The sequence below is a fragment of the Pseudactinotalea sp. Z1739 genome (assembly GCF_049725055.1).
In the GTDB taxonomy this organism is placed as follows: Bacteria; Actinomycetota; Actinomycetes; order Actinomycetales; family Beutenbergiaceae; genus CALKWS01.
Genome location: NZ_JBMPQA010000002.1, coordinates 342,163 through 426,729, shown reverse-complemented (window position 1 = coordinate 426,729; position 84,567 = coordinate 342,163). Strand labels below are relative to the sequence as shown.

Sequence of the window (84,567 nt, the reverse complement as noted above, 5' to 3'; positions counted from 1 at the left end):
GCACGATCGTGGCCGTTTCTGCCTTGTCCCCCTCGAAGCAGCCGATCTCCAGCGGGAACCCACCCCGGTCGACCAGCAGGCCGACCACGATCTGCGGGTCCACCCTGCGTTCCTTCGAATAGCCGACCTTGCGCAGCTCGTCCTCCTTCTCGGCCTCGAAGTACAGGGTCGTGACGTCGTACATGATCAGTGAGACATCCCCGGTGCTGACCGCATGCTCGAAGCAGGCCCCGGCGACCAGGTCGCGATACCCGCGCTCCTGCGCGCGGGCCAGGGTGCGCCCCATCGTCTTGTAACTCGCAGCCTCCTGGCCAAGGTCGTCCAGCACCCGAGCGACGTCCAGCAGCGAGGTCGGCTCCACCACCCGGGCGATCACCAGATCGGCGAACACCTCATCCCCGACCACCCCGAACCCCAGCTGGGCGTACACCGCGGCCAAAGCCTCAAACAGCACCCGGCTGTCCGTGCCGACCACCCGGCCGGCAGCGTCCCGACCCCTCGGCGACGCAGTGACGGGCGTGTCGAACAGGGCCGGCTCAGAAGCAGGTCGCACCAGCGACGCCGCCACCGGCGCCGGTCGCACGTCCAACTCCAGGGTGCCCTGAGCGGGGTCTTCGAGCAGTTCCCGAGCCCGTGCCAGCAGCACCCCAAGCTCGGCTTCAGTGTGCGCAGACCCGAGATGCTTAACGATCCGCTGCCGCCCCCGGGCGTACTCGGCGATCTGCACGGCCGTGGCCCCCGACTTCGTCCGCACCCGCCTGATGAACGCCACACCAGGAGGCTAGACGCATCCGATTAGTGCGTGAAACCCCACGTCCAGAAGCAGAACACCGCAGGTCAGCGGCCTCCGGCCACGCGAGGACGCACTACCTGTCCAAACTCAGGCGAACTCTGCGCCGACTTTAGCGCACGCGGCTAATCTCGAATTCAGCACGCGCTTTGGTGTAGCGGGATGCCAAGCGGGTCTGAGCACCGTGCGCGAAGCCCGCTCGAAGCAGCCGACCCTTCACGGGACCGCTAAAGCGTCCCCGGATGTCACCGGCGCCTGTTCTAATGAGGTGAACGGCGGTTCGGCGCGGGGGTAGGTAATGCTGCAGCACATCACAACGGCCTACGGCCTACCGGCCCTGGACCGGCTCCATGCGGTGGTCAGCCAGGTCAAAGCCGAGGACCCCATGGCCCCAGTGCTGGTGCTCGCGCCGAGCAATATCGCGGGCACGGTCGCCCGGCGTCATCTCGCCCGCGAGGGATCGCCCCATGGGCCAGGCATCGCCGGGATCGACATCACCGTCACTACACGGCTGGCCGAACAACTCGCCACCCCGATCCTGGCTCCGCGCCGCCCACTGACCCGCCAAGTCCTCGCAGCAGGATGGCGCCGCGCGCTCGCCACCGACCCCGGCATCTTCGAAGAAACCGCCGACCATCCCGCCACCGTGCAGGCCCTGATACAAGCGCACACCGAACTGCGCGACCTGTCCGAAGTCGAACTCGATCACGTTGCCGCCGCGGGCACGGTGAGCCGTGACCTGGTTCGGCTGCACCGTCAGGTGGTCACCGCCATGGCCCCGCAGTGGTACGACCGCACCGACATCCTCACCACCGCGACAGGCCACATTCCGTTCGACCCGCTCGCCGCCGCGGTGATCGTCTACCTCCCGCAAGACCTCACCGTCGCCGAGCAGTCATTCCTGCACGCTCTCGCCAGGAACAACGAGGTCACGGTGCTCCTCGGCAGCAGCGGGGTGGCACGCGCGGACGAAGGGTCCCACCGACTCATCGCAAGCGGCGCACTCGAACGGCTGGACGCGCCCGTGCCCACCGCCACCGGGATCCTGAACACCTCCGACTCCGACGACGAAGTACGCACCGTGGTGCGCCACGTCCTAGACGACCTCAACAACGCCCAGGCACATCGAATCGCCGTGCTCTACACCGCCGCCGACCCCTACGCCGCCCTGCTTCACGACCACCTGCGCGACGCCGGGGTGCGGATCAACGGCACCGGGTCGCGCCCGATCATCGACCGCGCGCTGTCCCGCGCGGTCCTCGGGCTGCTTGACCTGGCTGCTGATGAGATGCCCCGCGCCGGGTTGTTCCGCACCTTGGCTGACGCCCCGTTCCTTACCTTCACCGGCGGTCGGGTGCCGGTGGCCCGATGGGAACGCATCTCCCGGGAGGCCGGGGTGGTGAGCGGCACCGACTGGCGCACCCGCCTGGACCGCTATATCCAGCAGCAACACACGCGCGCCGACCGGGCCCGCGAGGACGATCGCGACGGTGCAGTGCGGTACGCCACCGCCCAGGCGCAGGCCGCGGCGGACCTGCAGCAGTTCGTGCACCACCTGGCCGGCGAACTCCAGCGCGCCACCCAGATGACCGGCTGGACGGACCTGGCCACCTGGTGCCAGGACCTCATCACCACCTGCTTCGGCGAACCGGGCGACCTGACCGCCCTCCCACCGGAGGAGCAGTACGCCGCAGCCGCCATCCGCACCACGCTGGGCGCCCTGAGCATCCTCGATGACATCGACTCCACCGCCTCCCTGGCGGCCCTGCGCCAAGCCCTGGACGCCGACCTCAGCGAGGCCATCCCCCGCCTGGGCCGCTTCGGCGACGGCGTGCTCGTCGCGCCGCTGTCCCACGCCGTCGGGCTCGACGCCGACGTCGTGTACGTGCTGGGCCTGAGCGAGGACCTCTACCCCGGACGACCCAGCGGGGACTCGCTGCTGCCCGACCCGGTGCGCTCCGCCGTCGGCCCCTTGACCACCCTGCGGGACCGGCAAGGCACCGCCTACCGGCACCTGCTCGCCGCGTTCGCAGCCGCACCGCACGTCGTCGCCTCCTTCCCCCGCGGGGACCTACGGAGTTCCTCCCGCCGCCTACCCAGCCGCTGGCTGCTGGGCACCCTGCGTGAGCTCGCCGGGGACAACACCCTGGCCGCCACCGACTGGGACACGGTCGGGGACCTCGGCGGGGCACTGAGCACCTCCAGTTCCTTCTCCGCCGAACTCCTGCGCGGGCAACGCCTCGCCACCGACCAGGAGTGGCGCACCCGGGCCGCGGCCACCGACCAACTCAACGACGCCGTCGTCCATGCCGCCCAGGAGACCCTGCGCGCCCGGGCCGGTGCCGCGTTCACCCGGTACGACGGCAACCTCACCGCCAGCACAGACCTGCCCGACTATCGCGACGGCCGCCGCCCCATCTCGCCCACCGCCCTGGAGCGGTACGTGTCCTGCCCGCACTCGTTCTTCGTCGAACGAGTGCTGGGGGTGCGCCCGATCGAGCAACCCGAAGACCTCATCACCATCTCCCCGATGGAGGTCGGGAACCTGGTGCACCGCAGTTTCGACGCACTGGCCCGTGAGTTCGCCGATGACCTCCCCGGCTTCGGCGAACCATGGTCCGCGGCCCACCGCTCCCGGCTCATCGAGATCCTGCACGAGCAAGCCGCAGCCATGGAAGCCGACGGGCTCACCGGTCACCCACGGCTGTGGCGCCGCGAACGCGACCAACTCGAGGTGGACATGGCGGCCATGTTGGACGCCGATGATGAACGCCGCGCCGAACGCGCCGCCCGGGTGGCTGCCAGCGAGATGCCCTTCGGGCTCGGCGGCCACGACCCGGTCACCCTGCAGGTGCCCAACGGCAACGTGCTGCTGCTCGGGAGCGCGGACAAGGTGGACCTCGGCCAGGACGGCACGGTCTACGTCACCGACATCAAGACCGGGTCGAGACGATCCTTCGAGGCCATCAAGCCGGACGACCCCCTCGCCGGGGGCACCCGGTTGCAGCTCCCGGTGTACGGGCTCGCCGCCCGCGACCGGTTCGGGAACCCTGATTCGCCGGTGCATGCCGAGTACTGGTTCGTGCGCAAGGAACCCGGTTACGTCGGCATCGAGGTGGACGCCCCGGTGATCGAGGCGCTGGCCTCCACCGTCGATCTGCTCACCGAGTCGATCAGTGCCGGCCTGTTCCCACCACGACCACCCGAGACCCCGGACTTCATGTGGGTGCAGTGCGCTTACTGCAACCCCGATGGCATCGGGCACGCCACCGCGCGCGAACGCTGGGAGCGGCAACGTCACGACCCGGCGCTGGCCCACCTGGTGGCACTGCTGGAACCCGAGGCTCTGGACCAGGAGGACGCATGAGTACCGACCAGGCCGTGGCGCTTCGGGACCAGTCCGTGCGGGACCGGATCACCACCGACACCGCTTCGACCCTGTTCGTCAACGCCGGCGCCGGCTCGGGCAAGACGCGGGCCCTGGTGGACCGCATCGCCACCCTGGTGCTGCACGACGGCGTCTCCATGGCTCACATCGCCGCCGTCACCTTCACCGAGAAGGCCGGTGCGGAACTTCGCGACCGGCTGCGCTCCCGCTTCCAACAGGCCTGGCGCGCCGAACCGATCGACGATGAAACCCAGCTCCACCGTGACCGGGCCGCCGCCGCACTGGACGAACTGGACCGCGCGGCCGTGGGCACCCTGCACTCCTTCGCCCAACGGATCCTCACCGAGCACGCCATCGCCGCCGGGCTGCCGCCGCTGGTGGAGGTCATGGATGAGGTGGCCTCCTCGGTGGCCTTCGAGGACCGGTGGTCCCAGATCCTCACCGAGCTCCTGGACGATGAGTCGATGGAGCCGGCGCTGCTGCTGGGCATGGCCGCAGGCCTGAAGATCGACACGCACATCCCGTCCCTGGCCCGCGCCCTCGGTAACGACTGGGACCTGATCGCCGACCGCATCCTGCCCCACCCACCGGCCCGCGTGGTGGTCCCGGACACCTCCGGCGTGCGACGACAAGCCATCGACGTACTTGACCTTGCCGAACACTGCACCGACGCCGAAGACAACCTATTCAAGCGGTTTCCGGTGCTCACTTCCGCCACCCACGCCCTGCGCACAGCCCGCGACGACGCTGCCCAGGTGGCTGCGCTGCAGCAACTCGCCGGCCTGAAGTTCGGCCCACGCACCGGAAACAGCCGCAACTGGTCCTGCGATATCAACGAAGTCCGCGCCGCTGGCACCGCCTTGGTCGAGGACGCTCAGCGGGCGATCGCCAAGGTGCTGGACCGGTGCCTGCGGGCGGTGACCTACTGGACGGCCGAACGGGTGCTGGCCGCCGCGATGGAACGCCGGCGCGATGGCCGTCTGGAGTTCCACGACCTGCTCGTGCTCACCCGGGACCTGTTGCGCCACAACCCCGAGGTACGCGCCGCGCTGCACCGCACCTACCAGCGGCTGCTGCTCGATGAGTTCCAGGACACCGACCCGATCCAGATCGAACTCGCCGTTCGCATCGCCGGCGGCGAGCAGGCTTCCGAACCGGACTGGCAAGGCGTGCACGTCCCAGAGGGGCGGTTGTTCGTGGTCGGCGACGCCAAACAGTCGATCTACCGGTTCCGCCGCGCGGACATCAACATGTACCTCAACGCCCAGGAACACCTGGGCACCGCGGTGTCCTTGACCACGAACTTCCGTACCCTCGACCCGATCCTGACCTGGGTGAACCACGTGTTCTCCCAACTGATCTCCGCCGAAGAGGGTCGGCAACCGGAGTACCAACCCCTGGACTCCTACCGCATCCAGGGCCCACCCTCCGGGCCGGCGGTCACCGTGCTGGGCGCCGCGGGTCACGACGCCGACGCGCAACCGGAAGGGAAATTGACCGCCGAGCGGTTGCGCATCCTGGAGGCCGACGACGTCGCAGAATCCATCCGCCTCATGCTCACCGAGGGGTGGCAGGTACAGCAGGGCGATCAGTGGCGGGCCGTGCGCCCGGCCGACATCGCCGTCCTGGTGCCGGCCCGCACCTCACTGTCCTATCTGGAGGCAGCCCTGACCCACGCGGGGGTGCCCTACCGGGCCGAGGCCAGTTCGCTGGTGTACCAGGCCGCTGAGATCCGGGCCCTGATGGCGTGCGCGCGGGCGATCGCGGACTTCAGCGACGAGTTGTCCCTGGTCACCGCGCTGCGCTCGACGTTGTTCGGCTGCGGCGACGATGACCTGTGGGAATGGCGCCGGCACGGCGGCAGGTTCACCTTGCGGTGGCAGTCCGATGAGCAACTGCCGGAACCGGTGCGCACCGGTCCGGTAGCCACGGGTCTGGAGGCGCTGCGTTCGCTGGCCCGGCAGGCCCGGTGGTCCACTCCGAGCCAGGTGCTGGAGGCGATCGTCGCCGAGCGGCGCATGTTCGAGGTGGCCGCCACCGGTCTGGACCGGCGGGATGTGTGGCGCCGGCTGCGGTTCGTGGTGGACCAGGCCCGGGCGTGGTCACAGGTCACCCGGGGCGGGTTGCGCTCCTACCTGGCGTGGGCCGCACACCAGGGTGACGAATCCTCCCGGGTCAGCGAATCGGTGCTGCCCGAAACCGACGTCGATGCGGTGCACATCTCCACCATCCACGCCTCCAAGGGCCTGGAGTATCCCGTGGTCATCATGTCCGGGATGACCTCGCAGCCGCGGACCAACCGCGGACTGCAGCTCCTCTGGCCCGCCGAGGGCGGGTACGAGGTGCGCATCACATCACGCCTGCAAACCTCCGACTTCACCGATGCGCTGCCCGTCGATGAGCAAATGGACACTGCCGAGCGGATGCGGTTGCTCTACGTCGGGGCCACCCGGGCGCGGGACCATCTGGTGGTGTCCCTGCACCGGGACCGTGGTTCGAAGTCGCAGACCGCGGCGAAGGTCATCGCTGCGGCCGAGGGTGCTGCGAACGCGGAGCGGTTGGAGGACCTACCCGTTTCGCAGTCCCTGGCACTCGGCCGCGTGGAGACCGAGGTGGTGCCGGCACCGACGTGGCAGGAGTGGGTCGCCGCGCGGGATCGGGCACGCGACAGCGCGAACCGTGACGCGGCCATGGTGGCCTCGGGGCTGGAGGGGACCGAGCCCACCGTGGTGCTGACCGATGCGGACCCGGGCTCCCACAAGGCCCAGCGGGACCTGGTGCTGCCGCCGTGGTCCAAGGGACGGTACGGCTCGGCGATCGGCCGGGCCGTGCACGGGGTGCTGCAAAGCGTGGACCTGGGCGCAGGGCAGGTTCCGGACGCGGCGGTCGATGCCCAGTGCGTGGCCGAGGGCGTCACTGAGCACCAGGAACTGGTCGCTGCCCTCGTGAAGTCAGCGGTGCAGTCCGAGGTGGTGCGCGAAGCCGCCACCCGCCGTCACTGGCGAGAGACGTACGTGGGCACCACCCAGGAGGACGGCACGATCCTGGAAGGCTACGTGGACCTGGTCTACGACGACGGCAGTGGGGGCCTCGTCATCGTGGACTATAAGACCGACGCGGTCCCTGCGGCCGCGATCGAGTCCCGCATCGCCTACTACCAACCGCAGATGCAGGCCTACGCCACGTGCCTGTCCCGGGCTACCGGCCGGCGCGTGCGCTGCGTACTTCTGTTCCTGCACCCCGAGGGGGCGGTGGCGCGCGAGGTGCCTGTGCAGTAGGGCTGTGCCGGGACCGGGGTCCTCGGCACACCGTTGTCCTTCCCTTTGTTCCCCCCTGGTCGTCGTGGGCTCGGCCTGATCCCTGCTGCTCCGGACTCTTTCGCACCGCCCATCCCGCTGGTAGCCTCGGTCGCCTGGAACCTGAGGGGTTCCTCGGCCACCTGATGGCCGCCGTCAAGCCCTCGTGCCCCCCGCTAGCGGGTGCTCAGCCGGTGCCCCTGTCGGGCGACGAGGCGCATCTGCAGGAGTTGTTCGCCGACCGGGTCACCAACGTACGTACCCGCAAGGAGTACCTGCCCGTCCACAAGTCGCCGGGATGAGTTCCGGGACTTCTTCAAGACCTACTACGGCCCGATCATCGGTGCCGACAAAGCCCACGCCGACGACGACGGGGCAACGCTGGCCTTGACCGTGACCTGGCCAGGGGATCCGCCGCCGTGACCTCGGCGGCGGCAGAGCGCATGGGGACTACGTGCGTTTCATCTCGCAGGTCACGGGATAGGGAAATCACCATGAAGTTCACACAGATCATCGAAGTCGACGGTGCAGACGAGCAGGCTCTGCGCGATCACATCGCCACGTGGGACGCCGAGGAGTCCGAGCGGGCTCCCGGCTACCTCGGCGCCCGGTTGTTCATCGACGCCGACCGTTCCGGCCGCCACGTCCTGGCGGTGGACTTTGCCTCGCTGGAGCAGGCCGAGGAGAACAACGCCCGCGAGGTCACCGCCGGCTTCGCCGCCAAGTTGCGCAGCCTGGCCGACGAAGAGCCGGTCTATCGCAACTTGCATCAGGTCTACTCCACCTGACCGGGCACGGGGCAGGCTCGGCACGCCCACGGGGGCGGCGTGCCCACCAGGAGAATGAGACCCCCCGGGGCGCCGTTCTGCGGGCCTTTGGACCCACGCCAGCCGGCTCGAGCCGTGATTCGATGGGGTATGGCCCACAGCCCGTTGAGCCTGCAGGTGGAAACGGTCGCAGCGATGCTCAACTGCGAGTTCACCGACCACCCGGTCTATGACGGCCTGGAACTTCAGTGGTTCGACGACGAGGCCCACGGCACCGGAATGCTGGCGTTCCTGTCCCGGCGGGCCGACCGGCGGGTGGACTACTACTTCGACCCCGCCTTGCGGCTCGACCGCAGCAGGTACCACCTCGGCGGGGGCACCGGCGCGTGGCAGTCCACTCCCTTCGACGTCGCGCAGTTGCGGGTAGCCCCGGACGGTGTGCTGGCCCGCGCGAGTCTCACCGACGTCGACGGACGCCAGATCGAGGTACACGTTGATGACCGGGATGGAAAGCCCCGGCGCCGCGCCGGCCTGCTGGCGCCCGTCAGCGCTGCGATCGCCGAGCCGGAGTCGCTGCTGCTGGTGTGGATGCCGGCCTTCGACCTGGTCCACCGCACGCGCACGGCGCCGGTGCTGCGAATCGACGGTGAACAGGCGGCTATCGGGCGGTTGCCTGGAGCCGGGTTGCACCGGCGGTTGCTGATCAAGTACGCCGCACCGTTGCTCGCAACCACCCTGGGCCGCGCACACGAGGGCGCGCTGCAGGACCTGCCGGTCGTCAACGCCGGCGCCGATGGGACCGCTGTGCTCACCTCCCGCGCCGCAGGACACGCCGCGCACCTCGTCCTGGACCCCGCGATGCCGGACCTGACCGCGATCGCTCCCGGCACCCGGGAGCAGGGCAGGTGGCATGTGCGGGTCGACGACGTGCGCCTCACCGGGGGATCCTGGTCGTTGAGGCGGGACGACGGCGAGGTCACCGCGGACCTGGACGTCACCGAGCGGTGGCGTCCGGGGAAGTTGCCACTCCTGATGCGCCTGGTCACCACGGTGATGCCGGTGTTCCGACGCTGGCCCACCAGTTACCGCTGGCGCGGCGTGGTCACGTCGGGGACGATTCCCATGCTGCACAGTGTGTGGGAACGCACCGGCACCGGCGGGGTGGAGACGTACGTGCGCCGCACGGGGGGTGGATGAGGGTGTGACCGCCCGTCACCGTACCTGTCGTGGAGAGACTGCCGGCTGCGGGGTCAGTTGGGGCTCGCGGCCGGGATATCGGTCTTGGGAAAGTCCTCGCCTTTGAAGAGCAGCGGAGCATCATGGACGCGGGCGGTGGCGTAGGCGAGGCAGTCGCCGTAGTTCAGAGCGGCCGGGTGGCGGCCCTTTCCAAACCTTCGCCATGCCTCCAGGGCAGCCTGGGCGTGGGCAAGGTCGAAGGGCACGACCTCATCGATCGCACCTGCGATGAGCAGATCGAGGTCGCGTGTGGCGTCGGGACCTTGCCGGGCCTCGACGACGATCGAGGACTCGACCAACGTCGCTGAGTTGAGGATCGCGGGCTTGCGCTGAAGAGCGTGGAGCATTGTCTCGGCCTCGGGTTCGCCGAGAACGATCGCGACGAGGGCCGAGGAATCGACCGCGATCACGCGGGTAGCCCAGCGGCGTCGTAACCGAGGATTTCGTCCTCCGTGCGATCGTCCATGTTCCGCCTGGCCCGGCCGCGATTGATGATCTCGGAGAGGTCGTGGCCCTTGGACGGTTGCCGTCGGACCCGCTCGAGGCGTTCCTGGAGGGCTTGTCGGGTAGCGACCGTGATGGACTCGCCGGTGGCCGCGGACAACTCGCGAGCCAGCCGGTCTGTTTCTGGGTCCTTGATGTTCAGGGCCATAGGGCACTCTATCAGGAAGATGTCTATATAGCGTTCTTCCTCGCGGCTATGGCTGCAGCCGGGCGGCTTGGCGGGTGAGGTGATCGCGCTCGGGGATGCTGCTCGCAGCCTGAGCCGCCTCCAGGTAGAGAGTGCGGGCTTGCTCGGAGTTCCCGGCACGTTCGTGGAGGTAGGCGCGCACGGCGGCCAGTCGTGGGACATCCTGCCGGACGGCTTCAGCAGCGCGTAGGCCGGTGAGTGGACCGTCGACCTGACCGAGCGCGACCGCCCGGTTGAGTGCCACGACAGGGCTGTCGGTGAGGGTTGTGAGTTCGTCGTACCACTGCAGGATCTGGGGCCAGTCGGTCTCCTCGGCCGATCGGGCGTCGGCGTGCAGCGCGGCGATCGCGGCCTGCGCCTGGTACTCCCCGAGCCGGTCCTTCGCCAGCGCGTGCTGCAGGATCCGCACGCCTTCGGCGATGAGGGTGGTGTTCCAGGCTGAGCGGTCCTGCTGTGCCAACGGGATGAGGTCACCGCTGTCGGTATGACGGGTAGCCCGGCGGGCGTGGTGGATCAGCATCAGCGCCAGCAGGCCGGCAACCTCCGGCTCCTCGCTCGCGGCGGCGGCCTGTCGCGTCAGACGGATGGCCTCGGCAGCCAGGTCCACCTGCCCGTCATAGCCTTCGTTGAAGATCAGGTAGAGCACCTTCAACACGGTGCCCAGGTCACCGGGTTCATTCAGTCGCTTCCCCCGCAGGGCGGCCTTGGCACGGCTGATCCGTTGGGCCATGGTGGCCTCCGGCACCAGGTAGGCCCGGGCGATCTGCGCCGTGGTCAGCCCCGCCACCGCACGCAGCGTCAGCGCCACCGCCGAGGCCGGGGTGAGCACCGGGTGGGCGGCCAGGAACAACAGCAGCAAGGTGTCATCGGCCTGCTGCGCCGGTCCCGGCGCGGGTGTGACGTGCTCGCGCTCCTCCCGGCGGGCACGGGCGGCGTCGGCGCGCACCGCGTCGGTGTACTTGCGCCAGGCGACGGTGACCAGCCACCCCCGGGGTTTCTCCGGGTGGGCGGCCGGCCACCGTCGCACCGCCTCGAGCAGTGCCTCCTGGACGGCGTCCTCGGCGGAGGCGAAGTCAGCGCCGCGGCGCACCAGCACCCCCAGCGCGTGGGGACCCAGCTCGTGCAGGCGAGCGCCGTCGTCGTCGATCATCGCGCTACTGCGCCGCGGACATCCAGGTCTCCACGTCGCTGGCCTGCTGGGTCAGGAACGGGCGCACCTCGATCCACTCCTGCAGCGGCCTGCCACCCGGTCCCGGCGCGGAAGAGAGGAACGCCGCCGCCTCGTGGGCACGCTCCTGCGATTCCACGTCGATGATCATCCACCCGGCGATGAGATCCTTGGTCTCCGCGAACGGGCCGTCGGTCACCGGGGCCTTGCCCTGGGCGTCAAAGCGCACGAAGGTGCCCTGAGGGGACAGCGCCTGGGAATCGACGAACTCCCCGCGTTCGGTGAGCACCTGAGCCACGTGGTCCATGAACGCCACGTGATCGGTGATCTCCTGCTCGCTCCACTGATCCATCGGCACCGCGGGTGCAGTGGGCTCCGGTCCGCCCCGGTAGTGCTTGAGCAACAGATACTTGGCCATGGTCGGCTCCCTCTGTGTCGGTGGCGGCCATTGTGCCGCCCTCACCTGGTAGACGGAACCGGATTGCCGGATTCGACATCGGGGGCTTCCGCGGAAGCATCAGGACGCGGGGCGCAGGTCAGCAGCAGACTTCCAGGTAGGCCTGCAGGTCGGCCAGGGCGGCCCTGATCCCGTCGCGGTCACCGCGATAACGGATGATCTTCCCCTCGCGAACGGAGGTGACCACACCGCCGCGGCGCATCAGGGCCAGGTGCTCCGAAGCCGTGGATTGGCTCACGCCGGCCCGCCCGGCCACCTCTCCGACGGACAACTCCGCGCCGTCGAAGAACAGCAGCATGATGCGCTGCCTGGTGGGGCTGGCGAGCGCCTTGAGGAAGTCGTGCGTGCCGGGCTGGAGCTCCGCGGGCATCGTCTCGGGGTCCGCGCCGGTCGCAACCACTGCCTGTGCCATCTGCTCATTCCTCCTGCTCAGATCGTACCCGAAAACGTATTGACGTTTCGGGAAATGTCGATATGTTGGGCCCATGAGCACACCACAGCAGACAGTCCTGATCATCGGCGGCGGGCAGTCCGGCCTCGCCGCGGCGCGCGCGGCACGGGACCACCACCTTCGCCCGATCGTGCTGGAGGCAGGGGAGCGAGCAGTCGGTTCCTGGCCCCACTACTACAACAGCCTCGCCCTGTTCTCGCCGGCGCAGTTCAGCGGATTCCCCGGATTCGCCTTCCCCGGGGATGGTGATCGCTACCCCACTCGCGATGAGGTGGTCACCTACCTGGAGAACTACGCCGAGAGCCTGGACGTGGAGATCCGTACCAACACCAGGGTGCGCGCGGTCGAGTCCGACGGCGATGGTTTCGCGGTGCACACCACGGGCGGGGACACCCTCGCCGCCCCCGCCCTGGTCGCCGCCAGCGGTTCGTTCGCCAACCCGCATCTGCCGACGTTGCCAGGCTCGGAGACCTTCGCCGGCACCATGGCGCATGTGGCCGACTACCGTGATCCCAGCGAGTACCAGGGAAAGCGGGTGATCGTGGTCGGGGGCGGCAACTCTGCGGTCCAGGTCGCCGTCGAGTTGGCGCGCACGGCCACCGTGACGCTCGCCTCCCGCCAGCCGTTGCAGTTCTGGGAGCAGCGGATCAACGGTCTGGACCTGCACCACGCCCTGGTCGAGACCGGGTTCGACCTGCTGCCGCCGTACTGGTTGGCGCAACTGGTCACCGCCACCCTGGTGATCGACACCGGCGGTTACCAGCAGGCCTTCGCCACCGGGCTCCTGGACCGGCGGCCGATGTTCACCCGGTTCACCGACGACGGCATCGAGTGGTCCGACGGCAGCCGTGAGCAGGTCGACGCGGTGCTGTTCGCCACCGGCTACCGCCCTGCGCTGGAGTACCTGCGGCCCCTGGGCGCGCTGGACCAGACCGGCGCCCCGCTGCACGCTGGCGGGTTGTCCATGACCCACATGGGGCTGGCCTACCTGGGCCTGGAGTTCCAGCGCTCCTTCTCCTCCAACACCCTGCGCGGGGTGCACCGCGACGCCGAGCACGTGATGGCGCCGCTGGCCGCGCACATCCGAGGATCCTGGAAGGCGACCGCGGCGCATCAGGTGCGCCCGAGCATGTCCGCGGCGTGAGTCCGGCAGCATCCGGCGCCGGAGCTACGGCAGCATCCGGCGCCGGAGCTACGGCGTCACCTGGGGTGGTGCACGGACGACGGCGAGTGCTGAGTGTGCTGTGCGGCACCCAGATCGTCAGTTGGGGGGTGCTCTACTACGCCTTCCCGGTGCTGGCCACCGGCATCGCCGCCGGGACCGGATGGTCGACGACGGCGATCACCGGCGCCTTCTCCGCCGGCCTTCTGATCTCGGCCGGCGTGGGGATCCCGCTCGGTCGCCGGCTGGACGTCAGCGGGCCGCGCCGGATCATGGCCGGTGGTTCGGTGCTGGCCGTCGCCGCGCTCGTGCTGATCGCGCTGGCGCCGAACCAGGTCGCCTTCGCCGGCGGGTGGCTGGTCGCGGGCGTCGCGATGGCCGGGGTGCTCTACCCACCGGCCTTCACCGCGATCGCCCGCTGGTACGGGCCCGACCGTGTCCGCGCCCTGACCATCCTGACCTTGGCGGGCGGGCTGGCCAGCACGGTGTTCGCGCCATTGACCGCCGCACTGCAGGAACACCTGACCTGGCGGGGCGTCTACCTCACCCTGGCGGTCATCCTGCTGGTGGTGACCGTGCCGGCCCACTGGTGGGGTCTGCGCGCCCCGTGGCCGGCCCCGGATACCCCGCCGGGCCGGGAGAGCGTCGACGCTGCGGGGACGGACTCCCCCGCCCGCATCGTGGGTAGCCCGCGCTTCGTCGCCGTCGTCACCGCCCTGGTCCTTGCCGGGCTCGCGGCGTTCGCAGCCCTGATCAACCTCGTGCCACTGCTGCTCGAGCGGGGGATGGATGCCCGTTCCGCTGCCCTGGCGCTGGGTCTGGGCGGCGCAGGGCAGGTGGTGGGGCGCCTTGCCTATCCCGCACTGTCCGCCCGCGTCGGCGTGCGCGCCCGAACGGTGGCGATCCTCCTCGCCGTCGCGCTGAGCATCGCGGCCCTCGGTGTGTTCAGCTCGCCCACGGCGCTGATCCTCTCAGCCGTCGGTGCCGGGGTCGCCAGAGGACTGTTCACCCTCGTCCACGCCACCGCCGTCAGCGACCGGTGGGGCGCCGCCCACTACGGCCGGCTGACGGGCGTGCTCTCCGCGCCCATCACGGTGACCGTGGCGCTCGCCCCCTGGGCCGGGACGGTGCTGGCCGATCTGCTCGGAAACTACGCCGCGGCGTTCGGTGTGATGGGCGTGCTCAGCCTGATCGGCGCCCTGGTCGCCGCGCTGCTCGATCGCGGGCCCGGGCCGCCCCTCGGTATCACGACCGCGAGCAGTTGACGCTCCCGCGGGAGCGCCGTGTCAGCGTTACCGTTAGGCCATGCGAACGCTCGGGAACGTGCTGTGGTTCATCCTGGCCGGCTGGTGGCTGGCGCTGGCGTACGTGATCGCGGGGGTGATCGCGTGCGTCCTGATCATCACCATCCCCTTCGGCATCGCCTCCTTCCGGCTGGCGAGTTACGTGCTGTGGCCGTTCGGGCGCCGCACCGAGTTCCGGGCCGACTTCGGGGTCCTGGCCGTGATCGGCAACATCCTCTGGATCGTGCTGCTGGGCTGGGAGCTGGCGATCGGTCACCTGATCGCCGGGTTGTTGCTGTGCCTGACCATCGTGGGCATCCCGTTCGGGATCGCGTGCTGGAAGATGGTGCCGTTGGCGTTCTTGCCGCTGGGTCAGCGGATCGTCCCGGTTCGCTCGCGCGGGGAGGACCCCTTCGCCGCGGCGCCCGGGCACCCCTGACCAGGGTTTCGGCGGACTGCCGGCAGGTGCCGGTCGCCGTCGTCGGTGGTGAGAAGTCAGTGCACGGCGGCGTGCGGTGCCCGGGCCCTCACCCGCGGGCGATGGTGCGGTCGGTGGTCACCTGCTCGTCCAGCGGTGTGGAGCGGGCGCGCCCGATGAGGACGAAGGCGGCGATGGCCGCGAACGTGGCGGCAAGCCCGGCCAGGACGCTGCCGGTCAGTGCCAGCACCGCGTAACCGGCCAGGGCCGCGACCCCTGCGGCGATCGCATAGGGCACCTGGGTCACCACGTGGGTGATGACGTTGGCGCCGGCCCCGGTCGAGGATAGGATCGTGGTGTCCGAGATCGGGGAGACGTGATCACCCAGCACCGCCCCGGCCAGCACCGCACCGAAGGCCGGCAGCAACAGCTCCGGCTGGTTCACCGAGGTCATGATCGCCCCGGCGATCGGCAGCAGCAGGCCGAACGAACCCCAGGACGTGCCCGTGGCGAACGCGATCAAGGAGGCGACGACGAACATCACCGGGATCAGCCAGGCCGGGGGCATGTCGGCTCGCTCGACCAGGTCGCCGAGATACTCACCGGTGCCCAGCGCCCCGATCAGGTCACCGAGGGTCCAGGCCAGGAGCAGGATCGCGATGGCCGGCAGCATCGACTTGATGCCCTCGAGCCACCCGCGACCGAATTCGGACGCGGAGAAGTCCGGGTTCCTCGAGGTGTTGCGGAAGTAGTAGTAGAGCGCGAAGGCCAGCCCGATGAGTCCGCCGAGCACCAGCGCGGCCGAGGCGTCGGTGTCGGCCAGGATCGCCACCCAGTCCCAGGTGCCGGCGGCGCGGTAGCCGGTGAGGGTCAGCCCGGCGAACACTCCCAGGACCAGGGCCAGGAACGGAACGACCAGCGCCCGCCGCACGCCGGGGTAGTGCACCGGCAGGTCCTCGGCCAGTTCACCGGGGATCGTGGCGCCGTCGGCGTAGACCTTTCCCTCGGTCAGCGCGCGGCGTTCCTCCTTGCGCATCGGCCCCACGTCCAGGCGGAGCAGAACGATCACCCAGACCAGCACGACGGCGGCGATCGCGTAGAAGTTCGCGGCCGCGGCGCGCAGGAACGCCTCCAGGCTGCCCATGGTCAGAGCGGAGGCGGCCACCAGCGGGGCGATCAGACCCATGATGTAGGCGCCCCAGCTGGAGAACGGCGCCAGTACCGCCACCGGCGCTGAGGTGGAGTCCACGATGTAGGCGAGTTTCGCCCGGGAGACCCGGTGCTTGTCCGTCACCGGGCGGCTGACCTGGCCCACCGCCAGGGCATTGAAGTAGTCGTCGATGAAGATGATCAGCCCGAGCACCGCCGGCACCCCTTGGGCTCCGCGCCGGCTCGTGACCCGGGTGATCGCCCAGTCCGCCAGTGCGCGGGTGCCGCCGGACATCATGATGAACGCGGCGATCGCCCCGAGCAGCAACAGGAAGATGAGGATGTAGACGTACCAGGTGTTGACCGCGCCCTCGTCCCAGAAGATCACCGCGAATGACGACCAGACCTCGCGCAACGTGGCGAGCGGGTCGAACTCGGCGATCAGGATCGCGGCGGCGAGCACGCCCAGGCCCAGGCTGATCAGCACCTTCCTGGTGGCGATCGCCAGGCCGATGGCCAGCAACGGGGGGATGAGCGTCAGGATCGGATAGTTCTCGGTCATCATCGTCCGCCTTCCGGTGAGCGCGATAGTAGTACCGCGAGGGCGGACGCGGGAGGGGATGGGCCGGGGCTGTCCCGATCGTTACTCGCCGGTGCGCCCGTCCACGGCCTCGCGGAGCAGGTCGGCATGACCGTTGTGGCGGGCGTACTCCTCCACCATGTGCACCAGGACCCACCGCAGGCTCACGGCGCCACCATCGGCAAAAGGACGCTTCGCTACCTGGGCGAGGTCGCCGTCGTCGGCCATCAGTTCGGTGACCAGGTCCCGGGACCGCTGAACCGCCTCCCGCCACAGCCGGTGCAGTTCCTGCGGGCTGTCCCGGACGGCGGAGTGCCAGTCCCAGTCCGGGTCGGCGTCCCAGTCGGCGGTATCCCACGGCGGTGCGGGCTCGCGACCGGCCATGCGATAGCCGAACCAGAAGTCCTCTACGAAAGCCAGGTGCTTGAGCATCCCGCCCAGCGTCATCGTGGAGGAACCGATGGTGGTGTTCAGCCCGGCTGCGTCCAGCCCGTCGCACTTCCAGGCCAGCGTGGCCCGGTGGAACTCCAGGAACCCCAGCAGCGTTCCCGCCTCATCGGTGTTCATCGGCGGTTCGGGGCGGCCCTGCTCATCGACGGCGGTCATGAACGTGAGCGTAGGGGAGGGAGGGTGCGCGGCCCAGGGTTTTCCCGGGCGCCGGTGCTTGCCCGCCCGCTAGCCGATCGGGGCGAGGTGGATGCCCAGGTCGGTGCGGCCGGGCAGCAGATCGGGGCGCAGGGCCCGGGTGCCGTGGTAGTCGCCCTCGTGCAGCGTCCGGAATCGCCGGGCCGGCTCCTCTGCGACCGTGCGCATCCGTGCGCGCAGCCGCTGCACCTCCCGCTCCACTTCGGCATCACCCAGGGTGTCGGCGTCATAGACCACGTGCAGATCCAGCGTTTCGATCCCGACGTACCAGAGGGTCCCGTGGGTGATGGGGAACAGGAGCGAGTCCAGATCGCCGCTGATCCCGCGCGGACCGATCGAGCGTGCGTCCTCCCCGGCGGTCACCACGATGAGCGCTCGGCGTCCGGCCAGGCCCCCGTCACCGTAGCGCCGCGGCACGCCGAGGTCGGGATCGAGGTCACCGTGGGCGAACCCCGCGGTGAGGACGCGGTCGAACCATCCTTTGAGGATCGCCGGGGGGCCGTACCACCACAGCGGGAACTGGATGATGACCATCTCGGCGGCGGCGAGCTTGGCTTGCTCGGCAGCCACATCGGCCGGGGGCTGACCCCGCGTGTACGCCTCGCCGGCCAGCTCGGCGATGTTGCCTGGCTGGTCCGCGAACTCCCCGAGATCGGCCTACTGAGCACGGGGTCGAAACGCTGCCGATGCAGGTCGGAGGTCTGCACCCGATAGCGCTCGGAGAGCGCGTCGACGCCGGCGTGGAAGAGCCGCTCGTTCAACGACCCGGGGCGGGGATGGGCGTACAGCCACAGCGCAGTGCCGGGTTGACCCGGGTGACTGATCGTCATCGGACTGCCGCTGCCGGCTCGTGGTCGGTGACGGCGAGGATGACCCGGGTGAGGACGCTGCGGGCGATCGGCTCCGCCGGCGGGGCTGCCAAGGCCGCCCGGGCGGTTGCGGACTTCGGCTTCGACGCCGCGATCGACTACACCGCCGGGGACGTTGCCGGCCAACTCGGCACCCTCGCACCCGAGGGCATCGACGTCTACATCGACCTCGTGGGTGGTGAGCACCTCGAGGCGGCGCTCGGCGCCCTGCGCCGGAACGGACGCGTCGCGATCGTGGGTGCGATCAGCGGGTACAACGCCACCGGCCCGGTCCGGGGCCCGGCCAACTTCTACCGCACCCTTCCGCGGCGGTTGAGCCTGCGCGGGATGATCGTCAGCGACCACGCGGACCGCACCAGCGAATACGTCGAACGAGCCACGGGGTGGTTGGCCGACGGTTCCCTGCGCGCCGAGAACACCGTGGTGGAGGGACTGGAGAACGCTCCGGCGGCGTTCCTGAGCCTGTTCCGCGGTGCCAATACCGGCAAGCTTCTCGTGCGTCTCGGTGGGTAGAGGCCTGCTCAGCACCCCCGTCGACCTCAGGGCGAGGACGTGAGCCGGCCGTGACCGGGCTGGTCGGTGTGGTTCGCGGCGTAGCGCACCGCCGAGGCCGTGTGCGGGTGGTGCCCCGTGTCCGCCGCGGGCAACTCGAAGGAACTGGGTAGCGGGAAGTACTGCTGGAGGAACTCGCGCAGCAACGGGCCGCTCCCCTCCTCACCGACGCCGGGTGAGTCGTTCAGGCAGAACACATCGAACTGCCGGTCGCGCAACAGTGCCCGGAACCGGCGTGCGGCCCGCGGGTGCGCCAGGTCCAGGTACAGGTAGGCGAGCCGCCCGGGGACCGCCCTGCCCAGGGCGTAGGCGTAGTAGTGGTGCAGCGATGAGGAGATCGACAGGTCATCGGGGTGGCGGAACCTGGAGGCGGCCACTTGGGCGAACATCCCCGGGTGCTCGGCCTCCATCAGTTCCAGCACGGAGCGCAGTTGGGGGTGCGGGGTGTGCTGGAACAGGTGGGTCACCCGGCGCCCGAACACCTCGGCGATCAACGCCCGGTTGTTCTTCGCCGCGCTCATCACCGGTACGTCATCGGCTTGGTGCTCCTGGGCGTCGATGAGTGCGGAGGCCATGAAGAACTTCGCAAGCCCGTTGGCGTGGAAGAACGCGTCCGGGTCCACCGGGCGGCCGAAGAACACGTCGTCGTTCAGGTACAGGTACTGCTCGGCTAGGCCGGAGATGTGGTGCAGTTGCGACTCGATCGCGTGGGAGTTGAACACCGGCAGCACGTCGGGGTCGGTGAAGATCTCCCGGTGGTCCACCACGCGAATCCTCGGGTGGTCGGTATCGAGCCAGGCCGGTGCGTGCCCGGCGGTGACGATGTGCACCCGGCGCACCCACGGGGCGAACATCTCCAGGGAGCGCAAGGAGTAGCGCAACTCATCATGGGAACGGAACCGGGCCGCGTGCGTGGCCGCCTCTTGCGCCTGCTCGGCCACCGGCAGCCCGAGCGCGGCCATGCGCTCGGTGTTCCACTGCGGGTCCGAGCCGTCCACCCAGGTGTAGACCACGTCGATGGGCCGGACCACCGCGAACACGTGCGGCTCCCGACCTACCTCCAGCGCCCCGCGCGCCACTGCCTGCTGCCACTGGGCCGGGTTCAACCGTGAGGTCCAATGCTGCCGGCGCGGGGACACCACAGCGGCCTCGCTCTCCCCCGGAGGCTGGCCGACGTCACCTGGCTGCACGTGCGTCCACACCTGCACGTCCACGCCCACTTGCGCACCCACCAGGGCCCCTGCCGCGCTGGGCTGGTCACGGTACAACCGGAACCTATCGTTGCCGCGCGCGGCTCTGGTGAGTCGGGTCGAGGTGACCCGGCGGCCGCGTGACTCGAGCGGCTCGGCATCCAGGTCGACCACGCGCCACGTGCTGTCCAGGCCCAGGGCGAGGGCGGTGCATGCCGGTGTCAGGTCACTGCTACGGACGACGACGACGGCCCCGCCTGCCCCGGCCGGTACCACGGTGTTGGGTACCCCGGCGATCCGCAGCACCTGCAGGATGTGGGCGCGGCGCACCTCCTGCTCCGCGGCGTGGCTGTACTCCACCGTCCGGGCGGTGTGGGCGAACTCCCGCCCGTCGGTTGTGGCCAGGGAGGCCGGTCCGCGGCTCCTGGTGACGGTCCGGGTGCTGGTGCTCGGGGGGAGCGCGGCGTCGCCGGCGTTCCGCCCGGGCGCCACCTGGCGGCGGGGACGCTTGGCCAGGCTCCGCGACAGCCGCTGCGACCGGCGGGCGAACGCGGTGCGCAGCGGCTTGGGCAGGGCGGTGGCGAGCCGGCTGCGCATCGCGGCGAGGCGGTGCCGGCTCAGGCGATCGCGACTGACGGTATCGGTGTACAGCAGCAGTTCGTTGCCGAGGCCATCGACTGTGTACTTGACCTCGCGGACCTGGGAATCGCCGTCGTCCTCCACCACGACGGTCGGTTCGAATCCAGCCAGTGCTCTTCTGCGTGCAGGCATCGCAGCCACCTTTCTGTTGTGCGCCTGCGGTGAGCGCCGGCCTTGCGGCGCGCTCGAACCAGGGGCGCAATGTGCTCGGTTGGTGCGCGCGGACCGCGGATGACCGAGAAGATCGCGCAGCGACGGGGCCAGATTCCCAGACCACCGGTGCGCGTGGATGTTTCCCATTGTATCGCCTGGTACGAAATCACACGGTGGCGAGGCGTCGGTCCCGTGTGCCTGCACCTGCGCCTAGCTGAGCGGTATGGGCGATGTGGTGTAGACAGAGCCCATGCCACTTGACGGAGAGTACGTCCCCAGTCCCCGCGAACGCGTGCGCGAGCACGTCGAGTTGTATGAGCGCACCGGCGGCGCCGAGGGCGGCACCCTGGGCGGGGTACCGGTGATCATCCTGACCAGCCGCGGCGTCAAGTCCGGCAAGGTCCGCAAGATCCCCCTGATGCGGGTTGAGCACGAGGGCGCCTACGCGGTGGTCGCCTCGATGGGCGGTGCTCCCACCCACCCGCTCTGGTACTACAACCTCAAGGCTCACCCGCATGTGCAACTGCAGGACGGGGCGCACACGTGGGACATGCACGCACGTGAACTCACCGGCGCGGAGAAGCAACAGTGGTGGGACCGTGCCGTGACCACCTTCCCCCCGTATGCGGAGTACCAGGACAAGACCGACCGGGAGATCCCGGTGTTCGTGCTGGAACGCCTCGAGGACCAGTAGGCGCCGGCGTCCTCGTTCGCCCGCTCTCCTCCGAAGGGGGACCAATGGCCCGTGCGGGCGGCACGCCTGGCTGCCACCCTGGAGTTGGAGCCGGTGAGGGCCGCCGGCTGGGACGAGAGGATGTCAGATGAAGGCGTTGCAATACCGCACGATCGGGGCTGCACCGGAGGTCGTGGAGATCGACACCCCTGAACCGGGGCCCGGGCAGGTGCGCCTGAAGGTCACCGCCGCGGGCGTGTGCCACTCCGACGCGTTCGTGATGAGCCTGCCCGAGGAGGCCTACATCTACGGTCTGCCGCTGACCCTGGGACACGAGGGGGCCGGGATCGTGGACAAGCTCGGTGACGGTGTCACCGGTGTGGAACTCGGGGCCGCGATGGCCGTGTACGGGCCGTGGGGGTGCGGACACTGCTACACCTGCGCCCAGGGCAAGGAGAACTACTGCCAGCGGGCCGTCGAACTGGGAATCGCTCCGCCGGGCCTGGGCTCCCCCGGTGCGATGGCCGAGTACATGATCGTCAACAACGCCCGCCACCTGGTGCCGCTGGGTGACCTGGATCCGGTGGCGAACGTCGCCCTGACCGACGCCGGGCTGACGCCGTATCACGCGATCAAGGAGTCCCTGGGCAAACTCACTCCCGGATCGACCGCGGTCGCGATCGGCGCCGGTGGGCTGGGGCACGTGGGCATCCAGATCCTGCGGGCCCTGACCTCCGCCACGGTGGTGGCCCTGGACATCGCCGAGGACAAACTGCAACTGGCCCGCGACGTGGGGGCACACCACACCTTCCTGTCCAACGACGACGCCGTGGAGCAGGTGCGCACCCTGACCGGGGGGCGCGGGGCGGCGGCTGTGTTCGACTTCGTCGGGGTGCAGCCCACCATGGACCTCGGGGCGAAGATGATCGCCATGGAGGGTGACCAGGTGATGGTCGGGGTGGGTAACGGGACGCTCCCGGTCGGTTTCCTGGACCGGCCCTATGAGTCCACGGTGCGCGCCCCCTACTGGGGCTACCGCAGCGAGTTGTTCGAGGTGCTGGATCTGGCCCGGGCAGGGGCGGTCACGGTGGAGACCGAGGTGTTCTCCCTGGACGATGCGCCGAAGGCGTACGAGAAGCTCGACGCAGGGACCCTGCGAGGACGTGCGGTGATCGTGCCCTGAGCGGGCACGCGTCGGGGGTCCGCATAGGCACCTGGCCGGTTGGTGGGCATCAGCCGTCAGCCGGCCAGGTGCAGCACCAGTTCCGACGGGCCGTCCGGCACCACCCGTACCGGGATGCCCCAGTCCTGAGCCGCCAGGTGGCAGGCGGGGGCGAGCACGGCCGGGTCGTCATCACAGGATGCGGCCTTGGCCGTCACCGAAAGCACCGCTCCCTCGGTGCCCTCGGCCAGGGTCAGGTCCCGGTGCAACGTGGTGCCGGTACCGGCACCATCCACCAGCGCACCCGAGTTGGCCGAGACCTCCAACTGGGTGGAGGGGCCGAACCGGTCATCCAACTTTCGCCCCGGCGGGGCGGTGAACCGCACCTGCAGCCGCACCTGGGGTCCCACCTCGGTGACCTCGCGCTGCGTCCGGTAGGCCGCGCCCTGGTGCTGGTCGGCGTGCCCTACCGACTGCCCGAGACCCACTCGGGTGAGCCGGTGCGCGGCCGACTCCACCACGATCACGGCGGCGCCGTCGTCGGTCGGTAGCAGCCCGGAGGGCTCGGCCAGCCCGGTGGCCAGGGTGCCTACCTGCTCGGTGTCCGGGTCGAACACGCGCACCGCCCCGTTGTAGGTGTCGGCGATCGCCACCCGCCCATCGGGCAGCACGGCCACGGCCAGCGGATGCTGGAGCAACGCCTGCCCGGCCGGTCCGTCGCGGTGTCCGAACTCGAACAGGCCCTGCCCGATCGCGGTGTGCACCTCCCCGGCACCCACGTCGAGCCGGCGCACCGCGGAGGTCTCGGCGTCGGCCAGCCAGATCCGCCCGCCGTCGTCGGTGCCGAGCCCGGAGGGCTGGGCGAACCAGGCCTGGCGGAGCGGGCCGTCCACCAGGCCCTCGTTCATGGTGCCGCCCAGGCGGGTCAGGTACCCGTCGCCGGGTTCGAACGTCCACACGGTGTGGTGCCCGGCCATCGCGATCACCACCGCGCCGGCAGCCTCGGACCAGGCCACATCCCAGGGGGAGGACAGTTTGATGCGCCGTGCCGGGCCGTAGTCGGCGGTGGCGGGGGTGGGGTCATCAGGGTCGGGCAGTACGTTGTCCGGGGCGCCGAGCATGAACTGGCCCCCGGTGCCGGCGATCGTGGTGACGTTGCCCGAGTCCAGGTGCACCCCGCGCAGCAGGTGGTTGACCGTATCGGCGACGACGACGTCGTAACCCACCTGCGTCGCGACGTGCGACGGGAGCAGGCACAGCCCGTTGGGTTCGCTGAACTGCGCGACAGCACTGTCGCCGTCGGTGCGTCCGCGCTCGCCGGACCCGAAGACGCGAACCAGGGTTTCGCCGTCGGCCTCGGTTTCGACCAGGCGGTGGTGTCCGGCGTCGGCGATGAGCAGGTTGCCGCTGGGCAGGCGGATCGCCTTGGCGGGGAACTTCAGTAGTTCGGTGCTGGGCTCGGGTGGCACGTAGGGGCCATCTCCGCGGTGCAGGGTGCCGGCGGCTTCGTGCTCGCTGATCAGGCCCTCGATCAGGGCGCGCAGGTTCGGGGCGTGCCCCTCGCCGGCCATGTGGGCCACGATGTAGCCCTCGGGGTCGATCAGCACCAGGGTGGGCCAGGCGCGCGCGGTGTAGGCCTTCCAGGTGCCCAGCTCCGGGTCGTCGAGCACCGGGTGGGCCACGTCGCACCGCTCGATCGCGGCGGCCAGGGCGTCGGGGTCGGCCTCGTGGACGAACTTGGGGGAGTGCACCCCGATGGTGACCAGGACGTCGGCGAAGTCCTCCTCGAGTTCGCGCAGTTCATCGATCACGTGCAGGCAGTTGATGCAGCAGAAGGTCCAGAAGTCCAGCAGCACGATCTTGCCGCGCAGGCTGTGCAGGGACAGGTCGGTGCCGCCGGTGTTCAGCCAGCCGCGGCCGGTGAGTTCGCTGGCGCGAACCTTCGGGAGGCGTTCGGTGGAGGACATCGGTCTAGTGTCGCCGATCGGCGAGGGGCTGGGCTACGGGCGGGTGCGGGGTCCCGTGGTGTGGATCCTTCAGGGATTCGAGGAGGTCCGGCCCTGCCGCTGGTTCGGGTTACGCCGCGGTGAACAAGGCCGCCACCGCGGCGTCGGCTCCGGCCAGATCGTCCCGGTCGTATGTGGAGGTGGAGGCCAGCACCTCGGCGGCACCGGTGGACTCGATCAAGGCGGCCAGCTCCTGCTGGACGTGCGCGGCGGTGCCGTACACCGCGCCGCCGAGGGTGCGCTCGATCGTGCGGGCCTGCTTCGCCGTCGGCACCCGCTCGCGCACCACCTCCACCGGTGACAGGGGCGGGAACGCACCGATCGTCTGTGAATCCGCCATCGCCCATGCCTCCGGCAGCAACAACTCCCGGGCGCGCTCGGTGGTCTCAGCGACCATCACGTCCAGGCTGATGATCACCTGCGGCTCCGGGCACTGCGCGCTGGGGCGGAACTGCTCGCGGTACGTAGCGAGGCCCCCGTGTTCCTCGCGTAGGGCGGGACCGCCGACGACGACGGGCAGCCCGGCCCGGGCGGCCACCTCCAGCCCGCTTCCGGTGGTGAGCACGAACAGCGGCGGCGGTTCGGGTGAGGCCGGCATCGCCGTCACCGGTCCGTTTCCGCTGAGGAAGTCACGCAGCGCCGCGATGTCCTGCTCGAACTGGTCCGGGGGGTAGCGGGTCACTCCCAGTGCCTGGCGCACCGGGGCGGTGAACCCCAGCGAGCGGCCCAGGCCCAGATCGATGCGCCCCGGGTGCAGCGACTGGAGCATCTTGAACTGTTCGGCGACGAGGATCGGGCGGTGGTTGGGCAGCATCACCCCACCCGAACCCACCCGGATGCGGTCGGTCCGGGCAGCCACGGAAGCGATCAGCACCGCCGGGCTGCCCGAGGCGATCCCCGGCACCGCGTGGTGCTCGGCGACCCAGAACCGGTGATGGCCCAGGTCCTCCACGTGCCTTGCCCGCTCGACCGTGGCCCACAGCGCGCTGGCGTGGTCTTCGCCCGCGCGGGTGCGGGAGCGATCCAGGAGCGACACGGGGACCTTGAGTGCGCTCATGCCTCACCTTATGTGTTGACCGACGTGTGATGGGGTTCGCCCGTGCCGGGCCGGACGCCTGCCCGGTAAGCCCGGACCGCGGATCAGGCCGGAGTGCGCAGTGAATCCAGCAGGTGCGCCAATGTCTCGGGCGCCTCCAGGTGCGCCATGTGCCCTTGTCCGGGGAGTTCGTGCACGCCGGCGTGCGGGGTCAGCACCTGCACGTGCTCGAAGGAGGTCCCATAGGGTGCCCGGCCCCGGTTGTTCCCACCCACGGCCAGGTCGACGGGCACGGACGGGGCGAACGCCTCCGGCGGGGGCGACTCGTTCAGGGCCACCGTCTCGGCGTACACCGGGCGTGCCAACGCGCGCATTGCCTCCCAGACGGCGCTGTTCCTTCGGAGAGCCTCGATGGCGGCGGCATCCATTCCGGAGATCTGGCCGCAGACGATCTCCACGGTCCGGTCCAGGTCAGCGTCCTGGTGCGCCTCCTCGAGGTCACCCAGGGCATGGGCAGCGAAGGGCCGCACCACCGGTTCGTACGCGATCACCTGGGGAACGCTGGTGCGGCTTGCCAGCGTGAGGGTGATCAGCCCCCCGTAACTCCAGCCGAACAGCGCCGACACGGACGGCATGGCCCCGATCGCCGTGGCGACGTCGTCGAGTTCGGTCGCCAGGGAGTAACCGGGGGGAAGGTCACCTGAGGGGTGTCGTCCCCGGCGGTTGACGACGGCGACCGCGGGCCAGGCGGTGATGGCACCCGCCATGCGGCGCCACGCCCGGGCATCGCTCATCACGCCCGGCACGACCATCAGGGCGGGTGCGGCCGGGTCTCCGTGGATGTCGACGGTCAACCATGAGCCATCGGCCAGGTCCACCCTGTCCTGGATCACTTGCGACCCGCCCGTGGCACCCACGCATCTGGTCTCACCGATGAACCGGGGTCGTTGCGGTAGTCGATCACTGGCCACACCTTCCTATAGCCGTTGCACCGTGGCCGTGAAGGACGGCGAGACGTCGGAAACTGCTTCGCCCGTGTCGTCGTCCCTGAGATCGACGATTCTCAGTCCGGCGCGCGGGCAGAGAGCGCTGATTGTCTGTGGCCTGCATGGCTGTCTCATCGTCGGCCAGCAGGTTGAACGTCGGACCGTTCAAAGTAGATCGACGAATAGCGTCGGTTCAGTTCGAGGGCGTCGACGCGCTGGTGGAAGACATCGGTGGCGACGCCGCGTTTGGCTGCGTTTGCGCGACATCGCTCGACCATGTCGGCGGAGGAGTCGACGCCATCAACCTCGAGCCCGGCTGCGCAGAGATCAAGCAACGGTTCGCCGTCGCCGCAGCCGACCTCCAGGGCTGGTCCGCCGTGCGTCCTGACGAACTTCAGGTACGGCCCGGCCTGAAAAGTCGATGACTTCAAACGGGCGTAGGCGTCGACCACGATGCCGGAGTAGAAGTCCGCAGGGTCCATGGGCCGGAGCGTTTCATGCGTGGACGCGAGCAGGCATCCTGTTTTCCGGCCGGCCGGATCTCTGGCCTGCCGGCTTGCTGTCGGGAAGGATCGGTCCGGCCTCCGCGTGCTACTGCCCCTTGACGTTGATGATCTGGCGCAGCACGTGGTCCACTTCCACCAGGTCCGCGGCATCGTCCATCACCTGGTCGATGTCCTTGTAGGCATCGGGGATCTCATCGATGAAGGCTGCGTCGTCGCGGTACTCGATACCGGCCATCCGCCGGCGCAGGTCATCCTGGCTGAATGTCTGGCGGGCCTTGCGCCGGGAGTACATCCGCCCCGCACCGTGCGGGGCCGAGCACAGCGACATCTCGTTGCCCTTCCCCGTCACCACGTATGAGGCGGTCCCCATCGAACCGGGGATCAGCCCCCGGGTCCCGGCGTGCGCGGCGATCGCACCCTTGCGGGAGACCACCAGGTCCTGCCCGAAATGGGTTTCGGTGGCGGTGTAGTTGTGGTGACAGTTCACCTCCTCCAGGCGCTGCACCTCCTCCTCCATGAACGCCCCGAGTTGATCGATCACCCGGTCCATCATCACCTCCCGGTTCAGCCGAGCGAACTCCTGGGCCCAGTGCAGATGGGACATGTACCCCGCGTAGTGGAAGTCGGTCACGGCCAGGTGTGCCAGGTTGGCATCGGGTAGATCAGGGTCTCGCTTGGTGGCGTACTTCTGGGCCTGCTTGATGTAGCGCTGGGCGATCTTGTTCCCCACCCCGCGGCTGCCCGAGTGCAGGAACGTCCACACCGCGCCGGTCTCGTCGACGGTGACCTCGATGAAGTGGTTACCCCCACCCAACGACCCCAACTGCAACCGCCAGTTCTTCGCGAACTCCTCCGGCGTCACGTTCTCGGCTGCGGCCAGTTCCTCCAACTGGGTGACCTTCGGTGCCGTTGCCTCCTGCACCTTGCGGTTGTACCGGCCCGGGCTGAGCGGAACGGCCCGTTCGATCCGCTCCCGCAGGTGCGACAGCGGCCGGCCGGCGGCGCGCAACCGCTCGGCGGAGAACTTGGTGCGCACCGCCACCATCCCGCACCCGATGTCCACGCCGACCGCCGCGGGGATCACCGCCCCCTGGGTGGGGATGACCGAACCGACGGTGGCGCCCATCCCCACATGCGCATCCGGCATCAGCGCCACGTGTGGGGTGACGAAGGGCAGCGCGGCCGTCAGCTCGGCCTGTGCGAGCGCGTGCTCGTCGATGATCGAGGCCCAGGAGTACAGCTTCTCGCTGATCTGCTTCATGCGCGCCACCATCTCAGGTCCGCCCGGGCCCAGCACCCCCGCCCGCCCCGCACCCGCCTCCCGCCCCGCACCCGCCCCGCGCGCCCGCGCCGAGCGCCCGCGCCCTCCCGCCCCGAGCGCCCGCGCCGCGCTCCGGAGGGCGCCCTCACGCCGCGGTGGCCGCTCGGCAAGCGCCGAGGGCGATCCTTGTGGCCGAGGACGAGTGGTAGACGTATCGCCCTCGGCCGTGGGGCTCGTCCTCGGCGGATGTGGCGACGGAAGCCCCTGGGCTGCGGATGCTCGCCCATTGCCGCCGCACAACGCCGCGGATGGTCGAGGGCGATCTTGGCGGCCCAGGACGAGCGGTATAAGGCTCGCCCTCGGCCGGGGGGCTCGCCCTGGGCGGGTTTGGGGACGGGTGTCCAGGCGCCCTCGGCCGGGGGGCTCGTCCTGGGCGGGTGTGGTGAGGGGAGGGGGGTCAGGGGAGGCCGTGCACCGCGCTGCCGTGCGGGTTGGTGCGCGCCCGGGGGATGCCGTCGACGGTCAGCAGGAACTGGCCGTTGTCGGCCCCGGCCCCGGCCCCGGCTCCGGTGCCCGGTGCGGGGGCGCCCCGCGTGGAGGCAGCCGGCGGTGAGCCACCCAGCGTGGAGCCACCCAACGCGGAGCCACCCAGTGCGGCGGACGGCAGGACCGGGGCGAGCACCGTGGCGCCCTCGTTGCTGATCCAGTGCCCGGGGAGACCGCTGACCACGTCCACGAACTGTGCCCGTGCGTCGGTGTCCAGATAGGCCAGCACCGCGGAGTGGAACACCACCAGCGTGGCCTCCGGTGGGGCCTGGGCGGCCAGTGACGGCAGCGCCTCGCCCAGATCACCGGCGACCAGCCGCGGGCGCTCGCGAGCGGCGATGTCCAACGCGGCCCGCAACCGCTGGCGCCGGACCGGCTGACCGGGCCAGATGAGGGTCTCCAGCCACGCCCGGGCGTCGGGGTCGGTGGCATCGATCGGGTTCAGGTCGATTCCGGCACGCCAGGCGACCTGCGGCATCGCGGGGGCGGGCACACCGGCACCGATGCGAGCCTCGATCACCACCGAAGAGGGGCCGGCGTCAGGGTCGAGGCGGGTGCCGTCGTCGTAGGCGTAGGAGTAGTGGTCCGGCAGTAGGCACAGCCCGGCGGCGGCACCGACCTCGATCAGAGCCAACGGTTGGGGAAGTTCGGCCAGGAACGGGAGCAGAGTGGCGCAGCGAGCGGCCTCGTTTGTCTGCGTCGCCCTGGTCATGATGGTGGAGCGGACCTGATCCCAGCGCCGCAGCACCGTGCCTCGGAAGGAGGCATAGGACTCATCCGCCCCGTGCCAGCGGGCCGCCGCGAAGACCAGGTTCGGCTGGCGCTTACCCCCGGGCAGCGCGGAAAGAAGGTCCAGCACCTCCCCGTCCTGGGCGACCGCGTGCGCCCAGTCCGCGTAGACCTCCGAGACCCCCCGCGCTTCCTGTTCGGCGAACAATCGGTAGCCCTCGGCGAGGGGGCGCCGGCCCAGATGAATAGATGGATCCATCGGGCCATCCTGCCCGGGACCACCCGCTGGTGGGCAAGTCCTTACCGACCTGCGCTCAGCCGGCCAGGGGGTTGAGCACCCGGCGCAGGAAGTCGCGGGTGCGCGGCATCTGCGGGTCGCCGATCACCTTGGCGGCCGGTCCCTCCTCCACCACCACGCCGTCGTCCAGGAAGACCACCCGGTCGGCGACCTCCCTGGCGAAGCCCATCTCATGGGTGACCACGAGCATGGTCATCCCGGCCTCGGCCAGGTCCCGCATGGTCGAGAGCACATCGCCCACGGTCTCGGGGTCCAGCGCGGAGGTCGGTTCATCGAAGAGCATCAGTTCCGGTTTCATGGTCAGGGCCCGGGCGATCGCCACCCGCTGCTGCTGACCGCCGGAGAGTTGCGATGGCCGCCGCTGCGCCAGGTCCTTCAGGCCCACCAGGTCCAACTGGTGCATCGCCTCGGTCTCAGCGGCCTCCCGGGAGAACTTGAGCACCCGGCGGGGAGTGATCGTGCAGTTCTCCAGCACGCTCAGGTGCGGAAACAGGTTGAACTGCTGGAAGACCATCCCGATCCGCCGGCGCATCGCATCGAGGTTCACGTCCAGGTCAGTGGCATCGAACCGGCCCACGGTGATCCGGCCGGAATCGGGGTCCTCCAACCGGTTCACACACCGGAGCAGGGTCGACTTGCCCGACCCGGAGGCCCCGATCAGGCAGACCACCTCCCCGGGGTCGACGGTGAGGCTCACGCCCTTGAGGACCTCGTTGTCGCCGAAGGACTTGTACAGGCCGGAGATGGTGACCCCGGAATACTGCTCGGCCGGCGCGCTCGCCTGCTTGCTCATGGCACTCCCTGGGTCGCCGGCGTGGTCGTGATGGGCTTCTTGCGCCGCCGGGCGGGCTTGCCCGAGCCCCGGCTCTCCATACGACGGGCGAGCAGCGCCAGCGGCACCGTGATGATCAGGTAACACGCTCCGGCCACCACCAGCGGCGTCATGCCTGCCTGGTACATGGTGATGCCGTCACGGCCCATCTTGGTCAACTCCGCCGCGGAACCGGCCATCCCCACCACGTAGATCAGCGAGGAGTCCTTGGTCAGCAGGATCGCCTCGTTCGTCAGCGGGGGCAGCACGATCCGGAAGGCCTGGGGAATCTGGATGGTGATCATCGCCCGCCAGGCCGGCATGCCCAGCGCCCGAGCGGCTTCCACCTGCCCCTTGGGCACTGCCTGCAGGCCGGCACGGATGGTCTCGGCGATGTAGGCGCTACCTACGATCGCCAGGGCGGTCGCCGCGGTCTGCAGGGTGGTCAGGTTGAGCCCGAACGCCAGGCTGGCCCCGAATCCCAGCGCGATGAACACCAGGATCGCGGGGATGCCGCGGAAGAACTCGATATACCCAGTGGCCAGCCAGCGATAGACCGGGAAACTGGCCATGCGCATCAGCGCCAGCAGCGTGCCCGCGAGCAGCCCGAAGACGAAGCCGAAGAACGTGTACTGCACCGTGTTGACCAGGCCGGTGGTGATCACCCCGGGGAACATGGAGCTGATCCGCTCGAAGTTGAAGAAACTCTGCTGAACGGCACCCCAGTCGATGAGGACCAGCAGGGTCGCCACCACGACGACGAACAGCAGGGACTGGATCCCCAGGCTGATCCTGCGACGCTGACGGTTCGACAGGGTCATGGGGCTTAGCTGTCGTCCCCGGTGTCGCCCTCTTCAGGTGTCTCGGAGTGGAACCAGGCCTCCTCGATCTCATCCAGGCCGCCACTGGACCTCAGTTCCGCGAGGACCTCGTTGACCGCGTCGATGAGTTCGGTGTTGTCCAGTTGGGCCGCGATGCCGAGCTGCTCCCCGGTGTCGATCTCCTCCACGAACACGTACTGCGGATCCTCACCGGCCTGGTACCCGAGGATGGAGATGTTGCCGATCAGGGCCTCCACCTGGCCGGCCTGCAGTCCCTGGAGCATCAGCCCCGAATCCTCGTACTGCACCACGTCCAGACCCAGTTCCTCGCTGGCGTAGACATCACCAGTGGTGGCGGCCTGAACGCCGACCGAGACCCCTTCCAGGTCATCGACGCTTTCGATGCCGGAGCCCTCGGTGGCCAGCAGCCCCAGGTTGTCGTCCAGGTAGGGGTCACTGAAGAGCATGTTCCCGCTGCGATCCTCGGTGATCGTCATCCCGGAGATCGTCAGGTCGCAGTCCTGGGCGTTCAGGGCCACACCGGACTCCAGACCGTCCCAGGAGGATTCGATGATCTCCAGGTCCAGGCCCAGGCCGTCGGCGATGGCAGAGGCGATGTCGATGTCGAAGCCGACGACGTTTCCGTCGGCGTCGTAGTACTCGAACGGCGGGTAGGGCACGTCGGAGCAGACCTGCAGGATGCCTTCGTTGAGGGTCTGGACCTCGGCGTCGACGCTCACGTCGGCGTCGACCTCGGATTCGGCGTCAGCTCCGTCGCCGTCATCGCCGTTGCCGCCGCAGGCGGTCAGTGCCAGGGTCGCGGCGGAGGCGAGTGCGAGGCCCTTCAACCAGGGCCTTCCGTGAATCTGTGCGGTGTTGCGCATCGGCTTTCCTCCGTCGGATGGTGAAGCGCTCAGGTGCCTGGGGGGTGAGTTTGAGTATAGGACGGCAGAACCTGGTGATGGCGCGACGACGCGGTCGCGAACCGGCGCGATAGCGTGGCGCACAGTTCGCCCGATGGTCGACTGCACTGGAGGAACGATGTCCACCCCACCCCTGCCGCACGTCACCGAGGACTGGGACCGCGCACTCGCCGTCGTCGCCCACCCCGATGACATGGAGTTCGGCTTCGCCGCCGCCGTGGCCCGCTGGACCGGCCAGGGCAAACAGATCACCTACTGCATGGTGACCTCCGGGGAGGCCGGCATCGACGGTATCGAACCCGGGGAGGCCGGGCCGTTGCGGGAGGCCGAACAGGTCGAGGCCTGCCGGATCGTGGGTGTGGCCGACGTGGTCTTCCTACGCGAACCGGACGGCGTCCTGGAGTACGGCCTGCACCTGCGCCGGCGCATCGCCCACCAGATCCGCCGGCACCGCCCCCAGATCGTCATCACCAACAACTTCCGGGAATCCTGGATGGGCGGCGGACTGAACCAGGCCGACCACATCGCCACCGGTCAGGCCACCCTGGATGCCGTGCGCGACGCCGGGAACCGCTGGGTCTTTCCCGACCAGGTCAGCGAGGGCGGCCTGCAACCCTGGGACGGGGTGCGCCAGGTGTGGCTGCCCGGATCACCGCAGGAGAACCATGGTGTCGACGTCAGCGAGACGATGGACGACGGCGACGCCTCCCTGCGTGCGCATCGCGCCTACCTGGAGGGGCTGGGTGGGGACTTCGACTTCCCCGCGATGATCCAGCAGAACGCCCGGGCCACCGGAGAGCGGATGGGTGTGGCCTTCGGTGCCGGGCTGGAGGTCCTGGAGCCGTAAGCGGCGATGACCGTTGCGCAGTAGTCGATCCTGCGAGGGGTGTCGCGGAGCGCCCCCACCAGCCGGTGGAACTCAGCGGTACTTGTCGGCCTCGACGACGGCTGCGGCGAAGGCCTGCTCCTGCTTACGCACCTTCTTCTTCGCATCCTTGGCCGCGGCCCTGGCCTCCGCCAGCGTCTCCTCGCTCATCGTCTCGGCCAGCCGTCGCTTCTGGGTCGCCACCTTCCACCGGGGCGTGGGCCAGGCCAGGCCGAGGTCGATCAGGGCCTGGGTGAGCAGTTCGGTGACGGCCAGCCGGGCGTACCACTTCCGGTCGGCCGGGATCACGTGCCAGGGCGCGACCTCGGTGTGGGTGCGGGCGAACACGTCGGCGTAGGCGTCGCGGTAGTCCTCCCACTGGCGGCGCGCGTCGACGTCGGCGGGGTCGAACTTCCAGTACTTGTCGGTGCGGTGCAGCCGCTTCATCAGCCGCAGACCCTGCTGCTCATGGGAGATCATCAGCGCGACCTTGACGATGGTGGTGCCGGACTCGGCGACCTCCTTCTCGAACCGGTTGATCTCCTCGTACCGCTTCTGCCAGACCGCCTCCTCCACCAGGCCGTCCACGCGAGCGATGAGGACGTCCTCGTAGTGGGACCGGTCGAACACCCCGATCTGACCGCCGGCCGGCAGGGCCCGACGGATCCGCCACAGGAAGTGGTGATCCAGTTCCTCCTGCGTGGGCCTGCCGAAGGCGCGCAGCGTCACGCCCTGGGGATCGACCATCCCGATCACGTGCCGGGCTATGCCACCTTTCCCGGAGGTGTCCATGCCCTGGATCACCAACAGCACCGACTTCTCCCCACCGCTGCGGCCGTGGGCGTACAGACGCTCCTGCAACTCCGAGAGCAGCCCGCCGCGATGCGCCATGAACTCGCGCGCGTGCCGCTTCCTCCCCGACCAGCCCGGGGTTGAGCGGTGGTCCAGGTCGGCCAGGGAGAAGTCCTCACCGGGGCGCAGCAGGGTGCGGGGGTGCTCGGTCCAACGGTTCTTCGGTGGCATGGCGATCCTTCGTCGGGGCTGGCTCGGTACGCTAGCGCGCGGCGCCGCTACGCGCGCGCCATACCCTCGGGTGACCCGCTCCGGCAGGCTCACCTGCCCCGACAGAGAGGCCCAGATGACTGAGGATCGCGCGTCCGCAGACGTGCTCCAGTCCGCATTGGCCGCAGCGACCGACACCCGGGTCCTGACCGCGGGCACGGACGTGCTGGGACGCACCGGTTCGGTGTTCGCCGAGGCCTTCGGCACACCCACCGGGTTGCCGTCGGCGCAACTGATCGCCGACGGGAACACCTGGGCCGTGGCCGGGGAGCAGGTCGGTGCCGCGCTTCGCCAGGCCGGGGTGGGACTGGGCGAGCCGTTCATCTTCCCGGCCGTGCCCACGGTGTACGCCTCCTACGACAACGTCGAACGGATCCGGGAGCACCTGCGCGCCCAGGACGGCGTGCCGGTGGTGATCGGTTCGGGCACCCTGAACGACCTGGTCAAACTGGCCGCGTGGGAACTGGAGCGGGAGTACCTGGTGGTGGCCACCGCCGCCTCGATGGACGGCTATGCCGCCTACGGCGCCTCCATCACCAAGGGCGGTTTCAAGATCACCCGGTACTGCCCGGCGCCGGCGGCGATCGTGGCCGATTACGGACTTCTCGCCGCCGCCCCGGGCCGGCTGACCGCCACCGGCGTGGGCGACCTGGTGGAGAAGATCCCGGCCGGTGGGGACTGGATCCTGGCGGATGCCTTGGACATCGAGACGATCGACGACGACGTGTGGCACCTGGTACAGGACCCGCTGCGGGACTCGATCGCGCACCCGGAACTGATCGCCGCCGGTGACGCGGGAGCGATCAGGGGGCTCTCGGAGGGGTTGTTGATGTCCGGCCTGGCGATGCAGGCGCACCAGTCCTCCCGCCCGGCCTCCGGTGCCGGACATCAGTTCTCCCACCTGTGGGAGATGGAAGGGCTCGGCCTCGATGAGGAGCCACCGCTCTCCCACGGGATGAAGGTGGGGCTGGGCACCATCTCCCTGTGCGCGCTGTACGAGGTGGCCCTGAACCGGGATCTGGCGACCCTGGACGTCGAGGCGGCCGTGGCGGCCTGGCCGACCTGGGAACAGATGGAGACGCGGGTGCGCGGGGCCGCGCTGCCGCCGGAGGTCACCGAGGCGGCCGTGGAACAGTCGCGCCTGAAGTACCTGGCGGCGCCGGAACTGCGGGCACGACTGGAGCGCCTGCGGGACCTGTGGCCCGGGCTCGCCCAGCGCCTGCGGGCCCAACTGCTGCCAGCCGCCGACATCCAGCACCGCCTGGCGACGGTTGGCGCGATCACCCATCCGAGCCAGATCGGGGTGGAGGAGGCCCGCTTCCGGGCCACCTATGTGCGCGCGCAGATGATCCGCAGCCGCTACACCCTGCTTGATGTGCTGTTGGAGGCGAACCTGCTGGAGGAGTGCGTCGCCGAACTGTTCGCCCCGGGCGGTTTCTGGGGCTCCCAACCGTGGCGGAGGCCCGGGGAGGTCACGAACTGACCGCGTCAGCCTCCTGGGCGACCAGAACGGCCTGGGCGGCGGCGAAACGGGCGATGGGCACCCGGTAGGGGGAGCAGGAGACGTAGTCCAGCCCGATCCGGTTGAACAGGTCGATCGAGGCCGGGTCCCCACCGTGCTCACCGCACACCCCCAACTTCAGCCCCGCCTTGGCGGCCCTGCCCTTGGTGGCACCGATGCGCACGAGCTCGCCCACGCCGTCGGCGTCGATCGTGGCGAACGGGTTCTCCGGCACGATCCCGCCTTCCTCGTAGGCCGCCAGGAAGGAGCCCTCGGCGTCATCACGGGAGATGCCGATCCCGGTCTGGGTCAGGTCGTTGGTGCCGAAGGAGAAGAAGTCGGCGTGCTCGGCGATCTCATCGGCGGTCACCGCCGCCCGTGGCAGTTCGATCATGGTGCCCACGCTGATGTCCAAGTCCGCCCCGGCGGCGGAGAGTTCCTCCGCCACGGTCTCGGTGACGATCGCGCGCATCCGGCGCAACTCCTCGGCGAAGGCCACCAGCGGCACCATGATCTCCACCACCGGCTCCCCGCCGCCCGCCCGCACGGCCAGGGCGGCGCGCACGATGGCGCGCACCTGCATCCGGGCGATCTCGGGGTACAGCAGTGCCAGGCGCACCCCGCGGGTGCCCAGCATCGGGTTCATCTCCGTGAGCGAGCGCACCTGCCCCAGCAGCCGTCTGGCCCGGGCCAGCTCGGCGGCGTTGCCATCGCCGCTCAGTTCCAGACGCTGGACGGTCAGGGCCTGGGTGACCAGATCCGGCAGGAACTCGTGCAGCGGCGGGTCCAGCAACCGGATCGTGACCGGCAGGTGGGACATCGCCGAGAGGATCTCGGTGAAGTCGTCCTGCTGCATCGGCAGCAACGCCTCCAGCGCCTGCGCACGCTCGGAATCATCGGCGGCCAGGATCATCGCCCGCACCGCGGGCAGGCGGTCCTCAGCCATGAACATGTGCTCGGTGCGGCACAACCCGATGCCCTCGGCGCCGAACTCCCGGGCCTTGGCCGCGTCGGCACCGGTGTCGGCGTTGGCGCGCACCCCCAACGTCCGGATCTCATCGGCCCAGCCCACGATCGTGGCGAAGTCCTCACCCAGCTGCGGTGGCACCAGGTCCAGCGCCCCGGCGAAGACCTCACCGGTGGACCCGTCCAGGGTGATCAGATCACCCTCGTGCAGCACCACGCCCCCCACGGCCAGGGTGCCGGCGTCGGTGTCGATGCGGATCTGCCCGGCCCCGGCTACGCACGGTTTACCCATCCCACGGGCCACGACCGCCGCGTGGGAGGTCATCCCCCCGTGCGCGGTGAGCACACCTTGTGCGGCCAGGGTGCCGGCGATGTCGTCGGGGGTGGTCTCCCAGCGCACCAGCACCACCGGGGTGCCGGCCTTGCCGCGCTGCTCGGCCACATCGGAGTCGAACACGATCTGGCCCACGGCCGCCCCGGGGGAGGCGTTCAGCCCGCGGGTGAGCACCTCGCGGTGGGCGCCGGGGTCGATCGCCGGGTGCAGCAGTTGGTCCAGGTGGGCCGGTTCGATGCGGCGCAGCGCCTCGGCGCGGTCGATCACGCCGTCGGCCTCCAGGTCCCGGACCACTTTGAGCGCCGCCGCCGCGGTGCGCTTACCGCTGCGGGTCTGCAGCAGGTACAACGATCCTTCCTCCACGGTGAACTCGATGTCCTGCATGTCGCCGTAGTGGACCTCCAGGCGGTTCATCGTCTCCACCAGCTGGGCGAACGCCTCGGGCAGCGCCTCCTCCATCTGCGCCAGCGGGAGCGGTGTGCGGATCCCGGCGACCACGTCCTCGCCCTGGGCGTTCAGCAGGAACTCCCCGTAGAGTTCCTTGGCGCCGGTGGAGGGGTTGCGGGTGAAGCACACCCCGGTGGCGGAGGTGTCGCCGCGGTTGCCGAACACCATCTGCATCACGTTCACGGCGGTGCCCAGGTCGTCGGGGATCCGGTGCGCCTTGCGGTACACCCCGGCGCGCGGGTTCTGCCAGGAGGCGAACACCGCCTCGATTGCCCGTTCGAGCTGGGTGTGCGGGTCGGTGGGTAGGTCGGTGCCGATGTACTCGGCCGAGACCCCCTTGAACGTCTGCACCAACTCGCGCAGGTCCGCGGCGGTCAGATCGGTGTCGTTGTGCACGCCCCGGTCGCGCTTCATCGCGCTGAGCGCGTCCTCGTAGGCATGGGCCGGCACCCCCTCGACCACCTCGCCGTACATCTGCAGGAACCGGCGGTAGGAGTCCCAGGCGAACCGCGGGTCATCGGCCTCGGCGCCCAGGGCTTCCACCGTGTCATCGGAGATCCCCAGATTCAGGATGGTGTCCATCATCCCCGGCATCGAGACCACCGCTCCGGAACGCACCGACACCAGCAACGGGCGCTCCGAACCGCCCAGGGTGCGGCCGGTGCGTTCCTCCAGGTCCGCCAGCGAGGTGCGGATCTGCTCGGCCAGGCCCTCGGGCCACTGTCCGCCGGCGCGGGTGGCGGCCACGCAGGCGGCGGTGGTGACGGTGAACCCGTCCGGCACCGGGATGCCCAGGTTGAGCATCTCCGAGGCGTTGGCGCCCTTGCCGCCGAGCAACTCCTTCAGGTGCGCCCCGCCCTCGGCGAGGTCGTAGACGTAGCGGGTGGCGTCGTCGTCGGCCCTGCCCTGACCGGACTCGCCCGCCCGGGAGTCGGCTTTGATCCCGGTTGCGCCCGGCTGGTTCTGGTTGGTCATCTGTTCCTCCTGCTCAACTGCCCGTCAGGGCCCGACGCCGGTTCTCCACGAGTTCGATCACCCGCACCGCGGCTTCTTCCAGCGCCAACTCGGTGGTGTCCACCACCGGGCAGCCCAGGCGCCGCTGGATCGCCTTGGCGTGGTCGAGTTCGTCGTAGATCGCCACCAGATCCGAGTACCCCTCGTTCACCCCGGAGGCGCCCATCGTGCGCAGCCGGCGCTGGCGGATGTGCAGCAGTCGTTCGGGGTCGATGCTCAGCCCCACCACGTGCCAGGGCGTCACCGTGAACAACTCCTGCGGCGGTGGCACCCCGGCCACCAGCGGGATGTTCGCGGTCTTGTAGCCCAGGTAGCCCAGGTACATCGACAGCGGGGTCTTGCCGGTGCGCGAGACGCCCACGAGCACGATGTCGGCCTCGGTCAGGGACTCGGGGCGCTGGCCGTCGTCCAGGGCGATCGCGAACTCCATCGCCTGGATCTTCTTGAAGTAGTCGGCGTCGATGCCCACCGGGCGGATCTTGCGCCGGGGTGCGGTCCCGGTGACCCGCTCCATCGCCTGCATCGCCGGCAGCAGCAGGTCCACGTGGGAGATCCGGTGCTCATCGCACAGGTCATCCAGCAGGCTGCGCAGCCCGTCATCGACGAGGGTGGAGAAGACCACCACGTCCTCCTCCGAGCCGGTGATGTCGCGGAACGCTGCCCGCAGCACCGCGGAGGTGCGGATGCGCGGGTGGCGCACGATCCGGGTGTCGAAGTCCTCGTACTGCACACGCGTGGCCCGGGCCACACGCGCGGCGGTGTCCCCGGTCGAATCGGCCATCACGTGGATCGCGATCGGCACCTCGCTGACCATGGGCCTCACAGTACGGCCAGAACCTCACCCGGGCGGGGCCTATCGCGGAGTGGAACGGTTCAACGGATGGTCTGTCTTGCCCGCGCGGCCTCGTGGCTGCGATAGCGGTACCACTGCGGTGCCGTGGGCACCAGGAAAAGAACGACGACGAGGGCCGGGATGAGCACGGCCAGCGCGCCCTCCACGGTGGGCACCTCCACCACGGCCGGCAGGGCACTCAGCGCGGCCAGGCCGATCAGGATCACCAGCACCCATCGGGCACCGTTGGAGCCGCGGAAGGCGCCGATGGTCAACGCGCCGAAGACCAGGCCCATCGCGATGGCGAAGGCGCCGATGAGGCTGATCAGGATCGAGAAGCCGGTGTGGAACTCCGGGATCATGAACGGCAGCGAGACCAGCAGGTCCGCGGCCCGGTCCCGGACCACCAGCACCCCGATCCCCGCGACCAGGGAGGCGGCGCAGGCCAGCCACACCAGGATCGAGCCCAGCAGCACGGTGACCGGGCGGCGCGGCGGTGGGCCCGGGGGATGGTCAGCGGTGGTGTGCATGCCCTGATGGCCGGGCGGGGCGTAGGGGTACTGAGGTGGTGCCGGTTGCGTGCGGGGCTGGGCATAGCCCGGTTCGCCATAGGCGGGGTGGGTATCCCGCTGACCGTGTGGGGACTGGCCGTAGGCGGGGTGAGCGCCGGGCGGCCGGCTCTGTGCGGCGTCGCCGTAACCGCCCCGGGGGCCGGGGTGCCCGTAACCCGGTGCCGCTGCGTCGGGTTGGGCGGACGGGTTCTGGGCGGGCCCGCCGGTCCACTGCCTGCCGTCGTGCTGCTGCGGGTAAGGATTCGTCACGGTCCCCTCCACGCCGTCGTCCTCTCGGCCGCACCCGGTCAGGAGTGCTCCTGCGCCAGCCTAATCTCGGCGGGGTCGGTTCCGGGCTCATTCGGCAGCGCGGCAGGCAACTTTCAATGCCCGAGGGCTACCTGCCCGGGGACGCTGGATGGCCCGGTCGTGCCGGGCGACCCGGGGGCGCCGGCCCGGGCCGGCGCCCCGGACGGCGCTGGGTCTCGATCAGGTGGCGGCGCCATCGCCGCCGGGACGTCTGGTGTCGGTACCAGGCCGAGGCCGGCGGGAGTATGAACAGCAGGATCACCACCGCTGGACCGAAGCCCAGGAGCACGCTCACCGGGTGCGGGTGGACGGTCCCGGCCAGCACAGTCGGCAGCGACCAGAAGCCGAGCAGACCCACCAGCACCCACCGGCACGCGTTCGACCCCTGGTAGGCGGCCACCGCCAGCAGTCCAAGGGTCAGCACCACCGCCATGGCGGCCAGGTACAGCGTGAGTTCCACGATCCTGATTCCGGTGCCGTGCGGGGGATGGCCGAAGAGGAACCGCGGCAGCAGTTCACGGACGAGCAGATCGTCGGTGGCCAGGGCCAGCACGCCCACACCGAGCCCCAGGGCTCCGGCCACCCACATCAACGCAGCGGCGATGGTCACGGTGAGCGGTCGCCGTGGTGGCGGCGCCGCACCCCCGGGCCGTACCCCGCCCGGTGCTGCCGACCGGGGTCCGGACGGTGGACCCGGTGGTGCCGGCCGGGGCGGGCCGGCCGGTGGACCCGGCCCGGGCGGCCGTGACGGAGGACCTGCGCCGGGCGGCCCCGCCGGGTGGTGCCCACCGGGCGGCCCAGGTGGGTGGTGACCAAGGTGCGGATTCGGCATCGGCTGCTCCCGCCGTCGTCCTCCGGGAGCACGCGTGCCCCACCGGAGGGAGGGATCTGACAAAGCCCGACGGTACGAACCGGACCGGCGACGCCGCACGTGCCTCACCCCGCCATGTGGACAACCAAGAGCGGGCCCACCCGTTGTGGATGGACCCCGCCGGTGGGGGATCAGTCAGTGTCCGGTGCCGTCGGTACAGCCAGCGCCGGAGGGGGCGCGGGTCAGCGCCGGAAAGGGGCCGACGGCGGCGGCTCGTTGCCGTAGGTCGTCGCGGGCCTGTGCGGCCCACCGCTTGGTCCACCGGGGCCACCAGCGGCGGCGCCACCGTATCGACTGCCGTAACGATCGCCGGTCTGCCGGTGTTGACGCTGGACGTACCACTGCCGGGAGGAACTGACGTGGAACAGGATCACGGCGACACCGGTCCAGGAGGCGGCGATGAGGGAGAGCAGTTCACCGGCCAGCAGCAGGATCGAGATCGCCAGCACGAAGACGATGCCCATCACCGTCAACCCCCAGACCGCTGCCCGGGAGCCCCGGAAGGCGAGCACCGCCAGCAGGAACACCACCGCGCCCCAGACCAGCGAGACCACCCCCGCCGCCGTCATGATCGGCGACAGGTAGGGCAGCGCCTCGCGCAGCAGAGCCAGGAAATCGGCCGCCTGCGAGGGGTGCACCCCCACATCGACCAGCCCCTGCTCACCACCGGCGATCAGGTCCGCGATCATCGCCAGCAGGGAATCCCGTGCCATCAGCAGCACCGCCCCACCCACGATCGGTACCAGCGTGCCGAACCAGGTCATGAGCGAGGCGGCCGCGACCGTGCCGGGTCGGTGGGCCTGCTCGGCCGCGTTGCCGGGTTGTCCTTCGGTGATCGAGCCCATCCAGGAAGTCAGCGGGTGTAGTTGCCGGGGTTGAACTGGGTGGTCTTGCGGGCGTTGTACCAGTCCCGCGACTTCGGGGCCAGGAACAGCCCCACCGACAGGCCCACCCAGATGATGGAGATGAGAGCGAGCGCGTTGCCGTCGAAGAGGTTGAACAGGCTGCCGGCGATGGCCAGGGCACCGAACACCACCAGCACCCAGCGGGCCCAGTTGGCACCACGGAAGGCGAAGATCGCCATCACCAGAACCAGCACACCCCAGACGGCGGCGACCACCCCGAAGATGGCGATGAACTGCAGCACCACGCCCTCGTCGGCGCTCAGGCCGAGATCGGCGGGGTCGAGCGCCTGGGCGAACATCAGCAGCAGCCCGAGGATGATCATGACCGCAGAGCCGATCCAGGCCAGCACCGCCCCGCCGGTGACCGTCCCGGGCCGGAAACTGCGGGAGCCTGCGGCCGAGCCAGCGGGACTGGAGCCGTAGGGGGCGTTCTGGGCGTACTGGGCAGGCTGGCCGTACTGGGCGCCCTGGCCCGCCTGCTGCGTGTACTGGCCCGGCTGCGACGGCTGGCCCGGCTGGGGCGGCTGACCGGGTTGGGTGGGCTGGCCGTACTGCCCGGGCTGAGCCTGCGGCTGCTGGCCGTACTGATCAGGTTGCGGCGTACCGGATGGCGTGGTCATGGTGTCCTCCCTCGTCCGTGCGTCCATCATGACGCATCCGGGGCCAATCGTGTCGGATGAGTTCAGCGATATCGATGGGCACATCTGCCCGGCGCAACACCGATCGGGCGCCCGTTCCGCGCTCACGCGCCCACCCGCCCGGGCGTAGGGTCGGCACTGTGACAGTCACCGAGGATCTGCTGGCGCAGGTGCGCGACGTCGCCGCCCCGGCCGCCTGGAGCACCGATCAGGCCACCCGGACCGCGATGGCCCATGACGCTTCGCACTACCTGCTCACCCCGCGTGCCGTGCACACCCCTCGCACGCTGGGCGAACTCACCGCCGTTCTGGCCCGCGCGAGCACCGCCGGGGTGCCGGTGACCTTCCGCGCGGGCGGCACCAGTCTGTCCGGGCAGGGCGTGGGCGATGGGGTGCTCATCGACGTGCGGCGCCACTTCGCCGGGTTCGACGTGCTCGACGACGGCGCCCGGGTGCGCTGCGAACCGGGGGTGCTGCTGCGCAAGGTCAACGCCGCGCTCATGCCGTACGGGCGCCGGCTGGGACCGGACCCGGCCAGTGAGATCGCCTGCACCATCGGCGGGGTGGTGGCCAACAACTCCTCCGGGATGACCAGCGGCTCGGCCGCCACGGCCTATCACACGATGGAATCCGCGGTGTTCGTACTGCCCTCGGGTACGGCGATCGACACCGCCGCCGGTGACGCCGACGCCCGCCTGCGTGAGCAGGAACCAGCCCTGCACGCCGAACTTGCGCGGATCCGGGACACGATCCGCACCACCCCGGCGCTGCGCCGCACCATCGAGCACCAGTTCTCGATGAAGAACACCATGGGTTACGGGCTGAACGCCTTCCTGGACCACCACGAGCCGGCCCAGATCCTGGCGCACCTGATCGTCGGGTCGGAGGGCACCTTGGCCTACCTGGCCTCGGTGGTGCTGACCACCGTGCCCGCCCACCCGCACGTGGCGACCTCGCTGCTGGTGTTCGACGACATCAACCGAGCCACGGACGCGTTGCCGGCGATCCTGGGCGCCAGCGCCCGGGCGGCCGAACTCATGGACGCCCGCGCACTGCGGGTGGCCCAGCGACTGCCGGCGGCACCGGCGTCGATGCGCGGAATCGACGTGGATGCCCACACCGCCCTGCTGGTGGAACTGCAGGCCGAGCAGGAGACCGAACTGACCGAGCAGAGTCAGGACTTGCTCGCGGCGCTGGCCGATGCCCGGCTGTCGATGCCGGCCGAACTCAGCCAGGACAGCGCCGCCCGCGCTGCCATGTGGACGGTGCGCAAGGGGCTCTACCCCGCGGTGGCCGGGGCGCGCCCGGCCGGCACCACCAACCTGCTGGAGGACGTCGCCGTCCCCGCCGAGCACCTGCGGTCCACCGTGCGCGACCTGTCGGAACTGTTCGTGCGGCACGGGTATGACGACGCGGTCATCTTCGGCCACGCCCGCGACGCGAACCTGCACTTCATGATCAACCCGCGGCTGGACGATCCGGCGCAGGTGGACACCTACGCCGCTTTCACCGAGGACATGGTCGAGGTGATCCTGGGCGCCGGCGGCACGCTCAAGGCCGAGCACGGCACCGGGCGGATCATGTCCGCCTACGTCGAGCGTCAGTTCGGCCCGGAGTTGTACGCCCTGATGCGCCGGATCAAGTCGGCCTGCGACCCCGCCGGCATCCTCGCCCCCGGGGTGGTGCTGAACGAGGACCCGGTGGCCCACCTCAAGCACCTGAAGACGATGCCCGCCGCCCACCCGCTCGTGGACGCGTGCGTGGAGTGCGGGTTCTGTGAGCCGGTGTGCCCCTCCCGGGACGTCACCACCACCCCGCGCCAGCGCATTGTGCTGATGCGGGAGATGGCGGTGGCCGACCCCCAGCGCCGGGAGGAGTTGGCCAAGGCCTTCGAGTACCAGGCGGTGCAGACCTGCGCCGGGGACTCCATGTGCGTGACCGTGTGCCCGGTGGGCATCGACACCGGCGCGGTGATGAAGGGCATGCGTGCCGAGGCCGCACCCCAGGCGGCGCAACGGGCCGGGCGGACGGCCGCGATGCACTGGGCGGGCACGACGACGGCGGTGCGGGCCGGCCTGGGCGTCGCCGCGGTCCTTCCCGGCGGGGTGCTCGCCGCGGGCAGCCGGGCGGTGCGCACCGTGGCGCCCCACGACCTGGTGCCCGAGGTGGGCAAGGACCTGCCCGGGCCCGGCACGAAACGCTCGGCGCTGCGCCCCGGCGCGGCGACCACACGTACCCCCGCGGCTGGTGCCCCGGCTGACCAGGGGGCTGTCGGCGTCGTCCTCTTCCCCTCCTGTACCGGGGCGATGTTCGGCTCGGACTCACCCGGGGCCGCCCAGGCCTTCCTGGACCTGTGCGCCCGGGCCGGGGTGCACGTGCGGATCCCGGAGCGGATCGACTCCCTGTGCTGCGCCGTGCCATGGACCTCCAAGGGCCTGACCGATGGCGCCCGGACCATGGCCGAGCAGGTGCGCCAGGTGCTCACCGAGGCGAGTGAGGGGGGCCGGCTGCCGGTGGTGACCGACGCGGCCTCGTGCACCCTGGGTCTGGTGGAGTCGGACCCTGGCCTGCAGGTGATGGATGCCCTGGCATTCGTACGCGCCCACGTGCTGCCGAGGGTGCCGGTGGACCCCGACCGGCGCCTGGCCTCGGTGGCGGTGCACCCCACGTGTGCCACCACCCACCTGGACGTCACCGATGACCTGCTCGCCCTGGCCCGCTCGGTGGCGCGGCAGGTGACCGTTCCAGTGAGCTGGGGGTGCTGCGGGTTCGCCGGTGACCGCGGCATGCTGCATCCCGAACTGACCGCCGGCGCCACCGCACCCCAGGTGGCCGAACTCGCCGCGGTCGAGGCCCGGCACGGCGCGTTCGATGCCTACATCTCCGCCAACCGCACCTGTGAGATGGGGATGAGCCGGGCCACCGGGCGCACCTATGAGCATGTGCTGGAAGTGTTGGCGCGCCTGGTGGCCTGACCCGGCGCCGGACCTCACACTCGGCGGTGCCGCAGCGTCTACAGGGCAACAGCGGAAGGGGACCAGACCATGACTACCCGCAGAACCGGTGTTACGGCGGACCTGCGGCACGCCTTCCTGCACACCACGATCGGGACCCTTCTCGCGGTCAGATGGGGTACGGCGCTGGCGGGCCTGTACTTCCCCGAGCACACCTACCCTCCGACACCCGCCATGCTCGGGGAGCGGGTGGCCCCCAGTGGTAACCGGTTGCGCAGGGGCGACGACGACTTCCTGTTCACCGTCGGGGAGCAGTTGCGTGAGTACCTTGCCGGGAATCGGCGGGCGTTCGACCTTCCGCTTCGAACCGCCGGCAATGAGTTCAGCGAAGAGGTGTGGACGATGTTGCGGCAGATTCCCTATGGGCAGGTCACCACATACGGCGCGCTCGCGCGGCGATTGGGATCGGCTGGGCTGGCTCAACGGGTTGGTCAGGCGGTTGGACGCAACCCGGTCAGCATCGTGATCCCCTGCCACCGCGTGCTCGGTGCCGACGGCTCCCTGACCGGGTACGCCGGTGGGCTGGACCGGAAGCGCGCCCTGCTGGACATTGAGGAACCCCCCGAGGCCCGAGCGGCGAGGCTGTTCTGATCGGGGCTGACGATGACTGAACGCTTCCTGCCCGCTTTCGGGCCTTGGGATATCGGCGCGACGCTGACGACACTGGGTCACCACAGCATCCCCGGTGCACACCGCACCGACACCACGAGGGGCACCCACTCCCGGGTGCTGGCGGTCGGTGGAGGCCACCACATCATCGACCTGCGGCTCACCCCCGCCGGCGTGCACTGGCGCGTGAGCGGCCACGCCCGGGCCGCCGGGGTGCCCGATGAGAGCGCCCTGGAGCCATTGCTGCGCTGGTGGTTCGACCTGGACGCTGAGATCGAGACCATCGACGCTCATCTGCGCGGCGATCCACTCCTGGCGGGGCAGGTCGCGGACCGCCCCGGCATCCGCATCACCCGTCATCCGGACGCGGCGGCCGGGGTCCTCACCACGATCCTCGGCCAGCAGGTGTCCCTGGCGGCCGGGCGCACCTTCGCCGGGCGGCTGGCGGCCGTCTACGGCGATGAGACCGGGGCGGGCCTACGGGCCTTCCCGGCGCCCGCGCGGCTCGCGGCGGTGGATGGGGAGGACCTGCGGGCAGCGATCGGCCTGACCGGTGCGCGTGCCCGCACGCTACGGGAAGCCGCCGCGTTGCTGGCCGAGCACCCGGCACCTCCCGACGCCCCGTACCTGCTCGCGGAGGACATGCTCACCCGACTCGCCGACCTACCCGGGGTCGGCCCATGGACCATCTCCATCCTGGCCTTACGTGGTCGCGGCGAGGGTGACGCGCTGCCGGCTTCCGACCTGGTACTGCGACGTGCGATGGGCGGGCTGACCGCGCCCGCGGTGACGACCGCAGCCGAGGCATGGCGGCCGCACCGTGGCTACGCCGTCGTGCGACTGTGGGCGGGAGCAGGGGCTGCGGACGGGGGCTTCCCAGTTGAACTGGTCGGCGGCAGGGCGCCCGCTGACCAGGCGCCGTAGCCGCGAGGCCGGGCGAGCGGTGCCCGGTTACCGGGAGGTTGGGTCACGTCCGCACGGAACGCTGTTCGGTAGCCGGTCGGGGTCACCCCGAGGGTCTGTGTGAATTGCCGCCGTAGAGTGGTGGTCGTTCCCATGCCGCACATCGCCGCGATCTGCTCGATCGAGGCGTCGGTGCGCTCCAGTAGGTCTTGTGCCCGTGTGATCCGCTCATGCTGCAACCACGCGCGCGGACTCATCCCGACCTCGGCGTTCATCCGCCGGCTGAGTTGCCGGGAACTCAAGGCCGCTCGATCAGCGAGGTGTTCAACGGTCAGCGGCTGGTCCAGTCGTGCGCGCGCCCAATCGAGCGCCTTCCCGAGCAGATCGGCCGCAGGCCTCGGGCGGGGCGGCGTGATGAACTGGGCTTGGCCACCCGTCCGGTGGGTCGGGACGACGAGTCGACGAGCGAGTGCGTTCGCAGCGCTCGCACCGAAATCGGAACTCACCATGTGCAGGCCGAGATCGAGCGCGGCGCTCTTGCCGGCCGAGGTGAGCACCGTACCGTCCTCGACGTAGAGGACGTCGGCACGGACATCGATGAGCGGATACCGCTGGGCCAGGAGTGCGGCATGCAGCCAGTGCGTGGTCGCGGTACGCCCCTCCAGGAGTCCTGCGGCGGCAAGGATGAAGGTGCCCGTACACAGCGCTGCGATGCGCACGCCGGCCTGATGAGCCTGTTGCAGCGCGTCCATCAGTTGCCCGTCCGGCTCCCGGTCGAGGTTGCTGGTCGAGGAGACGACGACGGTGTCGGCGTCGGTCAAGGCCGCGTAGGGCCCGGTGACGAGCCGGGGCAGCCAAGGGGACGGTGCCCCATCCTTCGTGCACACCATCGCGTCGTACCAGCCATGGGCGGACAGACCTTCTCGCTCGACACCGAAGATCTCCGCCGCGATGGCGGTCTAGTACAGCATCGCGTCTTCGTGAAGGACCAGCGCGACGGAGTGCATGTCCGAAAGTGTAGCCATGCTGTCGGATCAGACACTGACGCACGCGGCTGGTGCCATGCTGGGATGCCGGTATGACTCAAGCGGTTCTTGTTTTCGGCGCGTACGGACACACCGGCAGGTTCGTGGTGGCCGAACTCCTCAGACGCGGGCTCGAGCCCGTCCTCGCCGGGCGCAACGCGCTCGCTCTTGCCGGGCTGGAACGGGAGTATCCCGGCCTGCACACCAGGGTTGCGACGGTCGAGGACGAGGCATCGCTGCGGGCCGCGACCCGCGGGGTCACCGCCGTGGTGAACTGCGCCGGTCCCTTCATCGACACCGGGTCGGCCCTGGTGGCGGCCGCGATCCATGCGGACGCGCACTATCTCGACGTCAGCGCCGAACAGGCCTCTGTCGGGCAGATCTACCGGGATCACCAAGCCCTGCCCCGGCACGCCGGTGTTTCGGTCATCCCTGCGATGGCCTTCTACGGGGGGCTCGCCGATCTGTTGGTCTCCGCCGTCACCGCCGGATGGGCAGATGTCGACTCCATCGAGATCTTCAATGGTCTGGACCGGTGGTGGCCCACCGCCGGAACCCGAAGCACAGGGAAGCGCAACACGGCACCACGGTTGGTGATCGACGACGGCAGACTGGTCCCCGCACCACTTCCGGCCACGACGCGACACTGGGAATTCCCGTACCCCCTGGGCAGCCAGTGGGTGGTCGCCAGCCCCTTCTCCGAGATGGTCACGCTGGCACGGCACGTGGAGGCCGGCTCGGTGCGCACGTTCCTGTCCCGGACCGCTCTGGCCGATGTGCGCGACCAAGACACGCCCGGCCCCGTCCCGGTCGAGGAGTCCGGCCGATCAGCGCAGCAGTTCGTCGTCGACGTGGTGGCTCGCCGTGGCGCAACGCAGCGCCGCATCTGCGCCACCGGCCGTGACATCTACGCCGTCACCGCCCCGCTGGTAGCCGAGGCGATCGAGCGCCTGCTGCACGGTCACCGGCTCACCGGGGGCGTGGCTGCACCCGGTGAGGCCTTCTCCGCGCGCAGTTTCCTCGATGCGCTCCATCCGGAGCACATGAGCGTGAACCACTTCGCGTCCTGCTCGGCCAAGGCCGTGCACGGCAATGCGTAGGGAGCAGGCTGCTGCGATCACCCGTCGAGGAGCCCCTCCGGCGTTCGGCGAAGGGCCGTGCGTCGATCAGGCCAGGGACGCGGATCCGCACACACCTAGCGGGTGATGTCGCCGAGGTGATGGATGACGTCGTGCAGGTGGTACTGGGCGAGAGTGACAGCGGTGAACTGCGCGCCGTCGGAGCGGCGGCCGGTGCGCTGCCACTGGTCCCGGGTCAGGTCCTGGTACCGCTGGGCGATGGCGTCGGCCTGATCGCGGGACTCGGCCAGGACCCGATCGGGATCCGCCTGGCCGTAGTTGCCCTCGATCGCGGCGGCGTCCTGGTCCCAGTTGGGGAAGGTGGGGTCCTCCTCGGTCTGCATCAGCCCCAGCCGCTCGGCGAACACCCCGTGCACATCGCGCACGTGCGCTGCGTACTCCAGCGGTGACCACGTCTGAGCGTTCGGGCGCCGGGTCCACCAGTGGGCGTCGGTGCGCGCCCGCACGTCCTGCCAGTGCCTGGCGTTGTCCCGCAGCATCTGGGGGATCAACTCCGGCACCACGGTGCCGGCCTCGAGCCCGCACTCATCGCAGGGTTCGCGCAGCACCCAGGTCCAGTCCTTGGCATCGGGTTCGATGCTCATCGGTTCCTCGCCTTCGCCAGTGCCGCTTGCGGGTCTGGATCGAGTCTGCCAGTCATCGGGTGGGCCCGGTACCCGGGGTTTAGAAGAGGGTGGCCGGAACGAGTGGCGGCGGATCCTTGGGGCGAGCGGGAGCCGCCCCGCGGCGGCCGGTGCGAGCGGGCTCGCGTGCGGTGTCGGTGGCCCCGCCGCACCGGCGGCACACCCGCTGCCGCTTGGCCCGCCGGGCTGCGTCCTTCAGCGCCCGATGGTAGGTGGGGCCGGGTTGCATGGGCTCGCCGTCGCGGGTCCAGATGATCAGGTTCGCGATGCAGAACTGCGGGCAGCACCGGCTGCAACTGACCGGGCGTGCCGGCTTGCGGAACCGTCGGTGCTCGTGCCCGCCGGGACAGTGGCCCTCCCACGGCGCCGGCGGCAGCGGGGCTTCAGCGGGCAGGGTTCGCTCCGGGCGGGCACCGATCCGGCCGGCGACCTGGCGCCACTGGGTGCCGTGCCCGGCATCGGGGCCGGCCAGGGCGTGGGCGATCTCGTGCAGCACGGTATCCCGCACCAGATCGTCATGGTGCAGTTCGGTCAGGTGACGGCTCAGGGAGATGGTGCGGGTGTGGAACCGGCACAGACCCGCGCGGCGTTTCGCGCGGTCGAAGGCGAAGGTCCAGTCCCTCAGGCCGTGTTCGGCCATCAGGTCACGGGCCATCGACTCGGCTTGCTCCAGATTCACCACATCACCCCAACTGCACCGGTTGGTGCCGACTCTAATCGCTGCCACCGACACCCTCCGGCACCGCTGGTCCGGCCTCAGGCCGAGCCGACCTCGGCGAGGGCCTTGCGGATGCGCTTGGCCGAGACCGGGACCGCGGTGCCCAATTGCTGCGCGAAGAAACTGACCCGCAACTCCTCCAGCATCCACCGCACCTGCGCCAACTGCTCGGCGTGGGCCGGGTCGGTGGTGGCCCGGTCCGCGGCCCACCAGGCATCGTGCAGGTCCCGGATCTGCCAGGCCAGGTCCGCGTCCCGGTTCGGGTTCTCCGCGGCCTTGGCCAGCCGCATCGTGGCTGCCTGCAGGTACCGGGGCAGATGCATCAGCTGCTCCGGTGGGGTGGTGGTGAGGAACCGGTCATGAATCAACGCGGCGTGCTGGTCGCGCACATCGGTGAGCACATCGAGCAGTGCCATGGAGGTGGTGGCCTTGATCTGGGCCTGCAACTCCCGGGAGGCATCCAGGATCTGCACCGTCAGGGCCGCCAACCGGTAGATCTCATCCTCCAGCCGGGCCCGCACATCGGCCTCGACCTGCGCGAACGCCTCCGCGGTGCGCACCTGCGCCAGGTCCCTGCTCGCGGTGAGGGAGGCCACCGCGGCCCGGTGCAAACCGGTGACCAGGGCGGCGGTGTCCCGGTACGGGCTGGCCGCCAGGGACAGCGCCTCCCGTCCGCCCCACCGGCTGGAGACCCGCCCGGTGGGCAGAGCGGTGGTGTCGGCCAGCAGCCGCCGCACACCGGCGCGGTGGGCTCCGGATTGGGCCGCGGCATCCTGCAGCACCCGTAGCGACACCCGGCCGGTGGCCTCGCCCTCCACCACCAACGCCGGGTAGCCGCGGATCTCCAACCCGCCGGCGCCGGTGGCGGTGACCACGTCGGGGATCCGGTCCATCGCCGGCCATCCGGTCAGGTTCTTCTCCTCAGCCAGCCCGGCGCGCACGCCGCCCTGCGGGGAGGTCGCACGGTCGCCGTCGCCGTCGCCGTCGCCGTCTTCCGCCGACCCGGCACCGGCTGATGCCGCGCCGGCACCGGCCGCTCCAGCGCCCGCCGATGCCACTTCCGCGGTCCCGGGCCCGGCAGCCGGGGAACCGGCGCGTTTCCGGGCCGCCAGCAGCGCCGACTTCACCGCCGTGCGCACCGCGTCGCCGGACTGCCGGGACAACTCCCGCTGCAATGCCTCCAGATGCTGACCGGTGCCCAGCACCGCCCCGCGCTCGGCGTGCACCTGGAAGGTGATGCGCAGGTGCGGGGGCAGTTTCTCCGGATCGCGGTCCCCGGCACTGATCTCCAGCTCCGGGCGCACCTGCCGGGCGGCGGTCGCGAAGGCCTCGGCGAAGGAGACCGCTCCCTCCCCGGCCGGGGCCATCTGCTCCCACGGCGGCAACAGTTCGGCGATCGCCCGTGCGGTGTCCGGCGCCGGGACCAGATGCTTACGGATCGGCTTGGGCAGGGCCTTGATGCTGGCCACCGTCAGTTCCTGCAGGAGTCCGGGCACCAGCCAGTCGAATCCCTCCGGACGCACCCGGCCCAGCACCGCGATCGGGATGTGCACGGTGACCCCGTCGGCCTCGGTGCCCGGTTCGAACTGGTAGGACAGCGGCAACGTCAGGTCCCCCTGCTGCCAGACCTGCGGGTACCGGCCGGGATCGAGTTCCTGCACCTGCGGCACCAGCAGGTCCACGCTCAGATTCAGCAGGTCCGGGTGCTCCCGGCGGGCCTGCTTCCACCAGGTGTCGAAGTGCGCGGCGGTGACCACGTGCTCGGGGATGCGTTCGTCGTAGAAGTCGAACAGGCCGTCCTCATCCAGCATCAGGTCCCGCCGGCGCTCGCGGGCCTGGAGTTCCTCGGCCTCGGCGATCACGCCGGCGTTGTGCTCGACGAAGGCGTGGTGGGTGCGCCACTCACCGTCCACCAGGGCGTGCCGGATGAACATCTCCCGCGCCGCCGGGGCATCGACCCGGGCGTAGGGGACGGGCCGGTCGGCCACCAGGGTGAGCCCGTAGAGCATCACCTTCTCCTTGACCATGCCCGCACCCTGCCGGGTGGACCAGTACGGCTCGGAGTAACTTCGTTTGATCAGGTGGGCCGCCAGCGGCTCGACCCACTCGGGGCGGATCCGGGCCGCGGTGCGGGCGAACAGCCGCGAGGTCTCCACCAGTTCGGCCGCCATCACCCAGTCCGGGCGCTTCTTCGCCAGGTGGGAGCCGGGGAAGATCACGAACCGCGCCCCGCGGGCGCCGAGATAGTCCCGTTTGCGCTCATCCCAGGAACCGATCTGGGTCAACAGCCCAGTCAGCATCGCCTGGTGCACCGCGTCGGCGTCGACGTCCCCGGGTGCCTTCAGACGACCCAGATGGATGCCCAGCGGCTTGATCATCTGCCGCAGTTGGGTGTGCACGTCCTGCCATTCCCGGATCCGCAGGAAGTGCAGGTACTCCGCCCGGCACATCCGCCGGAACGCCGAGGACGACAACTCGGCCCGCTTGGTGCGCAGGTAGTCCCATAGCCGCAGGATGGACAGGAAATCGGATGTCTCCTCGGCGAACCGGCGGTGCTTGGCGTCGGCCTGCTGCCGGGCATCCGGCGGGCGCTCGCGCACATCCTGGATGGACAGTGCCGCCACGATCACCAGTACCTCGGCGGCTACCCCGAGCCGGTCGGCCTCCAGGAGCATCCGGCCCAGGCGCGGGTCGATCGGCAGGTGCGCCAGGGATCGGCCCACCTTGGTCAGGCGCAGCCCGGGAGTGGCCGACGACGACGCATCCCGCCGGGCTGTCTTCGCGGCGGTGGGGTGCAACTCACCCGGGCGAGCGGCGTCCGCGGGACCCGGACGGGCGGGCCGGGCACCGTCGTCGTCGGTGATCGCACCCAGTTCGGTGAGGAGGGCTACCCCATCCCGGACGGAGCGGGTGTCGGGCGGGTCGACGAAGCCGAACTTGGCGACTTCTCCCAGACCCAGGGCGGTCATCTGCAGGATCACCGAGGCCAGGGAGGTGCGCAGGATCTCCGGTTCGGTGAACTCCGGGCGGGATTCGTAATCGGCCTTGGAGTACAGCCGGATGCAGATGCCGTCGGCCACCCGCCCGCAGCGGCCGGCGCGCTGGTCGGCGCTGGCCTGGGAGACCGGTTCGATCGGTAGGCGCTGGACCTTGGTGCCCTTGGAGTAGCGGGAGATGCGGGCGGTGCCCGGGTCGATCACGTACCGGATGCCCGGCACGGTCAGCGACGTCTCGGCGATGTTGGTGGCCAGCACGATGCGCCGGTTGGAGTGCGCGGCGAAGACCCGGTGCTGGTCTGCCGCGGAGAGGCGCGCGTACAGCGGCAGGATCTCCACCTCGGGGCCCGGGCGGCCGGACAGGTGATTGGTGAGGGACTCGGCGCCGTCGCGGATCTCGCGCTCCCCGGAGCAGAACACCAGGATGTCGCCGGGGCCCTCGGCCATCAGTTCATCGGCGGCCAGGCAGATGGCGGTGGCCTGGTCCAGGGGTTCGCGCTCGCCTGAGTTTCCGCGGGAGCGTGTGGGACCGGCGCTTCCGCGGGAGCGCGCGGGGTCGCCTGCGCCGGTCCCAGCGCCGGTGCCGCCTGCGCGGCCGGGTGCTTCGTCGTCGTCCTCGGTTGTCTCCGTGTCCTGCACCAGGGGGCGGTAGCGCACCTCGACGGGGTAGGTGCGTCCGGACACCTCGATCACCGGGGCAGGGGTGCCGGGGGAGCCGAAGTGCTCGGCGAAGCGCTCCGAGTCGATGGTGGCCGAGGTGATGATCACCTTCAGGTCCGGGCGCTGGGGCAGGAGTTGGTGCAGGTAGCCGAGCAGGAAGTCGATGTTGAGGGACCGTTCGTGGGCCTCGTCGACGATGATGGTGTCGTAACGGCGCAGCATCGGGTCGCGCTGGACCTCGGCGAGCAGGATGCCGTCGGTCATCACCTTGATCAGCGTGGTCTCGGAGACCTGGTCGGTGAAGCGCACCTGGTAGCCCACGGCCTGGCCGACTTCCGTGCCCAGTTCCTCGGCGATGCGTTCGGCCACGGTGCGCGCGGCGATCCGGCGGGGTTGGGTGTGCCCGACCGTGCCCTCGATACCGCGGCCCAGGTCCAGGCAGATCTTCGGCAGTTGGGTGGTCTTGCCCGACCCGGTCTCCCCGGACAGGATCACCACCTGGTTCTTCTCGATGGCCTCGGCGATCTCCTCCCGGCGGGCGGAGACCGGCAACTGCTCCGGATAGGCCACCTTCGGGACGGCGTCCCTGCGCCGCTGGAGCAACTGGGGATCGGGCTTTCGGTAGCCCTCGCGACGGCGCTGGGGTCGACGACGTCGTGACCCGCGCTCGGGCCGCCGCTGGTTGTGCTTCGTCTCGGTCACCGCGCGCCATTGTCTCAGGCGCGCAGGCGGCGGTGAACTCAAGAGTGGGTTCGAGCCGGCGTGGCGATGGCGTCAGGGCAGTATGCGCGGAGCGTGCTCATAGTCCGAACGCGGGGGTGGGGCGGAGCCGTAACCGTCGCGGTAGACGGTCCGGACGGTGAAGACCACCAGGGACAGGATCAAGGCGAGTACGACGATGAGAGTAAACATGGCAGTTATCGTGCGCCCATTGCGTCTCTGCCACCAGTGGCAGATATGCCAACATCCGATTAGTTCCTGCCAACCGTCTCGTGGCGTCCTCCGGGCGATGCGGTGGCAGATATATTGCTACCCATTGATTTCCTGCCATCGGTGCAGGATGCTGGTGGGATGCGGAAGGTCGCGGTGATCGTGCAGGACGGCGTCGAGCCGTTCGGGCTTGGCGCGTTGTGTGAACTCTGGGACGAGCCCTACCACCCCGATGACGACAACCCGGTGTTCGACTTCGTCGTCTGTGCTCCCGAGCCGGGCCGGATCCGAGCCAACTCCGGTTTCGATCTGCACGTCGAGCACGGCTTGGACGCCGCGAGGGATGCGGACCTGATCTGCGTTGCCCCCAAGCAGGACATAACCGCCGATCACTCGGACGTGCTGGACCTGCTCCGCGAGGCCGACGCCGCCGGCCGGAGCCTGTTCTCGCACTGCACCGCGGCCTTCACACTCGGACGGGCCGGCCTGCTGGATGGTCGGCGGTGTGCCACGCACTGGCGTTATGCGGACCGTCTGATCGCCATGTTCCCCGAGGCCGTGGTGGACCGGGACGTGCTGTACGTGACCGACGGCAGCCTGACCACCGGTGCCGGTGCGGCCGCGGTGCTGGACGCCGGCCTGCACCTGATGCGCGAACTCTTCGGTGCGGGCACCGCAGCGACCGCGGCCCGGCGGATGGTGGTGCCCCCGCACCGCTCCGGTGGCCAGAGCCAGTACATCGCCCGAGCGGTCCCGGACTGCCGGGCCGAGACCCTCGGACCCCTGCTGACCTGGATCGTGGCGAACCTGCAGGAGGATCTGAGCGTGGAGGCACTCGCGCGCCGCGCGCACATGTCGGCACGGACCTTCGCCCGGCGCTTCCGGGCCGAGACGGGTCAGACACCGCACGCCTGGGTGGTCAGTCAGCGAGTGGCCGCGGCCGAGGAGATGCTGGAGAGCGGCGACGGGTCGGTGGAGTGGGTCGCCGACCAGGTCGGATTCGGCAACGCCGGCACCCTGCGTCAGCACTTCCTGCGGGAACGAGGCGTGTCCCCCCAGGCCTACCGGCGCACGTTCGGGACGCTGGAGAAGGCCGGGCGCTGACCAAACAGCTGGTGTGTGCAGACGGGCCCTGGGAAAGTGGCTCCCATGACTTCCTTCGTGTCACATACGACCATCGACGCCCGTAACGCCTATGAGATCTCGGAATGGTGGAAGCAGGTGCTGGACTACGGTGACGTGCCCGGCGACCCGAACGAGCCGGGGCATGCGGAGTGCATGATCCAGGACGTTGACGGCAGTCACCGGATCCTGTTCCTCGAGGTGGAGGAGCCCAAGTCGAAGAAGAACCGCATCCATCTGGATCTTCGTCCCACCGAGGGTGACCGGGACACCGAGCTGGCGCGCCTGCTCGAACTGGGCGCCCGTGAGGTGGCCGATCGTCGAGGCAAGTACGGTCCGGGCACCGGGTGGGTCGTCCTGGCTGACCCGGAGGGCAACGAGTTCTGCATCCTGCGCTCCGAGGCCGAGGTGAGTGCGACCGAAGGCTGAGACCCTTTCGGCGAGACAGGAATTGGTACCAGTCGAGATGGTGGCCGCCGGAATCGGAGTCTGAAACCACAGCGCGATGGACGAGGTCTGGTATGTCAGTTACGGCTCGAACATGAGCCGGCAGCGGCTGCTGTGCTACTTGAAAGGTGGCTGCCCACCGGGCGGAGCTCGAACCTACCCGGGAGCGCGGGACCCGAGCCCGCCCACCGAGGCTGTGGCCGTCCACCTACCCGGGCGGATCTACTTCGCCGGGCACTCGCTGACCTGGGGCGGCGGGATGGCCTTCTACGACCACCACGAGCCCGGACCCACGCCCGCGCGGGCCTACCGGATCACGGTCGGGCAGTTCGCCGACATCACCGCCCAGGAAATGCGGAGGGAGCCGGTGGCCAACGGTCCGCTGGAGCAACTCCTTGCCGGTGGCCTCACCGACTCAAGCCACCGCGTCGGGCCTGGTCGGTACGAGACTTTGGTGGACGTCGGTGCACGGGATGGGCTGCCGATGCTGACCTTCACCAGCCCGGGTGGGCTCGACCGTGCCGAGCACGTGGCCCCTACCGCGGCCTACCTGGCCATGCTTACGCAAGGGCTGCGGGAGGGCCACGGCTGGTCCGACGAGCGCATCGCCGTCTATCTGGAGGGCGTGCTGCCCTGAGCGGCGATGCGGGGCGCTTGGTCGGACGCCGTACCGGTGGGCGCGCGAAAACGGTGCGGGAGTCGCGGTCCGGGGGCTGTCAGCGGCCCGTTTCACCGCGGGCGAAGAACGCCGAGTAGGCACTGAACCCCCTGCCCCCGGATTCCTCGACTGCCGGCGTGAGACTCCGCTCCCTCACTCGGCCCTCGCAGGGCCCGTTGCCGTCGGCGCCTGCGGCACGGGTGTGTCCTCGGGCAGGGCCCGCCCCTCGTCGCCGGACTCGTCGTGCCCGCTCGGCGGGTTCTCGCTGCCGACCTCGTCGACGCCTGGGTCAGAGTCGATGCGCGCGTGCCGCAGACCCCACAGGATCACCGCCGCGAGTACCGCTAGTCCGAGCGTCGCGAAGGCGTAGGTGTTCCGGGTGGCGACGGCGAAGGCGTCGATTGCGGCAGCGTGCAGCGGCACGCCGAGTTCGTCCGGTAGCGACCGGGCGGTCGCGAGTGCCGAGCCGATGCTCTGCAGGCTCAGTTCGCGCGTGGCCTCATCCAGACCGGCCGGCAGGGTACCTCCGAGTCTGCTCTGGTAGCTGACGAAGGCGATCGTTCCCCCGGTGGCCAGTCCGATGGTGTTCCCGAGGCTCCCGGCGACGTCGGTGCTCGCCGAGGCCGAGCCGGTCTGCGCCGCGGGGGCGCTGTTGACGATGATGACCGCGCCGAGCGCGAAGACTGGTGCTGCGCCGGCAGCGATGATCGATACCGCCGCCAGCGCCGGCGCCACCGACGCCTCGCCCTGGAGCAATACGGCCATCAGCAGCGCTCCACCGGCGGCGATCAGTACGCCTGTTCCCATGACCGCGCTCGGCCGGACCCACCGAAGGAATGGCGGCGCCAAGACGGTCGCGACGATGGAGAGCGTCGCGGGGATGATCAGCAGCATGCCGGCGGTGAACGGGGAGTGCCCGAGCCCGACCTGCAAGTACTGGGCGAACTGCATGTCGGCACCAGCGGTGGCAAGGATCACCAGCAGGATCGCCACGAGCCCCACGGTGAACGACCGGGAGGCAAACAGTGCCGGGTCCAGCAACGGCGTGGTCAGCCGGAGTTGACGCCGGATGAACAGCAGGCCCGCGACGAGACCGACGGCGACCGCTGCCACCTGCGGCGGTCCCACGTTCCGGGAGGCGAGTTCCTGGCCACCGTAGACCACGAGCGCCACCGCGGTCAGGGACAGCAGCACACTCACCATGTCGATCCGACCGACCCCGCTCCCGGGAACCTTGGGCAGGGTCGGCGCCAACAGCGCCACCAGGAACGCGATCGGTACGTTGAGCAGGAAGATCGACCCCCACCAGAAGTTCTCCAACAGGGCGCCGCCGATGGGTGGGCCGAATGCCACCCCGCCGGAGAAGGCCGACATGAAGACGGCCACGGCACGGGAGAACTGGGCATCGGATGTGAACATGCGCCGCAGCAGGGCCATCCCCGCCGGGATCATGGAGATTGCCGAGAAGCCGATCAGCGCCCGGGCGGCTATCAGGTACTCGATCGAGGGGGCGTAGGCGGCCAGCAGGTTCGCACTGCCGTAGGCGAGTGCGCTGATGACCAGCAGCCGTCGCGGGCCGAACCGGTCCACCAGGCGCCCGGCGGTCAGCACCAGCCCGGCGCCGACCAGGTCCCCGATGTGCAGCATCCATAACTGCTGGGTGGCGGTGGGTTCCAGCGCCGCGGCGATCGTCGGGGTGGCCAGGAAGAGCACGGTCATGTCGATGGCGACCATGAACACCGGGACGGTCAGCAGGGCCAGACCTGCCTGCTCCGATGTATTAGCGCCGTCCTCCGCCGCTCCGGGGGTAACGATCACCGGATCGTAATCAAACATCGGAGCACTCAACCCTTGTCGGCCAACTTGTGTCCAAGTAGGGTGACGGCCAACCACCGAGATCAACGAGGCTTCGATGACCACTCAGGCTCGCGAGTCGCTGAGCGTGCAGATCTACACCGAGTTGCGCCAGGAGATCGCCACCCTGCAGTTGCAGCCTGGCACGATGCTGTTCGAGAACTCCCTGGCTGCCCGGTACGAGACCAGCCGGACCCCGGTGCGTCAGGCCCTGACCCGCTTGGAGCAGGAGGAGTTGATCGAGGTACTGCCCCAGCGCGGCGCGCAGATCGCCCCGCTGTCCATCCAGCGCATCATCGAAGCCCAGGAGATCCGTAACAGCCTGGAGGTCACCGCAATCCGCAAGGCGGCGGACCGCTGGCGATCGGCGGAGTTGAAGTTCCGCCGCTACGACGAGCAGATCCGGGAGAACCTGCGCGAGCAGGACCACGCCTCGAGCCAGAGCGACCTGGCCTCTTTCGCCCGCCTGGACGGGGAGTTCCACGCCATCTTCATGCGGGTGGCCGGAAACCTCCTGCTGCTGCACATGGTGGAACAGGCCCGGGTGCACCTGATGCGGATGCGCTACCTGGAGTTGCGCACCATGCGCCACGACGAGGTGGCCATCGCCCAGCACCGCCAGATCCACCAAGCCGTGCGGGCCAACGACGCCGAGCGCGCCGTACTGATCCTGATCGACCACCTGCAACTGCTCACCGCCGCCCGCGGCGAACTCGTCGCCGCCCATCCCCACCTGTTCTCCGCCTGACCCCGCAAGGAGCCCCGTGTCCCGAATCATCGACGTCTCGGTCCGCATGCTCGACATCCCCGTCGAGGTGCCCCGCTCCGACGCCATCCAGAGCTTCACCTCCCAGGAGACCCCGTTCGTGGAGATCCGCACCGACGACGGGCTCACCGGCCGCGGATACACCTACACCATCGGCACCGGCGGCAGCGCGGTGATGGCCCTGCTCCGCGATGTGTTCGTGCCCCAGCTGCCCGGTCAGGACGCCCGCCGGATCGAGGCGATCTGGTCCGCCCTGCACGGCTCCACCCGCGCGACCACCACCGGTGCGCTGACCTCCTTGGCATTGGCCGCCGTCGACACCGCCCTGTGGGACCTGAAGGCCCAGCGGCAGAACGAACCACTGTGGATCGCCGCCGGCGGCTACCGGCGCCTGGTCCCGATGTATGACACCGAGAGCGGCTGGCTGCACCTGGACGCCGACGACCTCATCGCCGGAGCCCAGGCGATGCGGGACAAGGGCTGGAAGGCGCTGAAGGTCAAGGTCGGCAAACCCACCATGGCCGAGGACCTCGAACGGCTCCGAGCGGTGCGCGAGGTGGTCGGTGACGACGTCGACATCATGATCGACGCCAACCAGGCCTTCACCGGCGCCGAGGCGCTGCGCCGCATTACCGCCTTCGACGACGCCGTCGGGATCGCCTGGTTCGAGGAGCCGCTCCCGGCCGATGACGTGCTCGGTCACGTGGAATTGGCCCGGCGCACCTCGGTGCCGATCGCGGTGGGGGAGACCCTGTACAGTCCGGCCCAGTTCCGCACCTACCTGAACAGCAACGCCGCGGCGATCGTGCAGGTCGATGTGGCCCGCATCGGCGGCGTCACCCCGTGGCTCAAGGTCGCCCACCTGGCCGAGGTGTCCAACGTGGACGTCTGCCCCCACTTCCTGATGGAACTACACGTGAGTCTGGTGGCGGCCATCCCGAACGGGCGCTACGTGGAGCACATCCCGCAACTGACCACCCTGACCCGCGCCCAGGTGGAGATCGACGGGGACCGGGCCAGCGCACCGGACGCTCCCGGACTGGGCATCGACTGGGACCTGGATCGGGTTGAGGAGCTGACGATCGCATGAGCAAAGTCCGCCTCGACGTCGCCCACGCCCGGAACGTGGCCGCCGCCCTGCTGCGCGGCGTTGGAGTGCCCGACGACGACGCGCACCTGACCGCCGACTGTCTTGTGTACGCCGACCGCCGTGGCACCGCCTCACACGGTTTGCTTCGCCTGCCGCTGTACCTGAGCGCGCTAGTAGCCGGGGGCATCAACCCGCGGGCCCAGATGCGCTGGGTGAACTCCCACCCCGGCGGCGGTCTGCTGCACGCTGACGGCGCCCTGGGGCAGGTGGCGATGGGCCAGGCGGTGGAGTTCATCGCCGAACGGATCGAGGCCAGCCCGGTGGTGGCCGTCGTCGTCCAGGACTCCACCCACTACGGCGCCGGCGCCTACTGGTCCGACCTCATCGCAGACCTGGGCTGCGTAGCCCTGATCACGTCCACCACCGGCCCCGTGGCCGCCCCGCACGGGGCGCACCGCACCATCCTGGGCTCCAACCCCTTGACCATCGCCCTACCCGCCGGCCCCGAGGGCCACCTCACCGCAGACATCGCCACCAGTGCCGGGGCCTACGGGAAAGTGGTGGAGGCCGCCAACGCCGGTGAGCAGATTCCCCCCGGCTGGGCGGTGGACCCGACCGGACGGCCCACCACCGATCCCGACCAAGCCCTGCGCGGGGCCCTGGTTGCGATGGGCGGCCACAAGGGTTCGGCACTGATGGTGGCCCTGGAGGGGCTGTCGGCGGCCCTGGGCTCAGCGGCCTATGCCTTCGAGACCGAGGACATCTGGGTCAATCCCGCCTCCCGGATGAACGTGGGCCACACCCTGATCGCGTTGAACCCGGCCTTCTTCGGTGGCACCGACCACACCGCCGCCCGGGTACAGACCCTGCGGGAGGCCGTGCGCGGTGCCGGCGAGCCCGGAGCGGTGCACGCACCCGGAGACATCGAACTGGCCCGCGCCGCCCGGCACACCCGCACCATCGAGGTGGCCGCCACTACCGTCACCGCCATCAATGACCTCGCCCAAGCCCACCACACACCCCTCCTCCAACCCGACGACCAGGCCCGAGATGACCCCGCTTCCTAGGAAAGCCCCACCCGTACGACCCACGCCCCGACCCCCGAAAGCACTCAGAAGTTCAAAGGAGAATGAGATGAAAACCCGCACCCGCACCATCGTCAGCCAGGTGAGCATGCTCGCCGCGATCGGCCTGGTCGCCACCGCCTGCGTCTCCAGCGAGGCACCCGGCTCCGGCGACGCCGACCCCGACACCGACGACAACGGCACCGAGGTGACCGAGGACGACGCCGACGACACTGACACCGCCGACGACGTGGAGACCACCACCGCCCGGTTCGCCTATGTCTACGACCCCTCCCACCCGGTGGGCAGTTGCGGCGTCCCGGCCATCCAGGACGGGCTGCAGGGCAGCGGCATCTCCATCGACGACTACCCCGCGGCGCAACTGGGCAATGAGGCCGAACTGCTGGAGCAGGTGGCCAGTGGTGGCCTCGAACTGGCTGTGGCCGGCCCTTCCTTCCTGGGTGTGTGGCACGAGGAGGCGGCGATGTTCGACGCCCCGTTCCTGTTCCGGGACGTGGACCACTTCCAGGAAGTCCTCGATGGCCCCATCGCCGAGGACGTCTGGGGTGACCTGGCCGAGGAGTCGGGTCTGAACGTGCTGGCCTCCTGGTACTACGGCACCCGGCACGTGACCTCGAACGTGGAGGTCAACACCTCCGCCGACCTGCAGGGGGTGACCCTGCGTGCCGCAGACGCCCCGCTGTACCTGACCATGGCCGAGATCATGGGTGGCTCGCCCACCCCGATGGCCCTGGACGAGGTGTACCTGGCCCTGCAGCAGGGCACCATCGACGCCCAGGAGAACCCCATCCCGACCATCGCCAGCCAGGGCTTCCACGAGGTGCAGGACTACATCAACCTGACCGGGCACATGATCCAGGGCGTCATGGTGGTCACCAGCGACCAGTACCTGGACTCCCTCTCCGATGAGGACCGCACCGCCCTGGAGGACGCCATGGTCGGGGCCACCCAGGCCGTGCGCGACTGCATCGAGGAGCAGGAGAACGACTTCGTCGAGGAGTGGCGCGAGACCGGTGAGATCACCGTGAACGACAACGTCGACCTCGACCACTTCCGGGAGCGGGCGATGGAGATCGTGCCGGAGAACTTCGCCTGGGGTGACCTCTACCTCGAGATCCAAGGGTCCTGACGGTGACGGCGGCGCCCACTGACCAGGATTACCTGGAGAAGAAGTCCCGGATATACGGCGTGGTGGTGTTCATCGAGCGCGTGCTCTCGATGTGGTTGCTCACCGCGTTGCTGGTGCTGATCGGGATCCAGGTGTTCACCCGGTACGTGCTGAACTCCCCGTTCGTATGGACGGAAGAGTTGGCCCGGTTCGTGCTGATCTGGTTCGCGTTCATGTCCGCGGCCTTCGTCATGGCGCGCCGCCGTCACATCACCGTGTTGCTCTATTCGGCTCGCTCCTCCGGGCGGGTGATCGCCGCGATCGACGCGTTCGCCTACTTCGTGGTCCTGGTGGTCTCGGCGGTGTTGACCTACGGCGGGTGGGACCTGGTGCGCGCAACCGGCCGGCTGCATGCCCCGGCCACCGACCTTCCGCTGAGCCTGGTCTATGCGGCGCTGCTGGTTGGGTCGGTGCTGATGACAGTGCACGCCGCGTTCAACATATACCTGGCCGCCCGGTACCCGGGCCGGTACCAGGAGCAGGACGACATCGAAAAGATCGGACTCTAGAGATGACCGTTCTGTGGATGGTTCTGGCTCTGCTGCTGCTGCTGGGGCTGCGTGTCCCGGTGGCGTGGGCCCTGCTGGTGCCGGCCCTGGTGTACGTCGTACTGGACGGCTCGGCGAGTTTCCAGATCGCCGCCCAGCAGACCGTCTCCGGGGTGAACACGTTCCCGTTGCTGGCGGTGCCGCTGTTCATCATGCTGGGCAACATCGCCAACGTCTCCGGCATCTCCGACCGGTTGTTCAATGCGGCCACCGCGCTGCTGGGTCACTTCCGCGGCAGCCTGGGCTACGTCAACGTGTTCACCAGTTTCGGGTTCGCGTGGATGAGCGGCGCGGCGATCAGTGACGCCGCGGCGCTCGGCCGGGTGCAGGTGCCGGCGATGCTCAAGCGGAACTATCCCGAGGGCCTGACGCTGGGTATCACGGCCGGTTCATCGCTGATCGCCCCGATCCTGCCGCCGTCGATCCCGGCGATCATCTACGCCGTCACCGCCGGGATCTCGGTGGGTGCGCTGTTCATCGCCGGGATCGTGCCCGCGCTGCTGCTGCTCACGGTGCTGTGCGTGACGGTGTTCGTCTCCCTGCGCAAGCGCAACGACCTGCGCCTGGCCAAGGCCAGTGTCCGGGACCAGGTGACGCTGTCACTGAAGGCCCTGCCGGCGCTGGGCGCGGCAATCGTGGTGCTCGGCGGGATCCTGGGCGGGATCTTCACCCCCACCGAGGCCGCCGGGATCGGCGTGGTCTACATGACCGTACTGGCGATCTTCTACGGCGCGATGAACTGGCACAACGTCAGGCGCGTGCTGCAGAACACGGTGGAGACCACCGGGTCGGTGCTGATCATCGTGTGCGCAGCGGCGTTGTTCGGTTGGGTCCTGGCCCGTGAACGGGTCCCGCAACTGGCCGGGGAGTTCATCTTCGGCCTGACCGAGAACCCGATCGTGTTCCTGCTGCTGCTGAACGTGCTGCTGTTCATCATCGGGGCGATCATCGAGCCGACCGCGGCGATCCTGGTGCTGGTCCCGGTGCTGGCTCCGGTGGCCACCCTGTACGGGCTCGACCCGCTGCACGTGGGCTCGGTGATCATCTTCAACCTGATGCTGGGCCTGCTCACCCCACCGGTGGGACTGGTGCTGTTCGTGCTGTCCAGCGTGACCGACATACCGGTCTCACGGATCATCCGCGGAGTGGTGCCGGTGTACGTGCCGCTGGTGGCCGTGCTCCTGCTGATCAGTTTCATCCCGTTCTTCACCACCTGGCTGCCCGGAGTTCTCGGGTAGCCGCCCGTTAACCGAAAGGACCTTCATGACCACCATCGCCTCGGTGCGCACCGACGACGTGCGGTTCCCCACCTCCCTGGAGCTGGACGGCTCCGACGCGGTCAATGTGGACCCGGACTACTCCGCGGCCTACGTGCAGATCACCACCGAGTCCGGGGAGAGCGGGCACGGCCTGGTGTTCACCGCCGGGCGCGGGAACGAGATCGTGGCCCGGGCCATCGACTCCTACGGTGACCTGCTCATCGGCAAGAACACCGATGAGTTGCTGGCGGACCTGGGCGCGGCGGCGAAACTGCTCGTACACGACTCGCAGATGCGCTGGCTGGGCCCGGAGAAGGGGGTGAGCCACATGGCCGCCGGGGCGCTGATCAACGCCCTGTGGGACCTGGCCGCCCGCCGCGCGGGCACACCGCTGTGGCGGTTCATCGCGGAAATGGAGCCGGAGGAGATCGTGCGTGCGGTCGACTTCACCCACATCACCGACGCGCTCACGCCGGAGGAGGCCCTGGAGATCCTGCGCAGGGGCCAGGAAGGCAAGGCCGAACGGATCGAGCAACTCCAGCGCGAGGGCTTCCCCGCCTACACCACCACCCCGGGCTGGCTGGGCTACTCCGATGAGAAGCTCATCCGGTTGAGCAAGGAGGCCGTGGCCGACGGGTTCGACCTGATCAAACTCAAGGTGGGCGGCTCCTTGGAGGACGACCGGCGGCGCATGGATCTGGTCCGTCGCGAACTCGGTCCGGACCTTCGGGTGGCCATCGATGCCAACCAGCGTTGGGACGTGAACGAGGCGATCGAGTGGGTGAACGCGTTGGCCGAGTTCGACCCGTGGTGGATCGAGGAGGCCACCAGCACCGATGAGATCCTGGGGCATGCGCGGATCCGCGCCGAGGTGGCGCCGGTGAAGGTGGCCACCGGTGAGGCGGTGGCGAACCGGATCGTGTTCAAGCAACTGCTCCAGGCCGGTGGGATCGACATCATGCAGATCGACGCCACCCGGGTGGCCGGGGTGAACGAGAACCTGGCGAATCTGCTGCTGGCCGCCAAGTTCGGGGTTCCGGTCTGCCCGCACGCCGGCGGGGTGGGGCTGTGCGAGTTGGTGCAGCACTTCTCCTTCATCGACTACGCGGTGGTGTCCACCTCCCAGCAGGACCGCTACATTGAGTTCGTCGACCACCTGCACGAGCATTTCGTGGAACCGGTGCGGGTCCGCGACGGCCGTTACCAGGCGCCCGTACAGCCCGGCATCGGCGCCGAGATGCACACCGCGTCGCGGCAGCGCTGGACCTTCCCCGAGGGCCCCGGATGGCAGGAGGTCGCCGGCAGGGCGGCAGTGACCGGCGCCAAGCGGGCCCACGCCGACTCCAGTGCCGACACCGACACCGACCCCATGGAGACGTCCCGATGAGCGCGGACCTGAACGAGACCCTCACCACCGCGAAACTGCTGCCCGACGACGTCGGCGACGCCACCCTGATCGGCCGGGTCTGGGACCCGGCAGCCGGGGGGCCCTCGGTGGTGCGGGTGACGGCCGAGGACGTGATCGACCTGAGCGGTTCGGTGGCCACGGTGCGCGACATCACCGAGCACCCCGACCCGGCCGGCTACGCGGCCGGGCTGGACGGGCCGAGCCTGGGGTCGCCGTCGGCCATCGTGGCCAACACCCCGCCGGAGCGGCGGGATGCGTCCCTGCCCGGGTTCCTCTCGCCGGTGGATGTGCACGTGGTCAAGGCCGCCGGGGTGACCTTCCCGGTGTCGATGATCGAACGGGTCATCGAGGAGCGCGCCCATGGCGACGCCGGCGCCGCGGCGAAGATCCGTGAGCAGATCGGCTCGGTGGTGGGCGGGTCGCTGCAGGACCTCAAGCCCGGCTCGGAGGAAGCGGCCCGGGTCAAGGACATGCTGGTGGAGCGGGGCTGGTGGAGCCAGTACCTGGAGGTGGGCATCGGCCCGGATCCCGAGGTGTTCACCAAGGCACCCGTGCTAGCCAGTGTGGGCACCGGGGTGGAGGTCGGGCTGCACGCGGACTCGGCCTGGAACAACCCCGAGCCCGAGGTGGTGCTGGTGGTCTCCTCCACCGGGCGCGTCGTGGGGGCCACGCTGGGCAACGACGTGAACCTGCGCGATGTGGAGGGTCGCTCCGCGCTGCTGCTGCCCAAGGCCAAGGACAACAACGCCTCGGCCGCGATCGGCCCGTTCCTGCGCCTGTTCGACGAGGGCTATCGGATGGACCAGGTGCGCGCAGCGGACGTGACGCTGACCATCGAGGGCACCGACGGGTTCCGGCTGGAGGCCAACAGCCCGCTGTCGAAGATCAGCCGGGACCCGGAGGACCTGGTCTCCCACGTGATCGGTGACCATCACCAGTACCCCGACGGGTTCGCGCTGTACCTGGGTACGCTGTTCGCCCCCACCCAGGACCGCGGGGAAGGTGGTTCGGGCTTCACCCACGCCCTGGGCGACATCGTCACCATCAGTGAGCCCGGTCTCGGGTCGCTGGTGAACCGGGTCACGCACAGCCACCAGGCCGAGCCGTGGACGATGGGTATCGACGACTTCTACCGCAACCTGCTGCAGCGGGGTCTGTTGCGCTGAGGTGACGCGGGGGTCTCAGCGCAAGGCCGGTCGCCGCCGCTGGGACTGCCGCACCCTTCCGTCTGTGCCAGGGTGAACGGCATGGGCGATGTGCAGTTGATCACCAGCCGGGAGGTGCCCCTCGGGGGGCCGCGGGCGATGCGGGTGCGCCGGACGTTGCCGCAGCGGGCCCGGTCGCTCATCGGCGCCTGGTGCTTCGTCGATCACTACGGCCCCGACGATGTCTCGAGCACTGGTGGGATGGACGTGCCGCCGCACCCGCACACCGGCCTGCAGACGGTCAGTTGGTTGTTCACCGGAGAGATCGAACACCGGGACACCACCGGCGCCCACGCCCTGGTCCGGCCCGGGGAAGTGAACATCATGACCGCCGGGCACGGCGTGGCCCACTCGGAGGTCTCCACCCCCGGGTGTGACACCTTGCACGGGGTGCAGTTGTGGACCGTGCTGCCCGAGGCCTCCCGGCACTCCACCCGGGACTTCACCCACCACGTCCCCGAACCGCTCGCCCTCCAGGGCGCTGAGGCGCGGGTGCTGATCGGGTCGTTGGCCGGCCATACCTCCCCGGTGCCCGATTACAGCCCGCTGCTGGGTGCTGAACTGCTGCTCGATCCCCGCGCCGAGATCACTCTCGATGTCGAGGCGGATTTCGAGTACGGAGTGCTGGTGGACGCCGGGCCGGTGCACCTGGAGCAGACGCAGTTGGAACCGAGCGAACTCGGCTATCTGAGTCCGGGCCATGACCGGCTGTGGCTGACCAACCCGACCGACCGGCCCGCCCGGGTGATGCTGCTGGGTGGTGAACCGTTCGCGGAGCCGGTGATGATGTGGTGGAACTTCATCGGTCGTACCCATGAGGAGATCGTCGACTACCGCACGGAGTGGGAGGCAGGCTCGGAACGATTCGGACGGGTCCAGGGCTATACCGGGTCGGTGCAGCGCCTGCCGGCCCCGCCGATGCCCAAGGTCCGTCTGAAACCCCGCATGAACCCCCCCGGTGACGGCGACCCGAGCGCCTGGGGCTAGGACGGGACCGCCACGAGCGTGATGACTCAGTCCTCGGTGAGCCGGGCGGCGCCGTGCAGCCAGTGCTCCACCCCGGCGATGTGCGCTGCGGCCTGGGCACGGGCCAGGTCCGGGTCACGCATCTCGATCGCATCCAGGATGGCTGTGTGGTCGGCTAGGGTGCGTTCGACGACGCCGGCCTGGGTGATGCCGCGCCAGATCCGGGCGCGCACGGTGGCACTGGAGATCGAGTCGATCAGGCTGCTCAGGTAGTTGTTTCCGGCTGCGTCGGTGATGCCCTGGTGGAACCGCAGGTCGTGCTCGACCAACTCTTCCACCGTCGCGGCCTTGGCCACCTGGTCCAGGTCGGTGCGCAGGGCGGCGATCTGCTCATCGCTCATCCGGCTGGTGGCGCGCGCCGCAGCGGCCTCCTCCAGCATCCGGCGCACCTCGAAGATCTCCAGCACCGAGGTATCGTCGTGCAGGTCGATCACGAACGAGATCGCCTCGAGCAGCAACGTCGGGTCCAGGCTGGTCACATAGGTGCCGTCGCCGCGGCGCACGTCCAGCACCCGGATCACCTCCAGGGCCTTGACCGCCTCGCGCATCGACGAGCGGGAGAGCCCCAGGCGCTCGCTCAGTTCCTTCTCCGGCGGCAGCCGCATCCCGGGCTTCAGTTCACCGCTCATGATCATCGACTTGATTTTGGTGATCGCGTGGTCGGTGACTGCCATAGCGCTGAGCATAGTGAGGGGCGGGTTCGCCAGGGGCTGTACCGCGCTGAACGTACCGGCCTCAGGAAGGCATGCGCAGGTCGTTCATCCCGCCGTCGACCGACAGCGAGATACCCGTCACCGCTCCGGACAGCGGCGAAGCCAGGTAGGCGATCGCGCGGGCCACGTCGATCGGTTCGACCAGCTCATTGGTGGGCTGGCGGGCACGCAACTGCGCGAGCATCGTCTCGGGGTTCTCCGCCGAGGCGAGCAGCCGCTGTACCCACGGGGTGTTCACGGTGCCGGGGGAGACGCAGTTGACCCGGATGCCCTCACCGACGTGATCGGCCGCCATCGCCCGGGTCAGCGCCAGCACCGCGCCCTTGGAGGCGGTGTAGACGGCCCGCTGGGGCAGCCCCACCAGCGCGGCGATGGAGCAGGTGTTGACGATCGCGGCTGCCCGGGAGCGGCGCAGGTGCGGGATGGCGGCCGCGCTGACCCGTGCGATGCCGACCACGTTGATGTCCAGTACCTGCAGCCAATCCGCGGAGGAGTTCTGGGTGACATCGCCCTGGGCGCCGATCCCGGCGTTGTTGACCACGATGTCCAAGCCGCCGAGATCAGCAACGACCCGCTCGATCGCGGAATTGACCTCGTCATCGGACTGCACATCGGCCCGGTACAGGGGCAGCCCCTCCGGTGGCGCGCCCTCGTCACGGTCCAGGAGCGCCACCCGCGCCCCACGCTCGGACAACTCGACGGCGGTGGTGGCTCCGATCCCGGAAGCACCGCCGGTGACCACGGCCACCAGCCCCGCGAGGTCCTGTGCCGGGGCGCTCATGCCTGCACCAGTTCCTGGCGCTGACGGCCCAGGCCCTCGATCTCCAGTTCCATCACGTCACCGGCGCGCAGGTAGGGCTGGCCGGGTAGGCCCATCGCCACCCCCGCCGGGGTGCCGGTGTTCACCACGTCGCCGGGGTGCAGCACCATGAACTGGCTCAGGTAGTGGATGATGTGCCCGACGCCGAACACCATGTCCGCTGTGGTGCCGTCCTGGCGCAGCTCCCCGTTCACCCACAGGCGCAGGTTCAGGTTGCCCGGGTCGGCCACCTCATCGGCGGTGACCAGTACCGGGCCGAGCGGGTTGAACGTCTCGCAACTCTTGCCCTTGTCCCACTGCCCGCCGCGCTCGAGCTGGAACTCCCGCTCCGACACGTCGTTGGCGATGGCGTACCCGGCCACGCAGTCCAGAGCCGCTTGCTCGTCGGGCAGGTACCGGGCGGTCCGACCGATGACGACGGCGAGTTCGACCTCCCAGTCGGTCTTGACCGACTCGCGGGGGATGAGCACCTGGTCATCCGGGCCGACGACGGTAGCCGGGTCCTTCATGAACAGCACCGGTTCGGCGGGGATGTCCATCCCGGACTCGGCGGCGTGATCGCGGTAGTTCAGGCCGATGCAGACCACCTTGCCGGGCCGTGCGACCGGGGCGCCGATGCGGCCGGGCTCCAGCGGCGGCAGGCCCCCGAGCACACCGGCCCAGTCCACCTCACCCTGTCGGCCGAGGAACTCGCCGTCGATCTCCTCGGTCACCGTGCGCAGGTCGCGCCAGGTGTCGCCGTCCAGTACTGCCGGGACCTCAGCCCCGGCCGGTCCTACTCGCCCGAATCGCATGGTGTTCTTTCCCTGTTCTGGTGTGGTGTTGTCGGGGCTGCCGGGGGTTCCCAGATGCCAGCCCAAAGCCTAGTCATCCGATGTTTAGGGTGTCGACCTTGACCGGATGGCGGAACCTCGGGCTCGAAGTCGGGTGTGCCACCCACCTGCGGACCGATTCTCCAACGGAATCGGCTGGGGGTGTTCGTCGCTCAAGGCGTGTCCCTCGGGCGGGACCTCGGCCCGGGCGGGATGGCTCAGGCGCCGAGGCGCTGATCCCACTGCTCGAGTTCGCTCAGCAGCGACCACTCCCATCCGGTCAGGCCCTCGCCGTCCAGCCGGGCGCGCAGGCCGTCCTCGTCCCCGCCGATCAGGTGCAGGACCGCGTCGCGTTCGGCGCGCGCCTCGGCCTCGGTGGTCTCGGTGTTCTGCCTGGTGTGCTGTGTCATGATCTCCTCCGCATCTGCGGGCGATCGGCGCCGGTGTCCAGCCGATGCCATCTCCTCCAATGTCGCACCCGCTCAGCATGCACCCCGGCACCGACACTCCGCCCGGAAGCGTTCTGTTTCACACGTTGCGCCGGTACTGGCCGCCCACCTCGAAGAATGCCTCGGTCACCTGCTGCAGGGAACACACCCTGGCGGCGGTCATCAGTTCGGCGAAGGCGTTCTCGCCGGTCACCGCCACACGCTTGAGCCGTTCCAGCGCCTCGGTGGCCTCCTCGCGGTGGCGCTCCTGGAAGTCGGCCACGCGCTCCAACTGGGAGCGCTTCTCCGCCTCGGTGGCGCGGGCCAGCTCCACCGTGGCGACCTCGGGCTCCTCCGAGGGTGGACGGCGGAAGGTGTTCACGCCGATGATCGGCAGCGTGCCGTCATGCTTGCGGTGCTCGTACAGCAGCGATTCGTCCTGGATCTTGCCGCGCTGGTACCCGGTCTCCATCGCGCCGAGCACACCACCGCGTTCGGAGATCCGGTCGAACTCGGCCAGCACGGCCTCCTCGACCAGGTCGGTGAGCTCATCGATGATGAACGAGCCCTGGTTGGGGTTCTCGTTCAGTGCCAGTCCCCACTCCTTGTTGATGATCAGTTGGATCGCCAGCGCCCGGCGCACCGACTCGGCCGACGGGGTGGTCACGGCCTCGTCGTAGGCGTTGGTGTGCAGGCTGTTGGCATTGTCGTAGATGGCGATCAGGGCTTGCAGGGTGGTGCGGATGTCATTGAAGTCCATCTCCTGGGCGTGCAGGGAACGACCCGACGTCTGCACGTGGTACTTCAGTTTCTGGCTGCGCTCGCCGCCGCCGTACTTCTCCCGCATCGCCACCGCCCAGATGCGGCGGGCCACCCGCCCGATCACCGAGTACTCCGGGTCCATCCCGTTGGAGAAGAAGAAGGACAGGTTGGGTGCGAAGTCGTCGATGTCCATCCCCCGGGCCAGGTAGGACTCCACGTACGTGAACCCGTTGGCCAACGTGAACGCCAACTGGCTGAGCGGGTTCGCCCCGGCCTCGGCGATGTGATAGCCGGAGATCGAGACCGAGTAGAAGTTGCGCACCCCGTTGTCGATGAACCACTGCTGGATGTCGCCCATCATCCGCAGCGAGAACTCGGTGGTGAACAGGCAGGTGTTCTGCCCCTGGTCCTCCTTGAGGATGTCGGCCTGCACGGTGCCGCGCACGTTCGCCAGGGCGTGCCCGCGCAACTCCTCGGCTTCGGCGGCTGAGGGCTCGCGCCCCTCGTCCTGGCGGAAGGCGTCCAGCTGCTGGTCGATGGCGGCATTGAGGAAGAACGCCAGCACGGTGGGCGCGGGCCCGTTGATCGTCATCGACACCGAGGTGGCCGGCGACACCAGGTCGAAGCCGTCGTAGAGAGCCTTCATATCCTCCAGCGAGGCGATCGAGACACCGGAGGTGCCGACCTTGCCGTAGATATCGGGCCGGGCGGCAGGGTCGTGACCGTAGAGGGTGACCGAATCGAACGCGGTGGACAGCCGAGTGGCCGGCTGGCCCTCGGAGAGCAGTTTGAACCGCCGGTTGGTGCGGAAGGCGTCGCCCTCACCGGCGAACATCCGGGTCGGATCCTCATCGGCCCGCTTGAACGCATAGAGCCCGGCGGTGAACGGGAAGCGCCCGGGCAGGTTCTCCCGGCGCCAGAAGCGCACCATGTCCCCGGCGTCGCGGAAGCGCGGCAGTGCCACCCGGGGCACCTTCGTGCCGGACAGGGATTCCCGGGTCAGGCGGGTGGTGATGTCACGCTCGCGCACTCGCACCGTGTGCTCGGTCCCGGAGTAGACCTGCACCGTCGCGGGCCACTGCTGCTGCTGTTCGAGCACCTCGGCCGGCAACGCCCGGCGTGCGTCCTCGGCAAGCCGGGCCACGTCGTCGTGCGCCTTGCCTGCCGCGGACAACTCCTCGAGTGTGAACTCCAGGTGCTGCACCCGGCTGGCCGCATCGGCGTAGGTCTCGGTGTCGGCATGGTAGGCCCGGACCGTTTCGGCGATCTCGGACAGGTAGCGCACCCGTGCCGCGGGGACCACCGGGGTGATCATCGACGAGTACTGGACGTCGACTCTGGGCAACGCGCCCTCGCCCACGTCCAGGCCGCGTTCGCCGAGGCGGTCGCGCAGCTCCTGGTACAGCGCCGTCACGCCGTCGTCGTTGAAGGTGGCCGCGGAGGTGCCGTAGACGGGCATGTCCTGTGGCTTGGAACCGAAGGCCTCCCGGTTGCGCACCATCTGGCGGCCCACATCGCGCAGCGCATCCATCGCTCCGCGGCGCTCGAACTTGTTGATCGCGACCACGTCGGCGAAGTCGAGCATGTCGATCTTCTCCAGTTGGCTGGCCGCTCCGAACTCCGGCGTCATCACATACAGGGACACATCGGCCAGCGGAACGATGCCCGCGTCACCCTGCCCGATCCCGGGGGTCTCGACGATGATGAGGTCGAAACCCGCGGCCTTGAGGATCTCGAGGACGGCCGGTACCGCCTCGGGCACCTCGCTGTGCCCGCGGGTCGCCATGGAGCGGAAGTAGGTCTGCTCACCGCCCAGTGCGTTCATCCGGATCCGGTCGGCCAGCAGCGCACCACCGCCCTTGCGGCGCGTGGGGTCGATGGCCAGCACCGCGATGCGTAACCGGTCGCCCTGGTCCACCCGGAAGCGGCGCAGCACCTCATCGGTCAGGGACGACTTGCCCGACCCCCCGGTGCCGGTGATACCCAGCACCGGCACCGGGTTGCGCGCGGCCGCCTCGGCGTACCGGCCTCGGTCGGCCTCGCTGATGCGCCCCAGTTCGACGCCGGTGACCGCCCGGGCCAGCGCCGTCCGGTCACCGGCCAGGACGGCGTGGGCGTCTGCTCCGCCGAGTTCCCACAGGTCGACGTCGGCCTGTTCGATGACCTGGTTGACCATCCCCGGCAGGCCGAGTCGTTGACCGTCCTCGGGGGAGAAGATCGTCACTCCCGATTCGCGTAGCCGAGTGATCTCCTCGGGCACGATCACGCCGCCCCCGCCGCCGACCACCTTGATGTGGCCGGCGCCGCGTTCGGCGAGCTGGTCGACGAGGTACTCGAAGTACTCCACGTGCCCGCCCTGGTAGGAGGAGACGGCAACGGCCTGGACGTCCTCCTCCAGGGCGGCTTCGGCGACCTCCTGCACCGACCGGTTGTGGCCCAGGTGCACCACCTCGGCGCCCTGGGACTGCATGATCCGGCGCATGATGTTGATCGAGGCGTCGTGCCCGTCGAACAGGCTGGCAGCGGTGACGACGCGGACCGGGTGCTCCGGCACATGCAGGGGTCGTGCTTGTTCGGTCATGGCGTCCTCGGCTCACCGTCGGGTGCGACTACTCCAGATACTAGGACATCCAACTATTCCTCGATAGGGGGTGGCTGCACCTGATCGCCGCCGTCGGCGCGCATCAGGCCCAGCAACTTCGTCAGTTCCCGAACCTGTTCGGGCGGCAGACCGGGTCGGATGAAGACCTCGGCGTTGAGCGCGCTGGTCGCCTCCTCCACGGCCGTCCTCCCGGTAACGGTCAGGGAGGCCAGCACGACCCGGCCGTCGGAGTTGCTGCGCACCCGCTCCACGTAGCCCTGCCGCACCAGCCGCTCGACCAGGCTGGTCACACTGGTCGGGTGCACCTGCAGCAAGGAGCCCATCCGGGACATCGCCATCTCCCCTCCGGCGGCGAACGACAGTAACCGGAGCACCTCGTACCGGGCGAAGGTCAACTCCATCGGGCGCAGGACCGAATCGATGCGCTCGGCCAGCAACTGGTTGACCCGCACGATCGAGGTGACCAGGGCCATGCCGTCGGCGGCTTCAGCCCAGCCGTGCCGGACCCACTGTTGATGGGCCTGATGGATCGGGTCCCGGTCGGCGCGCACGCGACCACCCTACGGCGCAAGCCGAGTGCGTCCCGGGGCGTTGCGGACACCTCACGAGCGTCACGGCGCCAGCCAGACCGGAATCTCAGGGGATGAGACGGGCGGACTTTACTCTTGTGCCTGCCCGGCAGCAGGCCCGTAGTCTGGCTACCGACCATCCAGAGCGGCCGAGAGACCTGGCTCCACGACGCCGCAGCAACCCCCAACGGAAGCCTCCCGCGGGAAGGGTGCTCACGCCAGGACCGATGGAGTTCTTCATGCAGGCATCCCCCGACGGGCGCATCCGATGAGCACGGCTAGCCTTCTTCGTGTGCCCTCCGACCGACCGACCATCTCCTTCGAGCTCTACCCCCCGCGCTCGGAGAAGGGCGAGCGCGCCCTGGTACGCACCCTCGCGGAACTGGCCGCGGCCCAACCGGACTTCTTCTCCATCACCTACGGCGCGTCCGGCTCCACCCGGGAGACCTCACGGGAGTTGATCCGGCGGGTCGTCACCGAGACCGAGGTCACCCCGATCGCCCACCTGACCTGTGTGGGGGCCTCCGCGGGGGAACTGCGCGGGGTGATCGAGGACCTGCTCGACGAGGGGGTGCGCGACTTCCTCGCCCTGCGCGGGGACCCACCCGCGGGCGAACCGGACTGGGAGCCGCACCCGCAGGGGCTGACCCGCTCCAGCCAACTGGTGCGCCTGCTGCGGTCCATCGAGGCCGAACGGTTCGGCGATGCCGGTGCCACCACCGGGCAGGTGAACCCGCTGAGCATCTCGGTGGCGACCTATCCCGGCGCACTGCGCGACAAGACCGGTAACCCGGTGGTCGACCCGCGTGACATCGCCGCCCTGGTGGAGAAGCAGGAGGCCGGTGCCGACTTCGCGATCACCCAGATCTTCTACGACGCCGGGCACTACGCCGCGCTGCTGGAACAGGCCCGCTCGGCCGGGGTGCACATCCCGATCCTGCCGGGGGTGATCCCGTTGACCGACCCGCGCCGGCTGCGCAAGCTGCACCAGCTCACCGGCGTACGCCCCCCCGAGGGTCTATTGGCCACGCTGGATGGAGCTGCCTCCAAGCAGGAGGCCTACCGGCTGGGTCTGCAGGCCACCCGCTCGCTGGTCAACGACATCCTCGCCCTCGGGGCACCCGGCCTGCACGTGTACACCTTCAACACCGCCACGCCGGCACTGGACCTGCTCTACGGGTCCGGGCTGCGCCCGGTTCCCACCCTGGCCTGAGCCCCGGCGAGGAGCGCCCCACCCGGCCCCGCCGTCGTCGGCTTGATCTTCAACCGCACCCGAACAGGAAGTCTCATGACACAGCACACCCCGTTCCCCGCCGCCACCATCCTGGGCTACCCCCGGATCGGCCCGGATCGCGAACTCAAACGAGCCGTGGAGTCCTTCTGGGCCGGCCGCACCGACGCCGCCGAACTGACCGCATCCGCACGCGCGCTGCGTGCGGATCTGCGCACCCGCCTGCGTGGCCTGGGTCTGGACGCCCAGGACGCCTCGATCCCCTCCGACTTCACCTTCTATGACCAGGTGCTCTCGGTGGCCGCACAGGTGGGGGCGATCCCGGCGCGGTTCGACGACCTGCGCGACCAGAACGGATCGCTGGACCTGGCCGGCTACTTCACCGTGGCCCGCGGGGAGGGTGACCGGGCACCGCTGGAGATGACCAAGTGGTTCGACTCCAACTATCACTACCTGGTGCCCGAGATCGGCCCGGAGACCGCCTTCGATCTGGTTGAGACCCCCAGCGTGGCAGCGTTCACCGAGGCCGCCGAGGACGGCGTGATCACCCGCCCGGTGCTGGTGGGTCCGATCACGTTCCTGCTGCTGTCCAAGGCCAGTGAGGCGGCCCCGGACGGCTTCAACCCGCTGGACCGTATCGATGACCTGACCGCGGTGTACGCCCGGTGGCTGGCCGCCTTCGCCGAGGCCGGTGCTCCCTGGGTGCAGCTGGACGAGCCGGGGCTGGTCTCCGACACCTGGCCGATCTCCCGGGCCGAACTCGGCGAACTGGTCTCCCGGGTCTACACCACCCTGGCCGGGGCGAGTGAGCGACCGGCGCTGTTCGTGGCCGCGCCCTACCACCGGCTGGGCAGCGCGTTCACCCCGTTGGCCCGAAGCGGGGTGGAGGCGATCGGACTGGACCTGGTGCGCGGGGACATCCCCGACGACGTGGCGGGTGCGGACCTGTCCGGGGTGACCCTGGTGGCCGGGCTGGTCGATGGGCACAACGTGTGGCGCACCGACCTGGACGCCGCCCACGAGAAACTCACCGCCCTGCGCGGCGCTGCCGGGCCCGAGGCCACCGTGGCGGTGTCCACCTCCACCTCGCTGTTCCACGTGCCGCACACCGTGGCCGATGAACCCCAGCTGCCCGAGCAGCTGCGGTCCTGGCTGGCGTTCGCCGATGAGAAGGTCGGTGAGGTCCGGGCCCTGGCGGCCGGGCCCGAGCGGGCCGCCGGGGCGTTCGAGGCCTCCCGCGCGGTGCGGGCCGATCGGGCCGGCGCCGAGGGGGTCACGGTGCCCGTGGTGCGTGAGCGCACGGGCCGGCTGTCGAAGGCCGACTTCGCGCGCAGCGACTACCCCACCCGGCAGGCCGCCCAGCGGGCGGCGCTGGACCTACCGGAGTTGCCGACGACGACGATCGGGTCGTTCCCGCAGACCGCCGAGGTGCGGCGCGCCCGGGCGCAGGCACGACGCGGCGACATCACCGGAGAGGAGTACCTGGCGGCGATGCGCGCCGAGATCGACCGGGTGATCGCGCTGCAGGAGGAACTGGGCCTGGATGTGTTGGTGCACGGCGAACCCGAGCGCAACGACATGGTGCAGTACTTCGCCGAGAACCTCGACGGTTTCGCGGTCACCCAGAACGGGTGGGTGCAGTCCTACGGATCCCGGTGCACCCGGCCCTCGATCCTGTGGGGTGACGTGTCCCGGCCCGAACCGATCACGGTGCAGTGGTCCACCTACGCCGCCTCCCGCACGGACAAGCCGGTCAAGGGCATGCTCACCGGTCCGGTGACGATCCTGGCCTGGTCCTTCGTGCGCGATGATCAGCCGCTGGGTGAGACCGCCAACCAGGTGGCCCTGGCGCTGCGCGATGAGGTGGCGGATCTGGAGGCGGCCGGGATCGGGCTGATCCAGGTGGATGAGCCGGCGCTTCGGGAACTGCTGCCGCTGCGCCAGGAAGAACACGAGGACTACCTGGACTGGTCGGTCAACGCGTTCCGGCTGGCTACCGCCGGCGCCGGGGACGCCACCCAGGTGCACACCCACCTGTGCTACTCCGAGTTCGGTGAGGTCATCGGGGCTATCGATGGCCTCGATGCCGACGTGACCTCGGTGGAAGCGGCCCGGTCCAAGATGGAGATCGTCCCGGACATCGCCGACTCCTCCTTCGCCCGGGGGATCGGGCCGGGGGTCTACGACATCCACTCACCCCGGGTGCCCAGCACCGCCGAACTCACCGGACTGCTCCGGATCGCGCTGGGCTCGGTGGACCCGCACCAGTTGTGGGTCAACCCCGACTGCGGGCTGAAGACCCGAGGCTATGAGGAGACCACGGCCTCGCTGCGCAATCTGGTGGCCGCGGCCAGGGAGGCGCGCGCGATCGTGCAGGCCTGATCCGGCCGGGGTTCGCACCGGAGCGGCTCCAACCGCACTCCCCGGCGTGCGATCACGGCGAGCAGCGCTAGCGTGGAGGCACGAAGACAACGAGGGAGTGGATGCTATGAAGGGCAAGGTCGGGTTCGTGTTGGGCGCCGCCGTGGGATACCTGTTGGGTACCCGCGCCGGCCAGGAGCACTACGACAAGATCAAGGCGCAGGCCAAGAACGTCTGGGAGAACCCGACGGTGCAGGAAAAGGTCTCGGCTGCGGAGAGCAAGGTCGGGGAGGTCATGCGCGAGCAGGGCTCGCACGTGGCGGAAAAGATCACCGACACGGTCAAGAGCAGGTTCGGCTCCGACTCCTCCGTGGGCTCCGAGGACGTTCAGGCCCCGGCCGAGCCTTACCCGCCGGCACCGCGCCCGCACGACTGAGGTCGTCCAGAGTTCGCCGTGGCTCCCCCGGGCCGGCTGTGCGTCGTCAGCCGGCCGGGCAGGCCGTGACGATCTCGGTGAGCGCGCCCAGTTCCTCCGGGGTCACGCCCAGGCGGTAGGCGTCCTTGATCAGTACCTGCTGGACGGCGTAGGCGCAGTGAAACCGCTCATCGGAGGGCAGCCAGTGCGCGGCATCGGAGGCGCCCTTGTCCTGGTTGGCCGCTCCGTCCACCGCGATGAGGTTCCCCGGGTCATTGGCAAAGGCCAGGGCCACTGACGGCGACCAGGAATCGGCCCCCTTGCTCCACGCATCGGCCAGGGCCACCACGTGGTCGATCTGTACCGCTGAACTGGTGTCCGGGCCGCGTTCGAACTCGATCCGGTGCCCGGTGTAGGGGTCGTGCAGCACACCGGCCACCACCACGCACGGTTGCACCGGGTCGTAGGTGACCTCGGCGAGCCAGTGGGCCAGTTGATCGTTGCGGGTGTCACAGCCGTTGCCGTCCACATCGAACCACGGCGGACCGAAGTGATCGCGGTCATAGCCGGCCAGCACCCGCGGCTCGCCCACCACCGGCAGCCGGGTCAGTGCCTCCGTCGCGGCCTGCACCCGCTCGGGTGGGACCGTCCACGCCGGGGCCGGGGTCACCTGCGCCCACCACGTCGGGGCCACCAGCGCGAACACCACGCACAGCACCGCCACGGTGACGGCGTGCAGCACCCGCCGCACCAGGCCGGGCTCCCACTCCAGCAGTTCCGCCAGTCTGTTCACCACCAGGAGCCTCACAGGGCACACCCGGCCCGGGCCCGCGCCGCCGAGTCTGGTGTGGACCCCGGGATCGCCCCGGGCAACGCTGTGGACACGGGCGCGGCGCCGTCATCGGGTGTGCCCCGGGATACGCAACACTGGTCCCCATGTCCGACCCTTCCCCGCGTAGGACCCAGGTGCGCCGGTGGCGCCGGTACCTGGCCGAGGAGCAGGCCGAGGCCAAGGTCTACCGGGCGTTGGCGCAGCGCCGCAGTGGTGAGGAGGCGCAGATCCTGAACGCCCTCGCCGATGCCGAAGCGCGTCATGCCGCGCACTGGGAGCAGCTGCTGGCCGACTACCCCGGCCGCGCCCGCGGCCCTTCGTTGCGGTCACGCCTGTTGATCCTGCTGGCCGGATGGTTCGGCTCGGTCTTCGTGCTCGCCCTAGCCCAGCGTGCCGAGTCGCGTTCGGCCTATGCCGAGGACGACGACGCCACCGACGCCATGGCCGCTGACGAGCGGATCCATGCCGAGGTGGTGCGTTCGCTGGCGGTGCGGGGCCGGGCCAGGATGTCCGGCTCCTTCCGGGCCGCGGTGTTCGGGATGAACGACGGGCTGGTCTCCAACCTTGCTCTGGTGCTGGGGATCGGCGCAGCAGGCACCTCCACGAACGTCATCCTTCTGGCCGGGCTGTCCGGGCTGCTCGCCGGGGCGTTGTCGATGGCGGCGGGGGAGTACGTCTCGGTGCAGTCCCAGCGGGAACTCGTCGATGCCTCCGCCCCGAGCCCGTCGGCCCATACCGTGATCGAGCACCTGGATGTCGACGCCAACGAACTCGCCCTGATCTACCGCGCCCGGGGGATGCCGGAGCAGGAGGCGCAGGCCCGGGCCGCCGAGCGCCTTGCGGTGGCCGACCCGCAACGCCAGCAACCACTCGGGGCCGGCTCGGCACCAGTCGAGCTCGGCTCGGCCCTGGGTGCGGCGGTGGCCAGTTTCTTCTTCTTCGCCACCGGGGCGATCATCCCGGTACTGCCCTACCTGTTCGGGGCCAACGGGCTGTTGGCGGTGCTGCTGGCCGCGCTGCTGGTCGGGGTTGCGCTGGTGGTCACCGGCGCGACCGTGGGCCTGCTGTCCGGATCCTCGCCCTGGCTTCGGGCGCTGCGGCAACTGGGCATCGGGTGGGGTGCGGCAGCGGTCACCTACGCGCTGGGGCTGGCCTTCGGTGCGGTGATCGGCTGAGCGGCCGAAAGGTCCGCTCTCTCAGTCCGGGGGCGCTGCGTCCGCCAGTGCGTTGAGGACCTGGGGGGCCAGGGCCACACCGTCCCCACCCAGGAACTGGGGCGCGCCCCGCAGCCCGCGGCGCCGGTCGGCGTCGGGGAGGGCCACCGGGGTGCCGTGGGACAGGATCTGCTCGCCGGGGGTGAGCTGGCGGATCGCGATCGCCGCCACTGCCCCGGGGAACCCTTGGGCGAACTCGGCGTAGATCGCCGGATCGCGCTGACCGTCATCGCCCACCAGCACCCAGCGCACGTGCGGGAACTCGGTGTGCAGCCGCCGCAGAGTGCGCTCCTTGTGCTCACGGCCGGAACGGAACCAGCCGGTATTGGTCGGGCCCCAGTCGGTCATCAACTTCGGGCCGAACGGATAGTCGTGCTCGTGCAGGAACTCCGCGATCGCGGGCACCACGTTCCACGCACCAGTGGACAGGTAGAACACCGGCAGGTCGGACACCTGCTCCTCGACCCGGCGGTAGAACCGGGCCATCCCCGGAACCACCCGGCGGCTGCTGTGGTGGCGCACGAACGTGTTCCAGACCGCGATCAACGGGCGCGGTACGGCGGTGATCATCACGGTGTCGTCAATGTCGCTGATCAGGCCGACCCGGGCCCGGGAGGAGATGATGCGCACCCGGGCCGGGACCGGCGTGCTGGCCCGGGCGCGCAGGGTGACCTGGTGCCAGCCGGGCGCCAGGCCGTGGCCGTGCACGGACAGGTCGATGTAGCCGCCGCGGTCGGCACGGGTGTGGTGGTCCCGGCCGTCGATGGTGACCGTGACCGGGATCATTCCCACCGGCGCCGTCACGTACGGGCGCCAACCGCGGACCGGCTTGGCCGGTGCGTCGGCCTCGGCGTCGGCCTCCGGCAGCGGGTTGCGGGTCATCACCACCCGGCCCAGGATGCGCACGAAGTCCGGCGATCCGTACCCGGTGTGCGCGATGGTGCGGGGGCGCCACCCGCGGTTGCGGAGGAAGTGGATCAGTCGCCGGTTCAGCGCGTCCTCGACGGCGGCGGCAACATGGGTACCCGCTGGCATGCGATCTCCGTGCGCAGGGCGTCCGTCCGAGCCCGCCGGCTCAGGCCCGTGGTGCCGGCGGGGGCCCCTCGTCGCGACGGTCCACCACCTCTCGGTGGGTGGTGTTGGTCCGCTGGCCCTGGAGCACCAGGGACAGCACGATCGCCAGCACACCGGCACCCATGCAGATGTAGCCGATCATGGTCAGGTCCACAGCGTTGAAATTGTCCCTGACGGCGAAGCCCAGGATCGCTCCGACCACTAACAGGAAGACTCCAAGTCCGATCCTCATCTGCCAACCTCTCCTTCGTTTCGGCGCCGGTTCTCGACGCACGGCGCGCGAGGGCGCGACACCATGGTGGCGCAGGTTGACCGGTCCGGCATGTCGGGACGAGGCACGCGTCCTCCGCCGGTCAGTCCGGGCGCAGGTCACGCGCCGGGTGAACTCCGCCATCGCCGGCCGACCCGGGGGGTGCGGCTCACTCGCCGGTCGAGCCCCGCCGTCGTCCGGGGTTGACCGTGCCCAGCACCGCCCCAGGGGTGGCGCCGGCGGCGCGGGCGCGTTCCTGCAGCGTGTGCGCCTCGGCCTTGGTCATCGGGTTCCGGGCGCCGCAGAAGACGCACTCCACCTCATACCGGGTGGACACCGTAACGGTGGGGATGAAGAACAGGGTGAGTTTGCCGATGTCCTCGATCAGCCGGTGCGCCGCCGGGTTCTGGCAGTGCCCGCAGATGAGGGTGACCGTGGCCAGCACGGTGCGGTAGGGCTTCACCCCGCCGATCAGAATCATGCCACCAGGGTACGCGCGCGGGCAGAGCCACGGGCCCGCTCGCGGGCCCTGACGCAGGTCAGGTCAGGTGCACCGGCCCGTTCGGGGTCTGCAACCGGGCGTGCAGGGTGGTGGTCGCCCCGGACTCGATACTCAGGTCCACCCCGAGCAGGTCCAGCACGCCGCGCACCCGATCGGGTTCCGGGTGCGTGGCTTGCACGCCGAGCAGTTCCACGGTGGGGAGGTCGCCCAGGGCCGGGTGGTCGGTGCTGCCCCAGTCGATCAGGAACGGCACCGCCGGGGAGTGGGCCCGGGGGCGGGAGAGCCGCCAGTGCAACTCGGTGCCCTCCGGGGTGCGCCGCGACAGTGGTTCGATCGGGCCGGGGTCGTACCCACCGGCCCGGGCCCGCTCGATCACCGACTCCAGGTCCGGCGGGTGCACAGCGAAGGTGACCAGGCGGGCGTCGTCCAACGCATCGATGCCGAACGTGGTGATCGGTTCGGTGGACGGGCGGTCCGGGTCCGGCCCGATGATCTCCAGGTAGCCGCGGGTGCGCTGCCCGTCGACGGTGAAGGCGACCAGGTAGTTCGCGGTACCGCGGGGGTGCTTGCCCCCCGGCGCGGGGGCCACGCCGGTGCGTTCGGTGAACTCGGCCACCGCGGCGTTCAGGTCCGGTCCGGCGTACACCAGGTGGTCGAAGTGGGTCGGTACGGGTGCGTTCATAGCGGCCACCGTAGGCAGGGGCCGACGACGACGCACCGGATCCGGCTTCTGTCTCACCTGGCGGTTGGCGCACCCCGGGTTGCCGAGGGGATCGGGGCGCGGCCTGGTCG

Annotated in this window: 75 protein-coding genes and 1 riboswitch; of the genes, 32 read left to right on the top strand and 43 right to left on the bottom strand. The window is 69.9% G+C overall.

Features of this window, described 5'->3' with window-relative positions:
* The coding region (locus tag ACO0LV_RS04385; protein ID WP_424786649.1) for an IS1634 family transposase at positions 1 to 772 on the bottom strand (772 nt) is incomplete at its 3' end.
* Positions 773 to 1,088: 316 nt separating this feature from the next.
* On the opposite strand from ACO0LV_RS04385, the gene ACO0LV_RS04380 reads away from it, so the two are divergent.
* The 4 genes from ACO0LV_RS04380 (at position 1,089) to ACO0LV_RS04365 (ending at position 9,438) form a co-directional block, all read left to right on the top strand.
* Entirely contained in the window at positions 1,089 to 4,157 is a 3,069-nt protein-coding gene (locus ACO0LV_RS04380) for a PD-(D/E)XK nuclease family protein (RefSeq protein ID WP_424786648.1), read from the top strand.
* Positions 4,154 to 7,456: a UvrD-helicase domain-containing protein gene (locus ACO0LV_RS04375; RefSeq protein ID WP_424786647.1), complete on the top strand. Its 3,303-nt coding sequence runs from the start codon at positions 4,154 to 4,156 to the stop codon at positions 7,454 to 7,456. Before ACO0LV_RS04380 ends, ACO0LV_RS04375 begins: the two co-directional genes overlap by 4 nt.
* 512 nt (positions 7,457 to 7,968) lie before the next feature.
* Positions 7,969 to 8,262 (top strand): hypothetical protein, encoded by a 294-nt coding sequence (locus ACO0LV_RS04370; protein ID WP_424786646.1) that lies wholly within the window; start codon positions 7,969 to 7,971, stop codon positions 8,260 to 8,262.
* 156 nt (positions 8,263 to 8,418) lie between these two features.
* Positions 8,419 to 9,438, top strand: a complete 1,020-nt coding sequence (locus ACO0LV_RS04365) for a hypothetical protein (protein WP_424786645.1) — start codon at positions 8,419 to 8,421, stop codon at positions 9,436 to 9,438.
* Between the two features lie 53 nt (positions 9,439 to 9,491).
* On the opposite strand, the gene ACO0LV_RS04360 is transcribed toward ACO0LV_RS04365, so the two are convergent.
* From ACO0LV_RS04360 to ACO0LV_RS04340, 5 genes are all read right to left on the bottom strand, one after another.
* The gene (locus ACO0LV_RS04360; protein ID WP_424786644.1) at positions 9,492 to 9,887 is read right to left on the bottom strand and encodes a type II toxin-antitoxin system VapC family toxin; all 396 of its coding nucleotides are present in this window, start codon (positions 9,885 to 9,887) and stop codon (positions 9,492 to 9,494) included.
* Positions 9,884 to 10,129, bottom strand: a complete 246-nt coding sequence (locus ACO0LV_RS04355) for a type II toxin-antitoxin system VapB family antitoxin (RefSeq protein ID WP_424786643.1) — start codon at positions 10,127 to 10,129, stop codon at positions 9,884 to 9,886. Before ACO0LV_RS04355 ends, ACO0LV_RS04360 begins: the two co-directional genes overlap by 4 nt.
* 46 nt (positions 10,130 to 10,175) lie before the next feature.
* A complete protein-coding gene (locus ACO0LV_RS04350; protein WP_424786642.1) occupies positions 10,176 to 11,318 on the bottom strand; it encodes an RNA polymerase sigma factor in 1,143 nt (380 codons plus the stop codon).
* A gap of 4 nt (positions 11,319 to 11,322) precedes the next feature.
* Positions 11,323 to 11,754: a YciI family protein gene (locus ACO0LV_RS04345; protein ID WP_424786641.1), complete on the bottom strand. Its 432-nt coding sequence runs from the start codon at positions 11,752 to 11,754 to the stop codon at positions 11,323 to 11,325.
* A 118-nt stretch (positions 11,755 to 11,872) separates the two neighbouring features.
* Complete coding sequence (locus ACO0LV_RS04340; protein ID WP_424786640.1) at positions 11,873 to 12,205, bottom strand: ArsR/SmtB family transcription factor; 333 nt, start codon at positions 12,203 to 12,205, stop codon at positions 11,873 to 11,875.
* A gap of 73 nt (positions 12,206 to 12,278) precedes the next feature.
* On the opposite strand from ACO0LV_RS04340, the gene ACO0LV_RS04335 reads away from it, so the two are divergent.
* The 3 genes from ACO0LV_RS04335 (at position 12,279) to ACO0LV_RS04325 (ending at position 15,128) form a co-directional block, all read left to right on the top strand.
* A complete protein-coding gene (locus ACO0LV_RS04335) occupies positions 12,279 to 13,388 on the top strand; it encodes a flavin-containing monooxygenase (RefSeq protein WP_424786639.1) in 1,110 nt (369 codons plus the stop codon).
* Between the two features lie 68 nt (positions 13,389 to 13,456).
* Complete coding sequence (locus tag ACO0LV_RS04330; protein ID WP_424786638.1) at positions 13,457 to 14,671, top strand: MFS transporter; 1,215 nt, start codon at positions 13,457 to 13,459, stop codon at positions 14,669 to 14,671.
* A gap of 40 nt (positions 14,672 to 14,711) precedes the next feature.
* On the top strand, positions 14,712 to 15,128 hold the full coding sequence (locus tag ACO0LV_RS04325; protein WP_424786637.1) for a YccF domain-containing protein: 417 nt from the start codon (positions 14,712 to 14,714) through the stop codon (positions 15,126 to 15,128).
* Between the two features lie 88 nt (positions 15,129 to 15,216).
* On the opposite strand, the gene ACO0LV_RS04320 is transcribed toward ACO0LV_RS04325, so the two are convergent.
* The 3 genes from ACO0LV_RS04320 to ACO0LV_RS04310 all read right to left on the bottom strand — a co-directional run bounded on the left by ACO0LV_RS04320 (position 15,217) and on the right by ACO0LV_RS04310 (position 18,051).
* Entirely contained in the window at positions 15,217 to 16,818 is a 1,602-nt protein-coding gene (locus ACO0LV_RS04320; protein WP_424786636.1) for a Na+/H+ antiporter NhaC family protein, read from the bottom strand.
* An 81-nt stretch (positions 16,819 to 16,899) separates the two neighbouring features.
* Positions 16,900 to 17,442, bottom strand: a complete 543-nt coding sequence (locus ACO0LV_RS04315; protein WP_424786635.1) for a DinB family protein — start codon at positions 17,440 to 17,442, stop codon at positions 16,900 to 16,902.
* A 69-nt stretch (positions 17,443 to 17,511) separates the two neighbouring features.
* Complete coding sequence (locus tag ACO0LV_RS04310) at positions 17,512 to 18,051, bottom strand: NAD(P)H-dependent oxidoreductase (protein WP_424786634.1); 540 nt, start codon at positions 18,049 to 18,051, stop codon at positions 17,512 to 17,514.
* Positions 18,052 to 18,359: 308 nt separating this feature from the next.
* Between ACO0LV_RS04310 and ACO0LV_RS04305 the strand changes: the two genes are divergently transcribed.
* Entirely contained in the window at positions 18,360 to 18,863 is a 504-nt protein-coding gene (locus ACO0LV_RS04305) for a zinc-binding dehydrogenase (RefSeq protein WP_424786633.1), read from the top strand.
* A 26-nt stretch (positions 18,864 to 18,889) separates the two neighbouring features.
* Here the strand turns inward: ACO0LV_RS04305 and ACO0LV_RS04300 are convergent, their stop codons facing one another.
* On the bottom strand, positions 18,890 to 20,863 hold the full coding sequence (locus ACO0LV_RS04300; protein WP_424786632.1) for a stealth family protein: 1,974 nt from the start codon (positions 20,861 to 20,863) through the stop codon (positions 18,890 to 18,892).
* Positions 20,864 to 21,134: 271 nt separating this feature from the next.
* Here ACO0LV_RS04300 and ACO0LV_RS04295 point away from each other — a divergent pair, with 271 nt between their 5' ends.
* A complete protein-coding gene (locus ACO0LV_RS04295) occupies positions 21,135 to 21,578 on the top strand; it encodes a nitroreductase family deazaflavin-dependent oxidoreductase (protein ID WP_424786631.1) in 444 nt (147 codons plus the stop codon).
* Positions 21,579 to 21,705: 127 nt separating this feature from the next.
* Entirely contained in the window at positions 21,706 to 22,740 is a 1,035-nt protein-coding gene (locus ACO0LV_RS04290; RefSeq protein ID WP_424786630.1) for an NAD(P)-dependent alcohol dehydrogenase, read from the top strand.
* 56 nt (positions 22,741 to 22,796) lie between these two features.
* Here ACO0LV_RS04290 and ACO0LV_RS04285 read toward each other — a convergent pair whose 3' ends face one another.
* The 9 genes from ACO0LV_RS04285 to ACO0LV_RS04245 form a co-directional block, all read right to left on the bottom strand.
* On the bottom strand, positions 22,797 to 24,686 hold the full coding sequence (locus tag ACO0LV_RS04285; protein WP_424786629.1) for an NHL domain-containing thioredoxin family protein: 1,890 nt from the start codon (positions 24,684 to 24,686) through the stop codon (positions 22,797 to 22,799).
* A 109-nt stretch (positions 24,687 to 24,795) separates the two neighbouring features.
* Positions 24,796 to 25,782, bottom strand: coding sequence for an MsnO8 family LLM class oxidoreductase (locus tag ACO0LV_RS04280; protein WP_424786628.1), 987 nt, complete (start codon positions 25,780 to 25,782; stop codon positions 24,796 to 24,798).
* Between the two features lie 83 nt (positions 25,783 to 25,865).
* Positions 25,866 to 26,654, bottom strand: a complete 789-nt coding sequence (locus ACO0LV_RS04275; RefSeq protein ID WP_424786627.1) for an alpha/beta fold hydrolase — start codon at positions 26,652 to 26,654, stop codon at positions 25,866 to 25,868.
* A gap of 224 nt (positions 26,655 to 26,878) precedes the next feature.
* Positions 26,879 to 27,229, bottom strand: coding sequence for a class I SAM-dependent methyltransferase (locus ACO0LV_RS04270; protein ID WP_424786626.1), 351 nt, complete (start codon positions 27,227 to 27,229; stop codon positions 26,879 to 26,881).
* 109 nt (positions 27,230 to 27,338) lie between these two features.
* Positions 27,339 to 28,514, bottom strand: coding sequence for an RtcB family protein (locus ACO0LV_RS04265; RefSeq protein ID WP_424786625.1), 1,176 nt, complete (start codon positions 28,512 to 28,514; stop codon positions 27,339 to 27,341).
* A 457-nt stretch (positions 28,515 to 28,971) separates the two neighbouring features.
* Positions 28,972 to 30,048: a DUF2332 domain-containing protein gene (locus ACO0LV_RS04260; protein WP_424786624.1), complete on the bottom strand. Its 1,077-nt coding sequence runs from the start codon at positions 30,046 to 30,048 to the stop codon at positions 28,972 to 28,974.
* Between the two features lie 55 nt (positions 30,049 to 30,103).
* On the bottom strand, positions 30,104 to 30,880 hold the full coding sequence (locus ACO0LV_RS04255) for an amino acid ABC transporter ATP-binding protein (RefSeq protein ID WP_424786623.1): 777 nt from the start codon (positions 30,878 to 30,880) through the stop codon (positions 30,104 to 30,106).
* Positions 30,877 to 31,719, bottom strand: a complete 843-nt coding sequence (locus tag ACO0LV_RS04250) for an amino acid ABC transporter permease (RefSeq protein WP_424786622.1) — start codon at positions 31,717 to 31,719, stop codon at positions 30,877 to 30,879. The genes ACO0LV_RS04255 and ACO0LV_RS04250 overlap by 4 nt, the downstream gene beginning before the upstream one ends.
* Before the next feature lie 5 nt (positions 31,720 to 31,724).
* Positions 31,725 to 32,603 carry an ABC transporter substrate-binding protein gene (locus ACO0LV_RS04245; RefSeq protein ID WP_424786621.1) on the bottom strand — a complete coding sequence of 293 codons (879 nt, stop codon included), beginning with the start codon at positions 32,601 to 32,603 and terminating at the stop codon, positions 31,725 to 31,727.
* 157 nt (positions 32,604 to 32,760) lie between these two features.
* Here ACO0LV_RS04245 and ACO0LV_RS04240 point away from each other — a divergent pair, with 157 nt between their 5' ends.
* A complete protein-coding gene (locus tag ACO0LV_RS04240) occupies positions 32,761 to 33,489 on the top strand; it encodes a PIG-L deacetylase family protein (protein ID WP_424786620.1) in 729 nt (242 codons plus the stop codon).
* Between the two features lie 72 nt (positions 33,490 to 33,561).
* Here the strand turns inward: ACO0LV_RS04240 and ACO0LV_RS04235 are convergent, their stop codons facing one another.
* Positions 33,562 to 34,530, bottom strand: a complete 969-nt coding sequence (locus ACO0LV_RS04235) for a PPK2 family polyphosphate kinase (protein ID WP_424786619.1) — start codon at positions 34,528 to 34,530, stop codon at positions 33,562 to 33,564.
* Positions 34,531 to 34,645: 115 nt separating this feature from the next.
* Here ACO0LV_RS04235 and ACO0LV_RS04230 point away from each other — a divergent pair, with 115 nt between their 5' ends.
* Positions 34,646 to 36,052: a sn-glycerol-1-phosphate dehydrogenase gene (locus tag ACO0LV_RS04230; RefSeq protein ID WP_424786618.1), complete on the top strand. Its 1,407-nt coding sequence runs from the start codon at positions 34,646 to 34,648 to the stop codon at positions 36,050 to 36,052.
* Here the strand turns inward: ACO0LV_RS04230 and ppdK are convergent.
* The 6 genes from ppdK to ACO0LV_RS04200 all read right to left on the bottom strand — a co-directional run bounded on the left by ppdK (position 36,042) and on the right by ACO0LV_RS04200 (position 42,919).
* A complete protein-coding gene (gene ppdK, locus ACO0LV_RS04225; RefSeq protein ID WP_424786617.1) occupies positions 36,042 to 38,792 on the bottom strand; it encodes a pyruvate, phosphate dikinase in 2,751 nt (916 codons plus the stop codon). The genes ACO0LV_RS04230 and ppdK overlap by 11 nt on opposite strands.
* Before the next feature lie 13 nt (positions 38,793 to 38,805).
* Entirely contained in the window at positions 38,806 to 39,645 is an 840-nt protein-coding gene (locus tag ACO0LV_RS04220; RefSeq protein ID WP_424786616.1) for a pyruvate, water dikinase regulatory protein, read from the bottom strand.
* 59 nt (positions 39,646 to 39,704) lie between these two features.
* On the bottom strand, positions 39,705 to 40,484 hold the full coding sequence (locus ACO0LV_RS04215; RefSeq protein ID WP_424786615.1) for a hypothetical protein: 780 nt from the start codon (positions 40,482 to 40,484) through the stop codon (positions 39,705 to 39,707).
* Positions 40,485 to 40,611: 127 nt separating this feature from the next.
* Positions 40,612 to 41,133: a hypothetical protein gene (locus tag ACO0LV_RS04210; RefSeq protein ID WP_424786614.1), complete on the bottom strand. Its 522-nt coding sequence runs from the start codon at positions 41,131 to 41,133 to the stop codon at positions 40,612 to 40,614.
* A gap of 443 nt (positions 41,134 to 41,576) precedes the next feature.
* On the bottom strand, positions 41,577 to 42,239 hold the full coding sequence (locus tag ACO0LV_RS04205; protein WP_424786613.1) for a hypothetical protein: 663 nt from the start codon (positions 42,237 to 42,239) through the stop codon (positions 41,577 to 41,579).
* Positions 42,240 to 42,247: 8 nt separating this feature from the next.
* On the bottom strand, positions 42,248 to 42,919 hold the full coding sequence (locus tag ACO0LV_RS04200; protein ID WP_424786612.1) for a hypothetical protein: 672 nt from the start codon (positions 42,917 to 42,919) through the stop codon (positions 42,248 to 42,250).
* 158 nt (positions 42,920 to 43,077) lie between these two features.
* On the opposite strand from ACO0LV_RS04200, the gene ACO0LV_RS04195 reads away from it, so the two are divergent.
* The 3 genes from ACO0LV_RS04195 (at position 43,078) to ACO0LV_RS04185 (ending at position 47,484) form a co-directional block, all read left to right on the top strand.
* Entirely contained in the window at positions 43,078 to 45,912 is a 2,835-nt protein-coding gene (locus tag ACO0LV_RS04195; protein ID WP_424786611.1) for an FAD-binding and (Fe-S)-binding domain-containing protein, read from the top strand.
* A 69-nt stretch (positions 45,913 to 45,981) separates the two neighbouring features.
* Positions 45,982 to 46,542, top strand: a complete 561-nt coding sequence (locus ACO0LV_RS04190; protein ID WP_424786610.1) for a methylated-DNA--[protein]-cysteine S-methyltransferase — start codon at positions 45,982 to 45,984, stop codon at positions 46,540 to 46,542.
* Positions 46,543 to 46,554: 12 nt separating this feature from the next.
* Positions 46,555 to 47,484 (top strand): DNA-3-methyladenine glycosylase family protein, encoded by a 930-nt coding sequence (locus ACO0LV_RS04185; RefSeq protein WP_424786609.1) that lies wholly within the window; start codon positions 46,555 to 46,557, stop codon positions 47,482 to 47,484.
* On the opposite strand, the gene ACO0LV_RS04180 is transcribed toward ACO0LV_RS04185, so the two are convergent.
* On the bottom strand, positions 47,385 to 48,350 hold the full coding sequence (locus ACO0LV_RS04180) for a GlxA family transcriptional regulator (protein WP_424786608.1): 966 nt from the start codon (positions 48,348 to 48,350) through the stop codon (positions 47,385 to 47,387). The two genes, ACO0LV_RS04185 and ACO0LV_RS04180, sit on opposite strands and share 100 nt — an antisense overlap.
* Positions 48,351 to 48,541: 191 nt before the next feature.
* Between ACO0LV_RS04180 and ACO0LV_RS04175 the strand changes: the two genes are divergently transcribed.
* Complete coding sequence (locus ACO0LV_RS04175) at positions 48,542 to 49,588, top strand: saccharopine dehydrogenase family protein (protein ID WP_424786607.1); 1,047 nt, start codon at positions 48,542 to 48,544, stop codon at positions 49,586 to 49,588.
* A 95-nt stretch (positions 49,589 to 49,683) separates the two neighbouring features.
* Here the strand turns inward: ACO0LV_RS04175 and ACO0LV_RS04170 are convergent, their stop codons facing one another.
* The 4 genes from ACO0LV_RS04170 to ACO0LV_RS04155 form a co-directional block, all read right to left on the bottom strand.
* Positions 49,684 to 50,211 carry a DinB family protein gene (locus tag ACO0LV_RS04170; protein ID WP_424786606.1) on the bottom strand — a complete coding sequence of 176 codons (528 nt, stop codon included), beginning with the start codon at positions 50,209 to 50,211 and terminating at the stop codon, positions 49,684 to 49,686.
* Positions 50,212 to 50,290: 79 nt separating this feature from the next.
* Entirely contained in the window at positions 50,291 to 50,977 is a 687-nt protein-coding gene (locus ACO0LV_RS04165) for a SprT-like domain-containing protein (protein ID WP_424786605.1), read from the bottom strand.
* A gap of 29 nt (positions 50,978 to 51,006) precedes the next feature.
* A complete protein-coding gene (locus tag ACO0LV_RS04160) occupies positions 51,007 to 55,326 on the bottom strand; it encodes a DUF3418 domain-containing protein (protein WP_424786604.1) in 4,320 nt (1,439 codons plus the stop codon).
* A gap of 72 nt (positions 55,327 to 55,398) precedes the next feature.
* Positions 55,399 to 55,536, bottom strand: coding sequence for a hypothetical protein (locus tag ACO0LV_RS04155; RefSeq protein ID WP_424786603.1), 138 nt, complete (start codon positions 55,534 to 55,536; stop codon positions 55,399 to 55,401).
* Between the two features lie 159 nt (positions 55,537 to 55,695).
* On the opposite strand from ACO0LV_RS04155, the gene ACO0LV_RS04150 reads away from it, so the two are divergent.
* From ACO0LV_RS04150 to ACO0LV_RS04140, 3 genes are all read left to right on the top strand, one after another.
* Positions 55,696 to 56,658 (top strand): GlxA family transcriptional regulator, encoded by a 963-nt coding sequence (locus tag ACO0LV_RS04150; protein WP_424786602.1) that lies wholly within the window; start codon positions 55,696 to 55,698, stop codon positions 56,656 to 56,658.
* A 45-nt stretch (positions 56,659 to 56,703) separates the two neighbouring features.
* Positions 56,704 to 57,105, top strand: coding sequence for a VOC family protein (locus tag ACO0LV_RS04145; RefSeq protein ID WP_424786601.1), 402 nt, complete (start codon positions 56,704 to 56,706; stop codon positions 57,103 to 57,105).
* Positions 57,106 to 57,181: 76 nt separating this feature from the next.
* Positions 57,182 to 57,760, top strand: a complete 579-nt coding sequence (locus ACO0LV_RS04140) for a histone deacetylase (RefSeq protein ID WP_424786600.1) — start codon at positions 57,182 to 57,184, stop codon at positions 57,758 to 57,760.
* A gap of 174 nt (positions 57,761 to 57,934) precedes the next feature.
* On the opposite strand, the gene ACO0LV_RS04135 is transcribed toward ACO0LV_RS04140, so the two are convergent.
* A complete protein-coding gene (locus ACO0LV_RS04135) occupies positions 57,935 to 59,617 on the bottom strand; it encodes an MFS transporter (protein ID WP_424786599.1) in 1,683 nt (560 codons plus the stop codon).
* A 76-nt stretch (positions 59,618 to 59,693) separates the two neighbouring features.
* Between ACO0LV_RS04135 and ACO0LV_RS04130 the strand changes: the two genes are divergently transcribed.
* The 9 genes from ACO0LV_RS04130 (at position 59,694) to ACO0LV_RS04090 (ending at position 69,151) form a co-directional block, all read left to right on the top strand.
* Positions 59,694 to 60,383, top strand: a complete 690-nt coding sequence (locus ACO0LV_RS04130; RefSeq protein ID WP_424786598.1) for a GntR family transcriptional regulator — start codon at positions 59,694 to 59,696, stop codon at positions 60,381 to 60,383.
* 16 nt (positions 60,384 to 60,399) lie between these two features.
* On the top strand, positions 60,400 to 61,491 hold the full coding sequence (locus ACO0LV_RS04125; RefSeq protein WP_424786597.1) for a mandelate racemase/muconate lactonizing enzyme family protein: 1,092 nt from the start codon (positions 60,400 to 60,402) through the stop codon (positions 61,489 to 61,491).
* The gene (locus ACO0LV_RS04120) at positions 61,488 to 62,558 is read left to right on the top strand and encodes an Ldh family oxidoreductase (protein WP_424786596.1); all 1,071 of its coding nucleotides are present in this window, start codon (positions 61,488 to 61,490) and stop codon (positions 62,556 to 62,558) included. Before ACO0LV_RS04125 ends, ACO0LV_RS04120 begins: the two co-directional genes overlap by 4 nt.
* Before the next feature lie 67 nt (positions 62,559 to 62,625).
* Entirely contained in the window at positions 62,626 to 63,705 is a 1,080-nt protein-coding gene (locus tag ACO0LV_RS04115; protein ID WP_424786595.1) for a DctP family TRAP transporter solute-binding subunit, read from the top strand.
* Between the two features lie 2 nt (positions 63,706 to 63,707).
* The gene (locus ACO0LV_RS04110; RefSeq protein ID WP_424786594.1) at positions 63,708 to 64,253 is read left to right on the top strand and encodes a TRAP transporter small permease; all 546 of its coding nucleotides are present in this window, start codon (positions 63,708 to 63,710) and stop codon (positions 64,251 to 64,253) included.
* Between the two features lie 2 nt (positions 64,254 to 64,255).
* Positions 64,256 to 65,530 (top strand): TRAP transporter large permease, encoded by a 1,275-nt coding sequence (locus tag ACO0LV_RS04105; protein ID WP_424786593.1) that lies wholly within the window; start codon positions 64,256 to 64,258, stop codon positions 65,528 to 65,530.
* A gap of 25 nt (positions 65,531 to 65,555) precedes the next feature.
* Entirely contained in the window at positions 65,556 to 66,938 is a 1,383-nt protein-coding gene (locus tag ACO0LV_RS04100; protein ID WP_424786592.1) for an enolase C-terminal domain-like protein, read from the top strand.
* Positions 66,935 to 68,125, top strand: a complete 1,191-nt coding sequence (locus ACO0LV_RS04095) for a fumarylacetoacetate hydrolase family protein (RefSeq protein WP_424786591.1) — start codon at positions 66,935 to 66,937, stop codon at positions 68,123 to 68,125. The genes ACO0LV_RS04100 and ACO0LV_RS04095 overlap by 4 nt, the downstream gene beginning before the upstream one ends.
* Before the next feature lie 81 nt (positions 68,126 to 68,206).
* On the top strand, positions 68,207 to 69,151 hold the full coding sequence (locus tag ACO0LV_RS04090; protein ID WP_424786590.1) for a pirin family protein: 945 nt from the start codon (positions 68,207 to 68,209) through the stop codon (positions 69,149 to 69,151).
* Positions 69,152 to 69,177: 26 nt separating this feature from the next.
* On the opposite strand, the gene ACO0LV_RS04085 is transcribed toward ACO0LV_RS04090, so the two are convergent.
* From ACO0LV_RS04085 to ACO0LV_RS04060, 6 genes are all read right to left on the bottom strand, one after another.
* Entirely contained in the window at positions 69,178 to 69,864 is a 687-nt protein-coding gene (locus ACO0LV_RS04085; RefSeq protein WP_424786589.1) for a FadR/GntR family transcriptional regulator, read from the bottom strand.
* 61 nt (positions 69,865 to 69,925) lie between these two features.
* Complete coding sequence (locus ACO0LV_RS04080; protein ID WP_424786588.1) at positions 69,926 to 70,684, bottom strand: SDR family NAD(P)-dependent oxidoreductase; 759 nt, start codon at positions 70,682 to 70,684, stop codon at positions 69,926 to 69,928.
* Positions 70,681 to 71,517 carry a fumarylacetoacetate hydrolase family protein gene (locus ACO0LV_RS04075; RefSeq protein ID WP_424786587.1) on the bottom strand — a complete coding sequence of 279 codons (837 nt, stop codon included), beginning with the start codon at positions 71,515 to 71,517 and terminating at the stop codon, positions 70,681 to 70,683. The genes ACO0LV_RS04080 and ACO0LV_RS04075 overlap by 4 nt, the downstream gene beginning before the upstream one ends.
* A gap of 236 nt (positions 71,518 to 71,753) precedes the next feature.
* Positions 71,754 to 71,945: a hypothetical protein gene (locus ACO0LV_RS04070; protein WP_424786586.1), complete on the bottom strand. Its 192-nt coding sequence runs from the start codon at positions 71,943 to 71,945 to the stop codon at positions 71,754 to 71,756.
* A gap of 118 nt (positions 71,946 to 72,063) precedes the next feature.
* Positions 72,064 to 75,306, bottom strand: coding sequence for a fused isobutyryl-CoA mutase/GTPase IcmF (gene icmF / locus ACO0LV_RS04065; RefSeq protein WP_424786585.1), 3,243 nt, complete (start codon positions 75,304 to 75,306; stop codon positions 72,064 to 72,066).
* Positions 75,307 to 75,359: 53 nt separating this feature from the next.
* Positions 75,360 to 75,878: a MarR family winged helix-turn-helix transcriptional regulator gene (locus ACO0LV_RS04060; RefSeq protein WP_424786584.1), complete on the bottom strand. Its 519-nt coding sequence runs from the start codon at positions 75,876 to 75,878 to the stop codon at positions 75,360 to 75,362.
* A 151-nt stretch (positions 75,879 to 76,029) separates the two neighbouring features.
* Positions 76,030 to 76,130, top strand: a riboswitch (SAM riboswitch).
* Positions 76,131 to 76,188: 58 nt separating this feature from the next.
* On the opposite strand from ACO0LV_RS04060, the gene ACO0LV_RS04055 reads away from it, so the two are divergent.
* From ACO0LV_RS04055 to ACO0LV_RS04045, 3 genes are all read left to right on the top strand, one after another.
* Positions 76,189 to 77,109 (top strand): methylenetetrahydrofolate reductase, encoded by a 921-nt coding sequence (locus tag ACO0LV_RS04055; protein WP_424786583.1) that lies wholly within the window; start codon positions 76,189 to 76,191, stop codon positions 77,107 to 77,109.
* 75 nt (positions 77,110 to 77,184) lie between these two features.
* Positions 77,185 to 79,509, top strand: a complete 2,325-nt coding sequence (gene metE / locus ACO0LV_RS04050) for a 5-methyltetrahydropteroyltriglutamate--homocysteine S-methyltransferase (protein ID WP_424786582.1) — start codon at positions 77,185 to 77,187, stop codon at positions 79,507 to 79,509.
* A 106-nt stretch (positions 79,510 to 79,615) separates the two neighbouring features.
* Complete coding sequence (locus ACO0LV_RS04045) at positions 79,616 to 79,924, top strand: YtxH domain-containing protein (protein WP_424786581.1); 309 nt, start codon at positions 79,616 to 79,618, stop codon at positions 79,922 to 79,924.
* 46 nt (positions 79,925 to 79,970) lie between these two features.
* On the opposite strand, the gene ACO0LV_RS04040 is transcribed toward ACO0LV_RS04045, so the two are convergent.
* Positions 79,971 to 80,696, bottom strand: coding sequence for an HNH endonuclease family protein (locus ACO0LV_RS04040; RefSeq protein WP_424786580.1), 726 nt, complete (start codon positions 80,694 to 80,696; stop codon positions 79,971 to 79,973).
* A 143-nt stretch (positions 80,697 to 80,839) separates the two neighbouring features.
* On the opposite strand from ACO0LV_RS04040, the gene ACO0LV_RS04035 reads away from it, so the two are divergent.
* Positions 80,840 to 81,910: a VIT1/CCC1 transporter family protein gene (locus tag ACO0LV_RS04035; protein ID WP_424786579.1), complete on the top strand. Its 1,071-nt coding sequence runs from the start codon at positions 80,840 to 80,842 to the stop codon at positions 81,908 to 81,910.
* Positions 81,911 to 81,931: 21 nt separating this feature from the next.
* Here the strand turns inward: ACO0LV_RS04035 and ACO0LV_RS04030 are convergent, their stop codons facing one another.
* The 4 genes from ACO0LV_RS04030 to ACO0LV_RS04015 form a co-directional block, all read right to left on the bottom strand.
* The gene (locus ACO0LV_RS04030; RefSeq protein WP_424786578.1) at positions 81,932 to 82,984 is read right to left on the bottom strand and encodes an App1 family protein; all 1,053 of its coding nucleotides are present in this window, start codon (positions 82,982 to 82,984) and stop codon (positions 81,932 to 81,934) included.
* Between the two features lie 40 nt (positions 82,985 to 83,024).
* The gene (locus ACO0LV_RS04025) at positions 83,025 to 83,255 is read right to left on the bottom strand and encodes a DUF6458 family protein (protein WP_424786577.1); all 231 of its coding nucleotides are present in this window, start codon (positions 83,253 to 83,255) and stop codon (positions 83,025 to 83,027) included.
* Positions 83,256 to 83,442: 187 nt separating this feature from the next.
* Positions 83,443 to 83,754: a hypothetical protein gene (locus ACO0LV_RS04020; RefSeq protein ID WP_424786576.1), complete on the bottom strand. Its 312-nt coding sequence runs from the start codon at positions 83,752 to 83,754 to the stop codon at positions 83,443 to 83,445.
* 58 nt (positions 83,755 to 83,812) lie between these two features.
* Positions 83,813 to 84,457 (bottom strand): VOC family protein, encoded by a 645-nt coding sequence (locus ACO0LV_RS04015; protein ID WP_424786575.1) that lies wholly within the window; start codon positions 84,455 to 84,457, stop codon positions 83,813 to 83,815.
* Between the last annotated feature and the right edge of the window lie 110 nt (positions 84,458 to 84,567).

Bases quoted from the DNA above. Each gene is read 5' to 3' on its own strand.
- ACO0LV_RS04380 (WP_424786648.1), top strand. From the start codon at position 1,089: ATGCTGCAGCACATCACAACGGCCTACGGCCTACCGGCCCTGGACCGG.
- ACO0LV_RS04375 (WP_424786647.1), top strand. From the start codon at position 4,154: ATGAGTACCGACCAGGCCGTGGCGCTTCGGGACCAGTCCGTGCGGGAC.
- ACO0LV_RS04370 (WP_424786646.1), top strand. From the start codon at position 7,969: ATGAAGTTCACACAGATCATCGAAGTCGACGGTGCAGACGAGCAGGCT.
- ACO0LV_RS04355 (WP_424786643.1), bottom strand. From the start codon at position 10,129: ATGGCCCTGAACATCAAGGACCCAGAAACAGACCGGCTGGCTCGCGAG.
- ACO0LV_RS04350 (WP_424786642.1), bottom strand. From the start codon at position 11,318: ATGATCGACGACGACGGCGCTCGCCTGCACGAGCTGGGTCCCCACGCG.
- ACO0LV_RS04345 (WP_424786641.1), bottom strand. From the start codon at position 11,754: ATGGCCAAGTATCTGTTGCTCAAGCACTACCGGGGCGGACCGGAGCCC.
- ACO0LV_RS04340 (WP_424786640.1), bottom strand. From the start codon at position 12,205: ATGGCACAGGCAGTGGTTGCGACCGGCGCGGACCCCGAGACGATGCCC.
- ACO0LV_RS04335 (WP_424786639.1), top strand. From the start codon at position 12,279: ATGAGCACACCACAGCAGACAGTCCTGATCATCGGCGGCGGGCAGTCC.
- ACO0LV_RS04325 (WP_424786637.1), top strand. From the start codon at position 14,712: ATGCGAACGCTCGGGAACGTGCTGTGGTTCATCCTGGCCGGCTGGTGG.
- ACO0LV_RS04320 (WP_424786636.1), bottom strand. From the start codon at position 16,818: ATGACCGAGAACTATCCGATCCTGACGCTCATCCCCCCGTTGCTGGCC.
- ACO0LV_RS04315 (WP_424786635.1), bottom strand. From the start codon at position 17,442: ATGACCGCCGTCGATGAGCAGGGCCGCCCCGAACCGCCGATGAACACC.
- ACO0LV_RS04300 (WP_424786632.1), bottom strand. From the start codon at position 20,863: ATGCCTGCACGCAGAAGAGCACTGGCTGGATTCGAACCGACCGTCGTG.
- ACO0LV_RS04295 (WP_424786631.1), top strand. From the start codon at position 21,135: ATGCCACTTGACGGAGAGTACGTCCCCAGTCCCCGCGAACGCGTGCGC.
- ACO0LV_RS04290 (WP_424786630.1), top strand. From the start codon at position 21,706: ATGAAGGCGTTGCAATACCGCACGATCGGGGCTGCACCGGAGGTCGTG.
- ACO0LV_RS04285 (WP_424786629.1), bottom strand. From the start codon at position 24,686: ATGTCCTCCACCGAACGCCTCCCGAAGGTTCGCGCCAGCGAACTCACC.
- ACO0LV_RS04280 (WP_424786628.1), bottom strand. From the start codon at position 25,782: ATGAGCGCACTCAAGGTCCCCGTGTCGCTCCTGGATCGCTCCCGCACC.
- ACO0LV_RS04270 (WP_424786626.1), bottom strand. From the start codon at position 27,229: ATGGACCCTGCGGACTTCTACTCCGGCATCGTGGTCGACGCCTACGCC.
- ACO0LV_RS04265 (WP_424786625.1), bottom strand. From the start codon at position 28,514: ATGAAGCAGATCAGCGAGAAGCTGTACTCCTGGGCCTCGATCATCGAC.
- ACO0LV_RS04260 (WP_424786624.1), bottom strand. From the start codon at position 30,048: ATGGATCCATCTATTCATCTGGGCCGGCGCCCCCTCGCCGAGGGCTAC.
- ACO0LV_RS04255 (WP_424786623.1), bottom strand. From the start codon at position 30,880: ATGAGCAAGCAGGCGAGCGCGCCGGCCGAGCAGTATTCCGGGGTCACC.
- ACO0LV_RS04250 (WP_424786622.1), bottom strand. From the start codon at position 31,719: ATGACCCTGTCGAACCGTCAGCGTCGCAGGATCAGCCTGGGGATCCAG.
- ACO0LV_RS04245 (WP_424786621.1), bottom strand. From the start codon at position 32,603: ATGCGCAACACCGCACAGATTCACGGAAGGCCCTGGTTGAAGGGCCTC.
- ACO0LV_RS04240 (WP_424786620.1), top strand. From the start codon at position 32,761: ATGTCCACCCCACCCCTGCCGCACGTCACCGAGGACTGGGACCGCGCA.
- ACO0LV_RS04235 (WP_424786619.1), bottom strand. From the start codon at position 34,530: ATGCCACCGAAGAACCGTTGGACCGAGCACCCCCGCACCCTGCTGCGC.
- ACO0LV_RS04230 (WP_424786618.1), top strand. From the start codon at position 34,646: ATGACTGAGGATCGCGCGTCCGCAGACGTGCTCCAGTCCGCATTGGCC.
- ppdK (WP_424786617.1), bottom strand. From the start codon at position 38,792: ATGACCAACCAGAACCAGCCGGGCGCAACCGGGATCAAAGCCGACTCC.
- ACO0LV_RS04220 (WP_424786616.1), bottom strand. From the start codon at position 39,645: ATGGTCAGCGAGGTGCCGATCGCGATCCACGTGATGGCCGATTCGACC.
- ACO0LV_RS04205 (WP_424786613.1), bottom strand. From the start codon at position 42,239: ATGGGCTCGATCACCGAAGGACAACCCGGCAACGCGGCCGAGCAGGCC.
- ACO0LV_RS04200 (WP_424786612.1), bottom strand. From the start codon at position 42,919: ATGACCACGCCATCCGGTACGCCGCAACCTGATCAGTACGGCCAGCAG.
- ACO0LV_RS04190 (WP_424786610.1), top strand. From the start codon at position 45,982: ATGACTACCCGCAGAACCGGTGTTACGGCGGACCTGCGGCACGCCTTC.
- ACO0LV_RS04185 (WP_424786609.1), top strand. From the start codon at position 46,555: ATGACTGAACGCTTCCTGCCCGCTTTCGGGCCTTGGGATATCGGCGCG.
- ACO0LV_RS04175 (WP_424786607.1), top strand. From the start codon at position 48,542: ATGACTCAAGCGGTTCTTGTTTTCGGCGCGTACGGACACACCGGCAGG.
- ACO0LV_RS04170 (WP_424786606.1), bottom strand. From the start codon at position 50,211: ATGAGCATCGAACCCGATGCCAAGGACTGGACCTGGGTGCTGCGCGAA.
- ACO0LV_RS04155 (WP_424786603.1), bottom strand. From the start codon at position 55,536: ATGTTTACTCTCATCGTCGTACTCGCCTTGATCCTGTCCCTGGTGGTC.
- ACO0LV_RS04150 (WP_424786602.1), top strand. From the start codon at position 55,696: ATGCGGAAGGTCGCGGTGATCGTGCAGGACGGCGTCGAGCCGTTCGGG.
- ACO0LV_RS04145 (WP_424786601.1), top strand. From the start codon at position 56,704: ATGACTTCCTTCGTGTCACATACGACCATCGACGCCCGTAACGCCTAT.
- ACO0LV_RS04140 (WP_424786600.1), top strand. From the start codon at position 57,182: ATGGACGAGGTCTGGTATGTCAGTTACGGCTCGAACATGAGCCGGCAG.
- ACO0LV_RS04135 (WP_424786599.1), bottom strand. From the start codon at position 59,617: ATGTTTGATTACGATCCGGTGATCGTTACCCCCGGAGCGGCGGAGGAC.
- ACO0LV_RS04130 (WP_424786598.1), top strand. From the start codon at position 59,694: ATGACCACTCAGGCTCGCGAGTCGCTGAGCGTGCAGATCTACACCGAG.
- ACO0LV_RS04120 (WP_424786596.1), top strand. From the start codon at position 61,488: ATGAGCAAAGTCCGCCTCGACGTCGCCCACGCCCGGAACGTGGCCGCC.
- ACO0LV_RS04115 (WP_424786595.1), top strand. From the start codon at position 62,626: ATGAAAACCCGCACCCGCACCATCGTCAGCCAGGTGAGCATGCTCGCC.
- ACO0LV_RS04105 (WP_424786593.1), top strand. From the start codon at position 64,256: ATGACCGTTCTGTGGATGGTTCTGGCTCTGCTGCTGCTGCTGGGGCTG.
- ACO0LV_RS04100 (WP_424786592.1), top strand. From the start codon at position 65,556: ATGACCACCATCGCCTCGGTGCGCACCGACGACGTGCGGTTCCCCACC.
- ACO0LV_RS04095 (WP_424786591.1), top strand. From the start codon at position 66,935: ATGAGCGCGGACCTGAACGAGACCCTCACCACCGCGAAACTGCTGCCC.
- ACO0LV_RS04090 (WP_424786590.1), top strand. From the start codon at position 68,207: ATGGGCGATGTGCAGTTGATCACCAGCCGGGAGGTGCCCCTCGGGGGG.
- ACO0LV_RS04085 (WP_424786589.1), bottom strand. From the start codon at position 69,864: ATGGCAGTCACCGACCACGCGATCACCAAAATCAAGTCGATGATCATG.
- ACO0LV_RS04080 (WP_424786588.1), bottom strand. From the start codon at position 70,684: ATGAGCGCCCCGGCACAGGACCTCGCGGGGCTGGTGGCCGTGGTCACC.
- ACO0LV_RS04075 (WP_424786587.1), bottom strand. From the start codon at position 71,517: ATGCGATTCGGGCGAGTAGGACCGGCCGGGGCTGAGGTCCCGGCAGTA.
- ACO0LV_RS04070 (WP_424786586.1), bottom strand. From the start codon at position 71,945: ATGACACAGCACACCAGGCAGAACACCGAGACCACCGAGGCCGAGGCG.
- icmF (WP_424786585.1), bottom strand. From the start codon at position 75,306: ATGACCGAACAAGCACGACCCCTGCATGTGCCGGAGCACCCGGTCCGC.
- metE (WP_424786582.1), top strand. From the start codon at position 77,185: ATGACACAGCACACCCCGTTCCCCGCCGCCACCATCCTGGGCTACCCC.
- ACO0LV_RS04045 (WP_424786581.1), top strand. From the start codon at position 79,616: ATGAAGGGCAAGGTCGGGTTCGTGTTGGGCGCCGCCGTGGGATACCTG.
- ACO0LV_RS04035 (WP_424786579.1), top strand. From the start codon at position 80,840: ATGTCCGACCCTTCCCCGCGTAGGACCCAGGTGCGCCGGTGGCGCCGG.
- ACO0LV_RS04030 (WP_424786578.1), bottom strand. From the start codon at position 82,984: ATGCCAGCGGGTACCCATGTTGCCGCCGCCGTCGAGGACGCGCTGAAC.
- ACO0LV_RS04025 (WP_424786577.1), bottom strand. From the start codon at position 83,255: ATGAGGATCGGACTTGGAGTCTTCCTGTTAGTGGTCGGAGCGATCCTG.
- ACO0LV_RS04020 (WP_424786576.1), bottom strand. From the start codon at position 83,754: ATGATTCTGATCGGCGGGGTGAAGCCCTACCGCACCGTGCTGGCCACG.
- ACO0LV_RS04015 (WP_424786575.1), bottom strand. From the start codon at position 84,457: ATGAACGCACCCGTACCGACCCACTTCGACCACCTGGTGTACGCCGGA.